Origin of the sequence: Massilia sp. IC2-476, from assembly GCF_020707295.1 — a bacterium.
In the GTDB taxonomy this organism is placed as follows: Bacteria; Pseudomonadota; Gammaproteobacteria; order Burkholderiales; family Burkholderiaceae_D; genus Telluria.
In genome coordinates, this window is record NZ_JAJFER010000001.1 from 1 (window position 1) to 110,366 (window position 110,366).

Genomic DNA, 110,366 nt, shown 5'->3' on the forward strand with positions numbered 1-110,366 from the left:
GGGGTCGGGTTCGAATCCATGCGCAACCTTGTTCTTTTGGCCAAAGTGTTATTCAGATAACGGTGCCAAAAAGAGTAGCATGGCGTGTCCAAGCGTTATGTTTCGTAACGTACATTGCGCGCACGATGCTGTTACATGAGCGGGACGGTCTTAACACCGATTTACACCGTTGACCGGGAAATCGCGGCGCATGAACGCAAAACGGGTGCGGAATCGCTTCCGCACCCGTCTTCGGCTTGTATCAGGCAGTTACAAAACCACTACAAATCTTCGCATCACGGCGTGCCGCACAGGCAGTGCGTGACGGCCGCGAAGGGCTTGCGCCCGTCCGCCACGTCCTTGAGCCAGGCCATGTCCTGCGCCACCTGGGCCATCGGGCCGGCCGGGAGCGCTTCTTCCAGCAGGCCGAGCCTGACCTGGATGTTGACCGCCTGCGCGGTCGAGGCGCCCATCATGTTGAGGAAGCGTTCGACGCGGCTGACCGGACGCTCGACGTAGGCCACGCGGTAGTCCTCGCCCAGCTTGGCGCGCTTGGCGGCCGAGGCCAGGGCGTCGCGGTAGCTGCCCAGGCGGTCGACCAGGCCGCGTTCGCGCGCCTGGGCGCCGGTCCAGACCCGGCCCTGCCCCACTTCGTCGATCTTGGCGGCGGTGGTCTTGCGCGCCTGCGCCGCCTTGCTGGTGAACTCGCTGTAGACGTGGTTGATGCTGCTCTGGATCAGCTGCGAGAAGCGCGGATCGATCGGGCGCAGCGGGTTGTAGGCGTCGGCCAGCCAGGTGGTGGTCACGCCCCCCGTATGGATGCCCAGCTTGTCACTCACTTTCTCGGCGGTCGGCAGGATGGTGAACACGCCGATCGAACCGGTGATGGTGGCTGGGTCGGCGATCACTTCGTCGGCTGCCATCGAGATCCAGTAGCCGCCCGATGCCGCCACGCTGCCCATCGACACCACCACCGGCTTGCCGGCGGCGCGCGTGAGTTCCAGCTCGCGCCGGATCAGTTCCGAACCATAGGCGCTGCCGCCGGGCGAATCGACGCGCAGCACGATGGCCTTGATCTGCTCGTCCTCGCGCGCCTGGCGGATCAGGTTGGCGGTAGTGATGCCGCCCACGGTGTTCGGGCCGCTCGTGCCTTCGGTGATGTTGCCGGCGGCAGTGATCACGCCGACCGCATCCCCAAAAGGCTTGGGCTGGTGGCGCGCCAGGTAGTCGTGGTAGCCGACCTGGCGGAAGGACTTGATGCGCTCTTCATACACGCCGCGCTTGACCAGCATGGCGCGGATCTCGTCCTGGGTCTTGAGGCCGTCGACCAGCTTGGCCGCCTGGGCGACCTTGGCCGCGCTGCCGCCCGCCGCTTCCATCTGCTGCGGCAGGGTCTCGATCCATTTGGCGACGCTGCCCGCCGGGAGCTTGCGGTTCTTCTCGACCTGGGCCGTGTAGTCCTGCCACAGGGCGTTGTACAGGAAGCTGTCCGCCTCTTGCGCGGCTTCCGACGGACCGTTGGCGATATACGGTTCGGCGAAGCTTTTATAGGTGCCGACCTTGATCAGGTTGACCGTCACGCCCAGCTTGTCGAGCGCGTCGCGATAATAGTTGCGGCGTCCGCCGAAGCCTTCGATCAGCACCATGCCCATCGGGTGCACGTAGATTTCGTCGGCGTGCGAGGCAACCAGGTAGCGCTTCTGGTCGTAGGTGCCGCCCCAGGCGATCACCTTCTTGCCCGAGGCCTTGACACGGTCGATGGCGGCGCCGATTTCGCGCAGCATGGCCATGCCGCCGCCGTCCATCTGGTCCAGCAGCAGCACCACCGTGCCGATATTCTTGTCCTTGGCGGCCGCATCGAGCACGGTCAGGAGATCGCGCAGGCGCACGCTGCGCTTGCTGTCGCCGCCGACGGTGTCGAGCACCGTGTCCTGGAAGCTGGACTGGTACTGCTCGACCAGGTCACCCTTCAGGTCCAGCACCAGGGCGGTTTTGTCGCCGATCGGCTTGGGGCCGCCCGAGGTCAGGATCATCACGACGATGATCACGAACAGCAGGAACAGCAGGTTCATGAAGGTGCGGCGCGAGACGTCGACCACGCGCCACAGCATGCCGAAACCGCGGCGCAGCGCGCTCAGGGGTTTGAAAGCCATCGAAACTCCGTTGATGAGTAATAAGCCGGCTCAGGCCACGACAGCCGCCGTGCCGGCCTTTTCCTTTTGCGAGATCGCAAACAGGCCGACAAACACGAGTATGCCATTAACCATGAGCAATTCCAGCCCGAGTCGGTAGGAACCGAGCAGGTGTTCCTGATTGTACTCAAGGAGGGCGCAAAGAATCGGTGCGCCGATCGTAATGAACGGCACCAGGCGGTCGGTCAGGGTGCGGCGTGTCAGCATGCCGAAGGCGAACAGGCCCAGCAGCGGACCATAGGTATACGCCGCCAGCTTGAGGATCACGCCGATCATGCTCGGGTTGTCGGCCGCCTTGAAGCCCAGGACGAGGATCAGAAACAGCACCGCGAAGCCGAGGTGCACGCCGCGGCGCAAGCCTTCCTTGCGCGCTTCTGTCAGGTCAGTACGGCGCTTGATGCCCAGCAGGTCGATGCAGGTCGACGAGGTCAGCGCTGTGATTGCGCCGTCGGCGCTGGGGAACAGGGCCGAGATGAGCGCGATCAGGAACACGATCTGCAGCGCCGCCGGCAGGTGGCCCATCACCACGGCCGGGAAGATCTTGTCGCCGCTTGCCGTGACGCCGGCGGTCGGCGCGTACAGGTACAGCAGGCCGCCCAGAAACAAGAAGGAGAGCAGCACCACAACCAGCACCGCGGTCAGGGTCAGCATATTCTTCTGCGAGTCCTTCAGGGTCTTCACCGAGATCGTCTTTTGCATCATTTCCTGGTCCATGCCGGTCATCGTGATCGTGATCAGGGCGCCGGCGACAATCTGCTTGAGCCAGAAGTTGGGGCTGTCCAGGTCGTGCGTGAAGATCCTGGCGAGGCCTTGCGACTGCATCTGGTTCAGGCTTTCCGGCACCGACATGTTCAGTTCGCCCAGCAGGATCCACACGCAGGCGAACAGGCCAAACAGCATGGCGCTGGTCTGCAGGGTGTCGGTCCATACGATGGTTTTCACGCCGCCCTTGTACGTGTAGAGCAGAATCATGCCCAGCACGACGAGGGTGCTGAGCCAGAACGGCACGCCGAGGCTATCGAGGATGATCGCCTGCAGGATGTTCACCACAAGGTACAGGCGCGCGGTGGCGCCGAGCAGGCGCGAGATGATGAAGAAGCCCGCCCCGCTCTGGTAAGCACGCCGGCCGAGGCGGACATCGAGGTAGTAGTAGATCGAGGTCAGCTGCAGGCGGTAGTACAGCGGCAGCAGCAGGTAGGCCACGGCGAGGTAGCCGATCACGTAGCCGATCACGATCTGGGCATAGCCGAAGCCATCGCTGCCTACCGCACCCGGCACGCTCACAAAAGTCACGCCGGACAGCGTGGTGCCGACCATACCGAAGGCGACCAGCATCCAGTTGCTGCTCTTGTTACCGATGAAGAAGCTGTCGTTATTGGCGTTGCGGGAGGTAACCCAGGCGACGCCGAGCAGGAGCGCGAAGTAGCCGATGAGGATAGCGAAGAGGAGTGCCGGGGACATGGAATTCCAGTGCGGTTGTCGTTTCGCCCAGCAATATACACTGAAGACTTGTCACCGGGAACGCCGCAAACGCTGGGCCCCTTATCACTCGGGGTTATGCCCGGCGCTTCAAGCCTCCTCGCCCTGCACCCGCTCGAAAGGTCCGATGCATGTCTGCATGCTCTCATCCGCGCACATCAGGAATAGCGCCTTCGACGGGTGGAAGCGGATGTAGTTGGTCGCCCTGGTGCCGGGCTTCATGACGGCGCCCGCGCAATCCTTCTTGCCGTTGTCCTTGACGATGCGATCATCCAGCCGGTAGAAGCCCTTGGTGCTGGGCTTGGCGGGAATATCGTATTCGCTTTCCGAGACTTCCTCGGCGCTGGTGACCAGCGTGGTGCCGTCGGCGCGGAAACGATAGGTCTCCGAGCAGCCCAGGTCGGGCAGGCTCAGTTTCCAGATGCCGAGGATCGGGTGGTCGGCCGGCGGCGCGGCCTGCGCGCCCGCCATCACGGAAACCAGGAAGGCTCCAGTCAACACTGCGGCAGACACACGCATGGCACGCTCCTTCGCACGTTGCGACAGCCGGGCGGACACCGCGGCCGGCCCGCGCATGCGGACGATGCCATTATTGCATCGGTGGCGCGTGCACGTCGCACGTAGCCGTAGGGGTGGTCGGCTTCGCCGAGCACCCCTACGAATCACTCACCGGTCTTCGGCTTGGCTGGACGGCGGCTGCGCGGCGCGGCCTTGCGTGCCGGCGCCTTGTGGGCCGGACGGGCGGCCTTCTTGCGCGCGGGCTTTGCCTCGTCGTCGCCTGCTGCCTCCGCCTCAGGTGCGTCGGGCGTGAGGTCCGCCATGTCGGCGGCGCTGTCCTGCGCCACGGTCGGAGCGGGCAGTTCGGCTGCCGCTTCCACTGGTGCCTCGGCCGCAGCTTTCTTGGCGGCAGGCTTCCTCGGCGCGCGGCGGCGCTCCTTGACCGGGGCCGGTTCCACAGCGGCTTCTTCGGCCACGACAGCTTCGGCCGGCGCTTCGGCCACCGGCTCCGGCTCGGCCGGCGCTTCCTCGATGACTGGCTGGGCGAGGTCCACGTCCGGCGCGGTCAGTTCGGGCACGCCTGGCGCCGCATCGCGGCCCCTGCCCCCGCGGCCGCCACGGCTGCGGCGGCGCGGCTCCGGCCGGGCTTCCTGCGCTTCTTCTCCACCTTGCTCAGCGCCGACAGCTTCCTCGGCGCCTGCCGTTTCCGGCGCCACCACCAGCTCCGGCGCCGGCATCGCGACCGGGCTCGCTGCGCTGCGGTACACATAGGTGCCGGATTTTTCGTCGCGGCCGAACTCGAACAGGCCGCGGGTCTGGGCTTCTTCCAGCAGGTTGCCGAAGGTGCGGAAGCCGTAATAGGTTTCCGAGAAGTCCGGACGGCGGCGCTTGAGGGTGTCCTTCAGCAGCGAGGCCCAGATCTTGCCGGTGTCGCCGCGTTCGGAGACCAGGGCGTCGAAGGTCTCGACCACCATCTCGAGGGCCTGCACCTTGCGCGCTTCCAGTTCTTCCTTGCGCTTGTCGTCGCTCGGACGGCGCGAGGACGGCTGGCCGCGGCGGGCGTCGAGTTCTTCCTTGCGCTTGGCGGCGGCGCGGTTCTTTTCGCGCACCAGGTCGTCGTAGAAGATGAATTCGTCGCAGTTCGCCACCAGAAGATCAGAGGTGGACTGCTTGACGCCCACGCCGATCACGCGCTTGGCGTTCTCGCGCAGCTTCGACACCAGGGGCGAAAAGTCGGAGTCGCCCGAGATGATGACGAAGGTGTCGACGTGCGCCTTGGTGTAGCACAGGTCGAGGGCATCGACGACCATGCGGATGTCGGCCGAGTTCTTGCCGGACTGGCGCACGTGAGGGATCTCGATCAGCTCGAAGTTCGCTTCGTGCATCGGCGCCTTGAAGGCCTTGTAGCGGTCCCAGTCGCAATAGGCTTTCTTGACCACGATGCTGCCCTTGAGCAGCAGGCGCTCCAGCACCGGCTTGATGTCGAATTTCTCGTAATTGGCGTCACGCACGCCGAGCGCGACGTTTTCGAAGTCGCAGAACACCGCCATGCTGATGTTGTCGGAGGAGGCCATGAATTATTGCTTTCAGATAATAGAAGGACAAACTGACCGGGATTATACGCAACCCGCTTCCGCACCGCCTCACACGCGCCGCACGATACCAAAGGAAATGTGCCATGGGCTGCATTTCGATTTTATAATTGCATCTTTCCACACGGCTGACCCGGAAACGACCCATGCTTTCGCCCTCCGTCTTTGAGTCGGCCTTCAGCAGTTCGCCAGGCGGCGCCTATCTGCTCTCACCTACGCCGGACGCCATCGTCCTGGCCGTCAACGACGCCTTCCTGACAGCCTCGGGGCGCACACGCCAGGACCTGGTGGGCATCAGCCTGTTCGTGGCCTTCCCGGCCGACCCCAACGATCCGCTCGACACCGGCGAGACCGACCTGCGCAACTCGCTCGCGCGGGTATTGGCCACCGGCGGCCCGGACAGCCTGCCCGCGCAGCGCTATCCGATCCCGGTCGAAGGGCCGGATGGCAGCGTCGTGTTCGAGGAACGCTTCTGGAGCGCGGTCAGTACGCCCCTGTTCGGCGAGGATGGCGGCATCGCCTGCATCCTCCACAGCACCAACGACGTCACCGCCCAGGTACGCTCGGAGGCGGCGCTGCGCGAGAGCGAAAAGCGCTACCGGGCCCTGACCACGGCCGGCCAGGTGGTGTACCGGATGAATGCCGACTGGACCGAGATGCACGAACTGGACGGCCGCGGCTTCCTGAAGGACAGCACGGAACCGGAGCCGTTCTGGCTCAACGACTACGTTCCAGAGGACGAGCGGGAACGGGTGTATGCGGCGGTGCGCGAAGCGATCCGCACCGGCAGCGTGTTCGAGCTGGAGCACCGGGTGCGGCGCATCGACGGCAGCGTCGGCTGGGCCCTGTCGCGCGCCGTGCCGATGGCTGACGCCCAGGGCCACGTCTACGAATGGGTGGGCGCCGCCAGCGACATCACCGAGCGCAAGGCGGCTGAAGAAAAGCTGCGCGAGTCGGATCGCCGCAAGGACGAATTCCTGGCGATGCTGGCGCACGAGCTGCGCAATCCGATCGCCCCGATCAGCGCCGCCGCCGCGCTGCTGCAGCGCGTGAAAGCGGACGAGGCCCTGGTGCGCCGCACCAGCGAAATCATCGCGCGCCAGGTCGGGCACATGACGGGACTGATCGACGACCTGCTCGACGTCTCGCGGGTCACGCGCGGACTGGTGGAAATGGAGTGCGCGCCGCTCGACCTGCGCGATGTGCTGCAGGATGCGGTGGAACAGGTCATGCCGCAGGTGGAGGCGCGCCGCCACGCGCTGTCGCTGGCGACCCCACCGGAACCGGTCATGGTCATGGGCGACAAGAAGCGCCTGGTGCAGGTCGTGGCCAACCTCCTCAACAACGCCACCAAGTACACGCCCGAGGGCGGCCGCCTGGAAGTGCGCGGCAGCGCTAGCGGCGGCCATGCCTGCATCGAGGTGCTCGACAACGGCATCGGCATGACGCCGGAACTGACAGGGCGCGTGTTCGACCTGTTCGCCCAGGCCGAGCGCAGCGCCGACCGCTCGCTGGGCGGCCTGGGCCTGGGACTGGCCCTGGTGAAAAGCCTGGTCGAACTGCATGGCGGCGCGGTAGCCTGCACCAGTCCCGGCCTGGGCCTGGGCAGCACCTTCTCGGTCTGCCTGCCCTGCCTCGCCACCGAGAACATGGCCGGCGACCTGTCCGGCGCCCACGATCCGGCCGGCGCCGGCGCTGCCGGCGCACCGCTGCGCGTGCTGGTGGTGGACGACAACGTCGACGCGGCCGTGATGCTGTCGATGGTGCTGGAAGCGTCCGGCCACCAGACCCTGGTCGAGCACGGCGCCCGCGAGGCGCTGGCGCGAGCGCGCGAGGTCGCGCCCCAGGTCTGCCTGCTCGACATCGGCCTGCCCGAGATGGACGGCAAGGAACTGGCGCGCCGCCTGCGCGCCGAGCCGACCACCGCAGGCGCCGTGCTGGTGGCCGTCACCGGCTACGGCCAGGACAGCGAGCGCGAACAGATCATGGCCGCCGGCTTCGACCACCACCTGGTCAAGCCGGTCGACATGGACCGGCTGGGCAGGATCCTGGCGGCGGCGGGTTGAGCATGATGCAGCCGACTCTCAGCTATCTGCACGTGCGTCCGGACGAGGAGCTGCCGCCGCTCGACGCCTATCCGCCCTTCCTGGCCGTGCTGGTCGTCGACGTCGTCTGCGAAGAGATGTGGCGCTGGGAAGCCTGCCGCCGGCTGGCCGCCTCCCAGTGCCGCTACCTGCTGGCCTGGGGCGAACAATGCGAGGACTGGACCGAATCCGCCCTCGATGCCCAGCTCGAAGCCTTCGACTTCGAGGACATCCCGCCCGAGAAACTCCTGATGACCACCTCGCACGAGGACGAAGACCTGGACGAGGTGTTCTGGTTCGCCCGCCACAAGGCACGCCATCCGGCCCTGCAGCTGGCGCAGACGCTGATCATCCACATCGCCGAGCGCGGCCGCAAGGGAGAGATGGAAGCACGCTACGCCGGCGCAGCCTAGAGCAAGGCAAGCGTGTTGCGGTCGGGAGCTCCGTCGAACCAGCGGTCGATACATCCCTGGAATACCGCCTCGTCCGGGGCCACGTCGGCGAACAGGGTCATCGAGGAATGGAACTTCATGTCGTCCGGCGTTCCGAACACGTCCTCGATGGTGTCGGCATCCAGGGCGGCGACGATGCTGGCGCACTCGCGCAGGCGCGCACCCAGCACCGGATGGGCCAGGTAGGCCGCCGCTTCGTCGGCCGAGCGGATCGCGTAGCGCTGCGCCATCTCACTGCGGCCGAGCCCCGCCAGCTGGGGAAATATGAACCACATCCAGTGGCTGCGCTTGCGTCCTGTCCGCAGTTCGGCCACGACCGTGTCGTAAACCGGGTCCTGGGCGTCGACGAAGCGCTGCAGGTCGAATTCGTCCGTCATGATGATTTCCTCCTCCTTCTCGCTTTGGATGCTACCCCGTCGCGATGGTTTGCTAAAGTAGATCCAAAAGGACACACGATTGAATGGACAGCCGCCACCTCCCCCTGCTGCTCGAACGCGAGATGCCATACGGCAAATATCAAGGCCGCAAGATTGCCGACCTGCCCGGCCATTACCTGGGCTGGTTCGCCCGCGAAGGTTTCCCGCGTGGCGAGCTGGGCCAGCTGCTGGCCCTGATGTACGAACTCGACCACAATAACCTGCGCGGCCTGCTCGACCCGCTGCGGACCCGCTGAGGCGGCTCCCGGCGCCCTCATGGAACGCAGTTCCCATGCCGGTCGGCTATACTGGCGCCGGAGCCATTCTTTCGACTTCGATGGATAACGAACCCGATTCCGCGCCACTGGTACTGGTGGTTGAAGACGACGAGCACATCGCCCAGGTATTGCGCTTCATGCTCGAGCGCCAGGGCTACCGCGTCGTCCACCTGGCCGACGGCCGCGCCGCCAGCCAACACATCGCCGCTGCCCCCGCGCGCCCCGACCTGGTCCTGCTGGACGTGATGCTGCCCTACGTCGACGGCTTCGAGCTGGTACGCCTGGCGCGCGAACGCGGCGACTGGGCCGGCGTGCCGATCCTCATGCTCACTGCCAAGAACACCGAGCGCGACACCGTGCGCGCCCTCGACGCCGGCGCCAACGACTTCGTCATCAAGCCTTTCCAGCCGAATGAACTGCTGGCGCGGGTGCGCCGTTTCCTGAAAACGGGCCCATGAACCCGAGCGCCCTCGACGCCGGCGCCAGCAGCAGCTTCGTCACCATTGCGGTGTGGACCGGGGCCATCGCCCTCGGCCTGACCCTGCTGCTCGCGCTGCAGATCGTGTTGCTGCGCATGGCCCTGCGCCGGCGTGAACGGCGCGCCGCCGCCGCCCTGCAGCGCTGGCGTCCGCTGCTGAACCAGGCCATCGTCGGCGAACAACCCGATCTTCCTGCGCTTGCGCCGCGCGAGCGCTTGCCCTTCCTGCACCTGTGGGCGCACCTGCAAGGCTCGCTGCGCGGGGAAGCCAGCGAGGCGCTCAATACGGTGGCGCGCCGGCTCGGCGTCGACAGCCTGGCGCGCGGCATGCTGGCGCGCGGTGCGCGCGACGAACGCCTGCTGGCCAGCCTGGTGCTGGGCCACCTGCGCGACCGCGAGGCCTGGTCCCAGCTGCTGGCGCTGGCGCGCACACCCGACAGCGCGCTCTCGCTCACCGCGCTGTGGGCGCTGGTGCGGGTCGATCCGGACGCCGCGGCCGAGTACCTGACGCCGCTCTTCATCGAACGCGAGGACTGGGCCCTGTCGCACGTGGCCGGGATCCTGCAGCAGGCCAGCAGCCCGGTGGCGCAAGTGCTGGCGCGCCTGTTGCCGCAGCTGGGCGAAGCGCGCCTGCCGCGTGCGCTGCGCATCGCCGAGTCGCTGCGCGTCACGCTGCCGGCCGGGGTGCTGGCGGGGGCGCTGCGCAGCACCTCCAGCGCGGTGGTGATCGCCGCCCTGCGCGGGGTGCGCACGCCCGAGACCCTGCCTGAGGTACGCGCGCTGCTCGGCCACGAGGACTGGCAGGTGCGGGTGCAGGCCGCGCGCGCCCTGGGCCGGGTCGGCGAACGCAGTGACGCCGCGCGCCTCACGCAGCTGCTGGGCGACCCGCAGTGGTGGGTGCGCTACCGCGCGGCCCAGGCCCTGCGCGAGTTGCCGCTGCTCGCGCGCGCCGACCTGGAAGCGGTACGCGCCTCGCTCACCGACCGCTTCGCGCTCGACATGCTGGACCAGGTGCTGGCCGAGGAGGAGGCATGATGGAAGCCAATTGGGGCGGGCTGCTGATCGAGGCCACCACCTGGTTCGTGTTTTGCTATTTCATCGCGCTCAACGGGGGCTACCTGATGCTGAACGCGCTCGCCCTGCGTGCGCTGCGCATCAAGGGCCAGGAACTGTTCATGGCCGAGCTGCCACGCGCCTGGTCGGGCCTGGAGCCGCCGGTGAGCATCCTGGTGCCCGCCTATAACGAGGAAGCGACCATCGCCGCCTCGGTGCGCTCGATGCTGCAGCTGTCCTATGCGGAATTCGAGATCATCGTCGTCAACGACGGCTCGAAAGACGACACGCTGGGCGTCCTGCAGCGCGAGTTCGCCCTGCTGCCCTTCCCCGAAGCCTACCGACGGCAAATTCCGACCGCCGAGGTGCGCCAGGTTTACCGCTCGACCCGCTATCCGAACGTGCGCGTGATCGACAAGCTCAATGGCGGCAAGGCCGATTCATTGAACGCCGCGATCAACGTGGCGCGCTATCCGCTGGTGTGCGGGGTCGATGCCGATTCGATCCTGCAGCGCGACAGCCTGGCCAAGGTCACCGAACCTTTCCTGCGCGACCCCAGCGTGGTGGCGGCCGGCGGCACGGTACGCGTGGCCAACGGCTGCACCGTGAGCGGGGGCTTTCTCACCAGCGTCGGACTGCCGAAGAACATCTGGGCCCTGTTCCAGGTGGTCGAGTACCTGCGCGCCTTCCTGTTCGGGCGACTGGGCTGGTCGGGAATGAACGGCATGCTGATCATCTCGGGCGCCTTCGGCGTGTTCCGCAAGGACACCGTGGTCGAGGTGGGCGGCTACCGCCGCGACACCATCGGCGAAGACATGGAACTGGTGGTGCGCATGCACCGCGTGCTGCGCGCACGGCGCCAGCCCTACCGCATCGAATTCGTTCCCGACCCGGTGTGCTGGACCGAGGCGCCCGAGGACTACCGCACTCTGAAGAACCAGCGCGTGCGCTGGCAGCGCGGCCTGGCCGAGAGCCTGAACGCCAACTGGGGCCTGGTCTTCTCGCGCAACGGCGGCGTGCCGGGCTGGGTGGCCTTTCCCTTCATGCTGCTGTTCGAGTGGCTGGGGCCCGTGATGGAACTGGGCGGCTACGCCTTCATGCTGTGGGCCTACTTTGCAGGCGCCATCTCATGGGAGGCCTTCGGCGCCTTCCTGTTCGTCGCCATCGGGCTCGGCATCCTGTTATCAAGCTCCGGCCTGCTGCTCGAAGAGATGTCCTTCCACATCTACCCGCGCGGCAAGCAGCTCCTGATGCTCGGGGTGGTCGTGGTGCTCGAGAACTTCGGCTACCGCCAGCTCAATTCGGTATGGCGCCTGACCGGCCTGTATCGCTGGGCGATGCAGAAAGAGGCCACCTGGGGCGCGATGCGGCGCAAAGGGACCTGGCAAAGCGGGGCCGGCCAATGAACGCGACGGTGCTCGCTGCTTTCCTGCACCTGTGCCCAGCGTCCAGCGCACCGGCGGGGGCGCCGTCCGCCACCGCCTTCGGCGCCGACGGGAGCGAGCTGCGCTTCGTCGTCAATGCCGCACCAGGCATGCCCGGCTGCCGCTCGCTGGCACTGGGCGCGGCCCAGGTCGAGGCCCTGCAGCTACTGGCGCCCGGCGCCCGCCCGACACGCACCATCCTGCTGCAGGGCGGCGACAGGGATGGCCGCTTCAGCGTCAGCGAGCAGACCCTGGTGCCGGATGGCGGCACCGACACGCCCGCGAAACCGCAGCCGATGTCGCTGCGGACCAACCTGCTCGCAACGATGCAGGCGCGCAGCTACGGCGTCGAGGAACGGGTCGAGGCGAGCCTGGCAGGCGGCCGCCTGCAAATCAGCTGCCGGCCCGGCAGCCGTCCGGCCGGCGTCCTGCTCACCGGCCCCTGGACCATGCCGCGCCTGCGCGCCGTGCTGCGCGCCGGCTTTTCCGGCAAGGGACAGTTCGACTGGCAGGTGGCCGACGCCGCGCAAGCGGCGCGCGAGTCCGGGCTCGACATGGGGCGGATCGCTGCCGGGGGTGCGGGCAGCGCGCGCCTGGCCCTGCCGGCCGGGCTGGATCGCGGCAGCTGGCGCCAGTTCGTGATCGCCTGTCCGGCGGACGGCGGCAGCCTGCGCCTGGATTCGCTCGTGCTGGAGCCGGAAGCGCCCGCCGCGGCGCCCCGCTCCACCTGGATCTGGGACCGCAGCGCCTGGCGCGAGCGCGGCGACGAGCTGCTCGCATGGGCCGCGCGCGAGCGCATCGGCGAGCTGTTCATCGTGGTGCCGCTGGAAGAAGGACGGGTCCAGGAACCGCAAGCGCTGGCGGCATTCGTCCGCCGCGCCGGCCAGCAGGGCGTCAAGGTCAGCGCGGTGGAAGGCGACCCGCACATGGTGCTGCCTTCCCAGCGCGCCGCCACCGCCGCACGCGCCCGCGCCTATGCCGCCTACAACGCGGCGGCCGAACCGCCGGCGCGCCTGGCGGCGATCCAGTTCGACATCGAGCCCTACCTGCTGCCCGAACACGTGCTGCCAGCCGCCCGCCTCGACGAGGAATACGTCGCCACGCTGGCGGCGCTGCGCGAAGCCGCCGGCAGCATGGCGCTGGAATTCGTCGTGCCCTTCTGGTGGGACAATCGCGGCGCGGTCCTGGCGGGCCTGGCCCGCTACGCCGATGCGCTGACGGTGATGGACTACCGCACCGATCCCGAGCAGATCCAGCGCTTCGCCGTCTCTTTCCTCGACTGGGCGGCCGCGCACGGCAAGCGGGCGCGCATCGCACTGGAAGCGGGTCCGCTGCCGCGCGAGACGCAGCGCCGCTACCAGCGCCTGCCCGACGGCAGCGCGGGCGACATGCTGCTCGTCACGCTCGAAGGGCGGCAGCTGCTGGTGCTGCTGCGCCAGCCGCTGGCGCATGCCAGCGCCCAGCCCTACCAGCTGGCAGGCACCCGCGTCATCGACGGCTCGGCCACCACCTTCCATGCCGACAAGGGCGCCTTGCGCGCGCTACTGCCGCGCCTGGAAGCGGACTTCGGCGCCTGGCCTGGTTTCGGCGGGATCGCCCTGCACGAACTGCGCTGACGCTACCCGGCCCGCATGGAAGCGTGAGCTGCGGCCCTGCAGGCTATCTTTCTGCTGGTATCCGCCACTATCATGGCTGATCGCAAAGGAGAACCAATGGCCACGATCCGACGAATCCAGTGGCGCGCGCTGTCGACCGCGCAGGTCGCCGATCGGCAGAAAACGATGGAGGGCAAGCGATGAAGCGTGGACTTTCGCTGCACGAGGCCGAGAAGGCTTTCCGTGGCTTCGGCTGCAGTCACTACCTCATGGGTCGCGAGGACCTCGAGCTCCTAACCGTGTACAAGAACCTGGCGATTTCGAGCGAACAGGAAACCGAATGGACCAAGGCGTCCTTCCGCGAACTCGCCGCCACGCTGGACCAGGCTTCGACGCCCGCCGCGGATCTGTGGTGGAAGCATGCGAGCGCGACGACGCACGCCGAGTCCATCGGGCAGATCGAGGTACTGCGCGAGTTGTACCGGGTGTCGTCGGCGATCCTGCACAAGGTCCCGGACGGCGACTGCATCATGTGCGCCGAAAACATCCTGGCACGCGGCTTCGTGGAGCTGAAACGTGGCGTCGTCTTCCTGGCCTGCTCGCTCGGAGACCCAGCACTGGCCACAGGCTTTCTGCACCTGGCCAGGGCATTTGCAGGCAAATACACTGGCGCCGACCACCAGCGGCTGGAGCAGGCAATGGTGCGGGCGGAAACCATCCACTCGATGATCGTCACCTGAAGCGGCGAAGCCGATGGCCACGACACTGAAGACACTGCTGCGCCTGTGTGCGATCGCTGCCCTGTTGACCTATGCTTCCCTGCTGGTCCCAGGGCGCGCCCTCAACAGCTGCGGCGACATGGGCCCCTGCCCGGTGCTGGCCTATGGCTTCCCTTTGCCCTTCCTGGCCGACAGCCAGGCGATTTCACCGGTCGGTTCGGTCGCCAGGGACCCCTTGTCCCTGCTCATCGGCATCGACGACATCCTGTGGCCGCGCTTCTGGCTTGCCTTCCTGTTCTGGATGCTGCTCACGCTCGCCGCGCGCTGGGCCTGGCGCTGGTGCAAACGGGACTAGCCGACCGCCGCCACTTTCGGCACCGGACGCGCAGGCTGGGGGCCGCCCTTGACCACGGCTACCGGCCCGTCGAACTGGAAGCTGCCCGCCTCGATCAGCTCCCACGCCCCCTCGCCCTTCAGGCTCAGTACATGGGTGTGATGGCGCAGCACGGCAGCGCGGTGCGCGATGCTGATCAGGGTGGCGCCGCCGTCGCGCAGGCGCGCATACAGCGAGGCTTCGTTGCCGCTGTCGAGGGCACTGGTCGCTTCGTCCAGGATGACGATCTTGGGCCGGTGCACCAGCACGCGGGCAAAGGCCAGGCGCTGCTGCTCGCCGACCGACAGCAGCTTTTCCCAGTCCTGCACGGCGTCCAGCCCGCCGACGCGTTCGGCCAGGCGCGGCAGATGGACCTGGTCCAGGATGTCCAGCAGCGTCTCGTCATCCAGTTCGCAGTGGGTGCTTGGATAGACCAGCTGGCTGCGCAGGGTGCCCGACTGCAGGTAGGGCTGCTGGGGCAGGAAGAAGAATTCTTCCAGCGGCGGACGCTGGATCACCCCGCTGCCGCGGTCCCACAAGCCCGCGATCGCGCGCAGCAGCGAACTCTTGCCGCAGCCGCTCTCGCCGGTGATGAGCAGCGCGTCGCCAGGTGTCAAGACCAGGTTCAAATCCTTGACCAGCACCCGCTCCGAGCCCGGCGGATGCAGGGTCACGGCTTCCAGCGCCAGGTGCTCGCCGTCGCGCGTCTGGATGCGCGCCTCCGTCCTGGCGGCTGTCTGCTGCGCTTCCGGCAGCACCAGGCGCGACAAGGCCTGCAGGCGGTCGATGCCCGCCACGAAGCGGCTCAGGCTTTCGAAGTTGTCGACGATGACGCCGACCGCGCTCAAGACCGCGGTGAAGGCGCCGGCCGCCTGCACCGCCCGCCCCACTTCCAGCTCGCCCGACAGCACGCCGCCGGCCAGGATCATGAAGGGCAGCACCAGGGTCAGCTGGCTGAAGGTGCGCTGGAACAGGTTGAGCGAACACTGCTTGCGGATCAGCTTCGCGAAATTGCGGAACACCTTGTCGAAGCGGCTGTCGATGTGGGCGCGCTCCTGGGCTTCGCCGCGGTAGAAGGCGATCGATTCCGCATTCTCGCGCAAGCGCATCAGGCTGAAGCGGAAATCCGCTTCGCGCCGCAGCTGCCAGAAATTCAGGTGGATCAGCGGGTTGCCGAAGACGACCAGGGCCACCACGGTGCCCACCAGCGCATACACCGCCAGCACGCCCACCAGCAGGTGGGAGATCGACCACAGCACGGCGCTGAAGGCCACCAGCTGCATGATCGAACCGAGGAAAATCAACAGGAAGTGGATCGACCTGCCGGTGAAGGTGTTGATGTCTTCGCTGATGCGCTGGTCCGGGTTGTCGATCTCGCTGTCGGCGCCCAGCTGGTAATACTTGCGCCCGCCCAGGTAGCCGTCGAGGAAGCGGCCGGTGAGCCAGCGTCGCCACTGGTTGGCGAACTGGTCGCGCATGAAGTAGTAGAAGGCATAGGTCGGCACCGCGAAGGCCAGCACCATCAGGCAGGCCCGCACCGAAGTCCAGAAGCGGTCGGCATTCCTGCTTGCCAGCGCCGAGGTCATTTCGCCGGTCTGGTTGTTGAGCATGACCGCCAGCTTGGTCTCGACCAGCATCAGGACGATCAGGAGCAGCAGCAGGCTCCAGGCCTTTTTCCTGTCGCTCCCCAGCCAGTAGGGCTTGGCGACATTGATAAACTGCTTCCAGGCAGTGAGCGACAGGCCGGCGGCCCGGCGTTTCTTCTGCGGCGCCGGCGAGGTGTCGTCGCGGGCGGCATCAACAGTGGCGGGGATCGGCGTTTTCATGGTGGTCGTGTCCTGCATGAGTCACAGCCCAAGCATACGACCAGGAACAAGGCTGTTCAGTGCGGAAACAGACATAGCGCCCGGCGCGCCCGCCTTTGTCCCGCGATGTTCAGGCAGTCGCCGCGACGGGCAACTCGATGACGAAGCGCGTGCCGCGCCCCGGCGCCGTAGTAAAACCGATGCTGCCGCCGTGTTCCTCGATGATCGCCTTGCTGATTGCCAGTCCCAGGCCGGTGCCGCCGCGCGTGCGCGAATCGGCGCCGTCGGCCTGGGCGAAGCGCTGAAACACGCGCGCCTGGAATGCCGGCGCAATGCCCGGCCCCTCGTCCAGCACGCTCAGGCGCAGCGTGTCCGCCGTGCGCGCCAGGCCCAGGGTCACGCTCTTGCCGGCGGGCGTGAACTTGATGGCGTTCGACAGCAGGTTGGTCAGCACCTGTTCCATGCGGTCCGGATCGATGCTGGCCGCGAGCCCTGCCGCGCCGGCGTCCCAGTCGCGCCGCAGGATCACGGCCGCCTGGCGCGCCTGCCCTTCCATCGCCGCCAGCGCGCGTTCGAACACCGGCAGCAGGGGCTGGGGCGTGTGCTGGAAGTGCATCTGGCCGGCCTCGATCTTCTGGATGTCGAGCAGGTCGTTCACCATGCGTACCAGCCGCTCGCTGCTCTGGCTGGCGATGGCGATGAGGCGCGCGGCGTCCGGCGGCAGATCGCCGGCCATGCCGTCGGCCAGCATGGACAGCGAAGCCTGGATCGAGGTCAGCGGGGTGCGCAGCTCGTGCGAAACGGTGGCGACGAATTCGTTCTTCATCTGCTCGACCCGCTTGCGCCCGGAGATATCGTGCAGGAAGACGCTGAAGAAGGCATCCTCGCCCTGCCCCGCCAGGGTGGCCGTCATCTCGATGGTGAACTCGCGCCCATGGCGGTCGATAACCTCGCGCTCCAGGCGCTGCTCCAGCATGGCCAGCTGGCCGGTCTGGCGGAAGGCATGCAGGGCTCCGTTCAGGCTGGCGCGGTAGCGCTCCGGCAGCACCAGCTCGGACAGCGGCCAGCCGACCGCTTCCTGGCGCCGCCAGCCGAACATGCGCTCGGCCGCGCGGTTCCAGTCGAGGATCATGCCGCGCTGGTCGACCGCGATGTAGGCATCCTGGGCGGCGTCGACGATCGCGTTGATGCGCTGTTCGCTGGCCTGCACCGAGGCCAGGGCGCGTTCCAGTTCGCGCGTGCGTTCCTCGACGCGCTGCTCGAGCGTGGCGTTCAGGTCGCGCAGTTCGGCGCGCTGGCGCACCAGGTCGCTCACCAGGTGGTTCAGGGTGCCGGACAGCGCCTGCACCTCGTAATAATCCTTCGCGTTGGGCACCAGCTGGACCGCTTCGCCGCGTCGCAGGCGTTCGGCCGACTCGGCCAGGGCGCCGAGCGGACGGGTGATGCGGCGCGCCACCAGCAAGCCGGCCAGCGAGAACACGACCGCCAGCGCGGCGCCACTCCACAGCGCCTGTTCGCGCAGGCGCCGCACCGGGGCGTAGGCGTCGTCGATGTCCTGGCGCACCAGCACGGTCCAGCCCAGACCCGGATACATGCGCCGCCCGACCGTGGCGCCATAGCCCACCAGGTAGGAGACGCCATCGTCCCACTGCTCGACGCGGTAGCCGGTGCGCTTCTGCTGGGCCAGGCGCAGGCTTTCGGTGGAGATCTTCTTGCCCTGCAGGCCGGGCGGCCCGAGCAGGACGACACCCTGCCGGCTGACGATCAGCGCCTGCACCCGCCCCCGTTCCTGCACCGGCGCGATGATCGAACGCTCGACGTCGCGCGCCCATTGCCAGGACAGGTGCACGCCCAGCACGCCCGCGGTCTTGCCGTTCAGGTCCTGGAAGGGAAAGGCGACGTCGACGAAGCGGCGCGGTTCGCCGTTTTCGTTCGGCAGCAGCCTGGCCAGCTTGACCGCCTCGTGCACGTCGCCCACGTGCACATCCTCGAGCGCATTCCTGAACCAGGGGCGCTGCGAGACGTCGACGCCTTCCAGCAGGCCGCGCGCCTCGACGATGACCCTGCCATCGAGGGCGGTGAGGCCGATCCAGTCGTAATAGCCATAGGTTTCGCGCATGTCGGCCAGGATGCGGCGCCGTTCGGCGGGCGGCGTACCCGGGTCGCGCAGGTCGCGCCGGCCGGCCATCAGGCTGACCTCGCGATAGCGTTCGAACATGCCGCGGTCGAGCTTGTCGGCAGTCTGGCGCGCCAGCTCGCCCAGGCCGTGGCCGATGCTGTCCTTGACCTGCTCGGTCGAGGAGCGCTCCACCACCTGTACCAGCAGCAGGGTCAGGACCACGGTCAGCAGCGAAAAGGCCAGCGCCAGCCAGGCGCCGAGGCCGCGCCTGCGCCGCTGGGTTGTCGGTGTGGAAATTGTGTCCATGCTGCGTTTGCTCCGAAACAGTTACCACAGCGTAACACACCGCGGTGAGGGGCGGGAGGGGTTCCGCACGGCCCTGTCGGATTTCCGGTAAACTACACCGTTACTGTTACACGCTTCAACGACGAGAAACGCCATGCCTGCCAGTGCCACCCAAGCCACCAACGACCAGCTGCTCGACTACGTTACTTCGTGCGCCCTGCCGACGCCGTGGGCGCAGTTCACGCTGCACGCCTTCACCGAGCACAGCACAGGCAAAGAGCACCTGGCGATGGTGCTGGGCGACATTGGCGACGGCGAGCCGGTGCTGGCGCGCGTACATTCGGAATGCCTGACCGGCGACGTGCTGTTCTCGCAGCGCTGCGACTGCGGCGCCCAGCTCGAAGGCGCGCTGCAGCGCATCGCCGAGGAGGGCCGCGGCATCCTGCTCTACCTGCGCCAGGAAGGACGCGGCATTGGCCTGGTCAACAAGATCCGCGCCTACCGCCTGCAGGAAGCCGGCGCCGACACGGTCGAGGCCAACCTGCAGCTGGGCTTCCATGCCGACGCCCGCAACTATGAACTGTGCAAACCGATGCTGGAACAGTTCGGCGTGCGCTCGCTGCGCCTGATGACCAACAACCCCCGCAAGATCGATGCCCTCACCCGCCTCGGCATCGAGGTGGCCGAGCGCGTGCCGCTGCTGGTCAACCGCAACGCCTTCAACAACAGCTACCTGAACACCAAGCAGGCCAAGCTGGGGCACATGATGGGTCCTGTCGAGGCCCCCGCCGACGCAGGCTGATTTCGTAGGGTGGGCGGCTATGCCGCCCACGCGGTGATCGTAGGCGGCGTCGCTTCCGTGCCGGATGATCTTGCTGCTATTTATCACCGCGTGGGCGGGAAACCCGCCCACCCTACCGCGCGCGCGGGCCGGCGATCCGGTGGCAAGATAGTGCTTCCTCCTTGCCATGAACGGATTGCATGAAACGGACCGCTGCCGCCTTCCTGCTCTTCTGCCTCGCGGCAGGCGCAGCCACGGCGCCGCCGCCTGAGCAGACTACCCGGCCGCCCCGTACCAGTCCGGTCACGGCGCCCGCGCCGCCTCCACACCTGCCGCCGTCCGCACCACCCGGCGCCAACCCGCCGGCACCAAGCCCGGGCGAGATCGATGCCCAGGACGCCCTGCCGCCGCCCTCTTCGGCGGCCCAGGACCTGTACGCCTCGGCGCGCGGCGACCTGCTGCAGATCCGCATGCTGCTCAAGAACGGCCGCACCCAGTCGACCGTCGGCTCGGGCTTCCTGGTGGGCAGCGGCCGCCTGGTGGTCACCAACTACCACGTGGTGTCGCAGATGGCGCTCGATCCCGACGTCTACACCGCGGAATACGTCGACACCGACGGCAACAGCGGCCCGGTCGAGCTGATGGCGGTCGACGTGCTGCACGACCTGGCGGTGCTGCGTGTGAACCGCGAGGGCAGCGGCTTCTTCAAGGTGCCGGAGCGGCCGGTGCGCCTGACCCAGGGCCAGCGACTGTACTCGCTCGGCAATCCGCTCGACCTGGGTTTTGCCATCTCCGAAGGCGCCTACAACGGCGTCGTCACGCGCAGCTTCTACGACCAGCTCATGTTCGGGGGACCCATCAATTCGGGCATGAGCGGCGGTCCCAGCGTGACCGGCAACGGCACCGTGGCCGGCGTCAACGTGTCCAAGCGCCGCGACGGCGAATCGGTCAGCTTCCTGGTGCCGGTGAAGTACGTGCAGGAGCTGTTGCGCCGGGTCGCCAGCCAGCCGGCGCCGCCGAAGGACTTCAATCCCCTGATCGCGGCCCAGCTGCTGCAGCACCAGCGCGCCATGGTCGACCGCCTGCTGGAAGAGCCGCTCGCGATCAAGAGCATGGGCCCCTACCTGGTGCCGGTGCGCGAATCCGGCCAGCTGCGCTGCTGGGGGCGCTCCAACGTGAAGGCCGAGACGGCGTATACCTCGGACCTGATGAGCTGCGCGATGGAGTCGGCGATCTATGTCTCCTCGTCGCAGCAGACCGGGCACGTGTCGATGACCCACCAGTACATCCGCTCCGACAACCTGGCGCGCCTGCCCTTCGCGGCCCTGGCCAGCCGCCTGTTCCGCACCGGCACGCTGGGTGAGGGCAACGAACGCCTGACCAAGCCCGTATGCACGGAAGCCTTCGTGCACACCCGCACCCTGCCGCTGCGCGCCGTCACCTGCGTGCGCGCCTACCGCAAGTTCGAGGGCCTGTACAACTTCACGCTGCTGACGGCCAGCACCAACGCGGCCGAATCGAGCCTGCAGAGCCGCCTGGACGTGTCCGGCGTCTCTTACGAGAATGGCATGCGCGTCACGCGCGCCTTCCTCGGTTCCTTCGGGCGGAACCTGCGCCGGCCGGCGCCCGCACCCAGCGGAGGCAAGCGATGAAGGGCCCCTGGACCATCGAGATCCTGGCGCGCAACGGCGAGGTGCTGCACCGCCAGCGCGCGCACGCGCTGCCGATCCGGCTCGGGCGCGCCTACGACAACGACTTCATCCTGGACGACGAATACGCCGCCGCCCACCACGCCGTGATCGAACAGGCCGACGACGGCACCCTCCTGATGCGCGACCTCGGCACCCGCAATGGCCTGAACCACGGCCGCAAGCGGGTGCAGCAGCTGGAGATGAAAGGCGACACCGTGGTGCGCCTCGGCCATACCTCGCTGCGCGTGCGCGCGGCCGACTTTCCGGTGCCGGCCGAACTGCTGGACCGCACGATGCACGGCTGGGAGGGCGTGCTGCCGGGCGTGGTCGGGGTGCTGCTGGCGGGCCTGGTCGCCCTGCTCGTGACCTGGCTGTTCGACGCCCAGCCCTTCGAGCTGCTGAACTACGTGCTGGCGCCCAGCATCGGCATCGGCGCGGCGCTGCTGTGGAGCAGCCTGTGGGCCTTCATGAACCGCCTGTTCGGGCGCTATACGCGGCTGGGGCGGCATCTGTTCATCTTCGGCTGCGGCCTGGCGGCCCTGCTGGGCTTCCGCCTGCTGGCCTCGATCCTGGCTTATGCCTATTCGCTGGAATGGCTCACGCGCTACGGCTCGCACGCGGCGTCGGCCACCATTGCCGGGATCATCTACTTCCACCTGGCGACCATCAAGCCGCCCCTGAGGCGGCGCCTGCGCGCGATCTGCGCCGGGGCGGCGGTGCTGGCTTCCTGCCTGGTCCTGATCGTCAACCAGCAGCGCCACGGGCGCCTGGCGGACGAACTGTACATGGCGGTGCTGCTGCCGCCGGAGCTGCGCGCCAGCCTTGACACGACCGTGGCCGACTACATGGCCGGGGTCGAGGCGATGCGCAAGGAACTCGATGCGGAGCGCGCCGCCCCACCGACCGCCGGCGGCAACTGAATCCACTGGCCCGGCTTTGACAAGCGCCGGCGGATGCTGGAAGATCGGGCCGCATGAACCCGACCCGCAGCAAAATCGCCTTCGCCATCGCCTGGCTCCTGTTCTGGACCCTGATGGTGCTGGTCGCCGTCGAGGACTACCGGCGCGACGGCGGCAGCGCCTGGTGGCAGCCCGTGTTGTGGGAGAGCTCCTCGGCGCTGGTCGCTACCCTGCTGCTGTTCCTGCAACGCCGCCATGGCGCCCGCTTCGACCACCTGATCGCCACGCCCTTGCGCTGGTTCGCGCTGCAGGCGAGCATGCTGCCCCTGTACTGGATCGCCTTCATACCGTCGGTATTCGCCATCCGCCACGCCGTGTATGCGCTGGCCGGCGCCAGCTACGACCATGAACCCTGGGGCCAGGTCTTCGTCTACGAATCGATGAAGCTCACCGTCTTCATCGGCCTGTTCACGATGATCGGCTTCGGCCTGCTGTCCTATCGCGAGCTGCTGGGCGCGCGCCTGCGCGAGGAACGGGCCGCCTCGCTCCTGCGCGAGGCCCAGCTGCAGTCCTTGGCGCGCCAGATGCAGCCGCACTTCCTGTTCAATGCATTGAATACCATCTCGTCGCTGATGCACACCGACGTGGCGCGCGCCGACGCCACCCTGGTGCAGCTTGCCGACCTGCTGCGCGCCGCGCTGGCGCTGGGCGAGCGGCCGCAGGCCACGCTGGGCGAAGAACTACGCCTGGCGCGCGCCTATGCGGGCGTGATGGAGCAGCGCTTCGACGGCCGCGCGCAGGTACACTGGCGCATCGACGACGACACGCTCGGCGTGCAGCTGCCCGCCATGAGCGTGCAGCCGCTGCTGGAGAACGTGTTCAAGCACACCGTGGAGCGCCAGCGCGCGCCGACCCGCATCACGGTCAGCGCCACGCGCGATGGCGCCTGGCTGGCGCTGCGCATCGAGGACGACCGCGGAGTGCTCGGCCCTGACGCGGATGGCGGCGGCCCGGGACTCGGCCTGTCCAACCTGCGCGCACGCCTGGCGGCGCTGCATGGCGACCGCGCCAGCCTGTCCCTGTCCCAGCTGGCGCCCGCCGGCGTACGCACCGAACTGAGGCTGCCATGCGCATCCTGATCGTCGACGACGAAGGCCCCGCGCGTGCCCGGCTGCGCCGCATGCTGGCGCTCGAACCGGGCATCGAGGCGATTGAAGAAGCCGCCGACGGCCACGCGGCGCTGTGCTGCTTGCCGGAGTTCCGGCCGGACGCCTTGCTGCTCGACATCGAGATGCCCGAGCTGTCCGGCATCGACCTCGCGGCCTCGCTGCCACAGCCGGCGCCGCTGGTGGTGTTCGTGACTGCCTATGACGAGTACGCGCTGCGCGCTTTCGACGCCAACGCTATCGACTACCTGCTCAAGCCCTTCGACCAGGCACGATTGAAGCGGGCGCTGGAACGGCTGCAGGCGCGGCTCGTCTCGCGCCCCGCATCCACCGCCACTGGCCTGGCCCCGCGCCAGCTGCTCGTCACCGAGCGCGGCGCCACCCGCGTGGTGCAGGTCGCCGACATCGAGTGGCTGGAAACCGCCGACAACTACGTGGCGCTGCACACGGCGCAGGGCGCCCCGCTGCTGCGCCAGACCCTGTCAAGCCTGCTCGACCAGCTCGGCACCGGCTTCGTGCGCTGCCACCGGCGCGCCGCGGTGCGGCCTGCGGCCGTCGAACGCGTCGTCCCGCTCGACAAGGGCGACTGCGAACTGGTGCTGCGCGGCGGCGCACGCGTGCCCTGCAGCCGCCAGTACCGCGCCGACCTGATGGCGGCCCTGCAGTCAGGCTGAGGCGCGGCGCTGTCATCATGCCGACATGTTTCGCCACTATCCTGTTCATGTCTCCTACGTGAACCAACGTATTTTCCGCCACTCTCGAGGTGGCGGATTTTTTTCACAGAAAAATCAATGGAAACCTTACAAGCAGAGCGCCGGGCCTTGACGCGTTCCTTGTTGCCCCATCCCGCATCGGTCGGTGCCGAACAGGCCGTGAGGCACGCCCTTGCACTTCAGGCGTCCGTTGGCACGCTCGGCGCAGTCGAGTACCTGAAAGCGCGCAGGATCGAGGCTACGGTAATCGCTCGTGTGCTGTCCGGTGGCGCGGTCCGCGCAGAAGACCTGATATCGCGCGACCAGCCGGTTGCCTGGGAATAAGCCCGCGTTCCTCCGGCGCCGGCCGCTCGGGCGCATTGCCTGACCCTGCTTCAGGACCTGCATCCAACTCGCCCCGCCGCGATCCCGTTTGGCCACATACCGCTCGCCGCCGGCCGCCACGCCGGGCATGCTGGCGCCACTTCGACAACGAGCGTGCGCCATGAACACTCAAATCACTCCCCCAACGCGCCTGTACTTCCTCGACTGGGTGCGCATCATCGCCTTCTTCATCCTGATCCTGTACCACGTCGGCATGTACTACGTCACCTGGGACTGGCATGTGAAGAGCCCCTTTGCCTCTACACTCCCGGAACCCTTCATGATGCTGTCCTCGCCCTGGCGCCTGGGGCTGCTGTTCTTTGTCGCAGGCGCCGCCGCCAGCCTCATGCTGCGCAAGGCCGGCACCGCGACCTTCCTGCGCCGGCGCAGCCTGCGCCTGCTGCTGCCGCTGGTGTTCGGCATGCTGGTGGTGGTGCCGCCGCAGCCCTATCTGGAAGTGGTCGAAAAGCTCGGCTACGCCGATGGCTACGGCGCCTTCATGCGGCTGTACCTGCAGGCCTATAACGGCTTCTGCCGCGAGGATTGCCTGATCCTGCCGACCTGGAACCACCTGTGGTTCGTCGCCTACCTGTGGATCTACACGATGCTGCTGGGCGGGCTGGTCGCGGCGCTGGGGCCGCGCTTCGACGCCGTCGCGGCGCGCATCGGCAGCTGGCTGACGGGCTGGCGCATCGTCGCCCTGCCGGCCGCCGTCCTGGCGATCGCCCGCGTGGCCCTGGTCGAGCATTTCCCGACCAACCACAGCGTGGTCGGCGACTGGTACAACCACGCGATGTCCTTCATTCCCTTCCTGCTGGGCGCCCTGGTGGCGCGCGTCCCCGGCTTCTGGGCCCGCCTGGTCCCGCTGCGCTGGCATGCCCTGGGCATCGCCGCCACCGGCTGGGCCCTGCTCGTGATGTGGATCGCGGCTTACGAGGTGGTCGCGCCGCCGGTGATGGCGTCCCTGCGTCCCTTCGTGTATGCGATGTATGCGCTGCAGGCCTGGTGCGCAATGGTGGCCGCCTGCGGCTTCGCGGCGCGCCACCTGGACCGTGACGGCCCGGCGCGGCGCTACCTGAACGAAGCGATCTTCCCGGTGTACATCCTGCACCAGACCCTGATCGTGACGATGGCGCATGCCATGCAGCCGCTGCGGATCGCGCCGGGCCTGGAAGCGCTGTTGCTGGTGCTGCTGACCTTGACCCTGAGTTTCGGGATCTTCGAGGTGGTGCGCCGCGTCGGCCTGCTGCGGCCACTGTTTGGACTGGCGCCGGTGGCGGCACCGGGCAATGCCGCCACCGTGGGAGCGCCCGCCGGCGCTGCCAGCCGGGCGCTGCGGCCTTAATGCGTGGCCGCGCCTGCCGGGCGGTTGCCCTGGGCGCCGCTCTGCTGCGCGCCCTGTCCCGGCTGGCCGCGCTGCATTTCACCGTTGCCCTCCATCGCGTGGCGCGCATCGCCGTCGCGGCGTGCGAACGGGTCGGCGGCGTTGCGCAACGCCTCCTGCTGGGTGCGGATGTTGCGCTCGGTTTCCTCGGCGGTGCTGCGGGTGACTTCGTCGACCAGGGCGCGTGCGGTACGGGTGGTGTTCTGCACGTGCTGCTCGGTCACCCGCGCCAGCTCGACCTGGGCGTCGGCCGCCAGGCGCGAGATGTGGTGCTGGTAGGCGCGCAGCTTGTCGCTGGTCGGCTGGGCGCGCGCGGCGGCAGCGCTGAGCATCTCGGTCTGGCGATCGGCGCTCAGCACCTGCTGGCTGGCCAGGGTGCTTTCCTCGACCAGGGTCTGCACCAGCTGGATGTTCAGGTCGCACATCTGCTGGAAGGACCGGAACATGGACTTGGACATGTCGTTCAGGAAGGCGGTCTGCGCGTCCATGTGGGAGCGCACGGCCGGAGTCACGGTTTGCGGAAAGGGATACATGCATTGACCTCGTTATGTGATTGCATTGAAAGGCACGCTGCAGCCCATCGGAGCGGGCCGCGGCACGAGGCTAGAAGACTAAAGGCGCAGCCGGGCCAAGGTTTGATGTACCACAAAGGTGCGGCCGCCCCGGGACTCAAGGCCGGGCCGGCGCCGTGGGCAGTTCGGCCCCGCAATCCTTGCAAAAATTTGCGCCGGCATCATGGCCGCTGCTGCCGCAGACTTCGCAGTCGCGCGCCAGGCGCGCCGGGCCATGACGGCGGTCGTTGCGGCGCGCCGTCATCTCGGCGGTGACGATACCGGTCGGCACCGCCAGGATGCCCCAGCCGAGCAGCATCATGAACGAGGCGATGCCTTTGCCGAGCGGCGTATGCGGCGTGATGTCGCCGTAGCCCACCGTGGTCATGGTGACGATTGCCCAGTACATCGCGGTCGGGATGCTGGTGTAGCCATGTTCCGGCCCCTCCACCACGTACATCACCGTCCCCAGGATCAGCACCGCCATCAGCACCACCGACAGGAACACCATGATCTTGCGCCGGCTCGCCGCCAGCGCCTCGGCCAGGCGCGTGTACTCCTCGATGTAGAGGGTCAGCTTGAAGATGCGGAACACGCGCAGCAGGCGCAGGATGCGGATGTCGAGCAGTGCTTCGCTGCCCGGCACCAGCAGCGATACATAGGTGGGCAGTACCGACAGCAGGTCGACGATGCCGAAGAAGCTCGTAGCGTAGCGCAGCGGCTGGCGCACGCACAGCAGGCGCGCCACGTACTCGATCGTGAACAGCAGCGTGAAGGTCCACTCCAGCCCATGCATGAGATCAGCGTGCCGGACCCGGATGCGCGGCACGCTGTCGAGCACCACCACCAGGATGCTGAGCAGGATCGCCAGCACCAGCGCGATGTCGAAGCGCCGCCCGGCGACCGAATCGCTGCGGAAGATGATGTCGTACAGGCGGCCGCGCCAGCCGTCTGGCCGGCCGTAGCGGGCTGGCCGAGCGTCGCCAGTCGTTGCCGTGCGCGCCTTCATGCGGTGTAAGGCGGCCCCTTGAGCTCGACGGTATTGCGCTCCGGGTCGAGCAGGTACATCGACGGGCCCTCGCCTTCGGCGCCATAGCGCGATTCGACCGGGCCGGCCTCCACGCCATGCGCCGCCAGGTGGCGCCGGATCGCGCCTTCGTCGAAGGGTTCGAGGCGCAGGCACAGGTGATCGAGGTTGCGCCCCTCGAGGCTGGGTGCGGCGCCGCCCGCGCTTCCCAGCTTGCCGCTCACAGGCACCAGGTCGATCATGGACGCGCCGGCGCGCAGCTGGACCAGGCCGATCTCGTCCTGGCGGCGCTCGACCCGGCAGCCCAGCACCTCGCCGTAGAAGGCGATCATGGCGCCGAGGTCGATCACGCGCAGCACGATGTGGTCGAGCCCGCGCACCGCGATCGGGTGTTCAGCGGACATGGCGCTCTACCCAGGCGGCGAAGCTGTCGATGAAGGTCTGGAAGAAGGCGCGGCTCCCATCGTCGACCAGGCGGTCGCCCTCGTACTTGTTGCCCACCATGCCGACATAGGCTTCCGGCGCCGGCATGCAGGGCATGTTCAGGAAGGGCAGCATCTGGCGCAGGTGGTGGTTGGCGCCGAAGCCGCCCAGCGCGCCGGGCGAGACGCTGACCACCGCGCAGGGCTTGTCCGCGTAGGCGGCCTTGCCGTAGGGGCGCGAGCCGACGTCGATCGCATTCTTGAGCGCGCCCGGCACCGAGCGGTTGTATTCCGGCGTACAGAACAGGATGCCGTCGGCCTGCCTGATGCGCTCGCGGAAGGCCGTGAAGGCGGGCGGTGGGTTGTCGGTCTCGTCGTCCTGGTTGTAGAGCGGCAGGTCGCGGATCTCGACGATCTCCATGCGCAGGCTGGCGGGCGCGAGTTCGATCATCGATTGCGCCACCTTGCGGGTGAACGAATCCTTGCGCAGGCTGCCGACGATGACGGCGATGTTCCGTGTGGCCATGGTAGTCCTCTCAAAAATGCGGAATGAAAACCCGATGGTAACCATTTTTGCAAGCCTGCGCTGTCCACCTCCTGCCGGCGAGCGCGAGCGGTGTGAGAAACCACGCATTTCCCAGCAGCATGGCCGCGGTATAGTGGGCGCCCGATTCCGACCCGCTGCCTGCCATGCGCTTCATGCCGACCATCCTTGCCGCTGCCCTTGCAGCGCTCGCCAGCTATTCATCCACCGTGTCGGCCGCCGACGCCGCTCCGCCCCTGCCGTTCACGGCGCAGGCCTGGCGCGCCGCCGCCCTGCGCGACGTCGACGCCGGCTACCGGGTCACCCTGGCCAACCATGCCGGCGCCCACGATCCGCACAACCCGGCATTTCTGCGCAACCTGCGCGCCGCCAGGGCCCATGGAGCGGCGCTGGCGGCGAAGGTGAATGACGGCAGCGGCTACATCGCGGCCCTGCTGGGCTTTTCGAACCGGATCCACGATGGCCACGCGGGCGTCTACCCCAGCTTCGATTTCGATGCCGTCAAGCCGGCCGAGTGGCCCGGCTTCGTCGCCGCCTGGCGCGGCGACCTGTTCGTGTACGCGAGCGAGGATGGCGCCGCGCGCGAGGGCGAGCGCATCGTGTCCTGCGACGGCAAGCCGGCGCGCCGGCTCTTGGCGCAGAACGTGTTCGCCTTCCTGGGCCGTCCGAAGGAAGAAGGCCAGTGGTGGAGCCAGGCGCGCAACCTGTTCACCGACTTCGGCAACCCGTTCGCGCCGCGCCCGCAGCGCTGCGTTTTCGAGCTTGACGGCCGGCAGGTCGAACGCGTGCTGGCCTGGCGCACCATGCCCGACTCGCGCACGCCGCTACTGCGCGACAGCGTCGCCGGCGCCACCCTGCCGGTCGGCCTGAGCGAACCGCGCAAGAACCTGTTCTGGGTCGCCATGCCGACCTTCCAGCCGTCCGATGCGGAACGCGCCGCCTACCGCGCGATCAACGAGCAGGTGCGCAAGGAGCGCGAGCGCTTCCTCGGCGCTGACGCGGTCGTGGTCGACCTGCGCCGCAACCAGGGTGGCAGCTCGAGCTGGAGCGAGGAGTTCGCCAAGGCGCTGTGGGGCGACGCCGAACTGAAGCGGCGCGACGATGCGCGCAACCGGAATGTCGAAGTCTGGTACCGCGCTTCGCCAGGCAACATCGCCTATTACCAGCAGGGGAAGGAGAAAGACATCGCCCGGGGCGAGACCGCATCCGCGCAGTGGTGGGCCGAGCGTGAAGCGGCCACGCGCAAGGCCCAAGCGGCCGGCAAGCCCTACTACATCTCGAAGGACGAGCCGGAGGAAAACAGCGGGACCGTGCAGCAGGCGCCGGCCGCGCCCTTCACCCGCCCGGTCTACGTGATCGTCCCCGGCAACTGCGCCAGCGCCTGCCTGGACGCGATCGACTACTTCAAGCTGTTCCCCAACACGAAGCTGGTCGGCGCGCCCAGCTCGGCGGACTCGACCTACATGGAAGTGCGGGTCGAGCCCCTGCCGGGTGGCCTGGCGCGCGTCATCGTGCCGACCAAGCTCTACGTGAACCGGCCGCGCGGCAACGGCGAGTTCTACCGCCCCGATATCCCGGTCACAGACCTGCGCTGGAGCACCGCCACCTTCCTCGATGTGGTGGAGCGCGACCTGGCGGGCAAATGAAAGTCCGGAACACGCGGCGCGATGCGCTGATCTGCGGGATCGGCATGCTGCTGCTCGGCTTGCTCGCACTCGGCTTCACCACCGGGCTACTCGAGGGTGTACCGTCCGCGCGCCCGCGACGCGTGTCGCTCTACCGTGCCCCGCCGTGGGTGGCCATCTGCGCCAGCCTGTCCTTCGTGTTCGGCGGCCTGGCGGTGCTGCTGACCCACTGCTGGCCGCGGCGCATCGGTACCGTTTTCAGCGTCGTGTGCGGCATCCTGCTGTTCATCGTCCTGGCCTGGCTGGCGGTCATGGAGCCGGCGCGCTGACCGATCAGCCTCAGTCCGGCCCCCGATGGAGCTCAGAGCCGCAGGCGCTTGCGCTCGCCCAGGAAGCGCGTCAATGCCGCCTTGCTCATCACGGTCACTGGATCGCCGTGCCACACGAACAGGAAGGGGGCGCCGCCCTGTCGGTCGGTCAGCTTGGCCGATACCAGGAAGCGGGTGCCGACCGGATAGCGCTCCGGGTCGCTGAGCGCACGCGCGCACTGCACCCGCAGCGAGGTTGCATAGGCCTGGCCCGATACCGGGCGAATGCTCACCTGTCCGGTTCTCGGATCGACAAAGGATTCCACCGCCACCTCGCGATAGGCCCAGGCTTCGCGCGCCATCCGTTCAGCCTTTCGCTGCTGCCAGTCCCGGACGCGCCACGGGCGCTTCGCGGATCGGCAGGTTGATCAATGCGGCCGCCACGGCCAGCAGGATGTCGGCGTACCACATCCACGTATAGTCGCCGAAGCGGACAAAGGACAGGCCGCCCAGCCAGGCGCCGAAGAAACCGCCGATCTGGTGCGACAGCAGGGTCATGCCGAACAGGGTCGCCAGGTAGCGCATGCCGAACAGCTTGCCCACCAGGCCGGCGGTCGGCGGCACCGTGGCCAGCCAGGTGAAGCCGAGCGCGCCGGCGAACAGGTAGAAGGTCAGCGCAGTCTTGGGCGCGAGCAGGTAGGCCACGATGATCAGGGCACGGCTGCCGTAGATGAAGGCGAGCAGCGACTTCATGCGGTAGCGGTTGGCGAGCGCTCCTGCCGCCAGGCTGCCCGCGATGTTGAATAGCCCGATCAGCGCCAGCGCCGTAGCCGACACGCCGGCCGACAGGCCGCACAGCGCGACTTCCTGCGGCAGGTGGGTCACGAGGAAGGCGATGTGGAAGCCGCAGGTGAAGAAGCCCAGGTGCAGGCACAGGTAGCTGCGGTCGCGCATGGCCTGGCGCAGCTGTTCGCTCAGGCTGATTCCTTGCGCCACGGGAGCGACCGGGGCTGCGCTGGGGGATGAGGTCAGCGGCACGGCCGGCTTCTTGCGCATGCCGAGCGCCAGCGGGATGGTGAGCAGGGTCGTGGCGGCCATGGTGAGCATGGCGATGACCCAGCCGGCGGAGGCAATGATCGCCTGCATCAGCGGCGCGAACACGAACTGGCCAAAGGAGCCGCCGGCGTTGATGAAGCCGGACGCGAAAGCGCGCCGCTCGGCGGGCAGGCGCTGGGCGGTAGCGCCGATCAGGATCGAGAAGCTCCCTGCCCCCGCGCCGGCGGCGGACAGGATGCCCATGCTGAGCAGCAGCCCCCACTCGGAGGACATGAAGGGCGTGGCGGCCGTGCCGACAGCGAGCATGACGCCGCCGATCACGATCACGCGGGCCGGGCCGTACTTGTCGGCGATGGCGCCGAAGACCGGCTGCGAGGCTCCCCACATGAGCTGGGCGACCGCCATCGCGAAGCTGATGGTAGCGATGCCGAGGCCGGTAGAAGTGTTGATCGGCGACAGGAACAGGCCCGTGGTCAGGCGCGCGCCCATCGTGATCATCAGGATCGTGCTCGCGGCCAGGATCAGCATCCAGGCCGCGCGCGGCGTCATCGTTTCTTGCGTTGTCATGTGCGACTCCCCGAATGGGCGTGTTGCCCGTTCGAGGAATTATAGTGCATATGCACGCACATGTCAGAGAGCTATCTACTTAGCCCGGTTCCGCAGCGCGGATCAACAGCGCCACCGACTCTGCCGCCATGCCCTCTTCACGCCCGAGGAAGCCCAGCTTTTCGTTGGTCTTGGCCTTGATGTTCACCTGCTGCGGCGACAGGCCCAGGTCTTCGGCGATGCGCGACACCATCTGCGGAATGTGCGGCGCCATCTTCGGCTGCTGGGCAATGATGGTCGCGTCGATGTTGCCGATCGTGTAGCCGGTCGCCACCACGCGGTGCGCCACTTCCCGCAGCAGCGTGCGCGAATCGGCGCCCGCGAACATCGGGTCGGTGTCGGGGAAATGCTTGCCGATGTCGCCCAGCGCAGCCGCGCCCAGCAGCGAATCGATGATCGCGTGCAGCAGCACGTCGGCGTCCGAGTGGCCGAGCAGGCCCAGGCGGTGCGGGATGGTCACGCCGCCGACGATGAGCTTGCGCCCTTCGACCAGTGCGTGGCAGTCGTAGCCGGTTCCGATGCGGAACGGCGGAGTGGGATTAAAGGATGCTTGTGCCATAGTCATTCAGTTCGTTGTCGGTTCGGTTCGGAAAGCAGCCAGGTACATCTCCGCGATGCGGATGTCGGCCGGCAGCGTCACCTTCAGGTTGCGGGGATGCCCTTCCACCAACTTGGGGGCCAGTCCCAGCGCTTCAACCGCGCTGGCGTCATCGGTGATCGCAGCCGGATCCGTCGCGGCATCGAGTGCCCGGCACAGCAGCTGGTAGCGGAACATCTGCGGGGTCTGCGCCAGCCACAGGCCATCGCGCGTGACGGTCGCCACCTCCCCACCGACGTGGCGCTTGACGGTGTCGACCACCGGCAGCGCGAGCAGGCCGCCGGCCGGGTGTTCACCCGTTTCGACGATCAGGCGCGCGATCAGTTCCGCGTCGAGCCCAGGACGCGCGGCGTCATGCACGAGGATCCAGTCGTCCAGCGACACGCTGCCGTGCAACATGCGCAAGCCGTTGCGGATCGATTCCATGCGGGTGGCGCCGCCGCAGCGCAGCACCGTCACGCCCTCGGCCGGCACGACGCCGTCGATGAAGGGATCGTCGGGGCTCACCACCACATAGGTGTGTGCAATGAGCGGGCTGGAGCGGAAGGCGTCGATGGTGTGGCGCAGCATGGGCTTGCCGCCGATGGGCAGGTATTGCTTGGGACTGCCGGCAGCCATGCGGGCGCCGACGCCGGCCGCGGGGATCAGCGCGAGATAGCGCTGCGACGCTTCTTGGGTTACTGGTGTTGCAGGGTCAGTCATCATGTCTTGCTTTTTCGTACAGGTCGAATCAGCGACTGTACCTCACCTCCGCAAACCTTGCCGAGGCGGGCATATTCCTGCGGCGAGTCGATGGCTGCCTGCAAGGCCTCGACCTTCGCCATTTCGCTTTTAATATAGGGCATCCAGCCGCGGTCGATTTCGCGCTGGAGCAGGCTTTGCGCTTGTCCGATGCGCGCGTACAGCGGCTTGTCCTCGAAGCGCCGCTCGAGCGCCTGGCGTACCCGGCTTTCGGCCCTGGGCAGGTAGTCGAGGTAAGTGTTCAGGTGGCGCATCTCGTGCGCCAGCACTTCTTCATAGGCGCAGGAGCCGGGCCGGAATTCGCGGCTGATGAAGACCACGATCGGCGGATAGGTGAGCTTGATCTCGATATGCGGAGCGATGCACTCGTAGCCGCTGGCAGGATCGGTGAGCAGGCGCCCGCCGACGTTGATGCTCACGCGCGACTCGGTGCGCGTCAGGCCGAGCACGACCTGGCCGGGCCGCGCCCTGCCATTCGTGGCCCGCCCCTTCATCGCGGTCAGGCCGCGATAGCCGACAGTGTTATCGATGCGGAAACCGTTCTGGGTGCCGGTGAGGACCGATAGCGTTTCGCCGATCGTGTCCTCGCAGCGCGCCTGGAAGTCGGTGCGCGGCGCGGCCGAGGCTGCAAGCGCCCACACCCACAGGACGAGCGCAAGCAGCCGCTTCATGCCTTAAGCTGGATTCCAGCTGCCGGACAGGATTTTCTCGAGCCAGAAGGTGCCGATGATGGTTTTCACGTCGGTAATCTCGCCGCGCTTGACCATGTCGAGCAGTTCGGGGACGGTGGCCGTGAAGGTTTCCAGGAATTCGCCCTCGTCGAGCTTCTGCTCGCCCGCGGTCAGGTCTTCGGCCATGAACAGTTCCAGGTGCTCGTCGGAATACGCGATGGCGTTGTGGATGGTGCAGACGAAGCGCCACCTGGCGGCCGTGTAGCCGGTCTCTTCTTCCAGCTCACGCTTGGCGCAGGCCAGGTGGTCTTCGCCCGGGTCGATCTTCCCGGCCGGGAACTCGATGAAGACCTGGGAATTCGGGTAGCGGAACTGGCGCTCGAGCAGCACGCGGCCGTCTGGCAGCAGCGGCAGGATGACCACCGCGCCGGGGTGGCGGATGAATTCGCGCTGGGTGGTGGAACCGTCCGGGAGCTTGATACGGTCGCGCTCGACCTTGAGGAAATGGCCGTCGTAGACCACGCCGCCGTCGATGCGGGTTTCGCGTAAATCTTGAACCATGCGGTCTCCAGTTACGGGTTGTAGGGTGGGCAGGTGTTCCCGCCCACGCGCTCAACCGCGCTTCTTGCGCAGGTAACGAAGGACGAAACCGGGGAACGCCAGCACCAGGAACAGGCAGCCGGTGACCGCATAGAACTCCCAGTTCTGCGCGAACACGCCGCCGATCCGGGATTCCAGGGTGCGAGCCAGGAAGCCGACGACAAAGTATAAAACAATTAACTCTAACAGGCGCAGCGGGAAGGACTTTGTGCGCGCGGTGCCGTCACTGGCCGTGCTCGATTTCAGTGGAATGAAACCGAACACGCGCTCGGTGAGGAAAGGCAGGTTGGCGGCCGCGAGTGCAATCGCGACCACCAGCCAGGACGCCAGGGAGGAATCCAAGGCGCTTGTTACTTTGCGAGGGTGGCCTGCATGGTGCTGTAGCACACCGCCAGCAGCCAGCCCGGAACGATACCCAGCACCACCACGGCCAGGCCGTTGAGCGACATCACGACGCGCATGTCGGCCGGGGTGTTGATGGCGGCGGTATCGGCGGCTTCGTCGAACCAGATGGTCTTGACGATGCGCAGGTAGTAGAAGGCGCCGATCAGCGAGAACAGCACCGCCACGACGGCCAGCCACACCATGCCGGCGTTGGCGACAGCCTGCAGCACGGCCCACTTGGCCATGAAGCCGACCATCGGCGGCACGCCCGCCAGCGAGAACATCAGGATGGTCATGACGATCGCGAACCACGGCGAACGCTTGCCCAGGCCCTTGAAGTCGGCGATGGTCTCGGCTTCGTGGCCGGCGCGCGCCAGCATCATGATCAGGCCGAAGCTGCCGACCGTGGTCAGCACGTAGGTGATGGTGTAGTACATCGCGGCGCTGTACGAAGCGGCGGCATTGCTGCTGTCGCCGTTGACGACGCCGGTCATCATGCCCAGCACCACGAAGCCCATCTGGGCGATGGTCGAGTAGGCCAGCATACGCTTGATGTTGGTCTGCGCGATCGCGGTGATGTTACCCACGGCCAGCGACAGCACGGCCAGCACCAGCAGCATCTGCTGCCAGTCGAAGGCCATCGCCGGCAGTGCTTCCACCAGCAGGCGGATCACCATGGCGAAGGTCGCCAGCTTCGGCGCGCCGCCCAGCAGCAGGGTGACGGCGGTCGGGGCGCCCTGCACCACGTCCGGAACCCACATGTGGAACGGGACCACGCCCAGCTTGAAGGCCAGGCCGGCCACGACGAAGACCAGGCCGAACACCAGGATGGTCGAGTTCGCGCCGGCGGCCGAGCTCACCTGGTTGATGGCGTCGACGTTGAGCGAACCGGTGGCGCCGTAGATCATCGACATGCCGTACAGCAGGAAGCCCGAGGACAGCGCGCCCAGGATGAAGTACTTCATCGCGGCTTCGGTCGAGATGGTGTGGTCGCGGCGCATCGCCACCAGCGCGTACAGCGACAGCGACATCAGTTCCACGCCCAGGTAGATCGACAGCATGCTGTTACCCGAGATCATGATCATCTGGCCCAGCATCGAGAACAGTGCAAGCACGTAGAACTCGCCGCCCAGGTTACCGGACATCATGGCGCGGTCGCCGGCGTACTGGCGCGAATACACGAGGGTCATCGCGACGGCCGCGTAGGTCACCAGCTTGAGCAGGTTGGACATCGGGTCCGACACGTACATGCCGTTGAAGGTGGTTACGGTGGCGCCGCTGTTCATGTCCGCGAAGGTGAACACGGCGCAGCCGGCGATCGCCAGCAGGCTCAGCGCGTACGTCAGGTTGCGCTTGCCCTCTTTCAGGAACATGTCGATCAGCAGGATCGCGGAAGCCGCGATCAGCAGGAAGATTTCGGCATAGACCGGCGCCAGATTGGTGTCGGTCGCTGCTAACAGAGTGGAGTTCATTTCGTTCATGGCTTATTTAAGGCACTTTGCTGACTGCGACGTGTTGCAGGAGATCGGTGACCGACACCTGCAGGGTGTCGCCGATTGGCGCCGGGTACAGGCCCATCCACAGGGTGGCGATCGCCAGCACGCCCAGGATGGCGAATTCGCGGCCGTTCAGGTCGGTCAGCTCGGCCACATGCTTGTTGCCGATCGGGCCGAACACGACGCGCTTGACCATCCACAGCGAGTAGGCGGCGCCCAGGATCAGGGCGGTGCCTGCCAGCAGGCCGGTCCAGAAGTTGAACTGGACGGCGCCCAGGATCACCATGAATTCGCCGATGAAGCCCGAGGTCGCCGGCAGGCCGGCGTTGGCCATCGAGAACAGCACGGCGAAGGCGGCGAACTTCGGCATGGTATTCACCACGCCGCCGTAGTCGGCGATTTCACGCGAGTGGACGCGGTCGTACAGCACGCCGATGCACAGGAACATCGCGCCCGACACGAAGCCGTGCGAGATCGACTGCATCAGGCCGCCCTGCACGCCCAGGTCGTTGAACATGAAGAAGCCAAGGGTGACGAAGCCCATGTGGGCGATCGACGAGTAGGCGACCAGTTTCTTCATGTCCTTCTGCACCATCGCCACCAGGCCGATGTAGATCACGGCGATCAGGGACAGCACGATGACGACCGGGGCCAGGTAGTGCGAGGCGTCCGGTGCGATCGGCAGCGAGAAACGCAGGAAGCCGTAGGCGCCCAGCTTCAGCATGATCGCGGCTAGCACGACGGAACCGCCGGTCGGCGCTTCCACGTGGGCGTCCGGCAGCCAGGTGTGCACCGGCCACATCGGGACCTTCACGGCGAAGGCCATGAAGAAGGCGATGAAGATCAGTATCTGCTCGTTCATCGTCAGCGGCAGGCGGTGCCACTCGAGAATGTCGAAGGAACCCGACTGGTTGTACAGGTAGATGATCGCGACCAGGGTCAGCAGCGAGCCGAAGAACGTGTACAGGAAGAACTTGAATGCCGCGTACACGCGGTTCGGGCCGCCGAACACACCGATGATGATGTACATCGGGATCAGGGTGGCTTCGAAGAAGAAGTAGAACAGCAGGCCGTCGAGCGAGGCGAACACGCCGATCATGAGGCCCGATAGGATCAGGAAGGAACCCATGTACTGGCCGACGCGCTCTTCGATCACCTGCCAGGCCGCCAGCACCACGATGATGGTGATGAAGGCGGTCAGCGGCACGAACCACAGCGACAGGCCATCCACGCCCAGCTTGTAGAACACGTTGAAGCGTTCGATCCAGGTCGCCGACTCATAGAACTGCATGCCGTGGGCGGCATTGTCGAAGTTCATGATCAGCGGCAGGGTCGGCAGGAAGCTGACCACGGCGCCGATCAGGGACAGCAGGCGGGTGAAGCCTGCGTTCTTGTCGCGGCCGACGGCCAGCACGATCAGGCCGAACAGGATCGGGAGCCAGATCGACAGGCTCAGGTAAGGAGGAAATGTAGAAATTGACTGCATCATTTTTCGCTTTTCTTATCGAACCCGATTAAGCAGGCCAGATCGGGAAGAACCACAGCAGGGCTGCCAGCACGCCGACGATCATCACGAACGCGTAGTGATAGATGTAACCCGTCTGGAAGCTACGGGTGATCGTGGAGAACCAGCCGACCAGCTTGGCCGAACCATTGACCAGCAGACCGTCGATCAGGCCGCGGTCGCCCACTTTCCACAGGCCGCCACCGATGGCGCGCGCGCCGCCGGCGAACACGACATCGTTGAACTTGTCCATGTAGTACTTGTTGTCCAGCAGGGTGTGCAGGAACTTGAACTTGGCATAGAACCAGGCCGGGACGCGCGGGTTGATCATGTAGCAGTAGTAAGCCAGGGCCACGCCTGCCAGTGCCAGCCAGAACGGCGCGGTCTGCAGGCCGTGCACGGCCATGCCGGCAGCGCTGTGGAACTCTTCGCGCAGGGTTTCCATCGCGCCGTGGTTCTCGCCGACGAAGATGACATTCTTGAAGAAGTCGCCATGCAGCATCGGTTCGATTGCGAAGTAACCGATGGCAACCGACGGGATCGCCAGCAGGATCAGCGGCAGGGTCACGACCCATGGCGACTCGTGCGGCTTCTGGCCCGGGGCCAGGCCGTGGTGGCCGTGGTCGTCGTGCTCCTCCTCATGGTGGGCGTCCGAGTCGTGCAGCGCATGCGGGTCGCCATGGCCGTGGCCGGCGGCAACTGCCTGCTTGTGGTCATCGTGTGCGTGGCTGTCATGGCCATGGGCGGTATGCCAGCGCTCCTTGCCATGGAAGACCAGGAAGTACATGCGGAACGAGTAGAAGGCGGTCACGAAGACGCCGGCCAGCACCGCGAAGTTGGCGAAGCCAGCGCCCGGGATGTTGGTCGCGTGCACAGCCTCGATGATCGAGTCTTTTGAGTAGAAGCCCGAGAAGAACGGGGTACCGATCAGGGCCAGCGAACCCAGCAGCGAAGTGATCCAGGTGATCGGCATGTACTTGCGCAGGCCGCCCATGTTGCGCATGTCCTGGTCGTGGTGCATGCCGATGATGACCGAACCCGCGCCGAGGAACAGCAGCGCCTTGAAGAAGGCGTGGGTCATCAGGTGGAACACGGCCACCGAGTAGGCCGAGGCGCCCAGCGCCACGGTCATGTAGCCCAGCTGCGACAGGGTCGAGTAAGCGACCACGCGCTTGATGTCGTTCTGGATGATGCCCAGGAAGCCCATGAACAGCGCGGTGATCGAACCGATGACGATCATGAAGCTCAGCGCGCCGTCCGACAGTTCGAACAGCGGCGACATGCGCGACACCATGAAGATGCCGGCGGTAACCATGGTTGCTGCGTGGATCAGCGCCGAGATCGGGGTCGGGCCTTCCATCGAGTCCGGCAGCCAGACGTGCAGCGGGAACTGCGCCGACTTGCCCATCGCGCCGATGAACAGGCAGATACAGGCGGCGGTCAGCAGCGGCCAGCCGATGCCCGGGACGGTCATGCCGGCCAGCTTGTCGGCCTGGGCGAACACCTCGGTGTACTGCATCGAGCCCGAGGCGGCCAGCAGCAGGCCGATACCCAGGATGAAGCCGAAGTCACCGACACGGTTGACCAGGAAGGCCTTCATGTTCGCGAAGATCGCGGTCGGACGGGTGTACCAGAAGCCGATCAGGAGATAGGAGACCAGGCCCACCGCTTCCCAGCCGAAGAACAGCTGCAGGAAGTTGTTGGACATGACCAGCATCAGCATCGAGAAGGTGAACAGCGAGATGTACGAGAAGAAGCGGTTGTAGCCTTCGTCTTCGGCCATGTAGCCGATCGTGTAGATGTGGACCATCAGGGAGACCGAGGTCACCACGCACATCATCATTGCCGACAGCGCGTCGATCTGGAAGCCGACGGCCAGCTTGAGCGTGCCGACGGTCATCCAGGTGTAGATGTCTTCATTGAAGCTGGCGCCGTCCATGACTGCCATCAGGGTCTGGACCGAGATGATCAGTGCGATGAGCACGCCGAGGATGGTCGCCGTATGCGATACCTTGCGGCCGACCACGTTGCCGAAGAACTTGGTACCGAGCAGGCCGGCGATCGCCGAGCCTGCCAGCGGCGCCAGAGGCACCGCCAGTAACATTGAGGAAGAGAGTTGCCCCGCCATTGTTGAACCTTAGTCGTTATTGTTTATCGAGCCGAGACCATCAGCCCTTCAGGCTGTCGAGGTCTTCCACATTGATCGTGTCCAGGTTACGGAACAGGACCACCAGGATCGCCAGGCCGATTGCCGATTCGGCGGCCGCGACGGTCAGAATGAAGAACACGAAGATCTGCCCCGCCGCGTCTCCCAGGTAGTGCGAGAACGCGACGAAGTTCAGGTTCACCGCCAGCAGCATTAGTTCGACGGCCATCAGCAGGATGATGATGTTCTTCCGGTTCAGGAAGATGCCGATCACCGAGATCGCGAACAGGATCGCGCCCAGGATCAGGTAATGTGCGAGCGACAAAGTCATGGGTTCTCCTTCGGTGCTGCTGCGGCCGCGGCTGCTGCTGCTTTTTCAGCATTGGCTGCATCGATCGCGCGCTGGTTGACCGCATCCATCTTGACGATGCGCAGGCGGTCGTTACGCTGGACGCGGACGGCAAGGCCCGGGTCGATTGCTTTGGTGTCCTTGCGCTTGCGCAGGGTCAGGGCGACTGCGGCGATGATCGCCACCAGCAGGATCACGGCCGCGATCTCGAAGCCGTAGATGTACTTGGTGTAGATCAGGATGCCCAGTTCCTTGGTGCCGCCGATGTTCAGCGCGGCCGCCTCGGCCGACAGGCCGGTCTGGTTGTACGCGCGGTACAGCACGGCAGCCATTTCCAGCACGATCAGGGCGCCGATGCCCGAAGCCAGCGGCAGGTAACCCCAGAAGCCTTCGCGCATGCGGTCGATATTAATGTCGAGCATCATGACGACGAACAGGAACAGCACCATCACGGCGCCGACGTAGACCAGCACCAGCACGATGGCGAGGAACTCGGCCTTCAGCAGCAGCCAGATGCCGGCCGCATTGAAGAAGGCCAGCACCAGGAACAGCGCGGCGTGGACCGGGTTCTTGGTGGTGATGACGCGCAGGGAGGCCAGCACCATGATGGCCGCGAACGCGTAGAACAGGAAAGTAGTGAATTCCATGACTTTTTTTCAGCCTCTTCTTATCGGTACTTCGCGTCCGCTTCGCGGGCGGCGGCGATGTCGGCTTCGTAGCGGTCGCCCACGGCCAGCAGCATCTCTTTGGTGTAGTAGAGATCGCCGCGCTTTTCGCCGTGGTATTCCAGCACGTGGGTTTCGACGATCGAGTCGACCGGGCAGGATTCTTCGCAGAAGCCGCAGAAGATGCACTTGGTCAGGTCGATGTCATAGCGCGTGGTGCGGCGGGTGCCGTCCTCGCGCTGGGCCGATTCGATGGTGATCGCCATTGCCGGGCACACTGCTTCGCACAGCTTGCAGGCGATGCAGCGCTCTTCCCCGTTGGGGTAGCGACGCAGCGCGTGCAGGCCGCGGAAGCGGTTCGACATCGGCGTCTTCTCTTCCGGGTACTGGACCGTGATCTTGCGCGACAGCGCATACTTGCCGGTCAGGGCCAGTCCCTTGAAGAGTTCGGACAGCATCAGGCTGCCGACGAGTTCTTTAATCCGATTCATTTTTTGTTTGCTTCCTTACTTCACAGCAGTCCAGATGTTCCACGGGGTCTGCATCCAGGCGGCGATCAGCACCAGCCAGATCAGGGTCAGCGGGATGAACACTTTCCAGCCCAGGCGCATGATCTGGTCGTAGCGGTAGCGCGGGAAGGTGCCGCGGACCCAGATCATCAGCGAGACCAGCATGAACATCTTCAGGAACAGCCAGAAGAAGCCGCCGACGGCGCCGAATTCCAGGAAGCCGAACGGTGCCGACCAGCCGCCCAGGAACATGATCGCCGCCAGGGTCGAGATCAGGATCATGTTGGCGTATTCGGCCAGCATGAACATCGCGTAGGACATGCCCGAGTACTCGACCATGTGGCCGGCGACGATCTCCGACTCGCCTTCCACCACGTCGAACGGGTGGCGGTTGCACTCGGCCAGGCCGGACACGAAATAGATGACGAACAGCGGCAGCAGCGGCAGCCAGTTCCACGACAGGAAGTTCAGGCCCATGTCGGCGAAGCGGCCCAGCTGCTGGCTGGCGACGATGTCGGACAGGTTCAGGCTGCCGGTGACCATCAGCACCACGACCAGCGCGAAGCCGATCGGGATTTCATAGGAAATCATCTGGGCCGAGGCGCGCATGGCGCCCATGAACGAGTACTTCGAGTTCGAAGCCCAGCCGGCGATGATGATGCCGTAGACTTCCATCGAGGTGATCGCCATCAGGAACAGCAGGCCGGCGTTGACGTTGGCCAGGGCCGCCTGCGGACCGAAGGGAACCACCACCCATGCGGCCAGCGCCGGCATGATGGTCATGATCGGGCCGATCACGAACAGGCTGCGGTTGGCCTTGCTCGGGATCACGATTTCCTTGAGCAGCAGCTTGAGCGCGTCGGCGATCGGCTGCAGCAGGCCACCCGGACCCACGCGGTTCGGGCCGACGCGGATCTGGATCCAGCCGATCAGCTTGCGCTCCCACAGGGTCAGGTAGGCGACCAGACCCATCAGCGGCAGCAGCACCACGAGGATCTTCATGACGGTCCAGGCCAGCGGCCAGACCGGGCCGAGCAGGTCAGCCCCGCCGGCGTTCAGCGTATCGATAAAACCGGGCGTTGCCATTATTTGCCCTCTCCTGCTTTTTCAACATTGATCGAACCGAACATCGCGCCCAGGGTGGCGACGGCCGGATGGCCAGCGGCCACGCGTACTGCGTTCGACGGCAGGCGTGCATCCACATTGGCGACCAGCACGGCGCTGCCCGCACCCTGCGAGACACGGACCAGGTCACCGGCATTGACGCCGATCTGCTCGGCCACCGCCTTCGACAGGGTGACCAGCGGCGCATTCGCGTCGGCGGTGCGCTGCAGCGGTTCCGAACGGCGCGCCAGCGCGTCGGTGAAGTAGATCGGCAGGTCGGCGACGCGCTCGAGCTGGCCGGCCGGAGCGTAGCTACCTGCGCTCGGCGCCAGGCGCGCGACGTTGTTCAGCTTGGCCGACAGATCGGTCACGCCCTTGCCGATGGCTTCGTCGCGGATCGATTCCGAAGTCTCGTAGTCGAAGCCTTGCAGGCCCAGCAGATTGCCCAGCACGCGCAGCACTTTCCAGGCCGGACGGGTTTCGCCCAGCGGCTTGACGGTGCCGTTGAAGCTCTGTGCACGGCCTTCGCAGTTCACAAACGTACCGGCGGTCTCGCTGAACGGCGAGATCGGCAGCAGCACGTCGGCGAAGTCCATGCCATGCTTGAAGGCGGACATGGCGACGACCATCTCGGCGCCATCCAGCGCGGCGCGCGCCTGCTGCGGATTGCTTGCGTCCAGTTCCGGTTCCGCGTTCAGCAGCACGTAGGCTTTCTTCGGCGCTGCGAAGACAGCTTCGCCCTTGCCCGTTGCGCCGACGATGTAGCCACCGACGGTGTTGGCGGCGTCGACCAGGTAGCCGAAGGAGCAGCCGGTCTGCTCAGCGATCCATTGCGCAGCGGCATGGATCTTCGAGGCTTGCGGGTGGTAGGAAGCGGCGTTACCCAGCAGCACGGCGCCCGGGGTGTCGACACCGACCAGGGTCGCGGCGATACCTTTGGCGCCCTCGCCTGCCTGGACGTTCTCGAAGCCGGCCGGGGCGGCGACGCCCTTGGCACCGGCGACAGCCGACACGACTTCAGACAGCGCAGCCAGCCAATCGGCCGGGGCAGCGATCACTTTGTTGGCGATCGGCATGAGCAGATCGTCGTCGCTCGCGCCCAGCAGCGACAGCTTGGCGCCGCCCTTGGTGGCGACGCGCAGGCGGGTCGCGACCAGCGGGTGGTCCTTGCGCAGGTTCGAGCCGATGACGAAGGCACGCTTCAGTTGCGAGAAGTTCGCAATCGGCATGCCCAGCCACGGGGTGACCTGGCCGTCGAGCGAGAAATCGCTCTGGCGCAGGCGGAACTCGATGTTGTCCGAGCCGAGGCCGCGGGTCATCTTGTTCAGCAGGTACAGTTCTTCCAGCGTCGAGTGCGGGGTCGCGACGGCGGCGATGCTATCTGCGCCATGCTCGTGGCGGATGTTACGCAGGCCGTGGGCCACGTATTCCAGCGCGGTCTGCCAGTCGGTTTCCTGCCACACGCCGCCCTGCTTGATCATCGGATTGACCAGGCGGTCGGCATTGTCCAGCGCCTCGTACGAGAAGCGGTCCTTGTCCGACAGCCAGCATTCGTTGATGGCTTCGTTTTCCAGCGGCAGCACGCGCATGACCTTGCCGCCCTTGACTTGCACGATCAGGTTCGAGCCCAGCGAGTCGTGCGGCGCGATCGACTTGCGGCGCTGCAGTTCCCACGGACGTGCCGAGTAGCGGAAGGGCTTGCTGGTGAGCGCGCCGACCGGGCACAGGTCGATCATGTTGCCCGAGACTTCCGAGTCCACGGTCTTGCCGACGAAGGTGGTGATCTCCGAGTGCTCGCCGCGGCCGACCATGCCGAATTCCATCACGCCGGCCACTTCCTGGCCAAAGCGCACGCAGCGGGTGCACTGGATGCAGCGCGCCATCTCTTCCATCGAGATCAGCGGGCCGGCCTCTTTCGGGGCCACCACGCGCTTTTCTTCTTCGTAGCGCGACTGGCTCTTGCCATAGCCGACGGCCAGATCCTGCAGCTGGCATTCGCCGCCCTGGTCGCAGATCGGGCAATCCAGCGGGTGGTTAATGAGGAGGAACTCCATCACCGACTTCTGTGCCTGCACCGCCTTGTCGCTGTGGGTGCGCACGATCATGCCCGGCGACACCGGGGTGGCGCAGGCCGGCAGCGGCTTCGGCGCCTTTTCGACTTCGACCAGGCACATGCGGCAGTTCGCTGCGATCGACAATTTCTTGTGATAGCAGAAGTGCGGGATGTAGGTCCCGAGTTTGTTTGCGGCGTCCATCACCATGGAACCTGGTGCGACTTCGACTTTTTTGCCGTCTAATTCAATTTCAACCATTTGATCGTTACCTGACCTGGTTTAAAGGTATGCGGGCACGAGGCAGTGCTTGTGCTCGATGTGATATTCGAACTCCTCGCGGAAGTTCTTGATCATCGCTTCCACCGGCATCGCGGCGGCGTCGCCCAGTGCGCAGATGGTGCGGCCCTTGATGTTGCCCGCGATGTTGTTCAGCAGGTCCATGTCTTCCGGACGGCCCTTGCCGTTCTCGATGCGGTGGACCATGCGGTACATCCAGCCGGTGCCTTCACGGCACGGGGTGCACTGGCCGCAGGATTCTTCGTAGTAGAAGTACGACAGGCGCAGCAGCGACTTGACCATGCAGCGGGTCTCGTCCATGACGATCACGGCGCCCGAACCGAGCATCGAACCTGCCTTGGCGATCGAATCGTAGTCGAGGTCGGTATCCATCATGACCTCGCCGCGGATCACCGGCGCCGACGAACCGCCCGGGATGACAGCCTTGATCTTCTTGCCGCCGCGCATTCCGCCGGCCAGCTCCATCAGCTTGGCGAACGGGGTGCCCAGCGGGACTTCGTAGTTGCCCGGACGCTCGACGTCGCCCGAGATCGAGAAGATCTTGGTGCCGCCGTTGTTCGGCTTGCCGAGCGCCATGTAGTTTTCCGGACCCAGGTTCAGCAGGAAGGGAACGGCCGCGAAGGTCTCGGTGTTGTTGATCGTGGTCGGCTTGCCGTACAGGCCGAACGAGGCCGGGAACGGCGGCTTGAAGCGCGGCTGGCCCTTCTTGCCTTCGAGCGACTCGAGCAGCGCGGTTTCTTCGCCGCAGATGTAGGCGCCGTAGCCGTGGTGGGCATGCAGCTGGAACGAGAAGTTCGAGCCCATGATGTTATCGCCCAGGAAGCCGGCGGCGCGCGCCTCTTCCAGCGCTTCTTCGAAGCGCAGGTATTCCTGGAAGATTTCGCCGTGGATGTAGTTGTAGCCCACGGTGATGCCCATCGCGTAGGCGCCGATGGCCATGCCTTCGATCAGCGCGTGCGGGTTGTAGCGGATGATGTCGCGGTCCTTGAAGGTACCCGGCTCGCCTTCGTCGGTGTTGCAGACGAGGTATTTCTGGCCAGGGAACTGGCGCGGCATGAAGCTCCACTTCAGGCCGGTCGGGAAACCGGCGCCGCCGCGGCCGCGCAGGCCCGAGGCCTTCAGGTCGGCGATGACCTGTTCCTGGCTGACGCCGCCTTCGAGGATCTTGCGCAGGGCCGAGTAGCCGCCGCGCTTGACGTAGTCGGCCAGGTGCCAGTTCTCGCCGTTCAGATCCTTCAGGATCAGCGGATTGATGTGACGGTCGTGCAGGCTGGTCATTTGTTCAGTTCCTCAAGCAGGGCGTCGATCTTGTCGTCGCTCATGAACGAGCACATGCGGTGGTTATTCACCAGCATCACCGGTGCGTCGCCGCAGGCGCCCATGCACTCGCCTTCCAGCAGGGTGAACTTGCCGTCGGCGGTGGTTTCGCGGTAGTCGATGCCGAGCGCATCCTTGATGCGCTGGCCGGCGCGCTCGCCGCCCGACAGGGCGCACGGCAGGTTGGTGCAGACCGTGATCTTGGCCTTGCCGACCGGCTTCAGGTTGTACATGTTGTAGAAGGTCGCCACTTCCTGCACGGCGATGGCCGGCATGCCGATGTAGTCGGCGATTTCCTGCATGGTTTCCGGCGACAGCCAGCCCAGTTCGACCTGGGCGTGGGCCAGCGAGGCCATCACAGCCGACTGGCGTTGATCGGCTGGGTACTTGGCCAGCTCGCGATCGATTTTTTTATAGCATTCCTGCGATAACATTTTCTTGACCTCTTAACGATCGATACTGCCGAACACGATGTCCTGGGTGCCGATGATGGCCACCGCGTCTGCAATCATGTGGCCGCGCGACATTTCGTCGAGGCTCTGCAGGTGGACATAGTCCGGGGTGCGGATCTTCAGGCGGTAGGGCTTGTTGGCGCCGTCCGACACGATGTAGATGCCGAACTCGCCCTTCGGGTGCTCGATCGCCGCATAGGCCTCGCCTTCCGGCACGTGGAAGCCTTCGGTGAACAGCTTGAAGTGGTGGATCAGCGATTCCATGTTGGACTTCATGTCCATGCGGTTCGGCGGCGCGATCTTGTGGTTGTCGATCATGACCGGACCCGGATTCGCACGCAGCCAGGTGATGCACTGCTTGATGATGCGGTTCGACTGGCGCATTTCTTCGATACGCACCAGGTAGCGGTCGTAGGAGTCGCCATTGGTGCCGACCGGGATGTCGAACTCGACCTTGTCATAGGCCGCGTAGGGCTGCTTCTTGCGCAGGTCCCAGGCCACGCCCGAACCGCGCAGCATGGCGCCGGTGAAGCCCATGGCTTTCGCGTCTTCCGGCGAAACCACGCCGATGCCGACCGTACGCTGCTTCCAGATACGGTTGTCGGTCAGCAGGGTTTCGTATTCGTCGACATAGCCGTCGAAGCGCTTGGTGAAGGCGTCGATGAAGTCCAGCACCGAACCCTGGCGGTCGCGGTTGAGGTCGTCGATCGCTTTCTTCGAGCGGATCGGCGACTCCCTGTGCTGCGGCATGAAGTCCGGCAGGTCGCGGTACACGCCGCCCGGGCGGTAGTAGGCCGCGTGCATGCGCGCGCCCGACACCGCTTCGTACACGTCGAACAGGTCTTCGCGGTCACGGAAGGCGTACAGGAAGGGACCCATGGCGCCGATGTCGAGCGCGTGCGCGCCCAGCCACATCAGGTGGTTCAGGATACGGGTGATCTCGTCGAACATCGTGCGGATGTACTGCGCGCGGATCGGCGCTTCGATTCCCAGCAGCTTTTCCACTGCCAGCACGTAGCCGTGCTCGTTGCACATCATCGACACGTAGTCCAGGCGGTCCATGTACGGGACCGACTGCAGGTAGGTACGGGTCTCGGCCAGCTTCTCGGTGCCGCGGTGCAGCAGGCCGATGTGCGGGTCGGCGCGCTGGATCACTTCGCCGTCCAGCTCCAGCACCAGACGCAGCACGCCGTGCGCTGCCGGGTGCTGCGGACCAAAGTTCAGGGTGTAATTCTTAAGCTCAGCCATTATTTCGATGTCCCGTAGGTTTCTTCGCGGATCACGCGCGGGATGTTCTCGCGCGGTTCGATCGTCACCGGTTGGTAGATCACGCGTTTCTGTTCAGGGTCGTAGCGCATCTCGACATAGCCCGTGATCGGGAAGTCCTTGCGGAACGGGTGGCCGATGAAGCCGTAGTCGGTCAGGATGCGGCGCAGGTCGCCGTGGCCGTCGAACAGGATGCCGAACAGGTCGAAGGCTTCGCGCTCGAACCAGTTGGCGGCGCGCCAGATCGGGGTGATCGATTCGACCAGGGGCATGTCGTCGTCCGGGCAGAACACGCGCACGCGCACGCGCCAGTTGTGCTCCAGCGACAGCAGGTGCACGACCACCGCGAAGCGCGGGCCGTCCCAGGTGCCTTCACCGTATTGGGAATAGTCGACGCCGCACAGGTCGATCATTTCTTCGAAGCGAAGAGAAGGATCGTCGCGCAGGGCCTGCATCGATTTGATGTAGTCGGCGGCCTTGACCACCACAGTCACTTCGCCCAGCGCCGAACTAATGGCAGCGCCCTCGCCCAGTGCATTTTTCAGGGCGAGTTCAAGGGTTTCGAGTTTCGTCGTCATGGTGTTTCGCTGTCTTTTAGCGCGCGATGGTGTCGGTGCGCTTGATCTTGTTTTGCAGCTGCAGGATGCCGTACAGCAGGGCTTCCGCGGTCGGCGGGCAACCCGGCACATAGACGTCGACCGGCACGATGCGGTCGCAGCCGCGCACCACCGAGTACGAGTAGTGGTAGTAGCCGCCGCCGTTGGCGCAGGAGCCCATCGAGATCACCCAGCGCGGTTCGGCCATCTGGTCGTACACCTTGCGCAGGGCGGGAGCCATCTTGTTGCACAGCGTGCCGGCGACGATCATCACGTCGGACTGGCGCGGCGACGGGCGGAACACAATGCCAAAACGGTCGAGATCGTAGCGGGCAGCGCCCACATGCATCATCTCGACCGCGCAGCATGCCAGGCCAAACGTCATCGGGAACATCGATCCCGTGCGCGCCCAGTTGATCAGCTTATCGGCTGTGGTGGTAATGAAACCTTCGTTTAATACGCCTTCAATTGCCATGGCTTATTCCCAATCAAGGGCACCTTTCTTCCAGATGTACCAGAAGCCCACGATGAATTCGGCGATGAACACCATCATCGTGACGAAACCGGTCCAGCCCAGTTCGCGCATCGAGACGCCCCATGGGAAGAAGAATGCCGTTTCCAGATCAAACAAAATAAACAGGATCGCCACCAGGTAGTAGCGAACGTCGAACTTCATGCGCGCATCTTCGAAGGCTTCGAAGCCGCATTCATACGGGGACAGCTTGGCTGCGTCGGGACGGTGCGGACCGAGGATGCGGCCGAGCACCTGCGGGGCGACGCCGACGCCGACGCCAATCAGGATAAAGAGAAGTACGGGGAAGTAATTTTCGAGGTTCACGGTGAAGCCTATTTGAACGATCGGTTAATCAAACACTGCAGGGCTGCAGCGCCGAATCGCGCGAACCTGGCTCGGGCCTTCTACCAGGACCACTCGAATCGTAAAAAAGCCAGCGCAGGCAGGAGAGCGGTTGCTCATTGCGCCCTTGCTGGCTTCTTTGTATCTTGGTGCCGACGGCGAGACTCGAACTCGCACAGCTTTCGCCACTACCCCCTCAAGATAGCGTGTCTACCAATTTCACCACGTCGGCTGGAGACCAGTATTTTACCCTGCTTTAGCACTACTTTTCAATGCACAAATTGCGCTAGCACAAGGAAATTACTAAATTACTCAACATTTCCTTGATGCTTGCCAAACTAGATAGCAGGGTTGGCAGCATTGAGTGGGTTTTCACCCTTCACCACAGGCGGCACACCAGATGGCGAGCCGCATTCTACTCCGATTCCGGAACGGACGTGCGTCCGCCCCGTTTTTACCTGGTCGGAGCCGGTGCAACTGGTGCAGCTGGCGCAGCAGGAGCCGCGGTCGACGGCGCCGGGTTCGACACCCCCGGGGTTTGCGGGATGTCGTTGACCGGAACGGCCGGCGCGGTGGCCGGGCCGGCGTTCGGGCCTGCGCCCGGCACGTCGCTAGGAATGCCGGTGGCCGGCGCCTTCGACGACGGCACGGTCACGCGCTCCATCACGCCGCCATCAGTGCCGGCTGCGGTGCGGCCATTGCTGAACCAGGCCAGGGCCAGGGTCGAGGCGAAGAACACGGCGGCCGCGACGGCGGTCGACTTCGACAGGAAGTTCGACGAGCCCGAGGCGCCGAACAGGCTGCCCGATGCGCCGGAGCCGAAGGCCGCGCCCATGTCGGCGCCCTTGCCGTGCTGGACCAGCACCAGGCCGATGATGGCCAGGGCCGAAATAACCTGCACGACAATAATCAGATTGAACAAGGTGTTCATTGCAATTCCATTCCCAAGTTAACGACGTTTTAAATGCTTTACTTCTAAAACTTTTGTCTGTTATGACGCTGCGCGGATGATGCCGAGGAAGTCTTCCGCCTTCAGCGCCGCGCCGCCAATCAGGCCGCCGTCAATATCCGGCTGCGCCATCAGGTCCGCCGCATTATCCGGCTTCATGCTGCCGCCGTACAGCACCAGCGTGTTTTCCGCGGCTTCAGCGTTGCAAGCACGCAGTTTTTCGCGCAGGGCAGCGTGCACTTCCTGGGCCATGGCCGGGGTTGCGGTCTTGCCGGTGCCGATCGCCCATACCGGCTCGTAGGCCAGCACGATCTTGTCGATGGCTTGCGCGCCGATGGCTTCCAGCACGGCGTCCAGCTGGGCATTCACGACCGCCATGGTCTGCCCCGCTTCACGCTGCACCAGGGTTTCGCCAACGCAGACGATCGGGGTCAGGCCCGCCGCCAGGGCGGCTCCGGTCTTCTTGGCCACCAGCTCATTGGTTTCGCCGTGGTAGGCGCGGCGTTCGGAGTGGCCGACGATCACGTAGCGGCTGCCGAAATCCTGCAGCATCGTCATGCACACTTCGCCGGTATAGGCGCCGACCGGATGGCAGGACACATCCTGCGCGCCCCAGGCGACCGGGGAGCCCTTCAGGATTTCTTCGGCCTGGAACAGGTAAGGCGCCGGCACGCAGACCGCAACGGCGGCCTTGGCATTGTCGAGCCCTTCGAGGATACCGGTCAGGAGCGTGGCATTGGCCACGCGGCTGCCGTTCATTTTCCAGTTACCTACGACGAGTTTGGGACGCATAGAAGCCCATGATTAGATTAACCCGCTATTCTAGCGGTCGAATATGTAGCGGTCAAACAATGGCTGAGCCACCTAGACGCGCTACTTCCCTTGTTGATTCAATCTCTTAGATCACTTCCAGCACGATCTTGCCGACGTGGGTGCTGGACTCCATCAGCGCATGCGCCTCGGCCGCCTGGGCCAGCGGGAACCTGCGGTAGATGACCGGCTTGAGTTTGCCTTGGGCGAACAGCGGCCATACGCGTTCGCGCAAGCTGCGTGCGATCGCCGCCTTGAACGCGACCGGGCGCGGGCGCAGGGTCGAGCCGCTGATGCTCAGGCGACGGCGCAGCACCTGGCCCAGGTCGATCTCGGCCTTCGCTCCACCGAGCAGCGCGATCAGGGCGATGCGGCCGTCGTCGGCCAGGCAGTCGATCTCGCGCGGGAGGTAGTCGCCCGCCACCATATCAAGGATGACGTCGACGCCCTTCCCGCCCGTCAGTTCCTTGACCACCTGGGCGAAATCTTCGGTGCGGTAATTGATGCCGCGCTCGGCGCCCAGCTGTTCGCAGGCGCGGCACTTGTCATCCGAGCCGGCGGTGGCGAACACGCGGTGGCCGAGCGCCGTGGCCAGCTGGATCGCGGTCACGCCGATGCCCGAGCTGCCGCCCTGCACCAGCAGGGTTTCGCCGGGCGCAAGGCGCGCGCGGTCGAACACATTGGTCCACACCGTGAAGAAGGTCTCGGGCAGCGAGGCCGCTTCCAGGGGCGTAAGACCTTCCGGGATCGGCAGGCACTGCTCGGCCGGCGCGGTGCAGTATTCGGCATAGCCGCCGCCCTGCACCAGGGCGCAGACCATGTCGCCCTTGTTGAAGCTGGCCGCGGCGTAGTCGCCGTCGACGATTTCGCCGGCCACTTCCAGTCCCGGCAGCTCGGAGGCGCCCGGCGGCACCGGGTACTTGCCCAGGCGCTGCAGCACGTCCGGGCGATTGATGCCGGCCGCGTGTACCTTGATCAGGACTTCGCCGGCCTTCGGCACGGGCGTCGGCCGTTCGCACAGCTGGAGGACGTCCGGGTTGCCGGGCTGCGTGATGTGGATGGCGCGCATGGAGGGCTCCCGTGTTGAAAAAACCGCAATTGTAAGGGAGTGCGGAAAAAGCTGTGCGTCCGGTTCCGCTTACCCGGTATAGGGACCGAACCAGCTGTTCCAGAATTCGTCTGCCGGCGCGCAGTGCTCCATGCGGCGTCGCTCGGCCACCCGACCATCCTTGGCCACGAGGCGAAGCGAGCACAGGAACGGATCACCGTATTCGATGTAGCCTGGCCGCTTCGGGACCGGAGGCAGGCCGAACTCGACCGAAATCGTCGCAGCGTCCAGTTCGTCCGGTGCCGCACCGTGCCGACCGAGCGCCTGACGCAGATGATGCGCCCACGTCCGTGCCAGGCTAGTGCTCGCAGGGAACGGAGGGTTCGCACAAGCGGCAAGCAGGTCCAGGTCGATTCTGTTGTCGGCCGCGCGGGCCTCGAAGTACATGACGCCCAGGGCCCAGTGGCGCTGATAGTCGTTGTCGCGGCCGACGAACTTGTCGAGCAATCCGGCTGCGATATGGTTGAGCTTGTATTTGGAAAGCATGCTTGCTGGCTAGTACACAGGCAATGCTGCAGCTTACCAGATGCGCTCAGGCACGCAGATGCTGCTCAGGAGGCGGCGCGACACTCACCCCGCGCAGGGTATCGCGACGCAGCCGGACCCGGGTATGCGGCGTACGGATGCCCGCCGACATGCCCCAGGCCGCAGCCCAGCGCAGCGCCCGGTCCGTCTCCGGCCCAAAAGGGCGCGCGGCCGAGGCGCGGTTCAGCGCGGCCGACATACGCTGCATTGCGTAAAGCTTTCTCATCGAAACAATCTTGGCCATGGAACCAAGATAGAACTTCCGACGAAGAGAAACCGTGCCCTACCTAACTCATTGCGCCAACCGGCTCGCGCGGGCTATAGAGCGGCGTCAAACCGGCATCCACGGCCTGCAGCGCCTGCAAGGCCATCGCATAGGCGCCGTCGAAGGATTTTGCTGCGGCAATGAAACGGCCGTTGTGGCAGAACTTCGCATCCGCCACGCCGGTGACGCGCGCCAGGTCGTCGTCGCGCAGGCCAGCCCAGCTTTCGGGAAGATCGGCGCGGGCGTCGAAGGTGTCGGTGGTAGCCGGCACCGTGTGCAGCATGTGACGGTCTTCCGACAGGCTGTGGCTGATCACGAAGAGCACTTTCGGCATTTCCTTGCGCACCACCGAACTCCAGGGCAGCGCGGCATTCTTCAGGAACAGCAGGCGGCCGTTTTCCAGCGTCCCGGACTGGCGCACCTGGGCCAGTGCGAGGATGGCGCCGACGCGGTACTTGACCGAGTTGATGATGACCTCGGTCAGGAAGTCCATCGCCTTGCGGAACTGGGCCAGGCGGTAGGCTTCGGCCTCGGCGCCGTAGCCGAGGCGCTGCTCATCCAGCCAGTTCGGGTTGAAGCCCGAGACCACGGCCGACATGCCATACCCGCCCGGCGCATTCTTCGCTGCCCCGACGTCGGACAAATCGAGGTACTGGACGATGTCGGCATCGATCGCATAGGCCATCTGCTGCGCGGTGTCGTCGTCGAGCCCGTGCCCGGTGTGTTCAGCGGCCAGCGCGGCCACGCAGCGCGCGCCGTACTCGCGCCAGACCAGGCCGGCGCTGGCATAGGGCACGCCGCTGGCGCGGGCGCCCTCGAAACCCTTCTGGTGGTGGTCGAAGCGGCCGCTGGCCGGGTCCCAGATGCCGCCAACGTCGACCACGAAGTCGGCGGCTTCGATGATGGAAGGCTCGCGGGTGCGGACGATCTCGGCTTCAGGGAAAAGAATGTGCAGGACGGCCACCGCCCATGCGTCGTCCGCATGGAACTTGCCGTTGTGGGTCACGATGACCATGAAGGCTCCAGGATGCTAGGTTCAAGGAGCGCATCATACCTGTTCCAAGCCCGCGGCTTCACACGGCTTCAGGCGCAAGCCGCTGCGCATGACTGTAAATCACATGCCGCCCTCCCCGCACGAAACCGGCCAGTGTCACCCCGGCCCGCCCGGCCAGCTGCACGGCCAGCGCGGTCGGCGCCGAGATCGCGGCCAGCAAAGGAAAGCCTGCACGCGCCGCCTTCTGCACCATCTCGAAGCTGGCGCGGCTGGTCACCACCGCGAAGCCCGCGGCGGTATCAAGCTTCGCGCGCAGCAGCGCCCCGACCAACTTGTCGAGCGCATTGTGGCGGCCGACGTCCTCGCGCACGCACAGCAGTTCGCCGCTGGCGTCGGCCCAGCCGGCCGCATGCACGGCGCCGGTCGCATGGTGCAGTTCCTGGCGCGCCGCCAGCGCCGCCATTGCCCGGTGCAGGGCTTCGGGCGGGAAGCGCGTGTCGGGAACGGCGCGCGCATCGAGGTCTTCGCCGTCGAACCAGTCCAGGCTTTCGATGCCGCACAGGCCGCAGCCGGTCCGGCCCAGGCGGGCGCGCCGCGTTTCCTTCAGGCGCATCATGGCGCCGGAAGCGATGCGCAGCTCGATGGCGACGCCGTGTGGCGCCTGCTCCACGTCGATATCGTAGATGTCGCGCGCATCGCGCACGATGCGTTCGGCCAGCGAGAAGCCGACGGCGAAGTCTTCCAGGTCGCGCGGCGTGGCCAGCATCACCGCGTGGCTGATGCCGTTGTAGACCAGGGCCACGGGCAGCTCGTCAGCCACCAGTTCGGATACGCCTTCCGTTGTGCCGTCCTGCCAGCGCGCCGCCAATACGCGGCTGGCGCCCGGCGGCGCAAAAAAGCCCTCGCCGGCGTTCATGACGGTCTCCCGCCGCGTTCGAGGATCACATCGATCGCCTTGGCTGCCGGCACCTTGCTTTCCTTGGCGTGGTGCCACAGCGGGATCAGGGGATTCAGTTCCGGGAAATAGCCGGCGATGCAGCCCTGCGGCACGTCGTAGGGCACCACCGCCAGGCCGGCGACGCGGCGCTCGACGCCATCCTCGGCCGCGCAGCGCAGGCTGACGATATCGCCCTGCGCCAGCGCGTACTTCGCCATGTCTGCGCGCGCCATGAAGATCACCATGCGGCTGCCATAGACGCCGCGGAAGCGGTCGTCGTGACTGTAGATCGTGGTATTGAACTGGCCGTCGCTGCGCACCGTGAACAGGCGCAGCGTGGCCGCCCCGCTTCTCAGGTCCGGGTTGCCCGCCAGCGTTTCCGGCACCGTGAACTCGGCCTTGCCGCTCGCGGTCTTCCACACCCGGTGTGCGGCGCCGAGCGGCTTGCGAAAGCCGCCGGGCTGCCACATGCGGGCATTGAAGTCGTGGAAGATGTCGGGATAGGTCGCTTCGATGGCGTCGCGGATGCTGGCGTAGTCGCCCACCCAGCGGTCCCAGTCGACGCGCGGGTTCGGGTCCAGGGTCGCCTTGGCGATGCCGGCCACGATCGCGGGTTCCGACAGCAGCGTTTCCGCGACCGGCTCGGCCATGCCGCGCGAGCCGTGCATGCAGGCGGTCGAGTCCTCGATGGTCACGGCTTGTTCGACGCCCTGCTGGCGGTCGATCTCGATCCGTCCCAGGCAAGGCAGGATGTAGGACGCCTTGCCGTGGACCAGGTGGTTGCGATTGAGCTTGGTGGAGACCTGCACCGTCAGGGGAATCTCGCGCCAGGCCGCTTCCATCAGGCCGCGCTCGGGCACCGCGCGCACGAAGTTGCCGCCCAGGCCGATGAAGGCTTTCACCTTGCGCGCCAGGATGGCTTCGCAGGCGTCGACCGTGTTCATGCCCTGCTCGCGCGGCGGTTCGAAACCGTACTGCTCCTTCAGTTTGTCGAGCGGCGCCAGTTCCGGCTTCTCGGTGATGCCGACCGTGCGCTGGCCCTGCACATTCGAGTGGCCGCGCACCGGGCACACGCCCGCGCCCGGCTTGCCGACGTTGCCACGCAAGAGCAGCAGGTTGACGACCATGGCCACGTTCTGCACGCCGTTGCGGTGCTGGGTCAGGCCCATGCCATACACCGCCATCACGGCGCTCGAGCTGCGGTAGACCTGGGCCGCGCTTTCCAGGGCGCCGCGGCGCAGGCCCGATTCGCGCTCGATGTCTTCCCAAGAGCAGGCACGCACCGACGCCTCGAATTCCGCGAAGCCATGGGTATGCTCCTGCAGGAAGGCGGTATCGAGCACGCGCTGGGCGCCGGCCGCGCGGGCGGCATCGTCGAAGTCGAAGATGGCCTTGCACAGGCCCATGATCGCGGCCGTGTCGCCGCCCGGCTTGACCTGGTGGTACTGGGTGCTGATCGGCGTCTCGGCGCCAGTGAGCATCTCCGTCGGCGACTGCGGATTGGTGAAACTCACCAGGCCGCGCTCGCGCAGCGGATTGAAGGTGATGATCGGCACGCCGCGCCGGCGCGCTTCCTGCAGCTGGTGCAGCATGCGCGGGCTGTTCACGCCCACGTTCTGGCCGAAGAAGAAGATGCAGTCGGTCTGTTCGAAGTCGTCCAGCACCACGGTGCCGACCGGCACGCCCAGCGTCTTCTGCAGCCCGACCGACGTGCTTTCATGGCACATGTTCGAGCTGTCCGGCAGGTTGTTGTTGCCATACATGCGCGCCAGCAGCGCGTACATGTAGGAGGTCTCGAGCGAGGCCCGGCCCGAGCTGTAGAACACGACTTCCTTCGGATCGAAGCTGCGCAGGCTTGCTCCGATCTCGGCAAACGCGGTGTCCCAGGCAATCTCGCGGTATCTGTCGGACTGGGCGTCGTAGCGCAGCGGGACGGTCAGGCGGCCCTGGTCTTCCAGGCTGTGATCGTCCCAGCTTTCCAGTTCGGTAACGGTGTGGCGTTCGAAGAAATCGGCGCCAATCGCTTTGCTCGTCGTTTCCCAGGCGGTAGCCTTGGCGCCGCTTTCGCAGAATTCGAAGGGATGCGGGTTGGCCGGCTTGGCCCAGGCGCAGCTGACGCACATGAAGCCGTCCGGCTTGTTCTGGCGCAGCAGCAGCCGGCTGTCCTTCAGCGGCACACGCTGGTGCAGCAGGATGGTGGTGACCTCCTGTACCGATCCCCAGCCGCCGGCAGGCATGGTCGGGTTCTCGATCCTGACGTCTCCAGAATGCTTGCTCATGGCGGCTCCTCGTCGATAGAAGCCTCACGCTAGTCCTGTTGCCAGCCTGACTCGGTGCGCCCGCCCACAAACACGGCGGGACGACGGGTCAACCCCCGGACAAGATTTCTCTACAATCCATGGAAAGTTCTTGCAGGAATGTTAATCTTTTCGGGCTTCGATGCCGCGCAAAGGATGCCCCTGTTGCCGTCTTGTCCACGGTGCGCGTGCTCGCTAGATTGATAGACGAGCTCATGCGTAACGCATGTGCACCACTGAAAGGAGCTTGCAATGAAACGCTTCCTGCCCCTGCTGCCGCTGCTACAACATGCAGCATCAAGACTCATGGACCTGTTCCCTGCCGATACTTCCCGCATGCAGCCGCGCCGGCGCCTGCTGCTGGGTAGCGCCATGCTGGCCGCCGCGCTGGCCCTGCCCACGCATCCGGCCAGCGCCCAGCCCTGGACCACCGAACACTGGACCGGCACCTGGGGCACGGCGCCGGCCGGTCCGCCTCCAGCAGCCAGCCTGCAGACCTTCACCGACCAGACCGTGCGCCTGATCGTCCACACCAGCATTGGCGGAAACCGCGTGCGCATCCGCGTGTCGAACGAATTCGGCACCACGCCGCTGACCATCGGGGCCGCCCGCATCGGCCTGCGCGCCAGCGGCTCGGACGTGGCCGCCGGCACCGACCGCGCCCTCACCTTCGGCGGGCGCAGCTTCGTCACCCTCCCGCCTGGCGCCCCGGCCGTGTCCGATCCGGTGGAACTGAACGTGCCGCCGCTGTCCGACCTGGCCGTGAGCCTCTACCTGCCCGGCACCGTGCCCGCGACCACCGTGCACCAGCTGGCGCTGCAGACCAATTACGTTTCCCTGCCGGGCAACTTCACGGCCGCCCCGAGCTTCCCCGTGCAGCGCACGATCCAGATCTGGCCCTTCCTGACCGAGGTCGACGTCGACACCAGCGGCCCGGCCATCGTCGCCCTGGGCGACTCGATCACCGACGGTACCCGCAGCACGCCCGACACCAACAACCGCTGGCCCGACTGGCTGGCGCGCCGGCTGCAGATCGAGCGCGATCCCGTCCTCGGCATCAACGCCCGCATCGGCGTGGTCAACCGCGGCATCAGCGGCAACCGCCTTCTGAGCGATTCGCCCAACACCCTGGCCGGGCGCAGCGCCCAGGAACGCTTCGACCGCGACGTGCTGGCCACAAGCGGCGTGCGCTACCTGGTGGTCCTGATCGGCATCAACGATATCGGCAACAGCTCGCCCACCAATCCGGTCACGGCGGAAGACCTGATCGCCGGCTACCGCCAGCTGATCCACCGCGCGCACGCCAAGGGCATCAGCGTGATCGGCGCCACCCTTACGCCCTTCGAAGGCGCGGGCTACTACTCGCCGGAGAAAGAAGTGGTGCGCCAGGCGGTGAACAACTGGATCCGCAACAACGACGAGTTCGATGGGGTGATCGACTTCGATCGCGTGACGCGCGATCCGGCCCGGCCGACGCGCTTCCTGCCGGCCTACGACAGCGGCGACCACCTGCATCCGAACGATCTCGGCTACCAGGCGATGGGCAATGCGGTGCCCTTGAGCCTGTTCCGCAGCGCTGCCGCCAGGGCCGCGGCCGCACCGGCGAAGTGAGGTCGTGGAGGCGCATGGAAAAACCGCCGGTCTGGGCCGGCGGTCTGGTTCAGGAATTGTTGCCCGTGCGCGAGCTCGTCGGCAGCGGCTTGCCCGGCTTCCACAGCCGCGACAGCGACTGCGCCTCCTCGATCTGCTCCTGCGTCATCTGGCGCGAGATCGCGGCGCGCTGCTCGACGGCGTTGTGGTTGCCGCTGGCGGCGGCCAGGTTCCACAGCATGTAGGCCAGCACCATGTCCTGCGGCATGCCGGCCTGGTGGTAGCGGTACATCAGGCCGAGCGCGTGCTGGGCCTCGGCGTGGCCCTGCTCGGCCGCCTTGCGGAACCAGCTCACCGCATGGCGCTGGTCCTGCGGCACGGCATTGCCGGTGTAGTACATGGCGCCCACCACGTACTGGGCGTCGGCCTTGCCCTGCTGGGCCGCCTTGATGTGCCAGGCAAAGGCCTGCTTGTAGTCGCGCGTGACGCCGCGGCCCATGTAATACATCAGGCCCAGCAAATGCTGGGCGTCCGCATGGCCGGATTTGGCGAGCGGGACGATTTCTTTCAGTGCTGCCGCGTAGTTGCGCGCGTTATAGGCGCTGGCCCCTTCCGCGAAGCCCGCATGTGCACTGGCCTGCAGGCCGAGCACGAATGCGATCGCTAGGAATAGTTTTTTCATGTCTCGTTCATGGAGTCAGGATCTCTGCGTACCCTTGGTTTTCGTTATGGACTCGCTTTGTTTTCCTGCGTTTCGGGCGGCGCTTATTTCCAGGTGACCTTGCCCAGGCCATCCACGCTCTGCTTGCGGTTCTGCGGCTTGCCGTACACCGTCACCGAACCCAGGCCCGACAAGGTCAGGTTGGCGCTTTCGCGCGCGGTCACGGTGGCGTTGCCCAGGCCCGACAGCTCGAGGGTGACGTTCTCGGCAGAGAACCCCTGGGCGTCCAGTCCGCCCAGCCCGCCGAGTTCCGCCTTGAGCCTGCGGCTGCGGCCCGACAGGGTCACGTAGCCGGCGCCGCTCAGGTTGAGCTCGACGCTCTCGCTGTTGATGCCATGCACCTTCATGCTGCCGACGCCGCCCAGGTTCGCGGTCAGCACCTTGTAATTACATGATACATTCATCGACCCGGCCCCATCGAGGTTAAGCTCGAGTTCGTCACCCGAGAAGCCCGTGACGGCAGTGCCGCCCACGCTCTCCGAGCTGACTTCGCGCAGGTTGGGCAGCGTCAGTTCCGCATGCAGGCCCATGCTGCGGCCCAGGTTGATGCTCACGCCCTTGGTCTCGGTGCCGATGTTGAGCGTGTCGCCGCTCTGCAGCGTGGTGGTCTTGCCGAGCAGGCGCGGATCGCCCGTCAGCACCAGCAGCGGGGTATTACCCTGGCGGATCTTGAGGTCCACCACGCCGTCGAGCTTGACGCGCACCACGCGCGCATCCACCTGGCGCGTTTCGGTGGCCACGTCCGGCGCTGCCCTGGCGACCCCGATACCCGTGAGGAAGGTGGCGCACATTGCCGCGAAAGCCAGGCCGAACTTGGAAAGCTGCTTCATCGAATTCTCCGAATACCTATTCTTGGTTGTGTTTGCTGCCGGCCTCGTGAGCTGGCTTTAGGACATTACCAGCAAGTGTGTGTCTTCACTGCATGGTCTTAGCATGTTGCAACTATATCGCTCCGGCCCGTCCGTGCATACGGCCCTGCGATGAAATGCAAAAAACGCAGTCCAGAGCGGCAAATGGCAGGATGGGTGTGCGTTGCGCCGCTTCGACATAGCGCAAATTCATTGCCTAAAAAAGATTACTTATTGGCATTCCATTGCGCTAAGATGCAGCGCATGACAGCTTGCCTGTCATAGAGCATTTACTACAACTCACCTTCCCGAGTTCACTACGAGGTCAACCCATGCGCATGCGCCAATTACCTGTTTTGCTGGCCGGGCTCACGTTCTCGCTGTCGGCTTTCGCCGCTTCCGCGGACCAGTGGACCCTGCCGGTCGCCGTCAAGAAGCTCGACAACGGCCTGACCGTGGTCGTCACTGAAGACCATAGCTCGCCCACCGTCGGCGTGTCGGTCGTGTACCACGTGGGCATGCGCCTGGAGCCGAAGAACCGCACCGGCTTCGCCCACCTGTTCGAGCACCTGATGTTCCAGGGCACGCCGAACGCCAAGAAGGGCGTGTTCGACACCACGATCACGGCCGGCGGCGGCCGCAACAACGGTTCGACCCGCCCCGACTTCACCAACTACATCGAGACCGCGCCCGTGTCGGCGCTGGAACCGATCCTGTGGCTGGAGGCGGACCGCATGAAGACCCTGGACTTCAACCCGGCCACGCTGAAGAACCAGCAGGACGTGGTGAAGGAAGAGATCCGCGTGAACGTCAAGAACCAGCCCTACGGCGGCTTCTACTGGATCGACATCAGCCAGCACGCCTTCCAGAAATGGGAAAACAACCATGACGGCTACGGCAGCTTCGAAGACCTCGAGAACGCCAGCCTGGACGACGTGCGCGCCTTCCACCGCGACTACTACGGCCCGAACAATGCCGTGATCGCGATCGCGGGCGACGTCACCCCGGCGCAGGGCTTCGCGCTGGCCCAGAAATACTTCGGCTCGATCCCGGCCCGCCCCACCCCGAAACCGACCGACTTCAACGAAGGCCTGAACACGGTCGAGAAGCGCGTCGAGCAGAGCGACGCCCTGGCCCAGGTGCCGGCGATTGCAGCGGCCTGGAAGGTGCCGCCGCGCGGCCACCGCGACCAGGCCGCCGTCGCCGTGCTGGGCGAGCTGCTGGGCGGCGGCGACGCCTCGCTGTTCTACCAGGGCCTGGTCAAGGGCCGCGAGATCGCGCTCAACGTCGACACCCTGTTCGGCCTGACCGGCCCCTTCGAGTACAACGGCCCGACCGTAATGACCGTGTTCGCCCTGTACAAGCCGAACAGCAGCGCCGACGCCATGCTCAAGGCCATGGACGAAGAGATCGCCAAGGTGGTGCAGAACGGCGTCGACGCCGCCACCCTCAAGCGCGTCAAGACCCGCATGCTGGCCGACTGGAACAACAAGTTGGAAAGCTTCATCAACCGCGCCGACACCGTGGCCAAGATGCAGGTCCTGTGGGGCGACGCCAACGTCGTCAACAAGATCCCGGGCTGGATCGAAGGCGTGACGTCGGAAGACATCCAGCGCGCGGCGCGCACCTACCTGGTGCCGACCAACCGCACCGTCATTGACCGCAAGCCGGCCGCGATGGCCGCGGCCCCTGCCGCAGCCGCTGCGGGCACCAACAAATAAGGAGCAGATCGATGAAAAAACTGATGCTCGCACTTGCCGTCTCGGTCGCCTTCGCGCCGGCGGTTCATGCCGCCCCCGCTGCGGAAAAAAGTCTTCCCATGCCGGCCTATGGCCAGGACAAGCCGATCCCGGTGCCGAAGATCACCAAGAAAACGCTCGGCAACGGCCTGACCGTCTGGGTCGTGCCGCGCAAGGGCCTGCCGCGCGTGGACTACGTGCTGGCCGTGCGCGGCGCCGGCTTCGCGGCCGACGCTCCCTCGACGCCGGCCTTCGCCAACATGCTGGCGGGCCTGCTCAACGAAGGCACCGCCAAGCGCGACTCGCGCGCGATCGCCGAAGCGGCCCAGGGCATGGGCGGCGAAGTCGCCGCCGGCGCCTCGTCGGACGGCATCGTGGTGTCCGCCAACGCGGTGGCCTCGCAGGCCGCCCCGATGATGCAGCTGCTGGCCGAAGTCACCCGCCAGCCCTCGTTCCCGGAAAACGAAGTGGCGCTGGCCAAGGCCAATGCGCTGCAGTCGCTGCGCGTGTCCGAGACCCAGCCGGGCTTCCGCGCCGAGCGCGCGATCAGCCGCGCAGTGTACGGCGACCACCCGTACGCGCGCACCACCCCGACGGTGGAAGCGATCAACGCCGTCACCCAGGACATGCTGCGCAGCGAACACGCCAAACGCATGCGTCCGGACCGCGCGCTGCTGGTCATCACCGGCCCGGTGAAGGAAGCCGATGCGGTCAAACTGGCCGAGAAGGCGTTCGGAGACTGGAAAGCCAGCGGCCCCGCCCTGCCCGAGACCGCAGCAGCCGCGGTCAATGCCAAGCCATCGCGCATCCTGCTGCAGCGCGGCGGCAGCGTGCAGTCGACGGTGCGCCTGGGGGGCCCGGGCGCCGCTGCCAGCGCCGACGACCAGATCCCGCTGCGCCTGGCCAGCACCATCCTGGGCGGCGGCTTCTCGAGCCGGGTGAACATCAACCTGCGCGAGGAAAAGGGCTACACCTATGGCGCCTCGGCCGGTGCGCGCCTGAACCGCGCGGGCGGCGCGATCGTCGGCGGCGCCGACGTGCGCAACGAAGTAACCGGGGCGGCGCTGAAGGAATTCATGTCCGAGTACCAGCGCATCGGCGCCGATCTCGTGCCGGCCAAGGAAATGGAGATGAACAAGCGCTACGTCGCCGGCGGCTACCTGATCACCAACCAGCTCCAGGGCTCGGTGGCGCGGACCCTGGCCCAGAACTGGCTGGTCGGCCTGCCGGCCGAATTCCTGGGCGAATACGTGCCGCGCATCCAGAAGGTCACGCCGGAACAGGTGCGCACGGTATCGAAGAAGTATTTCGCGCCGGAGAACCAGTCGATCGTCGTGGTGGGCGACCAGAAAGCGGTGGGCGAGCAGCTCAAGGCATATGGGGAGTTCGACGTCAGGGAGAAGTGACGCGGCTGGATGTGAAAAGCCCCGCTGTGCGGGGCTTTTTTCGTTTACAGATGCGCTGCAAAACTTGGGTCCCGGCCTTCGCCGGGACGACGGTCTTTAGAGCGGTGGCCAAGAGGATACGCTATCAGTGCCGTTGGCTTTGAAACCGTCGTTCCGGCGAAGGCCGGAACCCAATTTCTGCATGAGAGCCATCAGCGCATCAATCCCCCGCCATCTTCATCAACACGAGTCCACTAACGATCAGCACCGCCGCCACGACGCGCATCAGGTTGACCTGCTCGCCCAGCACGGTGAAGCCGACGACAAACGCCCCCACCGCCCCGATCCCGGTCCAGATTGTATAAGCAGTCCCCAGGGGAATCGTGCGCATCGCTGCCGACAGCAACACGAAACTGGCCACCATGCCGACCAGGGTAACGACGCTGGGCCACAGCCGGGTAAAGCCCGCCGACTGCTTCATCGCCACTGCCCACACCACTTCAAAGAGTCCCGCCACAAACAACATTAACCAAGCCATGATCCGGCTCTCCTTTCGAAAAGCCGGGCCGTCCCGGACATTGTTCCCACAACGGGGGAGGCCGTTCCTCCTCCATGAATTCTACCCTAGCCTTGCAGGGCGCGTTCCAGGTCGGGCAATTCGGCCGGCTTGACCAGGTGGGCGTCGAAGCCGGCGTCCATGGCGCGCTTGCGGTCTTCCGGCGAGCCGTAGCCGGTATGGGCCACCAGGCGGATGTGCGCCAGCGCCGGATTCTTCTTGATGCGGCGCGCCACCTCGTAGCCGTCGATGCCGGGCAAGCCGATGTCGAGCACGATCACCTGCGGCTTGTGCTGCAGGGCGAGGCGCTCGATCTGGGCCGCGTCCGAGGTGGTGCAGGTTTCGTAGCCCATCTCGGCCAGCAGGAAGCCCATCATTTCCATCGCGTCGACGTTGTCGTCCACCAGTAGCACACGCATGCCGCTGCCGCCCTGCTCGGCCGGTTCGCAGTGATCCGGGCTGACCGTCGGTGCGCTCACGCGCAGCAGCGGCAGTTCGACCGTGAAGGTGCTGCCCAGGCCGATGCCGGGGCTCTGCGCCGACAGGCGCCCGCCATGCAGCTCGAGCAGGTGCGACACCAGCGACAGGCCGATGCCCAGGCCCTCGGGGGCGCGGTCCGGCGGCACGTCGACCTGGGCGAACATGCCGAAGATGCGCGGCAGGTTGTCCTCGGCGATGCCGATGCCGTTGTCGCGTACTGCGATCTGCACCCGCTCGTCGCCGACCAGGCTGACGCTGACGCCGAGCTCGCCGGCCTTGGGGGTGAACTTGGCCGCGTTGTGCAGCAGGTTGCCGACCGACTGCGCCAGGCGCACCGGGTCGCCCTGCACCCACACCTGCTGCTCCGGCAGCTGCACGTCCAGGTGGTGGCCACGCGCGGTGATCAGGGGGCCGGCCGTCTCGATCGCCTGCTGGATCACGGCGCCCAGGTCGACTTCTTCGGTACGCAGCACGATCTTGCCTTCCGAGATGCGGGCCACGTCGAGCAGGTCGTCCACCAGGTGCGCCAGGTGGTCGACCTGGCGCGTGATCACTTCACGTGCGCGCGCCTGGCGCTCGCCGCCGCCGTCGCTTGCGCTCAGCAGCGCGGCCGCGTTGCGGATCGGGCTGAGCGGGTTGCGCAGCTCGTGGGCGAGCGTGGCCAGGAACTGGTTCTTGTTGCGGTCGGCCGCGCGCAGCAGCGCCTCCATCTCCTTGCGCGTGGTGATGTCGCTGGTGACGCGCGCCACCCGGTAGACCTCGCCGCGCACGTTGCGCACGGCGAACAGGCGGTCGCGCACCCAGTGAGTGCGGCCGTCGGGGCCGAGGATGCGGAATTCGTCGTCGTAATGCGGGACGTCGTGCAGATCGCGCCAGCGCTGCGCGACGCGTTCGCGGTCGTCGAGGTGCACGGCGTCGAGCCAGACGTCGGGCCGCTCGCGCAGCGCGTCGGCGTTGCCGCCCCAGATGTCCGAATACGCCGGGCTCACATACACCAGGTTCCCGTCGGGGACGCCGAACATCCAGAACACGTCGTCGATGTTGTCCGTGATCTGGCGGAAGCGCTCCTCGCTGTCGCGCAGCTGGACCTGGGTCTGGCGCATGCGCAGCAGCGCATTCACGTTGGCGATCAGCTCGTCGGCCTCGATCGGCGCCGCCAGGTAGTTGTCGGCGCCGCCTTCCAGCCCGCGGATCTTGTCGGCGCGCCCGGTCAGCGCGGCCGAGGTCTGCAGCACCAGTACCATGCTGCTGTCGGGATTGGCCTTGATGCGGCGGCACACTTCGATGCCGTTGATGTCGGGGAGCTTCACGTCGAGCAGCACCAGCGCGGGGCTCAGGCGCTTGACCATCTCCAGCGCATCGGTGCCGTTGGTCGCCTCGATCACTTCGTAGCCCGCACCCTGCAGGATGCGGTTCTTGGCGTAGCGCGCGCCGTCGTTGTCGTCGACGTTGAGGATCAGGGTCGAGTTGGCTTTCATGATTCGGTTCCGTCTTGGCTGTGCTGCGGGATGCGTCGCGGCAGGGTCAGCGTAAAGGTCGAGCCCTCGCCCACCGTGCTGGCGACGTCGACGCGTCCATGCAGCAGTTCGGCCAGCTTGCGGCACAGCGGCAGGCCGAGGCCCGTGCCCTTGCTGCGCCGCTGGAGCGGATGCTCGATCTGGCTGAACTCTTCAAAAATCAGTTGCAGGTTGTCCGGGCTGATGCCGATCCCGGTATCGAGGACCGCGAATGCGATCGTGTCCTCCTGCGCATCGTACGTGGCCGAGACCCGCACCGCACCGCGCTCGGTGAACTTGAGCGCATTGGAGATGAAGTTGCGCAGGATCTGCGAGATCTTGCCCTCGTCCGAGTCGAAGGGTTCGAGCACGTCGGTGGGCTCGAAGATGAGTTCGACCCGGCCCTCGTCCACCAGCGGCCGCATCATGCCCTTCAGGGCGCGGAACAGGTTGTCGACCACCACCGGCGCCAGCTGCACGTCGACCTTGCCGGCCTCGATCTTGGCGAGGTCGAGCAGGTCGTTGACCAGGTCCGACAGGTCGTTGGCGGCCTTGGCGATGAACTGCACCTGGCGTTCCTGCTCGCTGCTCAAGTCGCCGTCCATGCGGTCCAGCAGCAGCTGGGCCAGGGCGCGGATCGAGGACAGCGGGGTGCGCAGCTCGTGGCTGGTGTTGGACAGGAAGCGCGACTTCATCTCGTCGGCGCGGCGCAAGCGCTCGGCCTTGTCCTCGATCTCGGCGTACAGCGCGACGATGCCGCGGTTGGTGTCTTCCAGCTCGCGCGTGAGCGACAGCAGGTCTTCCTGGCGCTCGCGCAGCTCGGCCAGGGTGGCCAGCAGTTCGTGATTCTGCTGCTCGAGTTCCTGCAATGTGTTCGATACGGGGCTGCCGGCCAGGCGCGTGCTGATTTCGGCCAGGCGTGCGCTGTCGATCATCACGTGCGGCGGCAGCGCCTTGCGCATCGTGACGGCCGTGACGACGCCCTGCTCCGGTTCGACTTCGCAGGAATCCATCAGGCGGTGCGCGCTGATCAGGGCCAGTTCTGGCAGCGTGCGGCTGAAACCCTCGTCCACGGCCCCGGGCGCGGACGCCAGGCGCTGCCCGGTGCCGGGATGGATGCTCACTTCCAGGTGCAGGCGCCCCAGCTTACGCCCCAGCAGGAAGGCCGCGCGCCCACCCGAGCCCTGGTGGCAGGCCACCCTTGCGATCTCCGACACGGCGGTGGCGATGCGCACTTGGTCCTGCTGCGAAAAACCGAGCAGCTCCGAGACCTGGCGCGCGCGCTGGCGCACCGCGACTACGTCCTGGTCGCTGTCGAGGGCAAGGTTGAGGATGCGGTGCAGGCTCATGCTCAGCTCCCGTGCCGGCGCACGACCAGCACCATGGCGTCGTCGCGGCGGCGGATGAAATCGCGCATCAGGATGGCGGCGATCAGGACCGGGCTGCGCCCCAGCAGGCCCGGATACTTGTCCAGGTCCCACTGGGTCTGGATGCCGTCCGAATGCATGATGCACAGCGCGCCCGGCCCGAACGGCAGGGCGAACTCCTGCACCTTGCGCATGTTGTGGCCGACGATGCCGTTGTGCGACACCAGCGGGCGGCGCCGGTCGTCGATCACGCAGCCGGCGATGTTGCCGACACCCGCAAATCGCAGCTCATCGGATTCGAATTCGATGCGCGCCGTCGCCAGCGCCGCTCCGCGCGTCGGGCGCAAGGCGTCGTGCGCGGCCTGCATCAATTCGCCGGCCGCGGGCGCCTTGCGGGCGTCGAGCGCCTTGATCGCCGCGGCGGCGGCGCGCGCGGCTTCCGGTCCGTGGCCCAGGCCGTCGGCGGCCAGCAGCGAGGCGCCGCGGCCGTCGCAGCGCACCGCCCAGCCGTCGCCGCACTCCTCTTCGCCGGCCATCGGCATCCACAGGGCGCCGATCTCGACGCCGCACGGCCTTGGTCCCGGCACGTCGCGCCACAGGCGCATGAAGAAGGCGGCGCCGTTGCCTGGCTGGGTATAGGCGTCGAATTCGTCGGCCAGGCGCCCGAGTGCACCCAGGCCGGTGCCGGCGGTGCCGGCGGTGGAAACGCCGTCGATCAGGCTGGCTTCGAGGTCGACGAAGCCGGGGCCCTTGTCGATCGCCAACACATCGATGCCCACGCCGGCGCCGGATTGCGCCGGCCCGACGTGGACTTCGCCCTCGCCCGCATGCTTGAGGATGTTGGTGGCGGCCTCGGTGATGATCAGCGCCAGCTGGCCGGCGCGGGTCTCGTCGAAGCCGAGCGCGTCGGCCAGTTTCTGGCCGCTGCGCCGCACCGCCGCCACGTCGCTCGCGTGGGTGACGGAGAATACTTCCTGGCTGGTGAGTGAACTGATCAGCGCTTCCATTTCACCACCAGCACGGCAGTGCCCTCTCCCGGACGGCTGTCGATCTCGAATTCGTCGGCGAGGCGCTTCGAGCCGCCCAGGCCGAGGCCAAGGCCCCCGCCGGTGGTGAAGCCGTCGCGCAGCGCATTCTCGATATTCGGAATGCCCGGGCCGGCGTCGACGAACAGCAGGCTGATGCCCTGCCGGATGCCGTCGGCCAGGCTGTCGAGGTGGACCTCGCCGCCGCCGCCGTACTTAATCGTGTTACGTCCCAGCTCGCTCGCGGCGGTGACCAGCTTGGTCTGGTCGACCAGAGACAGGGCAATGGCCACCGCGCGCTCGCGCACCTGCTTGCGCAGGCCTACAACGTCCTCGTCCGACTGCAGGCGCAGGGTCACGCGTGCGCTGCGGTGCTGGCGGTGGCGATCCAGCAGCGCGGTGTCGAACAGGACTGCGTCGGTATGCGCGCCGTTCATTATTTAAAATTCTTTCCCAGCAGGGCCATGCCTTTTTCGACGTTCAGGGCGGTCTTCACGCCGTGCAGCGTCAGTCCCAGCTCGACCAGGGTGATGGCCACGGCCGGCTGCATGCCGACGACGACCGTGCGGGCGTCGAGCACGCGCGCCATGGCGGCGGTATTGCTGATCATGCGGCCGATGAAGGAATCGACCAGGTCGAGCGCCGAGATGTCGATCAGGACGCCCTTGGCGCCGTCGCTCACGATGCGCTCGGTGAGGTCGTCCTGGAGCTGCATGGCGAGGCGGTCGTGCATGTCGACCTGGATCGTCACGAGCAGCAGGTCGCCCATGCGCAGGATAGGGATGCGGTCCATGTGCTTTGCTTATGCCTTGGCGATGACCGAGGTGCCGGTGCGCTCGAGCGCGACCAGGAAGGCGTCGGCCAGGGTGGCCTTGGTGACCACGTCTTCCAGGTTCACGCCGAGGTGCACGATGGTCTGGGCGATCTGCGGACGGATGCCGCTGATGATGCAGTCGGCGCCCATCAGGCGCGCGGCGGCGATGGTCTTCATTAGGTGCTGGGCGACCAGGGTATCGACGGTCGGCACGCCGGTGATGTCGATGATGGCGATGATGGCGCCGGTGTCGACGATCTTCTGCAGGATGTTTTCCATCACCACCTGGGTGCGCGCCGAATCCAGGGTGCCGATCAGCGGCAGCGCCAGGATCCCGTTCCACAGCTTGACGACCGGGGTCGACAGCTCGAGCAGTTCCTGCTGCTGGCGCACGATGATCTGGTCCTTGGTCTTCTGGAACACTTCGATGGTGTACAGGCCCAGCTTGTCAAGCAGGGTGCTGATGGTCCAGGAAGTGGCGGCAATCGCTTCGGCATCGCCGTCGAAGCCGGCGCGCAGCTTCCCGAACAGCGGCTGCTTCAGCGAAAAGACGAAGGTTGCGGTCTCGCTCGGGGTCGAGCCGGACTTGGCGCGGGTCGAAGAGATCTCGGCCAGCAGGTCGCGCACTTCGTCCCAGGAGCGGTGATCGATATTGTCGAGCTCACCCGCACGGGCGGCATTTCCGAAGGCTGCCAGGAACTGCTGGCAATGGTTGCGCAACTGCTCTCGCGAGCTGGAGGTCCCGCGCACGATCAGCGCCTCGAGCTGCGCGATCCACTCCGCGCCGATCTCGGCCTGGTGTTCCTGGATGAGCTGGCTGATACGGGCGGCGTAATCCTTCGTGGTCATCTGTTCGATTCCTAGAATTGGATGGTTGAAATCATGTGGGCGCTACGCGGATCACGGGCGTGCGAACCCATCGTTAACGAAATGAACAACTATAACACTTATTGCATTCTAGTTACGGCACACTTGTGACGTGCGCGGGTTTATCCACACTGCCAAATATGCAAGATTTGTTACTGCTGAGTATCGAGTTGGCAACACTTTGCCGGTTTCGTTACCATGCCGCCCGGTCGATGAATGAGGTTGGTACGCGTGGTAGAGCAAGTGGTTGTCAATACGCCGGAGCTGAGCCCGGCAAACCGGAAGCAGTTTGTCCTGATTAACCTGTTAAAAGGCCTCGCGGCCCAGCTGATCGTCCTGCATCACCTGGCCTTCTACGGCCCCATGGCCGACCATGCCCGGCGCATCATGCCCTCGCTGGTCGACTGGCTGGTTGACCACGCGCGCATCGCCGTGCAGGTCTTCCTGGTCATCGGCGGCTTCCTGGCCGCCAAGTCGCTGTCGCCAGGCGGTCTGCCCGGCCGCGCCAATCCGCTGCAGCTCGTTGGCCGGCGCTATACCAAGCTGGCCCCGCCCTTCTTCGTGGCGATGCTGCTGGCCGTCCTCGCATCCAGCCTGGCCGCCCGGTGGATGATGCACGACTCCATCTCGGCGCCGCCGACGCTCGCCCAACTGGGCGCCCATGCGCTGCTGCTGCACGGCGTGCTCGGCATGGAGTCGCTGTCCTCGGGCGCGTGGTATGTGGCGATCGACCTCCAGCTGTATGCCCTGATGGCGCTGCTGGCCTGGCTGTCCGGCCAGCTGGCAGGAAGACGTACGCCAGGCTGGCTGCTCCCTAGCCTGGTCGTGACCGGTGCCGGCGCCTCGCTCCTGCACTTCAACCTGGATGCGGACTGGGATGTGTGGGCGCCCTACTTCTTCGGCAGCTACGGGCTGGGTGCATTGGCCTGGTGGGCGAGCGATCCGGCCCGCCGTCCTGCTCCCGCCGCCATGCTGCTGGGCGCGCTCCTGCTGCTGCCGGCGCTCGCCCTGCTGCTGGACTTCCGCAGCCGCATCGCGCTGGCCTATGCGGTGGCCTGCCTGCTGCTCCTGTTCGGGCGTTTCCAGGCGGTGTCGCGCGCCGGGCTGGCGCGCTCGGCCGTCGATTACGCGGGCAAGATCTCGTTTTCGGTCTTCCTCGTGCACTTCCCGGTGTGCCTGGTCGTGAACGCCGCCTTTGCGCGCTTCGTTCCGGAACAGGCATATGCACAAGCCTTCGGCATGGCGCTTGCATGGGCCGCCAGCTTGGCCGCCGGGGCCGCATTCTGCAGATGGGTGGAGGCGCCGCTGGGCAAGCTGCTCATGCACCCGCGCCGGGCACAGCCGGCTTCTACTGCCCTAGCGTGGCGAGCGTAGCAGGGTCTCGATCACCCGGCCCGTTTGGCGGTCGGTCCTGAACACCAGCAACTGCTCGCGGGCCGCGCCGCCATTGCCTGCCGCCTGTGCGACCAGGTAGGCCGGGTCTTCGAAGTCGGCATAGGTACTGGGTTCGCCCAGCCAGAGCTTGAGCTCGACGACCGGCATCCCTGCCGGCGGATGCTTCTCGAGGAAAGATGCCATCATGCAACCGCGCCCGATCCGGTCCGCGTTGGCCCAGCGCTCGCGGTCGAAGTCGCACGAACCCCACTCGATGTAGAGGGCGACGGAGGTGTTGCCGCCACAGGCGTGCAGGCACAGCGCGAGGCAGATCAGGGAGAGTAGAGAACGCATGCTGGGCCCATACGAAAGAGGCATTTACCTACGATTTTCGGAGGATGCCCCGGGCGCTCGTTGTGGCGCCTCAAACCCAGATCTTGCAAATGAAAAAAACCGCCAGGCTCACGCACTGGCGGTTTTTTGTGGCTCGAAGCCGCGAACGCTTTACTGCGCCGCGCCTTCCACCGGATCAGCAGCCTTCATCGACAGCTTCAGGCGGCCGCGCTCGTCGGTCTCGAGGACCTTCACGCGCACTTGCTGGCCTTCCTTCAGGTAGTCGGCCACGGCGTTCACGCGCTCGTTGGCGATCTGCGAGATGTGCAGCAGGCCGTCCTTGCCCGGCATGACCTGGACGATGGCGCCGAAGTCCAGCAGCTTGAGCACGGTGCCGTCGTAGGTCTTGCCCACTTCGACCGATGCGGTCAGCTCTTCGATGCGGCGCTTGGCTTCCTGGCCGGCGGCGGCATCGACCGACGCGATGGTCACGACGCCTTCGTCGGTGATGTCGATCTGGGTGCCGGTTTCTTCGGTCAGTGCGCGGATGACGGCGCCGCCCTTGCCGATCACGTCACGGATCTTTTCCGGGTTGATGCGGATGGTGATCAGGCGCGGTGCGAAGTCCGACAGCTCGGTCTTCACGCTCGGCACGGCCTTCTGCATCTCGGCCAGGATGTGCTGGCGGGCTTCCTTGGCTTGCGCCAGCGCCACCTGCATGATTTCCTTGGTGATGCCCTGGATCTTGATGTCCATCTGCAGCGCGGTGATGCCTGCCGGGGTACCTGCGACCTTGAAGTCCATGTCGCCCAGGTGGTCTTCGTCACCCAGGATGTCGGTCAGGACCGCGAACTTGCCGCCTTCCTTGATCAGGCCCATGGCGATGCCGGCGACGTGCGCCTTCATCGGCACGCCGGCGTCCATCAGCGCCAGGCAGCCGCCGCAGACCGAAGCCATCGACGAGGAGCCGTTCGACTCGGTGATTTCCGAGACCAGGCGCACCGAGTAGCTGAACTCGTCAGCCGACGGCAGCGCAGCGACCAGCGCGCGCTTGGCCAGACGGCCGTGGCCGACTTCGCGACGCTTCGGGGTGCCCACGCGACCGGTTTCGCCGGTGGCGAACGGAGGCATGTTGTAGTGCATCATGAAGTCGTCGGTGTACTCGCCCATCAGCGCGTCGATCTTCTGGCTGTCGCGCGCGGTGCCGAGGGTAGCCACGACCAGCGCCTGGGTTTCGCCGCGGGTGAACAGGGCCGAACCGTGGGTACGCGGCAGCACGCCGGTGCGGATCGCGATCGGACGCACGGTGCGGGTGTCGCGGCCGTCGATGCGCGGCTCGCCGTTCAGGATCTGCGAACGCACGACCTTGGCTTCCATGTCGAAAAGGATGTTGCCGACTTCGGCCGCATCGGCTTCGACGCCCTGGGTTGCCAGGCCGGCCATCACTTCGGCCGAGATCGACTTCAGCTTCTGCTGGCGCGCCGACTTCTCGCGGGTCTGGTAGGCGTCGCGGACCTTCTCGGCAGCCAGGTCGCTCACGCGGGCGATCAGTTGTTCGTTCTTCGGCGCCGGGCTCCATTCGACTTCCGGCTTGCCGCCTTCGGCCACCAGGTCGTGGATCGCGTCGATGACGGCCTTCATCTGGTCGTGGCCGAATACGACCGCGCCCAGCATGACTTCTTCCGACAGCTGCTGCGCTTCCGATTCCACCATCAGCACGGCGGTTTCGGTGCCTGCCACGACCAGGTCCATCTGCGAGGTCTTGAGCTGGGTGGTGGTCGGGTTCAGGATGTACTGGCCGTTCGCATAGCCGACGCGCGCTGCGCCGATCGGGCCATTGAACGGGATGCCGGCGATGCACAGCGCAGCCGAGGCGCCGATCATCGACGGGATGTCCGGATCGATCTCAGGATTGACCGACAGGACGTGGATGATGACCTGGACTTCGTTCAGGTAGCCTTCCGGGAACAGCGGACGGATCGGACGGTCGATCAGGCGCGAAGTCAGGGTTTCTTTTTCCGAAGGACGGCCTTCGCGCTTGAAGAAGCCGCCCGGGATCTTACCGGCTGCGTACGTTTTCTCCATGTAGTCGACGGTCAGGGGGAAGAAATCCTGGCCCGGCTTGGCGTCCTTCTTGGCGACCACGGTTGCCAGGATGACGGTATCTTCGACCGACACGACGACGGCGCCGCTTGCCTGGCGCGCGATTTCACCCGTCTCCAGGGTGACCGTGTGTTGACCGTACTGGAAGGTTTTCGTAACTTTGTTAAACATGGGTAATCCCTTTCTATTTGCCGACAGATTTTCAGGGGCTGTCGTTCACCTCACCACGGACGGAACATTTCCGTCATTGCTGCAAAACAACTAACAAACCACAAACAAAAAATGCCCGCGACAGGTATCTGGCGCAGGCATTTCGTGACTAAACCGTCTTGACCAACGATTACTTACGCAGGCCGAGCTTGGCGATCAGGTCGCGGTAACGGTTTGCGTCCTTGCGCTTCAGGTAAGCCAGCAGGCTCTTACGACGGTTGACCATCATGATCAGACCACGACGCGAGTGGTGATCTTTCTGGTGCGCCTTGAAGTGGCCGTTCAGCTCGTTGATGCGTGCGGTCAGCAGTGCGACCTGAACTTCCGGCGAACCGGTATCGTTCTGGCCACGTGCGTTGTCCGCGATGATCGCGGCTTTGTTGATGTTTTCTACGGTCATGATGTTACCTTTCACATGCGGTACATGAGTCGAAACCCAGCGTACCGTGATTGATGAATTACCTGCCCAAAACGGACAGACCCGCCAGTATAGGGGAAAACGGAACCCGGGGCCACTGTTTGCGTCGCTCAAAAGGTGGATGATGGGGTTTTTGGAGCAATTGTTGGGGTCAACGATGAACAAATTGATCAGATTTACAACATTCGCGTCGCTCGTCATGCTCGGTGGCTGCGCCGGAATCATCCGGCAGACGCCCAGCCTGGGCGACCCGGTGGCCGTCGTGCAGCAGAAGATGGGCGCCCCGACCTCGGTCTACCGGGTGGGCGAGGAGCAGCTCTTCGAGTACGCGACCGGGCCGATGGGCCAGCAGACTTATATGGCGCGCATCGGTGCGGATGGCCGGCTGGCAGCGTATGAGCAGGTATTAACGGGAGAAAAGTTCGCCACGCTCAAGATCGGCCAGGCGACCAGGGACGATGTGCTCAAGACGGTCGGACGGCCTGCCGAGCGTTCCTATATCGCGATGCGCGACTGGGAAGTATGGTCCTACCGCTACAAGGAAGCAGGCGTGTGGAACTCGATGATGCACGTGCACTTCGACCGCCAGGGTATCGTGCAGCAGATGATGAACGGGCCGGACCCGATGTACGAACCGAAGGAGCGCGTCGGCTGGTAATGCCGCTCAACGCGTAGGGTGGTCGGCTCTGCCGACCGCGCGTTCGACTCGCGGGCGCCCTGTGACGACTCGAACTGTTGTTGAACGCGCGGTCGGAGAATCCGACCACCCTACGTTCGGACAGATCTACCGGCGCACGCCCTCTTCCGGCTCGTCGTCGTCGAGCGGAATGATGCTGACCGGCTTGCCCTTGGCCGCGCGCCAGGCGAACACGGCATAGCCGGACAGGCCGTAGATCACGAAGATCGGCCACAGCACCTTGGGCGGGTCGATCGCCAGCAGCGCGAAGGCCAGCGCGATCAGGAACACTACGATGAAGGGCACCGACTTGCGGAAATTGACGTCCTTGAAGCTGTAGAAGGGCACGTTCGACACCATGGTCAGGCCCGCGAACACGGCCAGGCCCCAGCTGACCCAGTCCACCTGGCGCGAGCTGACGTTGATGTCGGGGTCGGTCATCATCATGATGAAACCGACGATCAGCGCCGCCGCGGCCGGGCTCGGCAAGCCCTGGAAGAAGCGCTTGTCCACCACCTCGATGTTGGTATTGAAGCGCGCCAGGCGCAGTGCGGCGCCGGCGCAGTAGATGAAGGCGGCGATCCAGCCCAGCTTGCCCAGGCCGCGCAGCGACCATTCATAGATCACCAGCGCAGGCGCGGCGCCGAAGGAGACCATGTCCGACAGCGAGTCGTACTGCGCGCCGAACTCCGACTGGGTATTGGTCAGGCGCGCGATGCGGCCGTCCAGTCCGTCCAGGATCATGGCGACGAACACGGCCCAGCAGGCATGCTCGAAGCGCTGGTTCATCGCCATCACGATCGCATAGAAGCCGCAGAACAGCGCGCCGGTCGTGAACGCGTTCGGCAACAGGTAGATGCCGCGTCCGCGTTCACCCTGGACACGGTCTTCCGCCCGCCGCCCGAAGCGCTTTTTCAAACGGGAAAAACGTGGCGCCTTGGGCGCAGCTCCGGGTGGTCGGCGGCGTGGAAAAGTTGGCATAAAGATCCGTATTCAAGTAATGCAGTTCCCAGCATTATAGAGGCGGGAACTGCATGTTAGCGAATCGCTATACTTACTTGAATCGCACCTTGCCTACCAGACGCATCTGGAGAGTGGTTTCGCCCGGTTCGAAGCTCGGTTCCGGCATCTGGTCGGCCGCCTCTTTCATGGCGCTGGAGCGCATCATCATCGGCGCCGCGGCAGCCGCGCCGTCGCCCGCATAGTTGCCCGAGCCTTCGAAGTCGACGGTCTCGATCACGGCCGTGCCCTGGGGACGGCCCATCGCCCTGGCAATCGAGGCGATGCGTTCGTTCAGGTTGCGGTAGGTGGCGGCGATGCGCTGGTCGTCCAGGCGCTTTTCCAGTTCCGGGCTCAGGCCGAACTGGACATTATTGATCTGCAGAACTTTCTGCGCTGCCGCAGCGGTTTTCGGCAGCTCGGCCAGGTTGCTCGTCTTCACTTCCAGGTACTGGCCGACGCGCCAGGCGATCGGCACCGGCTTCACCGGCGCAACCGAGGCCGGCTGCGGCGGCATCGGCGGCACCTCGGGGTAGACCGGATAGGTGTAGTAGCCCATGGTCTTGAGTTCGGCTTTCGGATCGGCGCGGCGCACGATGTCGGTGCCCTCCTTCATCTTGCGATTGACGCGCGCCGCGGCGGCGTTCTTGTCCTTGTCGTGCTCTTCGACGGCGAAGGTGACGGTGGCCTGGTCGTTGGCGTGTTTCACTTCGCCGAAGGCCGGCACCACGACCAGCGTGCCGACGGTCGACGCCTGGCTCGCACCCGCAGGCGCGGCAGGCATGGTTTGCGCATGGGCCTGGAATGCCAGGACCAGGGCAGCGGCGACGAGGGATTTCGACAGTTTCATTGTTGTTCTCCAGTAAGTTCAGCGGATGTCCGCGTTACTTATACGATACTGGCCCCAGCACTTCCATCGTGAATTTGTAATGGATCGTTGCAACTGAGCATTTCGGGTAACACCTGTCTCGATTTGTCGCGGGCGAAAAAAAACGGGCCAGAGGCCCGTTTGGTCGTCCGCGTGGCGGATCAGTTCTTCGACTGGTCCACCAGCTTGTTCTTGGCAATCCACGGCATCATCGCGCGCAGCTTGGCGCCGACTTCCTCGATCTGGTGCTCCGAGGTCAGGCGGCGGCGCGAGATCAGGGTCGGGGCGCCGGCCTTGTTCTCGAGGATGAAGCTCTTCGCGTATTCGCCGGTCTGGATGTCCTTCAGGCACTGGCGCATCGCATCCTTGGTGGCCGAGGTGACGACCTTCGGGCCGGTGACGTACTCGCCGTATTCCGCGTTGTTCGAGATCGAGTAGTTCATGTTGGCGATGCCGCCTTCGTAGATCAGGTCGACGATCAGCTTGAGTTCGTGCAGGCACTCGAAGTAGGCCATCTCCGGCGCATAGCCCGCTTCCACCAGGGTCTCGAAGCCGGCCTTGATCAGTTCCACGGTGCCGCCGCACAGCACGGCCTGCTCGCCGAACAGGTCGGTCTCGGTCTCTTCGCGGAAGTTGGTCTCGATGATGCCGGCGCGGCCGCCGCCGTTGGCCATGGCATAGGACAGCGCGATGTCGCGCGCCGAGCCGGACTTGTCCTGGTAGACCGCGACCAGGTGAGGCACGCCGCCGCCCTGGCGGTAGGTGCCGCGCACGGTGTGGCCCGGGGCTTTCGGCGCAATCATGATGACGTCGAGGTCGGCGCGCGGCACGACCTGGCCGTAGTGCACGTTGAAGCCGTGGGCGAAGGCCAGCGCGGCGCCCTGCTTTGCGTTCGGCTCGACGTTGTTCTTGTAGACCTCGGCGATGTTCTCGTCCGGCAGCAGGATCATGATGACGTCGGCGTTTCGCACCGCTTCGTCGACCTCGGCGACCTTCAGGCCGGCCGCTTCGACCTTGTTCCAGGAAGCGCCGCCGCGGCGCAGGCCGACGGTGACGTTCACGCCCGATTCGGACAGGTTCTGGGCGTGGGCATGGCCCTGCGAGCCGTAGCCGATGATAGCGACGTTCTTGCCTTTGATGAGGGAGAGGTCGCAGTCTTTGTCGTAGAAAACTTTCATGGTCATTCCTTTAAATTTTTTAATGTGTGAGTACGTTTGCGTCGGTTGAACGCGCGGTCGGCAGAGCCGACCACCCTACGACTTTTTAAACCTTGAGGATGCGTTCGCCGCGGCCGATGCCGGAGCCGCCAGTACGGACCGTCTCGAGGATCGAGGCGCGGTCGATGGCGTCGATGAAGGCATCCAGCTTGCTCTTGGCGCCGGTCAGTTCGATCGTGTAGGTCTTCTCGGTTACGTCGATGATCCGGCCGCGGAAGATGTCGGCGGTGCGCTTCATCTCTTCGCGCTCCTTGCCGACGGCCCGCACCTTGATGAGCATGAGCTCGCGCTCGATGTGCTGCCCTTCGGTAAGGTCGACCACCTTCACCACCTCGATCAGGCGGTTCAGGTGCTTGGTGATCTGCTCGATGATGTCGTCCGAGCCGCTGGTGACGATGGTCATGCGCGACAGGGTCGCGTCTTCGGTCGGCGCCACGGTCAGCGTTTCGATGTTGTAGCCGCGCGCGGAGAACAGGCCGACCACGCGCGACAGCGCACCGGCTTCGTTCTCGAGGAGGACGGAAATGATGTGTCGCATTACAGGTCCTCCGAGCCGAGCAGCATTTCATTCAGGCCCTTGCCGGCCTTGACCATCGGCCAGACGTTCTCGCTCTGGTCGGTGATGAAGTTCATGAACACCAGGCGGTCCTTCATGGCAAAGGCTTCGCGCAGCGAACCCTCGACGTCGCCCGGCTTCTCGATGCGCATGCCGACGTGGCCGTAGGCCTCGGCCAGCTTCTCGAAGTCCGGCAGCGAATCCATATAGGACTCGGAATAGCGCGAACCGTAGTCGATCTGCTGCCACTGACGGACCATGCCGAGGAAGCGGTTGTTCAGCAGGATGATCTTCGGGGTCAGGTGGTACTGCTTGCAGGTCGCGAGCTCCTGGATGCACATCTGGATCGAGCCTTCGCCGGTGACGCAGGCGACGGTGGCATCCGGGTTCGCCATCTGCACGCCCATCGCGTACGGCAGGCCGACGCCCATGGTGCCCAGGCCGCCCGAATTGATCCAGCGGCGCGGCTTGTCGAAACCGTAGTACTGCGCGGCCCACATCTGGTGCTGGCCGACGTCCGAGGTGATGAAGGCGTCGCCATCCGTCACGCGGTGCAGTTGCTCGATGACCGACTGCGGCTTGATCAGCTCACTGGAATCCGTATAGGCCAGGCAGTCCTTGCCACGCCATTCGGCGATCTGCTTCCACCAGGCCTGCAGCGCCCCCGTGTTCGGCTGGGTCGTCGAGGCATCCAGCTGGGCCAGCAGCTCGACCAGCACGTCCTTGACGTTGCCGACGATCGGGATGTCGACCTTCACCCGCTTGGAGATCGACGAGGGGTCGATGTCGATGTGGATGATCTTGCGCGGGTTGCTGGCGAAGTGCTTCGGGTTGCCGATCACGCGGTCGTCGAAGCGCGCGCCGATGGCGATCAGGACGTCGCAGTGCTGCATCGCCATGTTGGCTTCGTAGGTACCGTGCATGCCGGGCATGCCCACGAAGTGCGGGCTCGACGAGCGCGAAGCGCCCAGGCCCATCAGCGTGTTGGTCACCGGGAAGCCGGTCTTCTCGACCATCCGGTTCAGCTCGTTCGAGGCATTGGCCAGGATGACGCCGCCGCCCGCATAGATCATCGGGCGCTCCGCTCCCTGCAGCAGCTGCACGGCCTTGCGGATCTGGCCCGCGTGGCCCTTGTCCACCGGCTTGTACGACCGCATCTCGATCTCGCGAGGGTAGTCGTACGCGCACTTGTGCATGCTGATGTCCTTCGGGATGTCGACCAGCACGGGACCGGGACGGCCGGTGCGGGCGATATAGAAGGCTTTCTTGATGGTCGAGGCCAGTTCGCGGACATCCTTGACCAGGAAGTTGTGCTTGACCACGGGGCGGGTGATACCGACCGTGTCGCATTCCTGGAAGGCGTCCTGGCCGATCGCATGGCTCGGCACCTGGCCGGAAATCACGACCATCGGGATCGAATCCATGTAGGCCGTGGACAGGCCGGTAACGGCATTGGTCACGCCCGGACCGGAGGTCACGAGGGCCACGCCGACGGTGTTGGAGCTGCGCGAATAAGCGTCTGCGGCATGGACCGCGGCCTGTTCGTGACGGACCAGGACGTGCTGGAACTTGTCCTGCTTGAAGATGGCGTCGTAGATGTAGAGGACTGCCCCGCCGGGATAGCCGAAGACGTGCTTGACGCCCTCTTCCGCGAGACAACGCACCACAATCTCAGCACCCGTGATCGGGGCTGATGTTTCGTTAATCATGTTCATTCCTTTCAAGACCCAGAGGGAGTTTGATCGGATGCCCGTTCCTAACGAAATGCGAAATGCGCGACGACGCTCATGCTTCCCTTCTCTCTGCGGTCGCGGCTGTGCTTCGGAACACCGTAGGTTCCTTACGCACGGGCGCTGGGCGCAACTCGTTCGGCTTGAGTGTCTGTAGCGTTTATACGCATCTCTCGCGCTTGTGGCGCGGGTCGGAGCAAACTGCCTACAAATGAAAGCGCGTCAGTCCGGAGATGGCTTGTGGGCCTTCACCGGGTGACCGGAGAGCTTTGGGGATGCAAAGCGTCGGAACACATTACTGCGTTGCACCATTTTGGTCAAGGTATATGAGAGATTATTTTTATTGAACCAGAATGGTGCAGAAGTTCGTAGGGTGGGCGGCTATGCCGCCCGCGCGTTCAAACTAATGAAATGCTGCCCGTTCATCCGTGCCAACACTGGTTGGACGCGTGGGCGGAGACCCGCCCACCCTACGGTCATCAGCGCTGCATCCCCCAGCGGCGGATGGTCAGGCGCTCCAGGGTCTGGAACACGAAATGCTCGACAGCGAGACCAATGAGGATGACAGCGGCCAGCCCCGCGAACACCTTGTCGGTAAAGAGTTCGTTACGGCTCTGGAAGATATACCACCCTAGACCGCCCTGCCCCGACGTGCTGCCGAACACCAGCTCGGCCGCGATCAGGGTGCGCCAGGCAAAGGCCCAGCCGATCTTCAGGCCCGACAGGATGCTCGGCAGCGCAGCCGGGATCAGGATCTGCAGCACCATGCGCAACCCGCCCAGGCCATAGTTGCGACCGGCCATGCGCAGCGTTTCCGGCACCGAGCGGAAGCCGGCAGTGGCGTTCAGGGTCAGCGGCCACAGCACCGAATGCACGAGCACCATCAAGAGGCTGCCCTTGCCCAGCCCGAACCACAGCAGCGCCAGCGGCAGCAGCGCGATCGCCGGCAGCGGGTTGAACATCGAGGCCAGCGTATCGATCAGCTCCCGCCCCAGCTTGCCCGACACGGCCAGCCAGGTCAGCAGGAAGGCGGCCGCCACGCCAAGCGCAAAGCCCTGGGTCAGCACCTGCAGCGACACGCTCACATAGCCCCACAGCTCGCCCGTGGCAAGTCCGTCGGCAAACGCCTTGCCGGTCTGGATGGCGCCCGGCAGCAGCAGGTCGTTGTCGAACCAGCGCGCCAGCAGTTCCCAGATGACCGCAATGGCTGCCAGGATGCCAAGCTTGCGCAGCCAGCCGAGGTCCGGGAATGAACGGGACGATGATGCCGCCTGCAGCTGGGCCGCCGGAAGCAGCTCCAGAACGTATTCGGCACGAATCGGGGGGTTAGCCATGCGCGGCTCCCGTAGGGTGGGCGAGTTCCTCGCCCACGCGTTCACCCGGCTCCTGCCCGAACAACAAGCCATGGATCCGCTGCGTCGCTTGCTGGAACTCGCTGCTCCCCGCACTGGCCAGGCTGAACTGGTGGCTATTGAGCTCCGCCCTCACCCGTCCCGGATGCGGCGACAGCAGCAGGATCCGGTTCCCCACCACCAGCGCCTCTTCGATCGAATGGGTCACGAACAGCATGGTGAACCCGATCTCATCCCACAGCGCCTGCAGCTCTTCCTGCATGGTGCGGCGCGTCAGCGCATCGAGGGCCGCGAAGGGCTCGTCCATCAACAGGATCGCCGGCTGCATCGCCAGCGCACGGGCGATCGCCACCCGCGCCTTCATCCCGCCCGACAGCGTATGCGGATAGGCGTCGGCAAAGCGCGCCAGCCCCACCTTGCCCAGCCAGTGGCGGGCCCGCTGGTCGGCTTCCTTGCGCTTCACGCCATTGGCCAGCAGCGGGAACATGACGTTCTCGCGCACCGTCTTCCAGGGCGGCAGCTGGTCAAATTCCTGGAACACGACGATCCGGTCCGGCCCCGGCCGGCTGATCGCCTTGCCGGCTAGAAGCAGGCTGCCCGCCTGCGGGGCGATGAAGCCGCCCACGGCTTTCAGCAGCGTCGACTTGCCGCAGCCGGATGGCCCCAGCAGTACGAAGCGGTCGCCCCGGTACACGTCGAAGCTGACATCCTCGGTGGCGCGCACGATGCCGCGCTCGCCCCGGTATTCCAGCGTGACGTGCTCGGCGCGCAGCAAGGGCTCGGGCGGCGGAACCAGGTTCAGGGGACTCATGTCAGCTTCCTTTGTCGAGTGCCGGGTGAGCGAAGAAGTAATCGCGCCAGCTGGCCGGCCGGGTCTTGATGGCGCCCACCTCGTGCATGAACTGGGCCAGGCCGAGCGTGTTCTGCGGCGCCACCTTGAACTGCACCTGCGGGTTCCTGATCACCTTGAGCAGCAGCCCCCGGTCGATGTTGCCCTTGTTGACGCGCAGGTAGGCGTCGGCCGCGGCTTCCGGATTGGTCGAGGCAAACTGCGCCGCTTCCACCAGTGCGTCGATGAAGGCGCGGTAGGTCTTCGGGTTTTCCTTGACGTACTTCTCGGTGGCATACAGCACGGTGGCCGAGCTTGGCCCACCCAGCACGTCATAGGAATTGAGCACGATATGGGCTTGCGGGTTGCCGGCCAGCTCCTGGTCCTGGAAGGGCGGATTGCCGAAGTGGGCGTTCAGCTCGGTCTTGCCGGCGATGACGGCGGCCGCCGCATCCGGGTGCGGCACGGTCTGCGTAATCGGGTCGAGCTTCTTGAATTCCGCCTTGCCCCACTGCTTGGCGGCAGCCATCTGCAAGATGCGCGCCTGTACCGAAACGGTAACGGCCGGCAGCGCGATCCGGTCTTTCTGGCTGAAGTCGGCAATGGTCTTGACCGCCGGGTTGGTGCTGACCAGGTAATACGGGAAGTTGCCAAGCGAGGCGATGGCGCGCACGTTCTGGCGGCCCGCGGTGCGGTCCCAGATCGTGAACAGCGGCCCCAGCCCGGCGCCGGCCACGTCGATCGAGCCGGACAGCAGCGCATCGTTGATGACCGAGCCGCCCGACAGCTTGACCCAGTCGACGTCGATATCGACGCCCTGCTTCTTGCCGTGCTTCTCGATCAGCTTCTGGTCCTGGGCCACGTTGAGCAGCAGGTAGACGATGCCGAACTGCTCGGCAATGCGGATCTTGCCTTCGGCCTGGGCGGTCGAGGACACGCCGAGGGCCAGCGCGGCCACGGCGGCCACGAGTTTCATCTTCATTGTCATATTGTTTTTTCCGGTTCAGAACGGGACGTCGCCCTCGATGGTGGTGCGGTAGAGCTTGCGGCGCTGGTCTTGCGGGAAGGGTGTCGCCAGGTGCATCAGCGAGCGGTTGTCCCAGAACACCATGTCCTTCGGCTGCCACTGGTGGCGGTAGACGAATTCGGGACGGGTACTGTGCGCGAACAGCTGCTCAAGCAGCTCGCGGCTGCGCTCTTCCGGCAGGCCCACGATGCGTGTGGTGAAGTGCTCGCTGACGAACAGCGCGCGGCGGCCGGTTTCCGGATGGGTGCGCACGACCTTGTGCACGGCCGGCACCACCTCGTTGATCTGTTCCTGGGTCAGCTTCGGCCGCCAGGGGTTACGCTGGCGCAGCTCCTCGTACTTCGCCAGGTAGCTGTGCTCGGCGCGCAGGTCCTCGATCTCGCGCTTGAGCCGTTCCGGCAGCGCGTCGTAGGCCGCATGCTGGTTGGCGAACAGGGTGTCGCCGCCTTCCGTCGGGAGCTCTTGCGCGTGCAGCATCGAACCCAGGCTCGGCACCGCCTTGTACGAGAGGTCCGAGTGCCAGAAGTGGCCGGCGTCGCCAAGGCCGATCGGCTGGCCGTTCTCGCGGATGTTCGAGATCACCAGCACCTCTTCCTGCTCCGGCAGCTGGAACTGGCGCAGCACGTGGATCTGCAGCGGGCCGAACCGGCGGCTGAAGGTCACCTGCTCGCGTGGGGTGATGGACTGGTCGCGGAACACCAGCACGTGGTGGTCGAGGTGGGCGCGGTGCAGGCGGCGGAAATCCTCGTCGCCGAGCGGGCGTGCCAGGTCGAGACCCAGCACTTCGGCGCCGAGCGGCTGGTTGGCGAGAGGACGGATGTCGAAATCCTGGCGGGGCGAATCGAGCGGCATGGTAGCGATCGTTGAGTGAACCTGATTTCAGAATAGCCACGCACTCCAGCCCCAACAACGAATCATTTCGACTAACTTCATGCACTTTTTGAAAGCTTCGAGGGTGCCCACTAGGCGGGCACTGCGCGATTTCGATGCGTGAAACATGGTTTTTTGCTAGGATTCGATAGTTTTCCTTACGGCATTCGCATCAAGCGCCCTTTCAAGCACGCATGGCCACAGACAAAGAACTCAACGACTTCCTCGCGAATGTCGAACGGCGTGCGTTCAAGCAGGCGGTGTATGCGGTACGCAAGGACGAAGCGGCGCTGGACATCGTGCAGGATGCGATGATCAAGCTGGCCGAAAAATACGGGGATAAGCCGGCTGCCGAACTGCCGATGCTGTTCCAGCGCATCCTGCAAACCACCATCCTCGACTACTTCCGCCGCGAAAAGGTTCGCAATACCTGGGTCAGCCTGTTCGGAGGCTTCAGCCGGCCGGATGGGGAAGATGAGGACTTTGATATACTTTCTTCCTATGAAGCGGAGGAAGGAACGGCCGCTGCAGAGTCGAGTGCCGATCAGTTCGAGCGTGCGCAAACCTTGCGTCTGATCGAACAGGAAGTAGAAAAGCTCCCGGCGCGTCAACGGGAAGCCTTCCTCATGCGTTACTGGCAGGATATGGACGTGGCCGAGACGGCCGAAGCGATGGGTTGCTCCGAGGGAAGCGTAAAGACGCACTGTTCCCGTGCAACCCACGCCCTCGCCGCCGCGCTCAAGGCCAAGGGAATCAAGCTATGAACACGGACGACATCAACCTGGCGTACAAGATACGTCATGCCCTGAACGACAACCTCGACGCGCTGCCGGCTTCCACGACCGAGCGGCTGGCTGCGGCGCGCGCGCTCGCCTTGTCACGCAAGAAACCTGATGCGGCGCCAGGCAAGCCGGGCAAGCGTCCGCTGTTCGACTTCAACGCGCTGTTCACCGGCCCTGCGCTGGCGCGTATCGCCGTGGCGGTGCCGATGCTGGCGCTGGTCATCGGCATGGGCGGCGTGTACCAGGTCGAACAGCAGCAGCGCCTTGCCGCCATGGCCGAGATCGACGCCGCCGTGCTGGCCGACGAGCTGCCGCTGACCGCGTACCTCGACCATGGCTTCAATGCCTACGTGGAGTCGCAGCAGCGCCACCAATGACGAAAAGCGCGCCGAAGCCCCGCATCGCCGTTGTTGCAACTGCGGCAGCGGTCCTGATTGCCGGGGCTGCGACCTGGGCGGTCTATAACCGGTCAGAATCCACCGCGCCCGCCGCGCGCGGCGCAGACGCACCTCCGACGACCTCTGCGGGCGCCAAGCCGCCTGCCAAGACCCTCGACAAGCCGCTCTGGCGCGAGCTGACGCGCGCCCAGCAGGCCGCGCTCAAGCCCCTGCAGCCCGAATGGAACGGCATGGACGGCATGCGCAAGCGCCGCTGGCTCGAACTGTCCGCCCGTTTTGCCTCGATGAGCCCGGCGGAGCAGCAGCGCGTGCACGAACGCATGCGGCAGTGGATGCGCCTGACGCCGGCGCAGCGCAACCTGGCGCGCGAGAATTTCAACAAGACCCGCAAGCTGGCGCCCGGCCAGAAGGCCGCGACCTGGGAAAGCTACAAGCAGCTGTCCGAGGAAGAAAAGCGCCGCCTGGCGCGTTCGGGCACGACCCAGGGAACGCCTTCGCTGCCGCATTCGCCGGTGATCGCCACGCCGACCAGTTGCCCCCCGGGCGCGACCCGCCGCGGCACCACCTGCATCCTGCCGACGCCGGGTACGCCGGCCACGGCCGCAAGCCCTGCCCCGGCCCTGCCTCCCGCAGCGCCGGCCACCAGCCCGGCCGGCACCTCGAGCGCCGCCCCTTCCGTCCAGAGTGCACCCAATGCAAGCAGCCCAGGCAGCGCCAGCAACGCAAGCAACTAAGCCGGCGATGGTGGAAACGCCAAGCGTGCGGCGCCGCCTGCTGGCCATGGTGTACGAGGCATTCTGCCTGTTCGCCGTGTGCGCCTTCGCGATCGGCCTGTACATGCTGCTGACCCTGAACAGCCAGCATCCGCTGGCGAAATTCGGCATGAACCTGTGGCTGGTGGCGGTGGCCGGCGCCTACTTCATGTGGTGCTGGATCGACAGCGGCCATACGCTGGCCATGAAGACCTGGCGCATGAAGCTCGTCAAAGTCGGGCATGCCAAAGTACCCTTCAAGACGGCGCTGCTGCGCTATGTGCTGGCCTGGGGCTGGTTCGCGCCGGCGCTGGCCGTGTGCTGGGCCTTCGGCCTGCACAAGCCGGGCCAGATCGGCATCGCCCTGCTGGTGGGGATTGTCCCCTGGGCAATGACGGCCCTGTTCGACAAGGACCGGCAATTCCTCCATGACCGCCTGGCAGGCACCCGCCTGATCGCCCTGCCGAAAAAAGCCAAACGCTAAGTGCCGCTCGCTTGCCGCGCGGCATTCGAACGCGGCCTTGGCGAAAACAGCGGAATAATCGAAGGCTTCAACGCATCCTGTAGAAAGGTGAGCCATGAAGCTATCGAACTTCCGCGTCGTCATCATGGGCGCGTCGAGCGGCATCGGGGCCGCGACCGCCATTGCGTTTGCCCGCGAGGGTGCGCAGCTGGTGCTGGGCGCGCGCGGCAAGGAAGGCCTGGATGAAGTCGTGCGGCGCTGCCGCCAGGCCGGCGGCGAGGCGGAAGCCCTGGTCGTGGATGCGATCGATGCCGATGCGGTGGCGGGCTTTGCGCGCAAGGCGCGCTCCAGCCTGGGCCGCATCGACCTGTGGTTCAGCTGCGTCGGCGCAGGCGCGGTCGGCAAGTATGCCGAGGTGCCGATGCTTGATCACCGCCGCGTGATCGAGACCAACCTCCTCACCCACATGAACGACGCGCACGCGGTGCTGCCGATCTTCCTGGAACAGGACCAGGGCATCTGGGTCAACATGATCTCGGCCGGCGGCTACGTCGCCTCGCCCTTTGCCGCCGCCTACTCGGCCAGCAAGTTCGGCCTGCGGGGCTTCAGTGAATCGCTGCGCGCGGAACTGGGCAAGCGGCCGCGCATCCACGTGTGCGATGTGTATCCGACCTTTGTCGATACGCCCGGCTTCCGCCATGGGGCCAACTACACGGGGGCGAAGCTGTCGTATCCGCCGGGCGTCCTGAAGCCGGAAACGGTGGCGGATGCGGTGGTGGACCTGGCGCGCAATCCGCGCCCCAGCACCGGCGTCGGAGCACCGGTGGCGATGTTCAGACTCAGTAACTTCGCGGCGCCGAACCTGATCGCCTCCAGCATGAACTACTTCCTGGACCGGTGGGCGAAAAGGGCGGAGCGGGTGCCGGATACGCGTGGGGCGCTGTATGAGCCGCAGCACGGTTTCAGCGGTATCCGCAGTGGGGAGCGCAGGGTGGAAGAGCCGCGCAATTCGGCGCTCGTACTGGGTGCGGTGGCGCTTGGGGCGGTGGTAGGGATGGGGCTCTTGCGAAAGCGGTGATCAGAACCGCTCGTAGTCGAGCAGATACCGCCACTGCCCCGCCTGCAGCCCTGCCATCGGCACACGTCCGATGCGGATCCGTCGCATCTCGACAATCTCCAGCCCCACGGCACGGCACATGTGGTCGATCAGCCCCGGCTTAACGCCCTTGAGCGCAAAGCGCAGCCGGTGCTCGCTCTGCCAGCTGACCTTCATCGGCGCGATCGGCTTGCCGTTGAATTGCAGGCCGTGATTCAGCAGCGCCAGTCCGCCCTCCCTGATGGCGCCGCTGACGTCGACGATGAATTCCTGCTCCACGCGCTCGCCCTCTTCCACCAGCTTGCGTGCCACGCGGAAGTCCTGGGTATAGATCACCAGCCCGCTTGCATCCGTTTCCAGCGGCGAGGTCAGGGTCAGCTTGTGCAGGTGGCGCTTGAGGAAGCGCGGCTGTCCGTGGGACTGGGCCAAGGCTTCGGGCGCCAAGCAGCCCAGAGCCGGCTCGCCACGCGCGCCGACACCCGAATTGAAGCCGGCCGGCTTGTGCAGCAGGATGGTCACCGGCGGCGCCTCGTCGGCCGAAGCGCCAGGCAGCACGCGCACCTCCTGCGAGGGCAACACGCGGCTGGCGGGGTCTTCGACCACCTGGCCGTCCACGCTGATGCCTCCGCCCATGATGTAGCGTTCGGCCTCGGCGCGCGAGCAGCCCAGCTGCGCGGCGACGCGCTTGGCGAGACGGATGGCATCAATAGTCATCAGGCGCGCCAGTCAGCAAAGAAGCCCTTGAACACCTCGACGGTGCGCGCCACGTCGGCGGCGCTGACGTCCAGGTGCGTCACCAGGCGGGTACGCGGGCCGATCGAGGCGCGGATCTGGGCGCGCGCCAGCGTTTGGCGCAGCGGCTCGCAGGCAGCTGCCGGGATGTCGAGCCAGAAGATGTTGGTTTGCGGCGTGCCGACCTTCAGCGCGTCGATCTCGGCAAGGCCGCGGGCCAGCGCGGCGGCGTTGTCATGGTCCTCGGCCAGGCGCTGCACATTGTGCTCGAGCGCGTACTGCGCTGCAGCCGCCAGCACACCGGCCTGGCGCATGCCGCCGCCCAGCATCTTGCGCCAGCGCTTGCCCTGCTCAATGAAGGCTTTCGGGCCCAGCAGGACCGAACCCACCGGCGCGCCCAAACCCTTCGACAGGCAGACCGAGACGGTGTCGAAGCCCTTGACCACATCGCGCAGGCTGAGGCCCTGCTTGACCGCCGCGTTGGCGATACGGGCGCCGTCCAGGTGGGTGGCCAGGCCCTTGCGATGTGCGAGCTCGGTTGCCGCCTTCACATACTCCTGCGGCAGCACGCGACCGCCGATGGTGTTTTCCAGCGCCAGCAGGCGGGTGCGCGCGAAGTGCATGTCGTCGGGCTTGATGTAGGCCTCGATGTCGCTCAGTGCGATGCTGCCGTCCGGCTGGTTGATGATCGGCTGCGGCTGGATCGAACCCAGCACCGCGGCGCCACCGCCTTCGTACTTGTAGGTATGCGCTTCCTGGCCGACCAGGTATTCGTCGCCGCGGCCGCAGTGCGTCATCAGGGCGATCAGGTTGGTCTGGGTACCCGACGGTGCGAACATGCCCGCCTCATAGCCGAACAGCTCGGCGGCGTAATCCTGCAGGCGATTGACCGACGGGTCGTCGGCGTAGACGTCATCGCCGACGTCGGCTGCGGCCATGGCAGCGCGCATGGCTTCCGATGGTTGGGTGACGGTGTCGCTGCGCAGGTCGATCCAGTGCTGGTTGCTCATATCGTTCTCAGTCTGCTGTAACAGGGGTATAGAAACGTTGCTTCATCTCGTCGAGGCCCAGTTCGGCCATCACTTCCTGCAGGCGCTCGGTCGGGCGGCGGCGCGGCAGGTTCTTGTAGGTCGCCACGATGAGTTCATTTTTCATCGAGTGCTCCCAGCCCACCAGTTCAGTGACGGTGACCTGGTAGCCATGGGCTTCCAGCTGCAGGCAGCGCAGCACGTTGGTAACCTGGCTGCCGAACTCGCGGGTGTGGATTGGGTGGCGCCAGATCTCGGTCAGTGCACTGCGGCCCAGCTCCTTGCCCTTGTTCTTGCGCAGCACGCTCGCCACCTCGGCCTGGCAGCACGGTACCAGCACCATGTGTTTGGCCTGCTTCTTGAGCGCGAAGTCGATCGCATCATCGGTGGCCGTGTTACAGGCGTGCAGCGCGGTCACGATGTCGATGGTCTCGGGCAGCTCCCTCGAGGTGGTCGATTCCGCCACCGACAGCGGCAGGAAGGACATGCCGCCAAAGCCCAGGCGTGCGGCCAGCTCGGTGGACCTGGCGACCAGCTCTTCGCGCGTCTCGATGCCGTAGATGTGCGAATTGCCTTCCAGGCCCTTGAAGAACAGGTCGTACAGGATGAAGCCGAGGTAGGACTTGCCGGCGCCGTGGTCGACCAGCGAGACGGCCTGCTTCTGTTCCAGCACGTCCTTCAGCAAGGGTTCGATGAAGTTGTACAGGTGGTAGACCTGCTTGAGCTTGCGGCGGCTGTCCTGGTTCAGTTTGCCGTCGCGCGTGAGGATGTGCAGTTCCTTCAGCAGCTCGATGGACTGGCCGGGGCGAACCTCTGGCGGCAGTTCCGGCGCTGCTGGTGGCTTGGGGGTGTGCTTAGCGTGCTTCATCGATCCATGCTGCCTGAATGGCTTCCAGTACGCGTTCGCCGCCGCGCGTGCGGTCGTCGTTGAAACCCTCGAGCCCGACGACCCAATTGTGCAGGTCGACGAAGCGTACGTTGGCGGGGTCGACGTCGGGATACTTCTCGTACAGGGCCTCGGCGATCGCCGAGACGTCAGTCCACTTCATGGCAGGCCTCTTTCAGTGGCTTTTCTCTGCTGCGTGGTTGATGGTGTATTTAGGTATCTCGACGACCAGGTCTTCGTCGGCGACGATCGCCTGGCAGGACAGGCGCGAATTCGGCTCCAGGCCCCAGGCCTTGTCCAGCATGTCTTCTTCTTTTTCTTCCTGCTCGTTCAGCGAGTCGAAGCCTTCGCGCACGATGACGTGGCAGGTGGTGCAGGCGCAGACACGGTCGCAGGCGTGTTCGATCTCGATGTCGTTTTCCAGCAGGACGTCGCAGATCGATTTACCGGCGGGAGATTCCAGCACGGCGCCGTCGGGGCAGAAGACTGGGTGGGGGAGGATGACGATTTGTGGCATTTTGATAATCTCGTTAATTTTTTTTCGTAGGGTGGGCGGCTTTGCCGCCCACGCGGTCAACGGTCGCCAGCACAGCCGCGCCGGATTGCCGTTTGCGTATCACCGCGTGGGCGGGGGACCCGCCCACCCTACACCTCGTCCAGCGACTTGCCCGCCAGGACCTTGCGAACGCTCTTGTCCATCCGGCGCGCCGCGAATTCTTCCGTGCCCCTGGCGAGAGCCTGCACCGCCGCGTGCAATGCATCCTGGCGCTGGCCTGCCTCGAGCGAGGCATCGCTGGAACGCTGGACCGCATCGCGCACGCCCTGCACCAGTGTCGCCACCTCGGCCTGCTCCGCATCGTCCAGCAGCTCGGCATCGGCATCCAGCGCCGACTGGGTCGCCAGCAGGATGCGTTCGGCTTCGACCTGCTCCTCACGGAGCGCGCGCATCTGCATGTCGCCCTGGGCCGAGGTGTAGGAATCCTGCAGCATGCGCGCCACTTCGTCGTCGCCCAGGCCATAGGACGGTTTGACAGTAATGGAAGCTTCCACGCCCGAACGGGTCTCGCGCGCCGACACCGACAGCAGGCCGTCCGCATCGACCTGGTAGGTGACGCGGATGCGCGCCGCGCCGGCCGCCATCGGCGGGATACCTCGCAGCTCGAAGCGCGCCAGCGAGCGGCAGTCGGACACCAGCTCGCGCTCGCCCTGCACCACGTGCACCGCGAGAGCGGTCTGGCCGTCCTTGAAGGTGGTGAACTCCTGCGCACGCGCGCATGGAATGGTCGAGTTGCGCGGGATGATCTTCTCGACCAGGCCGCCCATGGTCTCGATGCCGAGCGACAGCGGGGTCACGTCCAGCAGCAGCCAGTCGTCGCCTTCGGCGCGGTTACCGGCCAGCAGGTTCGCCTGGATCGCGGCGCCCAGCGCCACCACCTTGTCCGGGTCGATGTTCGCGTGCGGGATGGTGTGGAAGAAGTCGCCCACCGCGCGGCGCACGTGCGGCATGCGGGTGGCGCCTCCGACCATCACGACGCCGTCGACGTCCTCGACGCTCACGTCCGCATCGCGCATCGCCTTGCGGATCGCGTTCATGGTCTTGCCGACCAGGTGTTTGGTGATCTCGGCGAAGGTGTGAGCGCTAATGGTCACCTGCACGATCTCGCCCGACTTCAGGATCGCCTCGATCGAGGTCTCCTCGTTGGTCGACAGCAGTTCCTTGGCCTGGCGCGCCTTGACCATCAGGGTGGCCGTATCGTGCTCGGACAGCGGCGCCAGCCTGGCCTGCTCGACGATCCAGCAGAACAGGCGGTGGTCGAAATCGTCGCCGCCCAGGGCCGAGTCGCCGCCGGTGGCCAGCACCTCGAACACGCCCTTCGAGAGCTTGAGGATCGAGATGTCGAAGGTGCCGCCGCCCAGGTCATAAACGGCGTAGACGCCTTCCTTGCCGTGGTCCAGGCCATAGGCGATGGCGGCGGCGGTTGGTTCCGACAGCAGGCGCAGCACGTTCAGGCCGGCCAGCTGGGCCGCGTCCTTGGTCGCCTGGCGCTGGGCGTCGTCGAAATAGGCCGGCACGGTGATCACGGCGCCAACCAGCTCGTCGCCGAGCGAATCCTCGGCGCGCTGGCGCAGCGTGGCCAGGATCTGGGCCGAGGTCTCGACCGGGCTCTTCACGCCGGCCACCGTGTTGATCTGCACCATGCCCGGAGCATCGACGAAGTCGTAGGGCAGGTTCTCGGCGTGGGCGATGTCTTTCAGCCCGCGGCCCATGAAGCGCTTGACCGAGACGATGGTGTTTTTCGGGTCCTGGGTCTGGCAGGCCTGGGCCTTGTAGCCGATGTTGGCGTGGCCATTGGGCAGGTAACGCACGACCGATGGCAGCAGCGGGCGGCCATCCTCGTCGCTCAGCACTTCCGGGCTGCCGCTGCGGACGGTGGCAACCAGCGAGTTGGTGGTGCCCAGGTCGATGCCAACCGCCAGGCGGTGCTGGTGCGGGGCGGTGGACATGCCGGGTTCGGCGATTTGGAGTAGTGCCATTGTCGTGTTACCTGTTTATTGTTCTGTACCGCTTGATGTAGGGTGGGCGGGTTCCCCGCCCACGCGGTCAACCAGCACGAGCGTCGCCGCAATGCATGCCATGTTTGAACGCGTGGGCGGGAGACCCGCCCACCCTACGAAAACCATCCGCTGTTACGCGTCGAGCGCTTCGAACGCGTACTGTACCTCTTCCCCGAATTTATCGAGGAACATCATGGCGCGCACGGTCTGCGCGGCGCCATGATAATCGCCGGCATCCAGCTGCCTGCCGACCTGTTCCAGCATGGCCTTGCGCTCGCGGCGCAGCTGGGCGTCCAGCTCGTCCAGCGCGCCCGCATCCTTCGAGGAGCGTGCATCCTCGAGCGCCTCGCGCCATTCCATCTGCTGCATCAGGAAGCTTGCGGGCATCGCCGTGTTCGACTCGGTCTGCAGGTCGACGCCGTTGATCTCGCAGAGGTACTGCGCGCGCTTCTGCGGATTGCGCAGGGTCTGGTAGGCCTCGTTGGCGCGGGTCGCCCACTGCATCGCCACGCGCTTCTCGGCGTCGGTGGCGTTCACGAAGCGGTCCGGGTGCACGCGGCCCTGGACTTCGCGGTAGGCGGCGTCCAATCGGTCCTGGTCGACCGCGAACGTGGCCGGCAACTGGAACAGCTCGAAGTGGTTCTGCATGCCGGTTAGATGCGGAAGCTTTCGCCGCAGCCGCAGTTGTCCTTGACGTTCGGGTTGTTGAAGCGGAAGCCCTCGTTCAGGCCTTCGCGCGCGAAGTCCAGTTCGGTGCCGTCGATGTAGGGCAGGCTCTTCGGATCAACGAAAACCTTCACGCCATGCGACTCGAAGACGTTGTCTTCCGCGCTCGCATCGTCGACGTACTCGAGCTTGTAGGCCAGGCCGGAGCAGCCGGTCGTGCGCACACCGAAGCGCAAGCCGATGCCCTTGCCCCGGCGTTCGAGGTAACGGTTGACGTGCTTCGCGGCTTTTTCAGTCAGGGTGATTGCCATTACGGTTACTCCAGTCTTTGCTAACTATTACGCCTTCTCGGCGTGCTTCGCTTTGTAGTCGGCCACGGCGGCCTTGATCGCGTCTTCTGCCAGGATCGAGCAGTGGATCTTCACCGGCGGCAGCGCCAGCTCTTCGGCGATCTGGGTGTTCTTGATCGCCAGCGCCTCGTCCAGCGACTTGCCCTTGACCCATTCGGTCACGAGCGAGCTCGATGCGATGGCCGAGCCGCAGCCGTAGGTCTTGAACTTCGCGTCTTCGATCAGGCCCTGGTCGTTGACCTTGATCTGCAGCTTCATCACGTCGCCGCAGGCCGGTGCGCCGACCATGCCGGTGCCGATCGCATCGTCGCCCTTGTCGAAGGCGCCGACATTGCGCGGGTTTTCGTAGTGGTCCAGTACTTTGTCCGAATATGCCATTTTGATGCTCCTAGTGTTCTTGAGTTAGTGGGCTGCCCATTGGATGGAATTGAGGTCAATCCCTTCCTTGAACATGTCCCACAGCGGCGACAGTTCGCGCAGTTTGCCGACCTTCGACTTCAGCAGGTTGATGGCGAAGTCGATGTCCTCTTCGGTCGTGAAACGGCCGATGGTGAAGCGGATCGAGCTGTGCGCCAGTTCGTCGCTGCGGCCCAAGGCACGCAGCACGTAGGACGGCTCCAGCGAGGCCGAGGTGCAGGCCGAACCAGAGGACACGGCGATGTCCTTGATCGCCATGATCAGCGACTCGCCCTCGACGTAGTTGAACGAGACGTTCAGGTTGTGCGGCACGCGGTGGTCCATGTCGCCGTTGATGTAGACCTCTTCGATCTCCAGCAGGCCCTTGGCCAGGCGGTCGCGCAGCGCCTTCACGCGCGCGAGTTCCGAGGCCATCTCTTCCTTGGCGAGGCGGAAGGCTTCGCCCATGCCCACGATCTGGTGGGTCGGCAGCGTGCCCGAACGCAGGCCGCGCTCATGGCCGCCACCGTGCATCTGCGCTTCCAGGCGCACGCGCGGCTTGCGGCGCACGTACAGGGCGCCGACGCCCTTCGGACCGTAGGTCTTGTGCGCGGTGAAGGTCATCAGGTCGCACTTGGTCTTGTTCAGGTCGATTTCGACCTTGCCGGTCGCCTGTGCGGCGTCGCAGTGGAAGATGATGCCCTTCGAGCGGCACAGTTCGCCGATCTCGTCGATCGGTTGAATGACGCCGATCTCGTTATTCACCAGCATGACCGAGACCAGGATGGTGTCCGGACGAATCGCGGCTTCCAGCTGGGCGACGGTGATCAGGCCGTTATCCTGCGGCTCGAGGTAGGTCGCTTCGAAACCCTGGCGTTCCAGTTCGCGCACGGTGTCCAGCACGGCCTTGTGCTCGGTCTTGACCGTGATGATGTGCTTGCCCTTGGTCTTGTAGAAGTGGGCGGCACCCTTCAGGGCCAGGTTGTTCGATTCGGTCGCGCCCGAGGTCCAGATGATCTCGCGCGGGTCGGCGCCGACCAGGGCCGCCACGTGGCCGCGCGCTTCCTCGACCGCCGCTTCCGCGCTCCAGCCGTACATGTGGCTGCGCGATGCCGGATTGCCGAACTGCTCGCGCAGGTAGGGAATCATCTTGTCGGCCACCCGCGGATCGATCGGCGTGGTCGCCGAATAATCCATGTAGATCGGGAAATGCGGCGCAGTCACGAAGCTCTGCTCGATTTGTTTGTCCAAAGGCGCGTTCATCAGTTCACTCCGGTTTCAATATTGGGTGCGGCGACGGTGCGGTGCACCACCACGACGTTCTGTTCTTTCTGCTTCTGCTGGTCGACCAGGTCTTGCAGCGAGACCGAATCGAGGTAGTCGACCATCTTGGCGTTCAGCGTGGTCCACAGCTCGTGGGTCATGCAACGGGTGCCGGAAGCAGCATCGGCGCCGTGACAATTTTCTTTGCCGCCACACTGGGTGGCATCGAGCGGTTCGTCGACCGCGATAATGATGTCGGCCACCGTCACCTTGTCGGCGCCCCTGGCTAGGCTGTAGCCGCCGCCGGGGCCGCGGATCGACTCGACGATCTGATGGCGGCGCAGCTTGCCGAACAGCTGCTCCAGGTAGGACAGCGAAATGGCCTGGCGCTGGCTGATGCCCGACAGCGTGACCGGACCATTGCCCTGGCGCAGGGCAAGATCGATCATCGCGGTAACAGCAAAACGGCCTTTGGTGGTCAGACGCATCACAACCCCGGTTAGTGGTAAAATATTGCCTCTTTTCAACTCATCGGTGCAGCGCAACAATCAAATCTGTTGAGCGTGGCTGCGAAATAACCTGATTAGTTGATCGAATTAGTCAAGTATAGCAAATCCTGACTGGCTTGTCTTGGAGGCCCCCAAAACTACGGGGGCGTGATCCGGTCCACTGGACCCGATCACTCCCTCCCCTCGCTTATTGCAATCGCAGCAATTCCATCGGCCCGAACAGCTCCTGCATGCCCTTGTGCTGGATGAAGGACAGGTTGTACGGGTGCTCGGCGTGGATCTGCGGCAGGCGCGCCGCTTCCGGCAGTTTCTTCAGCTGTTCGGCGATCTTGCCCCACAGGACCAGGGTCGGAGACTGGGGCTGGCTTGCCAGGGCGGCAAGCACGGTCTGCAAGAAGGGCTGCCAGGCGCGCGCATCGATCACCGGAGCCACGTGCTTGCGGAACACCAGCGCCGCGTTCAGCAGCAGGAAACCGTGGCCCAGCAAATTGTCCTGCAGCTGAGCCAGGGTCTGGATCGTGCCCGAGCCTGCGCGCCGCGCTTCCTGCGCCACCGGGACCATGGCGCTGCCGCCGGTGTCCTCCGCCTGCAAACGGCCATTGGCCACCAGCAGCATCTTCATAAAGTTGCGCAGCGAAGTCGCGCGGTTCACTGGTTTCGACAAGCCCGTCTCCGACCACAGCTCCCCCACCGCCCCATCCATGAAGCAGACCCCGGTTGCGCTCTCGGCGCGCGGGTAGGGGCCCTCCCCCACCAGCACGTGCCTGACCTTGTCCAGCGGCTGGGAAAGAGCGGCGAACAGGCGTCCCTCGGTCGGCAGGTAGTCGTCGACCGCCAGGGCCGGCAGGTAGGCCGGGTCGGCACTGGCCACGGCCTGCAGGCCGGCCTCGAGGATCGGCCGCCAGGACGCATCGGCAAGGTCGAGGGCAGCAATGATGGGAGCAGGAATAGGATGGTTAGACATGGCAAAAGGGCATTCATCGGGAGGCGGGATTGTAGCCTGTTCCCACGGTCAATCTAGCGTCCGCCGTTTGCATTTCAAGGCATGATTTTTGTCCGTGACGACCAACCACACAGGAGGACACATGCAAACGATTCGTGAAGTGATGACGCCCGACGTGCAAACGATCTCGCCGCAGGAAACCGTGCAGCGCGCGGCGCAGATGATGGACGACCTGAACGTGGGCGCGATTCCCGTGTGCGACGGCGACAAGCTGGTCGGCATGATCACCGACCGCGACATCACCGTGCGCGCGGTGGCGGCCGGACAAACGCCGGACCAGACTTTTGTTGGCGAGGTGATGAGCACCGACGTGCGCGCCTGCTTCAGCAATCAGGATATCGACGAGGTGCTGAACACCATGGGCGATGTGCAGATCCGCCGTGTGCCGGTGATCGACGAGCAGTCGAAGCAGCTGGTGGGGATCGTGTCGCTGGGGGATATCGCGACCAAGACGCAGGGAGCCGCGGAGGGGGCGCTGGATGAGATTTCGTCGCCGTCGGAGCCGGATCGGTCGGAGACGCGGCACTAAGTTAGCGTTAGTTCGTAGGGTGGGCGGATTCCGCCCACGCGGCGATAGTTGGGATTGGCATAGCCGCGCAGGCGACAGTACTGTGATTCGACCGCGTGGGCGGAAAATCCGCCCACCCTACAAAAATTCGGCACTACCTCACTCCGCATCAGGCTGCTGACTCGGATGCGCCGCCTTGAACGCCGGCAGATCCACACACAAATCGTTAATCCGCGAAATCGTCGGATACGCCGTCACATCGATATCGAAACGCTTCGCATTGAACACCTGCGGCACCAGGAAGCAGTCGGCGATGGTCGGCGTGTCGCCGTGGCAGAAGCTGCCGGTGCCCGGGTTGCGCGCCAGGTGGGCTTCCAGCGAGCGCATCCCTTCGATCACCCAGTGGCGGTACCAGTCGGTCTTGGCCTCTTCCGACAGCCCCAGCTGCTTCACCAGATACTTCAGCACACGCAGGTTATTCACCGGATGGATGTCGCACGCGATGATCTGCGCCAGCTCGCGCACGCGCGCCCGGCCGACCGCATCCTTCGGCAGCAGCGGCACCATCGGATGCACCTCTTCCAGGTATTCCAGGATGGCCATCGACTGCGTCAGCAGGATCGTCTCGTCCTGCAGGGCCGGCACCAGGGCGCTCGGATTCACCGCCAGGTACTCGTCGGCCAGGTGCTGGCCACCATCGCGCAGCAGGTGCACCGGCACCGCCTCGTAGCCCAGCCCTTTCAGGTTGAGCGCGATGCGCACCCGGTACGCGGCCGAGCTGCGAAAATAGGTGTAGAGCTTCATGCATGCCTCCTGTGGTAGCGCGCGACTTCCTGGTCGATCGCACCGAAGATGCTGGCGCCGTCCCCATCGACCATCTCGATGCGCACCGTGTCACCATACGCCAGGTAGGGGGTCTTCGGCTTGCCCTCTTCAATCGTCTCGTACATGCGCACTTCGGCCAGGCAGCAGTAGCCGACGCCGCCGTTCTCGATGCTCGAGCCGTGCAGGCTGCCCTGCTTGTTCGACACCGTGCCCGAGCCGATGATCGAGCCCGCGCCCAGTTCGCGCGTCTTGGCCGCATGGGCGACCAGCTGGGCGAAGCTGAAGGTCATGTCTTCGCCCGCGTTGGGGCGGCCGAAGGGGCTGTCGTTGAGCGTGACCAGCAGCGGCAGCTGCAGCTTGGAGTCGACCCAGGCATCGCCCAGCTCGTCCGGCGTCACCGCTACCGGCGAAAACGCGCTGGCCGGTTTCGACTGGTAGAAGCCGAAGCCCTTGGCCAGCTCGTTCGGGATCAGGTTGCGCAGCGAAACGTCGTTCACCAGCATCACCAGGCGGATCGCCTTGGCCGCCTCTTCCACCGATGCGCCCATCGGCACGTCGCCGGTGATGACCGCCACCTCGGCTTCGAGGTCCACGCCCCACGCCTCGTCCAGCACCGCGATCGGGTCGCAGGGGCCGACGAAGGAATCGGACCCGCCCTGGTACATCAGCGGATCGGAATAGAAGGATTCCGGCACCTCGGCGCCGCGCGCCTTGCGCACCAGCTCGACGTGGTTGATGTAGGCCGAACCGTCGCACCACTGGTAGGCGCGCGGCAGGGGCGAATGGCATTCTTCCTCGATGAAGGACTCGGCCCTGTCCGCAGTCCCGGCATTCAGGCGCTCGTACACCTTTTGCAGCTGCGGCGCGCATTCATCCCAGTTGTCGAGCGCGCACTGCAGGGTGCGGGCGATCTTCGGGACGGCCTGGCAGGTGACCAGGTCGCGGCTGACGACGACCAGCGTGCCGTCGCGGCCGCCGGCCTTGAGGGAGGCGAGTTTCATGGCGTTTCCTTTGATGAGTGTTGGCTTTTTCGCCATTAGAGAGCAAATCGTACTATCATTCAAACAGTATTTTTCGCCCGATTTATTAGATAAGCTTATGAATCCGACCTTGCGGCAAATGCGCGCCTTCGTGGCGCTGGCCAAGACGGGTAACTTTACGCTCGCCGCGCAGGCGATGCACGTCACACAGTCCGCGCTCTCGGGTTTGATCAAGGAACTGGAGCAGACCCTGGGCGCCAAGGTGGTCGACCGCAGCACGCGGCGCGCCCTGCTCACCGACATCGGCAAGGAACTGTATCCGCTGTTCAGCCAGATGATCGACGACCTCGACGGCGCGCTGGCCAACGTGGCCGACCACACGCGCCTGAAGAAGGGCATGGTGCGCATCGCCGCGCCCCAGCTGCTGTCCTGCACCCTGATGCCGGAAGCGATCGCCGCCTACCGCGCGCGCCATCCGGATATCGAGGTGCGCCTGGGCGACACCGGCGTCGAGAACGTGATCGCGCGCGTGCTGTCGGGCGAAGCCGATTTCGGCATCGGCCCCGAGCGCGAGCCGGCCCCGCCGCTCGACGCCCGCCTGCTGTTCGAGATGCCTTTTGCGCTCGTCTTCCCGAAGGGGCATGAGCTGGAGCGCCAGGCGCGCGTCACCTGGCAGGACCTGGCGCGCTACCCCTTCATCTCGCTGCAGGGCCAGTTCACCGAACGCCTGCTGGAGGACGTGCACGCGTCCCTGCGCGAAGCCCCCGTGAAACCCGCCAACGAAGTCACCTTCATGACCACCGCGCTGGCGATGGCCGCGGCCGGCCTCGGGGTGACCGCCTGCCTGCCCTACGCCGCACCCCTGGTGACCTTGTACGGCCTGGTGATGCGGCCGCTGGAAGATCCGGTACTCACGCGCCGCTTCTTCCTCTACACCCGCCCGGGGCGCTCGCTATCGCCGGCGGCGGAGAGCTTCATCGGCTTCCTCGAGACTTTTGTTGCCGGCGCGACGCCTACTTCGGCAGCGTGAACACTTCCAGCTGCGCCGCCTCCTGCGCGCAGGCGATCCCCGCCGCCAGCAGCAGCGGCAGCAGTAGCAGGCGGCGCAGGTCCGCGCGCATCACTTGGCCGCCTTCGCGGACGGATAGAAGACCTGCTCGCCGCCCGCCTTGAACGAGGCGATCAGCTTCTGCCCTTCATCGGACGTCATCCACTCGACCAGCTGCATCGCGCCCTTGTAGTTGACGTGCTTGTAACGCTCGGGATTGACCGCGATGATGCCGTAGGGGTTGAACATCTTCGGGTCGCCCTCCACCGCGATCTGCAGGCCGGTCCTGGCCTTGTAGGCGACATAGGTGGCACGGTCGGTCAGGGTGTAGGCATTCATTTCCGCCGCCATGTTCAGCACTTCGCCCATGCCCAGCCCGGCCGAGATATAGGCCGTGCCCTGCGGCTGGGTGCCGACCTGCTTCCAGTAGGCCTTCTCCATCTGGTCGGTGCCGGAATTGTCGCCGCGCGAGACGAAGCGTACCTTGCCGTCGGCGATCTTCTTCATCGCGGCCAGCACGTCCTTGCTGCCCTTGATGCCGGCCGGGTCGCTCACCGGCCCCACCAGGATGAAGTCGTTGTACATCACGTCGCGCCGGTTGACGCCGTGGCCTTCGGCGACGAACTTGTCCTCGGCCGCGCGCGCATGCACCAGGGTCACGTCGACGTCGCCGTTCTTCGCCAGTTCCAGCGCCTTGCCGGTGCCGACCGAGATCACATTCACCTTCGAGTTGGTCTTGGCTTCGAACTTGGGCAGCAGGTATTGCAGCAGGCCCGAGTTTTCGGTGCTGGTGGTGGTCGAAAGCTTGATGACCTGCTGGGCCAGGACCGGCGCGGCGGTGGCCAGCAGGAAGCCCAGCAGGGCAAGATGTTTGTTCAGGAAACGCATGGGTGAAGCTCCTTTCTAGTGAAATCCGTGTTGGCGCAGGATCGCCTGCCCCGCCGGCCCCAGCACGAAGCGCAGGAGCCGCTCGCCCTCGGCCGAGCCGCGCCGGGCGCCGATGCCGTAGGCGCTGCGCACATTCAGTTCGTCGGGAATGCGCAGGATCTCGAGCCGCGGCACGGCCTGCTTCGTCAGGACCGCGTTGGTGCAGTACATGATGTAGGCATCGGCCTTGTCCTGTTCGAAGGCGGTGACGTAGGGCAGCGTGCTTTCCGGCGCCAGCTCCGCGGTGCCCGACAGCCTGAGGGCCTTGGCATCCAGGATGGCGTACAGGCCGGGCTGCTGCTGCTCCGCCTTGCGGAAGAACTGCCAGGTGTAGTCGCCCATCGGATCGCTGCCGGGCGTGGAAGTCGCCAGCCGCAGCGTCGGCCTGGCCAGTTCCGCCAGCAGGTTCTCCGGGCGCAGCTTGAACGCCGGTGCACTGACGACGCACAGCGCGTTGTGGGTGAAGATGCTTGATGCGCCCAGCAGGCCCTGGCGCGCCAGCGCCTCGGTGTGCTCGCCGGACGCCGAGGCGAAGACGTCCACCGCACGGCCGCCTTCGATATCCTTGCGCAGCTTGCCGGAGGGCCCGTAGGCCGCACTGAATTGCTGGCCGCCACCGGCGCGGTAGGCGGCCAGGATCTCGCCCATGGCCTGGCGCAGGCTGCCGGCCGCCAGCAGCACCGGGGGCGGCGCGGTGGCGCCGGTGTTCGACTGGGCCATGACATCGGGTGCCTGGAGCGCCCCCAGGATCACCCATCCCGCATGCAGTACGAGATGCAGCCGCATTGTCGCCCCATCGTTGGTTGTGGATGCGCCATCCTAAGCTATACTGAAAATCTTTCAATATGAACAAGTTTGCATATGTTGCACATCAAGCTGTCCTACACGTTCGACGATGCGGCAATCACCAGGCAGCAGCTGGGCAATCCACTGTTCGACATCCTGGGGGCCATCCACGCCTGCGGATCGGTGGGCGCTGCGGCGACCCAACTCAGGCTGTCCTACCGCCACATCTGGGGTGAACTGAAGCGCTTCGAGACCGCGCTGCGGGCCGAGCTGATCGTGTGGGAACGGGGCAAGCGGGCACGCCTGTCGCCCTTCGGCGAGAAGCTGCTGTTTGCCGAGCGGCGCGCCAGGATGCGCGTGCAGCCGCAGGTCGACAACCTGATCGCCGAGATGGAGCGCGAGTTCGCCCTCGCCTTCGATCCGCAGGCGCATGTGATTCCCATGTGCGCGAGCCACGACCTGGCCCTGCCGCGCCTGAAGGAATTCATGGCGCGCGAAGCCAAGCTGCATCTGGACCTGCAGTTCCATGGCAGCCTTGAATGCATCGCCGCCCTGTCGCGCGGCGACTGCCTGCTGGCGGGCTTTCACGTGAGCGAAGACCATGCGCCGGGCAGCATGACGCACAAGGCCTTCAAGTCCATGCTCAAGCCCGGCCGCCACAAGCTGATCAACTTCGTCGGCAGGCAGCAGGGGCTAATGGTGGCCGCAGGGAACCCGAAAGGGGTCACGGGCATGGAAGACCTCAGGCGGGCGGACCTGCGCTTCGTGAACCGCCAGCCGGCCTCCGGCACCCGGGTAACCATCGAGCAGCTGCTGGCCAAGGCCGGCATCCAGCCCGGGGAGATCAAGGGCTTCGACAACGCCGAGCCGACCCACCTCGCCGTCGCCGCCAGCGTCGCGGCCGGCGTGGCGGATGCCGGCTTCGGCATCGAGGCCGCGGCGGCGGCCTTCGGCCTCGGCTTCGTACCGGTGGTGCGCGAGCAGTATTATTTTGTCTGCCTCAAGGAAGCGGTGGACCAGCCGCCCATCAGCAAACTGCGCGAACTGCTCCGGCGCAGCGAGTGGCAGGCGCTGATCGCCGACCTGCCAGGCTACGACATTGCGCATGCCGGTGAGGTGGTCGCGCTGCGGCGCGCCTTCCCCTGGTATGCCTTCCGCACGCCGAAACGCACGCCGGAACAACAGCCCGAGCCCTGCGCGTGAGGGGCGCTGCACGCTACAATAGCGCGCATTCCCCTGTCTTCACGCACCGATGTCCCTCAACACCATCGCGATCAACCGCCTGATGGACCGCTTCGACAGCCACGACAGTGTCTGGCTGTTCGGCTACGGTTCCCTGATCTTCAAGGCCGACTTTCCCTTCATCGAGCGCCGCCCGGCCAGCATCCAGGGCTGGAGCCGCCGCTTCTGGCAGGGTTCGCACGACCACCGCGGCACCGAAAGCGCCCCGGGCCGGGTGGTAACGCTGGTGCCTGACGAAGGCGCGACCTGCCACGGCATGGCCTACCTGGTCACGCCGGAAGAATTCGCCCACCTCGACCACCGCGAAAAGAACGGCTACCTGCGCCTCGCCACCGAGATGCGCTTCGAGGACGGCAGCGCGGCCGAAGGCATCGTCTACATCGCCACCATGGATAACGCCGCCTACCTCGGTCCGGCCAGCGAAGAGGACATCGCGCGCCAGATCGCCACGGCGCGCGGCCCGAGCGGGCCGAACAGCGAATACCTGCTGGCGCTGGCCCAGGCCCTGCGCGAGCTCGGCAAGCACGACGGACACGTGCAGGCAATCGAGCGCCACCTGCTGGCCTTCAGCGGCAGCGCGCAGCGCTAGCTCAGGCGCGCGGCGGGTCCTCGTCCCCGTCGGCATTGAGCTCGACATTGAGACCGACCCACTTGCGGATGCGGCCGTCGGCGCCGACCAGCGGCACCGCCCTCGCCTTCATCGGCTGCCATTGCCCGTCGGCCCGGCGCACCCGGAACCGGGCGTGGACCACGCCGCGCGCGGCCACCGCTTCGCTCCACCGGCGGGCGGCATAGGCGCGGTCCTCGGGGTGGACCGCGTCCAGCCAGCCCATGCCCAGCCACGCTTCCAGCGTTTGCCCAGTATAGGCGCGCCAGCTCGGAGAATCGGTCACGACCATGCCGGAGGCGTCAGTCTCCCACACCATCTGGGCAAACTCGCCCGCCAGCTCGCGCAGGCGTCCCTCGTTCTCGCGCAGCGCCGCTTCGCTGCGCTTGAGCGCATCGATGTCGGTGATGACGACGCACTGGCCGATCACCTCGCCGCGCTCGGCGATGACCGGGAGACTGGACACCTGGGTCCAGATCTCCCGGCCGTCGTCGTCCGTGTACAGCATCTCGACACCAGGCACGACGCGTTCGCCGCGCAGCGCGCGCGCGCCCGGGAAATCCTCCGGCCCCAGCGGCCGCCCGTCGGCGTCCCAGGCGCGCCAGCGCGCCAGCCGCGCCGGGTCGCGCGAGGGCATGCGGCTGGTCGGCAGGTAGCGGTGCAGCGCCTGGTTGAACATCGTGATGTCGCCCTCCCTGTTGAACACCCCGACCCCGACCGGCATGCTCTCGAACAGCGCCGCCAGCCGCGCGTCGTTCACGCGCTGCGCCTGCTCGCCCCGCTTGCGCTCGGTGACGTCGAAAAAGCTCATCACCGCGCCGGCGATGCGGTCGGTGGTGGTGCGGTAGGGGTGCACCCGCACGATGTAGTAACGCCCATCCCGGCCCCGCACCTCGCGCTCCATCGCCTGCAGCGTGTCGAACACCTGGGCCGCGTCGCCGGCCAGTTGCGGATCGTCGAAGTTATTCGTGATGTGCGCCAGCGGGCGTCCGATGTCGGCCGGGATCACGTTGAAGAAGTCGGCAATGCGCGGCGTGAAGCGCACGATGCGCATGGCACGGTCGAGGAAGATGGTGGCCACGCCCGACGAAGCGATCAGGTTGGCGAGGTCGTCGTGCGCCTTGGCGGCCTCCTCGGCCCGCTTCTGCAGCGCGTGGTTGTCCGCCTCCAGTTCCTGGTTGCGCGAGGCCAGCATTTCCCTGCCCCGTGCCGCCTCCTCGGCAGCGGCGCGCAGTTCCTCGACGGTGGTCTGCATCTCTTCGCCGTAGATGTGCATGTCGCGCGCGGCGCTTTCGGCCTGCTCGACCGTGTCGTGCAGCTGGCGCCGGGTCTGGCTCAGCTCTTCCTCGAGCTGGCGCGCCAGCGTGTCGTCGCCGGCCGGCGCCGGCGCGGCCGGCGCGGGAGCCGGTTCGGCATCGTCGAACCGGATCAGCACCAGCTGGTCCTCGGCATGCTGGTCGTGGAAGGGCACCGCCAGCATGTCGACCGCGTGGGTGGCGCCGTCGCGCCCGTAGCGTACCGTCCCGGTGCGGACCTCGCGCCCGCCCTTGCGCGCCTGGAACAGCGCGGCCCGCAGGGGCAGCTGCAGTTCCGGCAGCAGCAGGGCCGCCAGTTCGCGCGTCGGTTCGCCGCTCCCGGGACGCAGGAAGCGCGCCGCCCGTTCCGACACGTGGACGATGTCGCCGCGGGCGTCGAGCAGGATGCTGGGCGGCGCCAGCTCGGCCGACTTGTGCAGATGGATCTCGGCGAAAGAGTACAGGCGGCCACGCCGCATCGCGGGAGCGACCGCGGGCGGCGCCGGCGCCGCGGCTGCCCGCCGCAGCGGAGCGGGCGGTCCCGCTGGCGGCCGGCGCGCTACCGGCCGCGCCCGGTAGATGCGCTGGGCCGGGTCGAGCGGCTCGAACATCTGGCCGGCCGCCTCGGCGGTTTCGGCGCTGCCGAGCATCAGGATGCCGCCCGGGTTCAGCGCAAAATGGAACTGCTGCAGGACGTGCTGGTGCATGTCCGGATTCAGGTAGATCAGGAAGTTGCGGCAGGTGATCAGGTCGACGCGACTGAAGGCGGGGTCGTGCAGCAGGTTGTGGTTGGTAAACAGCACCATGTCGCGCAGGACGCGACGCACCTTGTACTGGCCCCCTTCATGGGTAAAGTAGCGCTGCAGCAACTGCGGCGGCACGTGGTCAGCGATCGCTGCCGGGTACAGGCCGGCGCGCCCCACCTCGATCGCGTGCTCGTCGATGTCCGTGGCGAATACCTGGAGCTTGCGGTTCCCGGACGCACGCGTGGCCAGCAGCATGGCCAGGGTGTAGGCCTCTTCGCCGGTGGAACAGGCCGCGACCCAGGCGCGCAGGGCCTGCCCCGGCGCCAGTGTTGCGAACAGGTCCGGCAGGACGTTGCGGTCGAGCGCATCGAAGGCTTCGCGGTCGCGAAAGAAGCTGGTAACGCCGATCAGGAGGTCCTTGAGCAGGGCCTGCGCCTCGTTCGGATCATTGTGCAGCAGGCGGCAATAGGCCAGCATGTCAGGCACGGAACGCACCTGCAGGCGCCGCTCCAGGCGGCGCTGCAGGGTCTGGCGCCGGTAGTGGCTGAAATCGTGGCCGGTGCGCGCGCGCAGCACCGACAGCACCTCGCGCAGCGCCGCCTGCGGGTGGGTCCCGAGGTCGAACAGGGGCCCGTCCTCGGGCGGATTGCCCTCCAGCGCGCGCTGGCGGATGCGGCGCGCGCCGTCGCGCAGCTCGACCAGCTTGCGCGGGATCTCGGCCGCGGCCAGCACGAAGTCGGCCATGCCGGATTCGATCGCCGAACGCGGCATGGCGTCTTCCCCGGCTTCGGCCGGCAGCTGGGCGATGGTGACGCCGCCCATCTCCTTGATGCAGGCCAGGCCGGCCGTGCCGTCCGAGCCCATTCCGGACAGCACCACGCCGATCGCATGCTCGCCATGGGTTTCGGCCAGGGTGCGCAGGAACACGTCGATCGCCACCGGCCGCGCGCTGCGCCGCTCGAGTTCGTCGAGCACCAGGTGGCCGTCGCTCATCTTCAGGCTGCGGTCGGGCGGGATCACGTAGACCTTGTCGGGCAGGATCGGCACCGTGTGCGTCACCTGCACCACCGGCATGTCGGTGGCGCGCTGCAGCACCTTGTCGGCGGCGCTGGGGCCGCTTCCCAGGTGCAAGATGATAACCAGCGCCATGCCGGGATCGGGCGGCATGTGCTCGAGCAGGGTGATCAGGGCCGGGAAGCCACCGGCCGAGGCCCCAATGCCCACGATCGGGAAGCCGGGCGGGCCGGACGCCGACGCAGCCTTGCCGCCCGGCCGGGAATCCAGCTGTTCGATGTCCATGCGGTGGCTCCATCGCTGCAAAGCGAATGCACAGTCTAGTGCAGATGAGGAGGTGGGCCGATTCCGTTTCCGCGCGTCCAAAAAAGCTCGCATTTTTCTTACATTTCCATCGCAGTCGGTGACGAATCGGCTAGACTTCCGATTCATCCCATCACCATAAACAGAACGATGTCCGATCCAGTCGTCACTTCCGAAGCCCTGCCTACTCCGCCCGACGTCGTGCCGAGCACGCTGCACTTCCCGGTGGTCGGCATCGGCGCCTCGGCCGGAGGCCTGCCCGCGCTGCAGACGCTGTTCGAGAACATGCCTGCGGCAAACGAAATGGCCTTCGTGGTCATCCTGCACCTGTCGCCCAAGCACCCGAGCTCGGCTGCCGAGATCCTGCAGCGCGCCACCCGCATGCCGGTGACGCAGGTGACCAGCAAGGTCGAGATCCAGCCCGGCCATGTCTACGTGATCGCGCCCAACCTGCACCTGTCGATGATGGACGGGCTGCTGCTGGTGGACGAGCTGGAGCGCCCGCGCGGCCAGCACGTGGCGATCGACCTGTTCTTCCGCACCCTTGCCCACGTGCACCGCGAGCGCGCCATCGCCGTCGTGCTGTCCGGCACCGGCTCGGACGGCGCCGTCGGCCTGACCCGAGTCAAGGAACAGGGCGGCATCACCATCGCCCAGAGCCCGGGCGACGCCGAGCACGACGGCATGCCGGTGGCCGCCATCCGCACCGGCGCGGTCGACTTCATCCTGCCGGTGGTCGACATGCCGCAGAAGCTGATCGACTTGTGGGACAACGCCAAGATCATCACGCTGCCACCGCCGGGCGACATGGAAGCGCCGATCGAACGCGAAGCGTCGCCGGCCGAGATCGCCGGCGCCGAGGATGCGCTGCAGGACATCATCGCCGCCCTGCTTGGCCATACCGGCCACGACTTCCGCCATTACAAGCGCGCCACCGTGCTGCGCCGCATCGAACGGCGCATGCAGGTGCGCCAGGTGCACACCCTGCCGGAATACCGCGATGTGCTCGAGTCCGACGCCAACGAATACAAGGCGCTGCTGGACGACATGCTGATCGGGGTCACCAACTTCTTCCGCGACCGCGAAGCCTTCGAATCGCTCGAGCGCGACGTGATTCCCGAGCTGTTCAAGGACAAGGGGCCGACCGACGAGGTGCGCGCCTGGGTCGCCGCTTGCGCCACCGGCGAGGAAGCCTATTCGCTGGCAATGCTGATGGCCGACCAGGCCGCGCTGTCGGAGCACCCGCCCGCGTTCCAGGTATTCGCCTCGGACATCGACGACCACGCGATCGACGTCGCGCGCTCGGGCACCTATCCGGCCTCGATCATCACCGACGTGGCCCCCAGCCGCCTGCGCCAGTATTTCAACAAGGACGACGACCGCTACCGCACCCGCAAGTCGCTGCGCGACCGCATCCTGTTCGCCTCGCACAACCTGCTGCGCGACCCGCCCTTCTCGCGCCTCGACCTGGTCAGCTGCCGCAACCTGCTGATCTACCTGAACCGCGACGTCCAGCTGCGCGTGCTGCAGACCTTCCACTTCGCGCTGAAACCCGGCGGCTACCTGTTCCTGGGCAGCTCCGAGTCGGCCGAGTCGGTGTCGGACTACTTCATCCCGGTCGACAAGAAGAACCGCATCTACCGCGCCCGCAGCGGCGGCCGTGCGCTGCACTACCAGGGCCCGACCTCGAGCGTGTACGGCACGCGCCTGCCCGAGATCGTCCGTCCCAAGCTGCAGGGCAAGCGCCAGTCGACCTATGCCGAGATGCACCAGCGCGCGCTCGCCAGGTTCGCGCCGCCCTCGGTGGTGATCGACCGCGAGGGCAACCTGGTGCACATGTCGGAACAGGCGGGCCAGTTCCTGCGCATGGGCGGTGGGGAGCCCTCGCGCAATTTACTGGCCCTGGTCCTGCCGGAGCTGCGCATGGAGCTGCGCTCGGCCATGTACCAGGCGGCGCACCACGACAGCAGCGCCGAATGCCGGCCGATCGAGATCACCGAGCAGAAGGAACTCGGCACCATCGCCATGACGGTGCGCCCGTTCCGCGACGAGGAATCCGAAACCGACTACCTGGTCGTCGTATTCAACCGCGTCGAGCGCACGCCGGACGCTCCACCGGTGTCGCGTCCCGACGGCAGCCACGACGTGGTGCTGGCCCAGCTCGAGGCCGAGCTGCAGCGCAAGCGCGAACAGCTGCAGGAAACCATCGAGAATTCGGAAATCTCGACCGAAGAGCTGCGCGCCTCGAACGAGGAGCTGCAGGCCATCAACGAGGAACTGCGCTCGGCCACCGAGGAACTGGAAACCA

112 protein-coding genes and 1 tRNA gene (1 of these 113 running past the window's edge) are annotated in these 110,366 nt (G+C 65.8%); 33 read left to right on the top strand and 80 right to left on the bottom strand.

The features are described 5' to 3' along the window. Nucleotides 1–275: 275 nt before the first annotated feature. The 4 genes from sppA to LK539_RS00020 all read right to left on the bottom strand — a co-directional run bounded on the left by sppA (nt 276) and on the right by LK539_RS00020 (nt 5,722). Complete coding sequence (gene sppA / locus LK539_RS00005; RefSeq protein ID WP_227798841.1) at nt 276–2,132, bottom strand: signal peptide peptidase SppA; 1,857 nt, start codon at nt 2,130–2,132, stop codon at nt 276–278. 30 nt (nt 2,133–2,162) lie between these two features. Continuing rightward, nucleotides 2,163–3,632 (bottom strand): sodium:solute symporter, encoded by a 1,470-nt coding sequence (locus tag LK539_RS00010; RefSeq protein WP_227798842.1) that lies wholly within the window; start codon nt 3,630–3,632, stop codon nt 2,163–2,165. Nucleotides 3,633–3,740: 108 nt separating this feature from the next. Further along, nucleotides 3,741–4,169, bottom strand: coding sequence for a hypothetical protein (locus tag LK539_RS00015; protein ID WP_227798843.1), 429 nt, complete (start codon nt 4,167–4,169; stop codon nt 3,741–3,743). A gap of 143 nt (nt 4,170–4,312) precedes the next feature. Further along, nucleotides 4,313–5,722 carry an NYN domain-containing protein gene (locus tag LK539_RS00020; protein ID WP_227798844.1) on the bottom strand — a complete coding sequence of 470 codons (1,410 nt, stop codon included), beginning with the start codon at nt 5,720–5,722 and terminating at the stop codon, nt 4,313–4,315. Nucleotides 5,723–5,886: 164 nt separating this feature from the next. Between LK539_RS00020 and LK539_RS00025 the strand changes: the two genes are divergently transcribed. Together LK539_RS00025 and LK539_RS00030 are read left to right on the top strand one after the other, a co-directional pair. Next, nucleotides 5,887–7,806: an ATP-binding protein gene (locus LK539_RS00025; protein ID WP_227798845.1), complete on the top strand. Its 1,920-nt coding sequence runs from the start codon at nt 5,887–5,889 to the stop codon at nt 7,804–7,806. Nucleotides 7,807–7,808: 2 nt separating this feature from the next. Continuing rightward, on the top strand, nt 7,809–8,237 hold the full coding sequence (locus tag LK539_RS00030) for a hypothetical protein (RefSeq protein WP_227798846.1): 429 nt from the start codon (nt 7,809–7,811) through the stop codon (nt 8,235–8,237). Here LK539_RS00030 and LK539_RS00035 read toward each other — a convergent pair. Further along, entirely contained in the window at nt 8,234–8,653 is a 420-nt protein-coding gene (locus LK539_RS00035) for a DUF1810 domain-containing protein (RefSeq protein ID WP_227798847.1), read from the bottom strand. The genes LK539_RS00030 and LK539_RS00035 overlap by 4 nt on opposite strands. A gap of 83 nt (nt 8,654–8,736) precedes the next feature. Here LK539_RS00035 and LK539_RS00040 point away from each other — a divergent pair, with 83 nt between their 5' ends. The 7 genes from LK539_RS00040 (at nt 8,737) to LK539_RS00070 (ending at nt 14,594) form a co-directional block, all read left to right on the top strand. Then, nucleotides 8,737–8,949, top strand: a complete 213-nt coding sequence (locus tag LK539_RS00040) for a DUF3820 family protein (RefSeq protein WP_227798848.1) — start codon at nt 8,737–8,739, stop codon at nt 8,947–8,949. An 80-nt stretch (nt 8,950–9,029) separates the two neighbouring features. Then, nucleotides 9,030–9,428, top strand: coding sequence for a response regulator transcription factor (locus LK539_RS00045; RefSeq protein ID WP_227798849.1), 399 nt, complete (start codon nt 9,030–9,032; stop codon nt 9,426–9,428). Next, nucleotides 9,425–10,483, top strand: a complete 1,059-nt coding sequence (locus LK539_RS00050; RefSeq protein ID WP_227798850.1) for a HEAT repeat domain-containing protein — start codon at nt 9,425–9,427, stop codon at nt 10,481–10,483. Before LK539_RS00045 ends, LK539_RS00050 begins: the two co-directional genes overlap by 4 nt. After that, nucleotides 10,480–11,907, top strand: coding sequence for a glycosyltransferase family 2 protein (locus tag LK539_RS00055; RefSeq protein WP_227798851.1), 1,428 nt, complete (start codon nt 10,480–10,482; stop codon nt 11,905–11,907). The genes LK539_RS00050 and LK539_RS00055 overlap by 4 nt, the downstream gene beginning before the upstream one ends. After that, the gene (locus LK539_RS00060) at nt 11,904–13,541 is read left to right on the top strand and encodes a hypothetical protein (RefSeq protein ID WP_227798852.1); all 1,638 of its coding nucleotides are present in this window, start codon (nt 11,904–11,906) and stop codon (nt 13,539–13,541) included. Before LK539_RS00055 ends, LK539_RS00060 begins: the two co-directional genes overlap by 4 nt. A gap of 179 nt (nt 13,542–13,720) precedes the next feature. Further along, nucleotides 13,721–14,260: a hypothetical protein gene (locus LK539_RS00065; RefSeq protein ID WP_227798853.1), complete on the top strand. Its 540-nt coding sequence runs from the start codon at nt 13,721–13,723 to the stop codon at nt 14,258–14,260. Between the two features lie 13 nt (nt 14,261–14,273). Beyond that, nucleotides 14,274–14,594, top strand: a complete 321-nt coding sequence (locus LK539_RS00070) for a hypothetical protein (protein ID WP_227798854.1) — start codon at nt 14,274–14,276, stop codon at nt 14,592–14,594. On the opposite strand, the gene LK539_RS00075 is transcribed toward LK539_RS00070, so the two are convergent. Next, nucleotides 14,591–16,438: an ABC transporter ATP-binding protein/permease gene (locus tag LK539_RS00075; RefSeq protein ID WP_227798855.1), complete on the bottom strand. Its 1,848-nt coding sequence runs from the start codon at nt 16,436–16,438 to the stop codon at nt 14,591–14,593. The genes LK539_RS00070 and LK539_RS00075 overlap by 4 nt on opposite strands. A 109-nt stretch (nt 16,439–16,547) precedes the next feature. Continuing rightward, on the bottom strand, nt 16,548–18,842 hold the full coding sequence (locus LK539_RS00080) for an ATP-binding protein (RefSeq protein WP_227798856.1): 2,295 nt from the start codon (nt 18,840–18,842) through the stop codon (nt 16,548–16,550). A gap of 133 nt (nt 18,843–18,975) precedes the next feature. On the opposite strand from LK539_RS00080, the gene ribA reads away from it, so the two are divergent. From ribA to LK539_RS00115, 7 genes are all read left to right on the top strand, one after another. Further along, a complete protein-coding gene (gene ribA, locus LK539_RS00085; RefSeq protein WP_227798857.1) occupies nt 18,976–19,623 on the top strand; it encodes a GTP cyclohydrolase II in 648 nt (215 codons plus the stop codon). Between the two features lie 179 nt (nt 19,624–19,802). Then, the gene (locus tag LK539_RS00090) at nt 19,803–21,254 is read left to right on the top strand and encodes a serine protease (protein WP_227798858.1); all 1,452 of its coding nucleotides are present in this window, start codon (nt 19,803–19,805) and stop codon (nt 21,252–21,254) included. Then, complete coding sequence (locus LK539_RS00095; RefSeq protein WP_227798860.1) at nt 21,251–22,213, top strand: FHA domain-containing protein; 963 nt, start codon at nt 21,251–21,253, stop codon at nt 22,211–22,213. Before LK539_RS00090 ends, LK539_RS00095 begins: the two co-directional genes overlap by 4 nt. A gap of 53 nt (nt 22,214–22,266) precedes the next feature. After that, nucleotides 22,267–23,331 carry a sensor histidine kinase gene (locus tag LK539_RS00100; protein WP_227798861.1) on the top strand — a complete coding sequence of 355 codons (1,065 nt, stop codon included), beginning with the start codon at nt 22,267–22,269 and terminating at the stop codon, nt 23,329–23,331. Next, nucleotides 23,319–24,032 (top strand): LytTR family DNA-binding domain-containing protein, encoded by a 714-nt coding sequence (locus LK539_RS00105; protein WP_227798862.1) that lies wholly within the window; start codon nt 23,319–23,321, stop codon nt 24,030–24,032. Before LK539_RS00100 ends, LK539_RS00105 begins: the two co-directional genes overlap by 13 nt. 117 nt (nt 24,033–24,149) lie before the next feature. Beyond that, nucleotides 24,150–24,395, top strand: a complete 246-nt coding sequence (locus LK539_RS00110) for a hypothetical protein (protein ID WP_227798864.1) — start codon at nt 24,150–24,152, stop codon at nt 24,393–24,395. A gap of 160 nt (nt 24,396–24,555) precedes the next feature. Continuing rightward, nucleotides 24,556–25,779, top strand: a complete 1,224-nt coding sequence (locus tag LK539_RS00115; RefSeq protein ID WP_227798865.1) for an acyltransferase family protein — start codon at nt 24,556–24,558, stop codon at nt 25,777–25,779. Here LK539_RS00115 and LK539_RS00120 read toward each other — a convergent pair. From LK539_RS00120 to LK539_RS00140, 5 genes are all read right to left on the bottom strand, one after another. Then, the gene (locus tag LK539_RS00120) at nt 25,776–26,351 is read right to left on the bottom strand and encodes a phasin family protein (protein WP_227798866.1); all 576 of its coding nucleotides are present in this window, start codon (nt 26,349–26,351) and stop codon (nt 25,776–25,778) included. The genes LK539_RS00115 and LK539_RS00120 overlap by 4 nt on opposite strands. A 136-nt stretch (nt 26,352–26,487) precedes the next feature. Further along, nucleotides 26,488–27,378: an ion transporter gene (locus tag LK539_RS00125; RefSeq protein ID WP_227798867.1), complete on the bottom strand. Its 891-nt coding sequence runs from the start codon at nt 27,376–27,378 to the stop codon at nt 26,488–26,490. Continuing rightward, nucleotides 27,375–27,800: a VOC family protein gene (locus LK539_RS00130; RefSeq protein ID WP_227798869.1), complete on the bottom strand. Its 426-nt coding sequence runs from the start codon at nt 27,798–27,800 to the stop codon at nt 27,375–27,377. Before LK539_RS00130 ends, LK539_RS00125 begins: the two co-directional genes overlap by 4 nt. Next, nucleotides 27,790–28,344, bottom strand: a complete 555-nt coding sequence (locus tag LK539_RS00135) for an NADPH-dependent FMN reductase (protein WP_227798870.1) — start codon at nt 28,342–28,344, stop codon at nt 27,790–27,792. Before LK539_RS00135 ends, LK539_RS00130 begins: the two co-directional genes overlap by 11 nt. Nucleotides 28,345–28,354: 10 nt before the next feature. Beyond that, nucleotides 28,355–28,519 (bottom strand): hypothetical protein, encoded by a 165-nt coding sequence (locus tag LK539_RS00140; protein WP_227798871.1) that lies wholly within the window; start codon nt 28,517–28,519, stop codon nt 28,355–28,357. Between LK539_RS00140 and LK539_RS00145 the strand changes: the two genes are divergently transcribed. Together LK539_RS00145 and LK539_RS00150 are read left to right on the top strand one after the other, a co-directional pair. Further along, complete coding sequence (locus LK539_RS00145) at nt 28,518–30,008, top strand: S41 family peptidase (RefSeq protein WP_227798873.1); 1,491 nt, start codon at nt 28,518–28,520, stop codon at nt 30,006–30,008. The two genes, LK539_RS00140 and LK539_RS00145, sit on opposite strands and share 2 nt — an antisense overlap. Beyond that, nucleotides 30,005–30,316: a hypothetical protein gene (locus LK539_RS00150; RefSeq protein WP_227798874.1), complete on the top strand. Its 312-nt coding sequence runs from the start codon at nt 30,005–30,007 to the stop codon at nt 30,314–30,316. The genes LK539_RS00145 and LK539_RS00150 overlap by 4 nt, the downstream gene beginning before the upstream one ends. Before the next feature lie 32 nt (nt 30,317–30,348). On the opposite strand, the gene LK539_RS00155 is transcribed toward LK539_RS00150, so the two are convergent. The 30 genes from LK539_RS00155 to LK539_RS00300 form a co-directional block, all read right to left on the bottom strand. After that, complete coding sequence (locus LK539_RS00155) at nt 30,349–30,657, bottom strand: hypothetical protein (protein WP_227798875.1); 309 nt, start codon at nt 30,655–30,657, stop codon at nt 30,349–30,351. A gap of 4 nt (nt 30,658–30,661) precedes the next feature. After that, nucleotides 30,662–31,918, bottom strand: coding sequence for an MFS transporter (locus LK539_RS00160; RefSeq protein ID WP_227798876.1), 1,257 nt, complete (start codon nt 31,916–31,918; stop codon nt 30,662–30,664). Between the two features lie 79 nt (nt 31,919–31,997). Further along, the gene (gene ispF / locus LK539_RS00165) at nt 31,998–32,516 is read right to left on the bottom strand and encodes a 2-C-methyl-D-erythritol 2,4-cyclodiphosphate synthase (protein WP_227798877.1); all 519 of its coding nucleotides are present in this window, start codon (nt 32,514–32,516) and stop codon (nt 31,998–32,000) included. A 6-nt stretch (nt 32,517–32,522) separates the two neighbouring features. Continuing rightward, nucleotides 32,523–33,257 (bottom strand): 2-C-methyl-D-erythritol 4-phosphate cytidylyltransferase, encoded by a 735-nt coding sequence (gene ispD / locus LK539_RS00170; protein ID WP_227799757.1) that lies wholly within the window; start codon nt 33,255–33,257, stop codon nt 32,523–32,525. Continuing rightward, nucleotides 33,257–33,967 (bottom strand): hypothetical protein, encoded by a 711-nt coding sequence (locus LK539_RS00175; RefSeq protein WP_227798878.1) that lies wholly within the window; start codon nt 33,965–33,967, stop codon nt 33,257–33,259. Before LK539_RS00175 ends, ispD begins: the two co-directional genes overlap by 1 nt. A gap of 3 nt (nt 33,968–33,970) precedes the next feature. Then, nucleotides 33,971–34,528: an NUDIX domain-containing protein gene (locus LK539_RS00180; RefSeq protein WP_227798879.1), complete on the bottom strand. Its 558-nt coding sequence runs from the start codon at nt 34,526–34,528 to the stop codon at nt 33,971–33,973. Nucleotides 34,529–34,579: 51 nt separating this feature from the next. Further along, entirely contained in the window at nt 34,580–34,909 is a 330-nt protein-coding gene (locus LK539_RS00185; protein ID WP_227798881.1) for a DUF2818 family protein, read from the bottom strand. 8 nt (nt 34,910–34,917) lie between these two features. Further along, nucleotides 34,918–36,432 carry an NADH-quinone oxidoreductase subunit NuoN gene (gene nuoN / locus LK539_RS00190; protein ID WP_227798882.1) on the bottom strand — a complete coding sequence of 505 codons (1,515 nt, stop codon included), beginning with the start codon at nt 36,430–36,432 and terminating at the stop codon, nt 34,918–34,920. A gap of 7 nt (nt 36,433–36,439) precedes the next feature. Continuing rightward, nucleotides 36,440–37,936: an NADH-quinone oxidoreductase subunit M gene (locus tag LK539_RS00195; RefSeq protein ID WP_227798883.1), complete on the bottom strand. Its 1,497-nt coding sequence runs from the start codon at nt 37,934–37,936 to the stop codon at nt 36,440–36,442. 25 nt (nt 37,937–37,961) lie between these two features. After that, nucleotides 37,962–40,079: an NADH-quinone oxidoreductase subunit L gene (gene nuoL / locus LK539_RS00200; protein WP_227798884.1), complete on the bottom strand. Its 2,118-nt coding sequence runs from the start codon at nt 40,077–40,079 to the stop codon at nt 37,962–37,964. A 40-nt stretch (nt 40,080–40,119) separates the two neighbouring features. Beyond that, a complete protein-coding gene (nuoK, locus tag LK539_RS00205; RefSeq protein WP_027863874.1) occupies nt 40,120–40,428 on the bottom strand; it encodes an NADH-quinone oxidoreductase subunit NuoK in 309 nt (102 codons plus the stop codon). Continuing rightward, nucleotides 40,425–41,093 (bottom strand): NADH-quinone oxidoreductase subunit J, encoded by a 669-nt coding sequence (locus tag LK539_RS00210; protein WP_227798885.1) that lies wholly within the window; start codon nt 41,091–41,093, stop codon nt 40,425–40,427. The genes nuoK and LK539_RS00210 overlap by 4 nt, the downstream gene beginning before the upstream one ends. A 20-nt stretch (nt 41,094–41,113) precedes the next feature. Further along, complete coding sequence (gene nuoI, locus LK539_RS00215) at nt 41,114–41,602, bottom strand: NADH-quinone oxidoreductase subunit NuoI (RefSeq protein ID WP_227798887.1); 489 nt, start codon at nt 41,600–41,602, stop codon at nt 41,114–41,116. A 15-nt stretch (nt 41,603–41,617) separates the two neighbouring features. Then, complete coding sequence (gene nuoH, locus LK539_RS00220; RefSeq protein WP_227798888.1) at nt 41,618–42,706, bottom strand: NADH-quinone oxidoreductase subunit NuoH; 1,089 nt, start codon at nt 42,704–42,706, stop codon at nt 41,618–41,620. Next, a complete protein-coding gene (nuoG, locus tag LK539_RS00225; protein WP_227798889.1) occupies nt 42,706–45,036 on the bottom strand; it encodes an NADH-quinone oxidoreductase subunit NuoG in 2,331 nt (776 codons plus the stop codon). The genes nuoH and nuoG overlap by 1 nt, the downstream gene beginning before the upstream one ends. 21 nt (nt 45,037–45,057) lie before the next feature. Beyond that, entirely contained in the window at nt 45,058–46,353 is a 1,296-nt protein-coding gene (gene nuoF / locus LK539_RS00230) for an NADH-quinone oxidoreductase subunit NuoF (RefSeq protein ID WP_227798890.1), read from the bottom strand. Beyond that, nucleotides 46,350–46,826, bottom strand: coding sequence for an NADH-quinone oxidoreductase subunit NuoE (gene nuoE / locus LK539_RS00235; RefSeq protein ID WP_227798891.1), 477 nt, complete (start codon nt 46,824–46,826; stop codon nt 46,350–46,352). Before nuoE ends, nuoF begins: the two co-directional genes overlap by 4 nt. 12 nt (nt 46,827–46,838) lie before the next feature. After that, on the bottom strand, nt 46,839–48,092 hold the full coding sequence (locus tag LK539_RS00240; RefSeq protein WP_227798893.1) for an NADH-quinone oxidoreductase subunit D: 1,254 nt from the start codon (nt 48,090–48,092) through the stop codon (nt 46,839–46,841). After that, nucleotides 48,092–48,688, bottom strand: coding sequence for an NADH-quinone oxidoreductase subunit C (locus tag LK539_RS00245; protein ID WP_227798894.1), 597 nt, complete (start codon nt 48,686–48,688; stop codon nt 48,092–48,094). Before LK539_RS00245 ends, LK539_RS00240 begins: the two co-directional genes overlap by 1 nt. Before the next feature lie 16 nt (nt 48,689–48,704). Next, nucleotides 48,705–49,181, bottom strand: coding sequence for an NADH-quinone oxidoreductase subunit B family protein (locus LK539_RS00250; protein WP_227798895.1), 477 nt, complete (start codon nt 49,179–49,181; stop codon nt 48,705–48,707). A gap of 3 nt (nt 49,182–49,184) precedes the next feature. Next, on the bottom strand, nt 49,185–49,544 hold the full coding sequence (locus LK539_RS00255; protein WP_227798896.1) for an NADH-quinone oxidoreductase subunit A: 360 nt from the start codon (nt 49,542–49,544) through the stop codon (nt 49,185–49,187). 165 nt (nt 49,545–49,709) lie between these two features. Next, nucleotides 49,710–49,794: transfer RNA gene (locus LK539_RS00260), tRNA-Leu, on the bottom strand. A 222-nt stretch (nt 49,795–50,016) separates the two neighbouring features. Then, complete coding sequence (gene secG, locus LK539_RS00265; RefSeq protein WP_227798897.1) at nt 50,017–50,493, bottom strand: preprotein translocase subunit SecG; 477 nt, start codon at nt 50,491–50,493, stop codon at nt 50,017–50,019. A gap of 60 nt (nt 50,494–50,553) precedes the next feature. Next, entirely contained in the window at nt 50,554–51,303 is a 750-nt protein-coding gene (tpiA, locus tag LK539_RS00270; RefSeq protein WP_227798898.1) for a triose-phosphate isomerase, read from the bottom strand. 106 nt (nt 51,304–51,409) lie between these two features. Beyond that, the gene (locus tag LK539_RS00275) at nt 51,410–52,390 is read right to left on the bottom strand and encodes an NAD(P)H-quinone oxidoreductase (RefSeq protein ID WP_227798899.1); all 981 of its coding nucleotides are present in this window, start codon (nt 52,388–52,390) and stop codon (nt 51,410–51,412) included. A 69-nt stretch (nt 52,391–52,459) separates the two neighbouring features. Next, nucleotides 52,460–52,915, bottom strand: coding sequence for a hypothetical protein (locus LK539_RS00280; protein WP_227798900.1), 456 nt, complete (start codon nt 52,913–52,915; stop codon nt 52,460–52,462). Nucleotides 52,916–52,961: 46 nt separating this feature from the next. Further along, nucleotides 52,962–53,180: a hypothetical protein gene (locus LK539_RS00285; RefSeq protein WP_227798901.1), complete on the bottom strand. Its 219-nt coding sequence runs from the start codon at nt 53,178–53,180 to the stop codon at nt 52,962–52,964. 61 nt (nt 53,181–53,241) lie between these two features. Next, nucleotides 53,242–54,234, bottom strand: coding sequence for an MYG1 family protein (locus LK539_RS00290; protein WP_227798902.1), 993 nt, complete (start codon nt 54,232–54,234; stop codon nt 53,242–53,244). 58 nt (nt 54,235–54,292) lie between these two features. Beyond that, the gene (gene fdhD, locus LK539_RS00295; RefSeq protein ID WP_227798903.1) at nt 54,293–55,129 is read right to left on the bottom strand and encodes a formate dehydrogenase accessory sulfurtransferase FdhD; all 837 of its coding nucleotides are present in this window, start codon (nt 55,127–55,129) and stop codon (nt 54,293–54,295) included. Next, nucleotides 55,126–57,429, bottom strand: coding sequence for an FdhF/YdeP family oxidoreductase (locus LK539_RS00300; protein ID WP_227798904.1), 2,304 nt, complete (start codon nt 57,427–57,429; stop codon nt 55,126–55,128). Before LK539_RS00300 ends, fdhD begins: the two co-directional genes overlap by 4 nt. Before the next feature lie 270 nt (nt 57,430–57,699). Here LK539_RS00300 and LK539_RS00305 point away from each other — a divergent pair, with 270 nt between their 5' ends. Next, nucleotides 57,700–59,058, top strand: coding sequence for an SGNH/GDSL hydrolase family protein (locus LK539_RS00305; RefSeq protein ID WP_227798905.1), 1,359 nt, complete (start codon nt 57,700–57,702; stop codon nt 59,056–59,058). A 49-nt stretch (nt 59,059–59,107) separates the two neighbouring features. On the opposite strand, the gene LK539_RS00310 is transcribed toward LK539_RS00305, so the two are convergent. Then, entirely contained in the window at nt 59,108–59,719 is a 612-nt protein-coding gene (locus LK539_RS00310) for a tetratricopeptide repeat protein (RefSeq protein WP_227798907.1), read from the bottom strand. An 83-nt stretch (nt 59,720–59,802) separates the two neighbouring features. Continuing rightward, nucleotides 59,803–60,588: a GIN domain-containing protein gene (locus LK539_RS00315; protein WP_227798908.1), complete on the bottom strand. Its 786-nt coding sequence runs from the start codon at nt 60,586–60,588 to the stop codon at nt 59,803–59,805. A gap of 350 nt (nt 60,589–60,938) precedes the next feature. Between LK539_RS00315 and LK539_RS00320 the strand changes: the two genes are divergently transcribed. Both LK539_RS00320 and LK539_RS00325 read left to right on the top strand, forming a co-directional pair. Beyond that, nucleotides 60,939–62,327: a pitrilysin family protein gene (locus LK539_RS00320; RefSeq protein ID WP_227798909.1), complete on the top strand. Its 1,389-nt coding sequence runs from the start codon at nt 60,939–60,941 to the stop codon at nt 62,325–62,327. 11 nt (nt 62,328–62,338) lie between these two features. Next, nucleotides 62,339–63,751 (top strand): pitrilysin family protein, encoded by a 1,413-nt coding sequence (locus LK539_RS00325; RefSeq protein WP_227798910.1) that lies wholly within the window; start codon nt 62,339–62,341, stop codon nt 63,749–63,751. A gap of 199 nt (nt 63,752–63,950) precedes the next feature. Here the strand turns inward: LK539_RS00325 and LK539_RS00330 are convergent, their stop codons facing one another. The 7 genes from LK539_RS00330 to LK539_RS00360 all read right to left on the bottom strand — a co-directional run bounded on the left by LK539_RS00330 (nt 63,951) and on the right by LK539_RS00360 (nt 70,317). Next, nucleotides 63,951–64,268: a multidrug efflux SMR transporter gene (locus tag LK539_RS00330; RefSeq protein WP_227798912.1), complete on the bottom strand. Its 318-nt coding sequence runs from the start codon at nt 64,266–64,268 to the stop codon at nt 63,951–63,953. 86 nt (nt 64,269–64,354) lie between these two features. After that, complete coding sequence (locus LK539_RS00335; protein ID WP_227798913.1) at nt 64,355–66,244, bottom strand: response regulator; 1,890 nt, start codon at nt 66,242–66,244, stop codon at nt 64,355–64,357. Next, nucleotides 66,241–67,611: a sensor histidine kinase gene (locus LK539_RS00340; RefSeq protein WP_227798914.1), complete on the bottom strand. Its 1,371-nt coding sequence runs from the start codon at nt 67,609–67,611 to the stop codon at nt 66,241–66,243. The genes LK539_RS00335 and LK539_RS00340 overlap by 4 nt, the downstream gene beginning before the upstream one ends. Before the next feature lie 2 nt (nt 67,612–67,613). Next, entirely contained in the window at nt 67,614–68,636 is a 1,023-nt protein-coding gene (locus LK539_RS00345; RefSeq protein WP_227798915.1) for an ATP-binding protein, read from the bottom strand. After that, on the bottom strand, nt 68,624–69,091 hold the full coding sequence (locus LK539_RS00350) for an anti-sigma regulatory factor (protein WP_227798917.1): 468 nt from the start codon (nt 69,089–69,091) through the stop codon (nt 68,624–68,626). Before LK539_RS00350 ends, LK539_RS00345 begins: the two co-directional genes overlap by 13 nt. Continuing rightward, nucleotides 69,091–69,447, bottom strand: coding sequence for an STAS domain-containing protein (locus tag LK539_RS00355; protein WP_227798918.1), 357 nt, complete (start codon nt 69,445–69,447; stop codon nt 69,091–69,093). Before LK539_RS00355 ends, LK539_RS00350 begins: the two co-directional genes overlap by 1 nt. Before the next feature lie 9 nt (nt 69,448–69,456). Beyond that, the gene (locus LK539_RS00360; protein WP_227798919.1) at nt 69,457–70,317 is read right to left on the bottom strand and encodes an STAS domain-containing protein; all 861 of its coding nucleotides are present in this window, start codon (nt 70,315–70,317) and stop codon (nt 69,457–69,459) included. A gap of 261 nt (nt 70,318–70,578) precedes the next feature. On the opposite strand from LK539_RS00360, the gene LK539_RS00365 reads away from it, so the two are divergent. Further along, on the top strand, nt 70,579–71,709 hold the full coding sequence (locus LK539_RS00365; RefSeq protein ID WP_227798920.1) for an acyltransferase family protein: 1,131 nt from the start codon (nt 70,579–70,581) through the stop codon (nt 71,707–71,709). Here LK539_RS00365 and LK539_RS00370 read toward each other — a convergent pair. The 3 genes from LK539_RS00370 to rpsO all read right to left on the bottom strand — a co-directional run bounded on the left by LK539_RS00370 (nt 71,692) and on the right by rpsO (nt 74,755). Further along, nucleotides 71,692–72,063, bottom strand: coding sequence for a hypothetical protein (locus LK539_RS00370; protein ID WP_227798921.1), 372 nt, complete (start codon nt 72,061–72,063; stop codon nt 71,692–71,694). The two genes, LK539_RS00365 and LK539_RS00370, sit on opposite strands and share 18 nt — an antisense overlap. 150 nt (nt 72,064–72,213) lie before the next feature. Further along, on the bottom strand, nt 72,214–74,316 hold the full coding sequence (gene pnp, locus LK539_RS00375) for a polyribonucleotide nucleotidyltransferase (protein WP_227798923.1): 2,103 nt from the start codon (nt 74,314–74,316) through the stop codon (nt 72,214–72,216). 169 nt (nt 74,317–74,485) lie between these two features. After that, nucleotides 74,486–74,755 carry a 30S ribosomal protein S15 gene (gene rpsO, locus LK539_RS00380; protein WP_027867691.1) on the bottom strand — a complete coding sequence of 90 codons (270 nt, stop codon included), beginning with the start codon at nt 74,753–74,755 and terminating at the stop codon, nt 74,486–74,488. A gap of 175 nt (nt 74,756–74,930) precedes the next feature. On the opposite strand from rpsO, the gene bamE reads away from it, so the two are divergent. Beyond that, nucleotides 74,931–75,431: an outer membrane protein assembly factor BamE gene (gene bamE, locus LK539_RS00385; protein ID WP_227798924.1), complete on the top strand. Its 501-nt coding sequence runs from the start codon at nt 74,931–74,933 to the stop codon at nt 75,429–75,431. 126 nt (nt 75,432–75,557) lie between these two features. On the opposite strand, the gene pssA is transcribed toward bamE, so the two are convergent. The 9 genes from pssA to LK539_RS00430 form a co-directional block, all read right to left on the bottom strand. Then, on the bottom strand, nt 75,558–76,430 hold the full coding sequence (pssA, locus tag LK539_RS00390; protein WP_227798925.1) for a CDP-diacylglycerol--serine O-phosphatidyltransferase: 873 nt from the start codon (nt 76,428–76,430) through the stop codon (nt 75,558–75,560). Nucleotides 76,431–76,503: 73 nt separating this feature from the next. Then, nucleotides 76,504–77,298, bottom strand: a complete 795-nt coding sequence (locus LK539_RS00395) for an SIMPL domain-containing protein (RefSeq protein ID WP_227798927.1) — start codon at nt 77,296–77,298, stop codon at nt 76,504–76,506. A gap of 179 nt (nt 77,299–77,477) precedes the next feature. Next, nucleotides 77,478–78,494 carry a ketol-acid reductoisomerase gene (gene ilvC, locus LK539_RS00400; protein ID WP_227798928.1) on the bottom strand — a complete coding sequence of 339 codons (1,017 nt, stop codon included), beginning with the start codon at nt 78,492–78,494 and terminating at the stop codon, nt 77,478–77,480. Nucleotides 78,495–78,579: 85 nt separating this feature from the next. Then, on the bottom strand, nt 78,580–79,071 hold the full coding sequence (ilvN, locus tag LK539_RS00405) for an acetolactate synthase small subunit (RefSeq protein ID WP_027867685.1): 492 nt from the start codon (nt 79,069–79,071) through the stop codon (nt 78,580–78,582). Then, entirely contained in the window at nt 79,071–80,798 is a 1,728-nt protein-coding gene (locus tag LK539_RS00410; protein ID WP_227798930.1) for an acetolactate synthase 3 catalytic subunit, read from the bottom strand. The genes ilvN and LK539_RS00410 overlap by 1 nt, the downstream gene beginning before the upstream one ends. Before the next feature lie 500 nt (nt 80,799–81,298). Continuing rightward, entirely contained in the window at nt 81,299–82,153 is an 855-nt protein-coding gene (locus LK539_RS00415) for an ABC transporter permease (RefSeq protein ID WP_227798932.1), read from the bottom strand. Next, the gene (locus LK539_RS00420) at nt 82,146–82,982 is read right to left on the bottom strand and encodes an ABC transporter ATP-binding protein (protein WP_227798934.1); all 837 of its coding nucleotides are present in this window, start codon (nt 82,980–82,982) and stop codon (nt 82,146–82,148) included. Before LK539_RS00420 ends, LK539_RS00415 begins: the two co-directional genes overlap by 8 nt. A gap of 1 nt (nt 82,983) precedes the next feature. Then, nucleotides 82,984–83,982, bottom strand: a complete 999-nt coding sequence (locus LK539_RS00425) for an ABC transporter substrate-binding protein (protein ID WP_373889502.1) — start codon at nt 83,980–83,982, stop codon at nt 82,984–82,986. A 21-nt stretch (nt 83,983–84,003) separates the two neighbouring features. Next, nucleotides 84,004–84,879 carry a TauD/TfdA family dioxygenase gene (locus LK539_RS00430; RefSeq protein ID WP_227798936.1) on the bottom strand — a complete coding sequence of 292 codons (876 nt, stop codon included), beginning with the start codon at nt 84,877–84,879 and terminating at the stop codon, nt 84,004–84,006. 212 nt (nt 84,880–85,091) lie between these two features. Here LK539_RS00430 and LK539_RS00435 point away from each other — a divergent pair, with 212 nt between their 5' ends. The 5 genes from LK539_RS00435 to LK539_RS00455 all read left to right on the top strand — a co-directional run bounded on the left by LK539_RS00435 (nt 85,092) and on the right by LK539_RS00455 (nt 88,370). Beyond that, complete coding sequence (locus LK539_RS00435) at nt 85,092–85,661, top strand: RNA polymerase sigma factor (RefSeq protein ID WP_227798938.1); 570 nt, start codon at nt 85,092–85,094, stop codon at nt 85,659–85,661. Further along, nucleotides 85,658–86,056 carry a DUF3619 family protein gene (locus LK539_RS00440; protein WP_227798939.1) on the top strand — a complete coding sequence of 133 codons (399 nt, stop codon included), beginning with the start codon at nt 85,658–85,660 and terminating at the stop codon, nt 86,054–86,056. Before LK539_RS00435 ends, LK539_RS00440 begins: the two co-directional genes overlap by 4 nt. Continuing rightward, on the top strand, nt 86,053–86,811 hold the full coding sequence (locus LK539_RS00445; RefSeq protein WP_227798940.1) for a DUF3106 domain-containing protein: 759 nt from the start codon (nt 86,053–86,055) through the stop codon (nt 86,809–86,811). Before LK539_RS00440 ends, LK539_RS00445 begins: the two co-directional genes overlap by 4 nt. 7 nt (nt 86,812–86,818) lie before the next feature. Then, nucleotides 86,819–87,313, top strand: a complete 495-nt coding sequence (locus tag LK539_RS00450) for an RDD family protein (protein WP_227798942.1) — start codon at nt 86,819–86,821, stop codon at nt 87,311–87,313. A gap of 94 nt (nt 87,314–87,407) precedes the next feature. Then, complete coding sequence (locus LK539_RS00455; protein ID WP_227798943.1) at nt 87,408–88,370, top strand: SDR family oxidoreductase; 963 nt, start codon at nt 87,408–87,410, stop codon at nt 88,368–88,370. On the opposite strand, the gene LK539_RS00460 is transcribed toward LK539_RS00455, so the two are convergent. The 12 genes from LK539_RS00460 to LK539_RS00515 form a co-directional block, all read right to left on the bottom strand. Next, nucleotides 88,371–89,102: an rRNA pseudouridine synthase gene (locus tag LK539_RS00460; RefSeq protein WP_227798945.1), complete on the bottom strand. Its 732-nt coding sequence runs from the start codon at nt 89,100–89,102 to the stop codon at nt 88,371–88,373. Then, the gene (ltaE, locus tag LK539_RS00465; protein WP_227798946.1) at nt 89,102–90,130 is read right to left on the bottom strand and encodes a low-specificity L-threonine aldolase; all 1,029 of its coding nucleotides are present in this window, start codon (nt 90,128–90,130) and stop codon (nt 89,102–89,104) included. Before ltaE ends, LK539_RS00460 begins: the two co-directional genes overlap by 1 nt. Nucleotides 90,131–90,137: 7 nt before the next feature. Further along, on the bottom strand, nt 90,138–91,016 hold the full coding sequence (locus LK539_RS00470) for an SAM-dependent methyltransferase (protein ID WP_227798948.1): 879 nt from the start codon (nt 91,014–91,016) through the stop codon (nt 90,138–90,140). After that, nucleotides 91,003–91,197 carry a Fe-S cluster assembly protein IscX gene (gene iscX, locus LK539_RS00475; protein ID WP_227798950.1) on the bottom strand — a complete coding sequence of 65 codons (195 nt, stop codon included), beginning with the start codon at nt 91,195–91,197 and terminating at the stop codon, nt 91,003–91,005. The genes LK539_RS00470 and iscX overlap by 14 nt, the downstream gene beginning before the upstream one ends. 12 nt (nt 91,198–91,209) lie before the next feature. Then, entirely contained in the window at nt 91,210–91,551 is a 342-nt protein-coding gene (fdx, locus tag LK539_RS00480) for an ISC system 2Fe-2S type ferredoxin (protein WP_227798951.1), read from the bottom strand. Nucleotides 91,552–91,679: 128 nt separating this feature from the next. Then, on the bottom strand, nt 91,680–93,569 hold the full coding sequence (hscA, locus tag LK539_RS00485) for a Fe-S protein assembly chaperone HscA (protein WP_227798952.1): 1,890 nt from the start codon (nt 93,567–93,569) through the stop codon (nt 91,680–91,682). 153 nt (nt 93,570–93,722) lie between these two features. Continuing rightward, nucleotides 93,723–94,238 carry a Fe-S protein assembly co-chaperone HscB gene (gene hscB, locus LK539_RS00490; RefSeq protein WP_227798953.1) on the bottom strand — a complete coding sequence of 172 codons (516 nt, stop codon included), beginning with the start codon at nt 94,236–94,238 and terminating at the stop codon, nt 93,723–93,725. Nucleotides 94,239–94,243: 5 nt separating this feature from the next. After that, nucleotides 94,244–94,567, bottom strand: a complete 324-nt coding sequence (iscA, locus tag LK539_RS00495) for an iron-sulfur cluster assembly protein IscA (RefSeq protein ID WP_227798954.1) — start codon at nt 94,565–94,567, stop codon at nt 94,244–94,246. A gap of 27 nt (nt 94,568–94,594) precedes the next feature. Further along, nucleotides 94,595–94,984, bottom strand: a complete 390-nt coding sequence (gene iscU, locus LK539_RS00500; RefSeq protein ID WP_036213867.1) for a Fe-S cluster assembly scaffold IscU — start codon at nt 94,982–94,984, stop codon at nt 94,595–94,597. A gap of 24 nt (nt 94,985–95,008) precedes the next feature. Beyond that, nucleotides 95,009–96,265, bottom strand: coding sequence for an IscS subfamily cysteine desulfurase (locus LK539_RS00505; RefSeq protein WP_227798955.1), 1,257 nt, complete (start codon nt 96,263–96,265; stop codon nt 95,009–95,011). Beyond that, a complete protein-coding gene (iscR, locus tag LK539_RS00510; protein ID WP_227798956.1) occupies nt 96,265–96,753 on the bottom strand; it encodes a Fe-S cluster assembly transcriptional regulator IscR in 489 nt (162 codons plus the stop codon). Before iscR ends, LK539_RS00505 begins: the two co-directional genes overlap by 1 nt. A gap of 208 nt (nt 96,754–96,961) precedes the next feature. After that, a complete protein-coding gene (locus tag LK539_RS00515) occupies nt 96,962–97,738 on the bottom strand; it encodes a uracil-DNA glycosylase (protein ID WP_227798957.1) in 777 nt (258 codons plus the stop codon). 121 nt (nt 97,739–97,859) lie between these two features. Here LK539_RS00515 and LK539_RS00520 point away from each other — a divergent pair, with 121 nt between their 5' ends. Further along, nucleotides 97,860–98,306: a CBS domain-containing protein gene (locus LK539_RS00520; protein ID WP_227798958.1), complete on the top strand. Its 447-nt coding sequence runs from the start codon at nt 97,860–97,862 to the stop codon at nt 98,304–98,306. Nucleotides 98,307–98,444: 138 nt separating this feature from the next. Here LK539_RS00520 and maiA read toward each other — a convergent pair whose 3' ends face one another. Next, on the bottom strand, nt 98,445–99,089 hold the full coding sequence (gene maiA / locus LK539_RS00525; RefSeq protein ID WP_227798959.1) for a maleylacetoacetate isomerase: 645 nt from the start codon (nt 99,087–99,089) through the stop codon (nt 98,445–98,447). Beyond that, nucleotides 99,086–100,111 carry a fumarylacetoacetate hydrolase family protein gene (locus tag LK539_RS00530; protein WP_227798960.1) on the bottom strand — a complete coding sequence of 342 codons (1,026 nt, stop codon included), beginning with the start codon at nt 100,109–100,111 and terminating at the stop codon, nt 99,086–99,088. The genes maiA and LK539_RS00530 overlap by 4 nt, the downstream gene beginning before the upstream one ends. A gap of 97 nt (nt 100,112–100,208) precedes the next feature. Here LK539_RS00530 and LK539_RS00535 point away from each other — a divergent pair, with 97 nt between their 5' ends. Continuing rightward, nucleotides 100,209–101,120 (top strand): LysR family transcriptional regulator, encoded by a 912-nt coding sequence (locus tag LK539_RS00535; RefSeq protein WP_227798961.1) that lies wholly within the window; start codon nt 100,209–100,211, stop codon nt 101,118–101,120. 90 nt (nt 101,121–101,210) lie between these two features. On the opposite strand, the gene LK539_RS00540 is transcribed toward LK539_RS00535, so the two are convergent. Both LK539_RS00540 and LK539_RS00545 read right to left on the bottom strand, forming a co-directional pair. Continuing rightward, entirely contained in the window at nt 101,211–102,026 is an 816-nt protein-coding gene (locus tag LK539_RS00540) for a substrate-binding domain-containing protein (protein ID WP_227798962.1), read from the bottom strand. Nucleotides 102,027–102,041: 15 nt separating this feature from the next. Beyond that, entirely contained in the window at nt 102,042–102,851 is an 810-nt protein-coding gene (locus LK539_RS00545) for an extracellular solute-binding protein (RefSeq protein WP_227798963.1), read from the bottom strand. 75 nt (nt 102,852–102,926) lie between these two features. On the opposite strand from LK539_RS00545, the gene LK539_RS00550 reads away from it, so the two are divergent. Continuing rightward, nucleotides 102,927–104,054 (top strand): substrate-binding domain-containing protein, encoded by a 1,128-nt coding sequence (locus tag LK539_RS00550; RefSeq protein ID WP_227798964.1) that lies wholly within the window; start codon nt 102,927–102,929, stop codon nt 104,052–104,054. Nucleotides 104,055–104,103: 49 nt separating this feature from the next. After that, nucleotides 104,104–104,682: a gamma-glutamylcyclotransferase gene (locus LK539_RS00555; RefSeq protein WP_227798965.1), complete on the top strand. Its 579-nt coding sequence runs from the start codon at nt 104,104–104,106 to the stop codon at nt 104,680–104,682. Nucleotide 104,683: 1 nt separating this feature from the next. On the opposite strand, the gene LK539_RS00560 is transcribed toward LK539_RS00555, so the two are convergent. After that, entirely contained in the window at nt 104,684–108,040 is a 3,357-nt protein-coding gene (locus LK539_RS00560) for a CheR family methyltransferase (RefSeq protein WP_227798966.1), read from the bottom strand. Nucleotides 108,041–108,208: 168 nt separating this feature from the next. Here LK539_RS00560 and LK539_RS00565 point away from each other — a divergent pair, with 168 nt between their 5' ends. Beyond that, nucleotides 108,209–110,366, top strand: partial view of a CheR family methyltransferase gene (locus LK539_RS00565; RefSeq protein WP_227798967.1) — the 5' portion only. It continues 1,991 nt past the right edge of the window; only the first 2,158 of its 4,149 coding nucleotides appear in the window; it begins with the start codon at nt 108,209–108,211; its stop codon lies beyond the right edge, outside the window.

What these genes read in the sequence shown, in the direction of transcription:
- sppA (WP_227798841.1), bottom strand. Translation starts at nt 2,132, where the DNA reads ATGGCTTTCAAACCCCTGAGCGCGCTGCGCCGCGGTTTCGGCATGCTG.
- LK539_RS00010 (WP_227798842.1), bottom strand. Translation starts at nt 3,632, where the DNA reads ATGTCCCCGGCACTCCTCTTCGCTATCCTCATCGGCTACTTCGCGCTC.
- LK539_RS00015 (WP_227798843.1), bottom strand. Translation starts at nt 4,169, where the DNA reads ATGCGTGTGTCTGCCGCAGTGTTGACTGGAGCCTTCCTGGTTTCCGTG.
- LK539_RS00020 (WP_227798844.1), bottom strand. Translation starts at nt 5,722, where the DNA reads ATGGCCTCCTCCGACAACATCAGCATGGCGGTGTTCTGCGACTTCGAA.
- LK539_RS00025 (WP_227798845.1), top strand. Translation starts at nt 5,887, where the DNA reads ATGCTTTCGCCCTCCGTCTTTGAGTCGGCCTTCAGCAGTTCGCCAGGC.
- LK539_RS00030 (WP_227798846.1), top strand. Translation starts at nt 7,809, where the DNA reads ATGATGCAGCCGACTCTCAGCTATCTGCACGTGCGTCCGGACGAGGAG.
- LK539_RS00035 (WP_227798847.1), bottom strand. Translation starts at nt 8,653, where the DNA reads ATGACGGACGAATTCGACCTGCAGCGCTTCGTCGACGCCCAGGACCCG.
- LK539_RS00040 (WP_227798848.1), top strand. Translation starts at nt 8,737, where the DNA reads ATGGACAGCCGCCACCTCCCCCTGCTGCTCGAACGCGAGATGCCATAC.
- LK539_RS00045 (WP_227798849.1), top strand. Translation starts at nt 9,030, where the DNA reads ATGGATAACGAACCCGATTCCGCGCCACTGGTACTGGTGGTTGAAGAC.
- LK539_RS00050 (WP_227798850.1), top strand. Translation starts at nt 9,425, where the DNA reads ATGAACCCGAGCGCCCTCGACGCCGGCGCCAGCAGCAGCTTCGTCACC.
- LK539_RS00055 (WP_227798851.1), top strand. Translation starts at nt 10,480, where the DNA reads ATGATGGAAGCCAATTGGGGCGGGCTGCTGATCGAGGCCACCACCTGG.
- LK539_RS00060 (WP_227798852.1), top strand. Translation starts at nt 11,904, where the DNA reads ATGAACGCGACGGTGCTCGCTGCTTTCCTGCACCTGTGCCCAGCGTCC.
- LK539_RS00065 (WP_227798853.1), top strand. Translation starts at nt 13,721, where the DNA reads ATGAAGCGTGGACTTTCGCTGCACGAGGCCGAGAAGGCTTTCCGTGGC.
- LK539_RS00070 (WP_227798854.1), top strand. Translation starts at nt 14,274, where the DNA reads ATGGCCACGACACTGAAGACACTGCTGCGCCTGTGTGCGATCGCTGCC.
- LK539_RS00075 (WP_227798855.1), bottom strand. Translation starts at nt 16,438, where the DNA reads ATGAAAACGCCGATCCCCGCCACTGTTGATGCCGCCCGCGACGACACC.
- LK539_RS00080 (WP_227798856.1), bottom strand. Translation starts at nt 18,842, where the DNA reads ATGGACACAATTTCCACACCGACAACCCAGCGGCGCAGGCGCGGCCTC.
- ribA (WP_227798857.1), top strand. Translation starts at nt 18,976, where the DNA reads ATGCCTGCCAGTGCCACCCAAGCCACCAACGACCAGCTGCTCGACTAC.
- LK539_RS00090 (WP_227798858.1), top strand. Translation starts at nt 19,803, where the DNA reads ATGAAACGGACCGCTGCCGCCTTCCTGCTCTTCTGCCTCGCGGCAGGC.
- LK539_RS00095 (WP_227798860.1), top strand. Translation starts at nt 21,251, where the DNA reads ATGAAGGGCCCCTGGACCATCGAGATCCTGGCGCGCAACGGCGAGGTG.
- LK539_RS00100 (WP_227798861.1), top strand. Translation starts at nt 22,267, where the DNA reads ATGAACCCGACCCGCAGCAAAATCGCCTTCGCCATCGCCTGGCTCCTG.
- LK539_RS00105 (WP_227798862.1), top strand. Translation starts at nt 23,319, where the DNA reads ATGCGCATCCTGATCGTCGACGACGAAGGCCCCGCGCGTGCCCGGCTG.
- LK539_RS00110 (WP_227798864.1), top strand. Translation starts at nt 24,150, where the DNA reads ATGGAAACCTTACAAGCAGAGCGCCGGGCCTTGACGCGTTCCTTGTTG.
- LK539_RS00115 (WP_227798865.1), top strand. Translation starts at nt 24,556, where the DNA reads ATGAACACTCAAATCACTCCCCCAACGCGCCTGTACTTCCTCGACTGG.
- LK539_RS00120 (WP_227798866.1), bottom strand. Translation starts at nt 26,351, where the DNA reads ATGTATCCCTTTCCGCAAACCGTGACTCCGGCCGTGCGCTCCCACATG.
- LK539_RS00125 (WP_227798867.1), bottom strand. Translation starts at nt 27,378, where the DNA reads ATGAAGGCGCGCACGGCAACGACTGGCGACGCTCGGCCAGCCCGCTAC.
- LK539_RS00130 (WP_227798869.1), bottom strand. Translation starts at nt 27,800, where the DNA reads ATGTCCGCTGAACACCCGATCGCGGTGCGCGGGCTCGACCACATCGTG.
- LK539_RS00135 (WP_227798870.1), bottom strand. Translation starts at nt 28,344, where the DNA reads ATGGCCACACGGAACATCGCCGTCATCGTCGGCAGCCTGCGCAAGGAT.
- LK539_RS00145 (WP_227798873.1), top strand. Translation starts at nt 28,518, where the DNA reads ATGCCGACCATCCTTGCCGCTGCCCTTGCAGCGCTCGCCAGCTATTCA.
- LK539_RS00140 (WP_227798871.1), bottom strand. Translation starts at nt 28,519, where the DNA reads ATGAAGCGCATGGCAGGCAGCGGGTCGGAATCGGGCGCCCACTATACC.
- LK539_RS00150 (WP_227798874.1), top strand. Translation starts at nt 30,005, where the DNA reads ATGAAAGTCCGGAACACGCGGCGCGATGCGCTGATCTGCGGGATCGGC.
- LK539_RS00155 (WP_227798875.1), bottom strand. Translation starts at nt 30,657, where the DNA reads ATGGCGCGCGAAGCCTGGGCCTATCGCGAGGTGGCGGTGGAATCCTTT.
- LK539_RS00160 (WP_227798876.1), bottom strand. Translation starts at nt 31,918, where the DNA reads ATGACAACGCAAGAAACGATGACGCCGCGCGCGGCCTGGATGCTGATC.
- ispF (WP_227798877.1), bottom strand. Translation starts at nt 32,516, where the DNA reads ATGGCACAAGCATCCTTTAATCCCACTCCGCCGTTCCGCATCGGAACC.
- ispD (WP_227799757.1), bottom strand. Translation starts at nt 33,257, where the DNA reads ATGACTGACCCTGCAACACCAGTAACCCAAGAAGCGTCGCAGCGCTAT.
- LK539_RS00175 (WP_227798878.1), bottom strand. Translation starts at nt 33,967, where the DNA reads ATGAAGCGGCTGCTTGCGCTCGTCCTGTGGGTGTGGGCGCTTGCAGCC.
- LK539_RS00180 (WP_227798879.1), bottom strand. Translation starts at nt 34,528, where the DNA reads ATGGTTCAAGATTTACGCGAAACCCGCATCGACGGCGGCGTGGTCTAC.
- nuoN (WP_227798882.1), bottom strand. Translation starts at nt 36,432, where the DNA reads ATGAACGAAATGAACTCCACTCTGTTAGCAGCGACCGACACCAATCTG.
- LK539_RS00195 (WP_227798883.1), bottom strand. Translation starts at nt 37,936, where the DNA reads ATGATGCAGTCAATTTCTACATTTCCTCCTTACCTGAGCCTGTCGATC.
- nuoL (WP_227798884.1), bottom strand. Translation starts at nt 40,079, where the DNA reads ATGGCGGGGCAACTCTCTTCCTCAATGTTACTGGCGGTGCCTCTGGCG.
- nuoK (WP_027863874.1), bottom strand. Translation starts at nt 40,428, where the DNA reads ATGACTTTGTCGCTCGCACATTACCTGATCCTGGGCGCGATCCTGTTC.
- LK539_RS00210 (WP_227798885.1), bottom strand. Translation starts at nt 41,093, where the DNA reads ATGGAATTCACTACTTTCCTGTTCTACGCGTTCGCGGCCATCATGGTG.
- nuoI (WP_227798887.1), bottom strand. Translation starts at nt 41,602, where the DNA reads ATGAATCGGATTAAAGAACTCGTCGGCAGCCTGATGCTGTCCGAACTC.
- nuoH (WP_227798888.1), bottom strand. Translation starts at nt 42,706, where the DNA reads ATGGCAACGCCCGGTTTTATCGATACGCTGAACGCCGGCGGGGCTGAC.
- nuoG (WP_227798889.1), bottom strand. Translation starts at nt 45,036, where the DNA reads ATGGTTGAAATTGAATTAGACGGCAAAAAAGTCGAAGTCGCACCAGGT.
- nuoF (WP_227798890.1), bottom strand. Translation starts at nt 46,353, where the DNA reads ATGACCAGCCTGCACGACCGTCACATCAATCCGCTGATCCTGAAGGAT.
- nuoE (WP_227798891.1), bottom strand. Translation starts at nt 46,826, where the DNA reads ATGTTATCGCAGGAATGCTATAAAAAAATCGATCGCGAGCTGGCCAAG.
- LK539_RS00240 (WP_227798893.1), bottom strand. Translation starts at nt 48,092, where the DNA reads ATGGCTGAGCTTAAGAATTACACCCTGAACTTTGGTCCGCAGCACCCG.
- LK539_RS00245 (WP_227798894.1), bottom strand. Translation starts at nt 48,688, where the DNA reads ATGACGACGAAACTCGAAACCCTTGAACTCGCCCTGAAAAATGCACTG.
- LK539_RS00250 (WP_227798895.1), bottom strand. Translation starts at nt 49,181, where the DNA reads ATGGCAATTGAAGGCGTATTAAACGAAGGTTTCATTACCACCACAGCC.
- secG (WP_227798897.1), bottom strand. Translation starts at nt 50,493, where the DNA reads ATGAACACCTTGTTCAATCTGATTATTGTCGTGCAGGTTATTTCGGCC.
- tpiA (WP_227798898.1), bottom strand. Translation starts at nt 51,303, where the DNA reads ATGCGTCCCAAACTCGTCGTAGGTAACTGGAAAATGAACGGCAGCCGC.
- LK539_RS00275 (WP_227798899.1), bottom strand. Translation starts at nt 52,390, where the DNA reads ATGCGCGCCATCCACATCACGCAGCCCGGCAACCCGGACGTCCTCCAG.
- LK539_RS00280 (WP_227798900.1), bottom strand. Translation starts at nt 52,915, where the DNA reads ATGCTTTCCAAATACAAGCTCAACCATATCGCAGCCGGATTGCTCGAC.
- LK539_RS00285 (WP_227798901.1), bottom strand. Translation starts at nt 53,180, where the DNA reads ATGAGAAAGCTTTACGCAATGCAGCGTATGTCGGCCGCGCTGAACCGC.
- LK539_RS00290 (WP_227798902.1), bottom strand. Translation starts at nt 54,234, where the DNA reads ATGGTCATCGTGACCCACAACGGCAAGTTCCATGCGGACGACGCATGG.
- fdhD (WP_227798903.1), bottom strand. Translation starts at nt 55,129, where the DNA reads ATGAACGCCGGCGAGGGCTTTTTTGCGCCGCCGGGCGCCAGCCGCGTA.
- LK539_RS00300 (WP_227798904.1), bottom strand. Translation starts at nt 57,429, where the DNA reads ATGAGCAAGCATTCTGGAGACGTCAGGATCGAGAACCCGACCATGCCT.
- LK539_RS00305 (WP_227798905.1), top strand. Translation starts at nt 57,700, where the DNA reads ATGAAACGCTTCCTGCCCCTGCTGCCGCTGCTACAACATGCAGCATCA.
- LK539_RS00310 (WP_227798907.1), bottom strand. Translation starts at nt 59,719, where the DNA reads ATGAAAAAACTATTCCTAGCGATCGCATTCGTGCTCGGCCTGCAGGCC.
- LK539_RS00315 (WP_227798908.1), bottom strand. Translation starts at nt 60,588, where the DNA reads ATGAAGCAGCTTTCCAAGTTCGGCCTGGCTTTCGCGGCAATGTGCGCC.
- LK539_RS00320 (WP_227798909.1), top strand. Translation starts at nt 60,939, where the DNA reads ATGCGCATGCGCCAATTACCTGTTTTGCTGGCCGGGCTCACGTTCTCG.
- LK539_RS00325 (WP_227798910.1), top strand. Translation starts at nt 62,339, where the DNA reads ATGAAAAAACTGATGCTCGCACTTGCCGTCTCGGTCGCCTTCGCGCCG.
- LK539_RS00330 (WP_227798912.1), bottom strand. Translation starts at nt 64,268, where the DNA reads ATGGCTTGGTTAATGTTGTTTGTGGCGGGACTCTTTGAAGTGGTGTGG.
- LK539_RS00335 (WP_227798913.1), bottom strand. Translation starts at nt 66,244, where the DNA reads ATGAAAGCCAACTCGACCCTGATCCTCAACGTCGACGACAACGACGGC.
- LK539_RS00340 (WP_227798914.1), bottom strand. Translation starts at nt 67,611, where the DNA reads ATGAGCCTGCACCGCATCCTCAACCTTGCCCTCGACAGCGACCAGGAC.
- LK539_RS00345 (WP_227798915.1), bottom strand. Translation starts at nt 68,636, where the DNA reads ATGGAAGCGCTGATCAGTTCACTCACCAGCCAGGAAGTATTCTCCGTC.
- LK539_RS00350 (WP_227798917.1), bottom strand. Translation starts at nt 69,091, where the DNA reads ATGAACGGCGCGCATACCGACGCAGTCCTGTTCGACACCGCGCTGCTG.
- LK539_RS00355 (WP_227798918.1), bottom strand. Translation starts at nt 69,447, where the DNA reads ATGGACCGCATCCCTATCCTGCGCATGGGCGACCTGCTGCTCGTGACG.
- LK539_RS00360 (WP_227798919.1), bottom strand. Translation starts at nt 70,317, where the DNA reads ATGACCACGAAGGATTACGCCGCCCGTATCAGCCAGCTCATCCAGGAA.
- LK539_RS00370 (WP_227798921.1), bottom strand. Translation starts at nt 72,063, where the DNA reads ATGCGTTCTCTACTCTCCCTGATCTGCCTCGCGCTGTGCCTGCACGCC.
- pnp (WP_227798923.1), bottom strand. Translation starts at nt 74,316, where the DNA reads ATGTTTAACAAAGTTACGAAAACCTTCCAGTACGGTCAACACACGGTC.
- rpsO (WP_027867691.1), bottom strand. Translation starts at nt 74,755, where the DNA reads ATGACCGTAGAAAACATCAACAAAGCCGCGATCATCGCGGACAACGCA.
- bamE (WP_227798924.1), top strand. Translation starts at nt 74,931, where the DNA reads ATGAACAAATTGATCAGATTTACAACATTCGCGTCGCTCGTCATGCTC.
- pssA (WP_227798925.1), bottom strand. Translation starts at nt 76,430, where the DNA reads ATGCCAACTTTTCCACGCCGCCGACCACCCGGAGCTGCGCCCAAGGCG.
- LK539_RS00395 (WP_227798927.1), bottom strand. Translation starts at nt 77,298, where the DNA reads ATGAAACTGTCGAAATCCCTCGTCGCCGCTGCCCTGGTCCTGGCATTC.
- ilvC (WP_227798928.1), bottom strand. Translation starts at nt 78,494, where the DNA reads ATGAAAGTTTTCTACGACAAAGACTGCGACCTCTCCCTCATCAAAGGC.
- ilvN (WP_027867685.1), bottom strand. Translation starts at nt 79,071, where the DNA reads ATGCGACACATCATTTCCGTCCTCCTCGAGAACGAAGCCGGTGCGCTG.
- LK539_RS00410 (WP_227798930.1), bottom strand. Translation starts at nt 80,798, where the DNA reads ATGATTAACGAAACATCAGCCCCGATCACGGGTGCTGAGATTGTGGTG.
- LK539_RS00415 (WP_227798932.1), bottom strand. Translation starts at nt 82,153, where the DNA reads ATGGCTAACCCCCCGATTCGTGCCGAATACGTTCTGGAGCTGCTTCCG.
- LK539_RS00420 (WP_227798934.1), bottom strand. Translation starts at nt 82,982, where the DNA reads ATGAGTCCCCTGAACCTGGTTCCGCCGCCCGAGCCCTTGCTGCGCGCC.
- LK539_RS00425 (WP_373889502.1), bottom strand. Translation starts at nt 83,982, where the DNA reads ATGAAGATGAAACTCGTGGCCGCCGTGGCCGCGCTGGCCCTCGGCGTG.
- LK539_RS00430 (WP_227798936.1), bottom strand. Translation starts at nt 84,879, where the DNA reads ATGCCGCTCGATTCGCCCCGCCAGGATTTCGACATCCGTCCTCTCGCC.
- LK539_RS00435 (WP_227798938.1), top strand. Translation starts at nt 85,092, where the DNA reads ATGGCCACAGACAAAGAACTCAACGACTTCCTCGCGAATGTCGAACGG.
- LK539_RS00440 (WP_227798939.1), top strand. Translation starts at nt 85,658, where the DNA reads ATGAACACGGACGACATCAACCTGGCGTACAAGATACGTCATGCCCTG.
- LK539_RS00445 (WP_227798940.1), top strand. Translation starts at nt 86,053, where the DNA reads ATGACGAAAAGCGCGCCGAAGCCCCGCATCGCCGTTGTTGCAACTGCG.
- LK539_RS00450 (WP_227798942.1), top strand. Translation starts at nt 86,819, where the DNA reads ATGGTGGAAACGCCAAGCGTGCGGCGCCGCCTGCTGGCCATGGTGTAC.
- LK539_RS00455 (WP_227798943.1), top strand. Translation starts at nt 87,408, where the DNA reads ATGAAGCTATCGAACTTCCGCGTCGTCATCATGGGCGCGTCGAGCGGC.
- LK539_RS00460 (WP_227798945.1), bottom strand. Translation starts at nt 89,102, where the DNA reads ATGACTATTGATGCCATCCGTCTCGCCAAGCGCGTCGCCGCGCAGCTG.
- ltaE (WP_227798946.1), bottom strand. Translation starts at nt 90,130, where the DNA reads ATGAGCAACCAGCACTGGATCGACCTGCGCAGCGACACCGTCACCCAA.
- LK539_RS00470 (WP_227798948.1), bottom strand. Translation starts at nt 91,016, where the DNA reads ATGAAGCACGCTAAGCACACCCCCAAGCCACCAGCAGCGCCGGAACTG.
- iscX (WP_227798950.1), bottom strand. Translation starts at nt 91,197, where the DNA reads ATGAAGTGGACTGACGTCTCGGCGATCGCCGAGGCCCTGTACGAGAAG.
- fdx (WP_227798951.1), bottom strand. Translation starts at nt 91,551, where the DNA reads ATGCCACAAATCGTCATCCTCCCCCACCCAGTCTTCTGCCCCGACGGC.
- hscA (WP_227798952.1), bottom strand. Translation starts at nt 93,569, where the DNA reads ATGGCACTACTCCAAATCGCCGAACCCGGCATGTCCACCGCCCCGCAC.
- hscB (WP_227798953.1), bottom strand. Translation starts at nt 94,238, where the DNA reads ATGCAGAACCACTTCGAGCTGTTCCAGTTGCCGGCCACGTTCGCGGTC.
- iscA (WP_227798954.1), bottom strand. Translation starts at nt 94,567, where the DNA reads ATGGCAATCACCCTGACTGAAAAAGCCGCGAAGCACGTCAACCGTTAC.
- iscU (WP_036213867.1), bottom strand. Translation starts at nt 94,984, where the DNA reads ATGGCATATTCGGACAAAGTACTGGACCACTACGAAAACCCGCGCAAT.
- LK539_RS00505 (WP_227798955.1), bottom strand. Translation starts at nt 96,265, where the DNA reads ATGAACGCGCCTTTGGACAAACAAATCGAGCAGAGCTTCGTGACTGCG.
- iscR (WP_227798956.1), bottom strand. Translation starts at nt 96,753, where the DNA reads ATGCGTCTGACCACCAAAGGCCGTTTTGCTGTTACCGCGATGATCGAT.
- LK539_RS00515 (WP_227798957.1), bottom strand. Translation starts at nt 97,738, where the DNA reads ATGTCTAACCATCCTATTCCTGCTCCCATCATTGCTGCCCTCGACCTT.
- LK539_RS00520 (WP_227798958.1), top strand. Translation starts at nt 97,860, where the DNA reads ATGCAAACGATTCGTGAAGTGATGACGCCCGACGTGCAAACGATCTCG.
- maiA (WP_227798959.1), bottom strand. Translation starts at nt 99,089, where the DNA reads ATGAAGCTCTACACCTATTTTCGCAGCTCGGCCGCGTACCGGGTGCGC.
- LK539_RS00530 (WP_227798960.1), bottom strand. Translation starts at nt 100,111, where the DNA reads ATGAAACTCGCCTCCCTCAAGGCCGGCGGCCGCGACGGCACGCTGGTC.
- LK539_RS00535 (WP_227798961.1), top strand. Translation starts at nt 100,209, where the DNA reads ATGAATCCGACCTTGCGGCAAATGCGCGCCTTCGTGGCGCTGGCCAAG.
- LK539_RS00540 (WP_227798962.1), bottom strand. Translation starts at nt 102,026, where the DNA reads ATGCGTTTCCTGAACAAACATCTTGCCCTGCTGGGCTTCCTGCTGGCC.
- LK539_RS00545 (WP_227798963.1), bottom strand. Translation starts at nt 102,851, where the DNA reads ATGCGGCTGCATCTCGTACTGCATGCGGGATGGGTGATCCTGGGGGCG.
- LK539_RS00550 (WP_227798964.1), top strand. Translation starts at nt 102,927, where the DNA reads ATGTTGCACATCAAGCTGTCCTACACGTTCGACGATGCGGCAATCACC.
- LK539_RS00555 (WP_227798965.1), top strand. Translation starts at nt 104,104, where the DNA reads ATGTCCCTCAACACCATCGCGATCAACCGCCTGATGGACCGCTTCGAC.
- LK539_RS00560 (WP_227798966.1), bottom strand. Translation starts at nt 108,040, where the DNA reads ATGGACATCGAACAGCTGGATTCCCGGCCGGGCGGCAAGGCTGCGTCG.